Source organism: Stenotrophomonas acidaminiphila (genome assembly GCF_014109845.1).
In the GTDB taxonomy this organism is placed as follows: domain Bacteria; phylum Pseudomonadota; class Gammaproteobacteria; order Xanthomonadales; family Xanthomonadaceae; genus Stenotrophomonas; species Stenotrophomonas acidaminiphila.
This window is the reverse complement of sequence record NZ_CP043567.1, coordinates 3220888-3329779: the sequence shown is the minus strand read 5'-3', so window position 1 is coordinate 3329779 and position 108892 is coordinate 3220888. Positions and strand designations below refer to the sequence as shown.

At 68.8% G+C, this 108892-nt stretch carries 111 protein-coding genes, 2 pseudogenes and 1 riboswitch (2 of these 114 running past the window's edge); of the genes and pseudogenes, 43 read left to right on the top strand and 70 right to left on the bottom strand.

Annotated features, from left to right (window positions below; translation table 11 throughout):
- Both F0P95_RS15205 and F0P95_RS15200 read right to left on the bottom strand, forming a co-directional pair.
- Nucleotides 1-432, bottom strand: partial view of a ferritin-like domain-containing protein gene (locus tag F0P95_RS15205; protein ID WP_182334926.1) — the 5' portion only. 144 nt of this gene lie to the left of the window's left edge; only the first 432 of its 576 coding nucleotides appear in the window; the start codon lies at nt 430-432; the stop codon falls past the left edge of the window.
- Between the two features lie 31 nt (nt 433-463).
- Entirely contained in the window at nt 464-946 is a 483-nt protein-coding gene (locus F0P95_RS15200) for a peroxiredoxin (RefSeq protein WP_056931324.1), read from the bottom strand.
- Nucleotides 947-1097: 151 nt separating this feature from the next.
- On the opposite strand from F0P95_RS15200, the gene F0P95_RS15195 reads away from it, so the two are divergent.
- On the top strand, nt 1098-1538 hold the full coding sequence (locus tag F0P95_RS15195; RefSeq protein ID WP_056931349.1) for an Hsp20/alpha crystallin family protein: 441 nt from the start codon (nt 1098-1100) through the stop codon (nt 1536-1538).
- Between the two features lie 125 nt (nt 1539-1663).
- Nucleotides 1664-2563 (top strand): DnaJ C-terminal domain-containing protein, encoded by a 900-nt coding sequence (locus F0P95_RS15190; RefSeq protein ID WP_182334925.1) that lies wholly within the window; start codon nt 1664-1666, stop codon nt 2561-2563.
- A gap of 51 nt (nt 2564-2614) precedes the next feature.
- Here the strand turns inward: F0P95_RS15190 and pilH are convergent, their stop codons facing one another.
- On the bottom strand, nt 2615-3001 hold the full coding sequence (gene pilH, locus F0P95_RS15185; protein WP_056931350.1) for a twitching motility response regulator PilH: 387 nt from the start codon (nt 2999-3001) through the stop codon (nt 2615-2617).
- Between the two features lie 85 nt (nt 3002-3086).
- Complete coding sequence (locus tag F0P95_RS15180) at nt 3087-4082, bottom strand: YhdH/YhfP family quinone oxidoreductase (RefSeq protein WP_182334924.1); 996 nt, start codon at nt 4080-4082, stop codon at nt 3087-3089.
- A gap of 146 nt (nt 4083-4228) precedes the next feature.
- On the opposite strand from F0P95_RS15180, the gene hflK reads away from it, so the two are divergent.
- The 4 genes from hflK (at nt 4229) to F0P95_RS15160 (ending at nt 8047) form a co-directional block, all read left to right on the top strand.
- Nucleotides 4229-5338, top strand: coding sequence for an FtsH protease activity modulator HflK (hflK, locus tag F0P95_RS15175; RefSeq protein WP_182334923.1), 1110 nt, complete (start codon nt 4229-4231; stop codon nt 5336-5338).
- Nucleotides 5335-6198, top strand: a complete 864-nt coding sequence (gene hflC, locus F0P95_RS15170; RefSeq protein WP_056931328.1) for a protease modulator HflC — start codon at nt 5335-5337, stop codon at nt 6196-6198. Before hflK ends, hflC begins: the two co-directional genes overlap by 4 nt.
- Before the next feature lie 139 nt (nt 6199-6337).
- Nucleotides 6338-6523 (top strand): DUF2065 domain-containing protein, encoded by a 186-nt coding sequence (locus tag F0P95_RS15165; protein WP_182334922.1) that lies wholly within the window; start codon nt 6338-6340, stop codon nt 6521-6523.
- A 231-nt stretch (nt 6524-6754) separates the two neighbouring features.
- Nucleotides 6755-8047 (top strand): adenylosuccinate synthase, encoded by a 1293-nt coding sequence (locus F0P95_RS15160; protein WP_182334921.1) that lies wholly within the window; start codon nt 6755-6757, stop codon nt 8045-8047.
- A gap of 251 nt (nt 8048-8298) precedes the next feature.
- Here F0P95_RS15160 and F0P95_RS15155 read toward each other — a convergent pair whose 3' ends face one another.
- Nucleotides 8299-11565 (bottom strand): DEAD/DEAH box helicase, encoded by a 3267-nt coding sequence (locus F0P95_RS15155; protein WP_182334920.1) that lies wholly within the window; start codon nt 11563-11565, stop codon nt 8299-8301.
- 403 nt (nt 11566-11968) lie between these two features.
- On the opposite strand from F0P95_RS15155, the gene F0P95_RS15150 reads away from it, so the two are divergent.
- On the top strand, nt 11969-12418 hold the full coding sequence (locus tag F0P95_RS15150; protein ID WP_182334919.1) for a hypothetical protein: 450 nt from the start codon (nt 11969-11971) through the stop codon (nt 12416-12418).
- A 712-nt stretch (nt 12419-13130) separates the two neighbouring features.
- Here the strand turns inward: F0P95_RS15150 and F0P95_RS15145 are convergent.
- Nucleotides 13131-14984, bottom strand: coding sequence for a DUF2075 domain-containing protein (locus F0P95_RS15145; RefSeq protein ID WP_182334918.1), 1854 nt, complete (start codon nt 14982-14984; stop codon nt 13131-13133).
- Nucleotides 14981-15367: a nucleotide pyrophosphohydrolase gene (locus F0P95_RS15140; RefSeq protein WP_182334917.1), complete on the bottom strand. Its 387-nt coding sequence runs from the start codon at nt 15365-15367 to the stop codon at nt 14981-14983. Before F0P95_RS15140 ends, F0P95_RS15145 begins: the two co-directional genes overlap by 4 nt.
- A 304-nt stretch (nt 15368-15671) precedes the next feature.
- On the opposite strand from F0P95_RS15140, the gene F0P95_RS15135 reads away from it, so the two are divergent.
- On the top strand, nt 15672-16298 hold the full coding sequence (locus tag F0P95_RS15135) for an XAC0095 family protein (protein ID WP_182334916.1): 627 nt from the start codon (nt 15672-15674) through the stop codon (nt 16296-16298).
- Nucleotides 16299-16351: 53 nt separating this feature from the next.
- Here the strand turns inward: F0P95_RS15135 and F0P95_RS15130 are convergent, their stop codons facing one another.
- Genes F0P95_RS15130 through F0P95_RS15120 form a run of 3 tightly spaced genes read right to left on the bottom strand, consistent with a single transcriptional unit; the run spans nt 16352 to nt 17982 of the window.
- Nucleotides 16352-16690, bottom strand: coding sequence for a DUF6616 family protein (locus tag F0P95_RS15130; RefSeq protein ID WP_182334915.1), 339 nt, complete (start codon nt 16688-16690; stop codon nt 16352-16354).
- 12 nt (nt 16691-16702) lie between these two features.
- Nucleotides 16703-17485, bottom strand: a complete 783-nt coding sequence (locus F0P95_RS15125) for a DNA alkylation repair protein (RefSeq protein ID WP_182334914.1) — start codon at nt 17483-17485, stop codon at nt 16703-16705.
- Complete coding sequence (locus tag F0P95_RS15120; protein WP_182334913.1) at nt 17482-17982, bottom strand: MarR family winged helix-turn-helix transcriptional regulator; 501 nt, start codon at nt 17980-17982, stop codon at nt 17482-17484. Before F0P95_RS15120 ends, F0P95_RS15125 begins: the two co-directional genes overlap by 4 nt.
- 166 nt (nt 17983-18148) lie before the next feature.
- Between F0P95_RS15120 and F0P95_RS15115 the strand changes: the two genes are divergently transcribed.
- Nucleotides 18149-18940, top strand: coding sequence for a hypothetical protein (locus tag F0P95_RS15115; protein ID WP_182334912.1), 792 nt, complete (start codon nt 18149-18151; stop codon nt 18938-18940).
- 85 nt (nt 18941-19025) lie between these two features.
- On the opposite strand, the gene F0P95_RS15110 is transcribed toward F0P95_RS15115, so the two are convergent.
- The gene (locus tag F0P95_RS15110; RefSeq protein ID WP_182334911.1) at nt 19026-19217 is read right to left on the bottom strand and encodes a hypothetical protein; all 192 of its coding nucleotides are present in this window, start codon (nt 19215-19217) and stop codon (nt 19026-19028) included.
- A gap of 158 nt (nt 19218-19375) precedes the next feature.
- On the opposite strand from F0P95_RS15110, the gene F0P95_RS15105 reads away from it, so the two are divergent.
- Complete coding sequence (locus F0P95_RS15105) at nt 19376-20101, top strand: AraC family transcriptional regulator (protein ID WP_413975087.1); 726 nt, start codon at nt 19376-19378, stop codon at nt 20099-20101.
- Between the two features lie 29 nt (nt 20102-20130).
- Here F0P95_RS15105 and F0P95_RS15100 read toward each other — a convergent pair whose 3' ends face one another.
- From F0P95_RS15100 to gcvP, 3 genes are all read right to left on the bottom strand, one after another.
- Nucleotides 20131-20559, bottom strand: a complete 429-nt coding sequence (locus F0P95_RS15100) for a type II toxin-antitoxin system death-on-curing family toxin (protein WP_182334910.1) — start codon at nt 20557-20559, stop codon at nt 20131-20133.
- A gap of 9 nt (nt 20560-20568) precedes the next feature.
- Nucleotides 20569-20790, bottom strand: a complete 222-nt coding sequence (locus tag F0P95_RS15095; protein WP_054667007.1) for an AbrB/MazE/SpoVT family DNA-binding domain-containing protein — start codon at nt 20788-20790, stop codon at nt 20569-20571.
- Nucleotides 20791-20973: 183 nt separating this feature from the next.
- Nucleotides 20974-23859 (bottom strand): aminomethyl-transferring glycine dehydrogenase, encoded by a 2886-nt coding sequence (gcvP, locus tag F0P95_RS15090; protein WP_182334909.1) that lies wholly within the window; start codon nt 23857-23859, stop codon nt 20974-20976.
- A gap of 105 nt (nt 23860-23964) precedes the next feature.
- Nucleotides 23965-24073, bottom strand: a riboswitch (glycine riboswitch).
- A 280-nt stretch (nt 24074-24353) separates the two neighbouring features.
- Between gcvP and F0P95_RS15085 the strand changes: the two genes are divergently transcribed.
- Together F0P95_RS15085 and F0P95_RS15080 are read left to right on the top strand one after the other, a co-directional pair.
- On the top strand, nt 24354-25577 hold the full coding sequence (locus F0P95_RS15085; RefSeq protein ID WP_182334908.1) for a multidrug effflux MFS transporter: 1224 nt from the start codon (nt 24354-24356) through the stop codon (nt 25575-25577).
- 83 nt (nt 25578-25660) lie between these two features.
- Nucleotides 25661-26077 (top strand): hypothetical protein, encoded by a 417-nt coding sequence (locus F0P95_RS15080; protein ID WP_054667001.1) that lies wholly within the window; start codon nt 25661-25663, stop codon nt 26075-26077.
- 204 nt (nt 26078-26281) lie between these two features.
- On the opposite strand, the gene F0P95_RS15075 is transcribed toward F0P95_RS15080, so the two are convergent.
- From F0P95_RS15075 to F0P95_RS15020, 12 genes and pseudogenes are all read right to left on the bottom strand, one after another.
- The gene (locus F0P95_RS15075) at nt 26282-26647 is read right to left on the bottom strand and encodes a hypothetical protein (protein WP_182334907.1); all 366 of its coding nucleotides are present in this window, start codon (nt 26645-26647) and stop codon (nt 26282-26284) included.
- A gap of 233 nt (nt 26648-26880) precedes the next feature.
- The gene (locus tag F0P95_RS15070; protein ID WP_182334906.1) at nt 26881-27459 is read right to left on the bottom strand and encodes a hypothetical protein; all 579 of its coding nucleotides are present in this window, start codon (nt 27457-27459) and stop codon (nt 26881-26883) included.
- A 667-nt stretch (nt 27460-28126) separates the two neighbouring features.
- Complete coding sequence (locus F0P95_RS15065; protein WP_182334905.1) at nt 28127-28684, bottom strand: dihydrofolate reductase family protein; 558 nt, start codon at nt 28682-28684, stop codon at nt 28127-28129.
- A gap of 136 nt (nt 28685-28820) precedes the next feature.
- Nucleotides 28821-29288, bottom strand: coding sequence for a hypothetical protein (locus F0P95_RS15060; protein WP_182334904.1), 468 nt, complete (start codon nt 29286-29288; stop codon nt 28821-28823).
- 253 nt (nt 29289-29541) lie between these two features.
- Nucleotides 29542-30306: an SAM-dependent methyltransferase gene (locus F0P95_RS15055; RefSeq protein WP_182334903.1), complete on the bottom strand. Its 765-nt coding sequence runs from the start codon at nt 30304-30306 to the stop codon at nt 29542-29544.
- A gap of 94 nt (nt 30307-30400) precedes the next feature.
- A pseudogene (locus tag F0P95_RS17845) lies at nt 30401-30616 on the bottom strand (RDD family protein); the annotation flags it as partial.
- 84 nt (nt 30617-30700) lie between these two features.
- Nucleotides 30701-31108: a hypothetical protein gene (locus F0P95_RS15045; RefSeq protein ID WP_182334901.1), complete on the bottom strand. Its 408-nt coding sequence runs from the start codon at nt 31106-31108 to the stop codon at nt 30701-30703.
- A gap of 106 nt (nt 31109-31214) precedes the next feature.
- Nucleotides 31215-33212: a M2 family metallopeptidase gene (locus F0P95_RS15040; RefSeq protein WP_182334900.1), complete on the bottom strand. Its 1998-nt coding sequence runs from the start codon at nt 33210-33212 to the stop codon at nt 31215-31217.
- A 67-nt stretch (nt 33213-33279) separates the two neighbouring features.
- Nucleotides 33280-33714, bottom strand: a complete 435-nt coding sequence (locus F0P95_RS15035; protein ID WP_182334899.1) for an EamA family transporter — start codon at nt 33712-33714, stop codon at nt 33280-33282.
- Nucleotides 33715-33800: 86 nt separating this feature from the next.
- The gene (locus F0P95_RS15030; protein ID WP_182334898.1) at nt 33801-35456 is read right to left on the bottom strand and encodes a phosphoethanolamine transferase; all 1656 of its coding nucleotides are present in this window, start codon (nt 35454-35456) and stop codon (nt 33801-33803) included.
- Nucleotides 35453-36221: pseudogene (locus tag F0P95_RS17840) on the bottom strand (phosphatase PAP2 family protein). Before F0P95_RS17840 ends, F0P95_RS15030 begins: the two are co-directional and overlap by 4 nt.
- A gap of 102 nt (nt 36222-36323) precedes the next feature.
- Nucleotides 36324-37997 carry an ArnT family glycosyltransferase gene (locus F0P95_RS15020; protein ID WP_425515881.1) on the bottom strand — a complete coding sequence of 558 codons (1674 nt, stop codon included), beginning with the start codon at nt 37995-37997 and terminating at the stop codon, nt 36324-36326.
- Between the two features lie 242 nt (nt 37998-38239).
- On the opposite strand from F0P95_RS15020, the gene F0P95_RS15015 reads away from it, so the two are divergent.
- Nucleotides 38240-38956 carry a response regulator transcription factor gene (locus F0P95_RS15015; RefSeq protein WP_182334897.1) on the top strand — a complete coding sequence of 239 codons (717 nt, stop codon included), beginning with the start codon at nt 38240-38242 and terminating at the stop codon, nt 38954-38956.
- Nucleotides 38953-40230, top strand: coding sequence for a sensor histidine kinase (locus F0P95_RS15010; protein WP_182334896.1), 1278 nt, complete (start codon nt 38953-38955; stop codon nt 40228-40230). Before F0P95_RS15015 ends, F0P95_RS15010 begins: the two co-directional genes overlap by 4 nt.
- Before the next feature lie 87 nt (nt 40231-40317).
- On the opposite strand, the gene F0P95_RS15005 is transcribed toward F0P95_RS15010, so the two are convergent.
- The 5 genes from F0P95_RS15005 to F0P95_RS14985 are packed head-to-tail and all read right to left on the bottom strand — an operon-like array spanning nt 40318 to nt 43309.
- The gene (locus F0P95_RS15005) at nt 40318-40803 is read right to left on the bottom strand and encodes a hypothetical protein (RefSeq protein ID WP_182334895.1); all 486 of its coding nucleotides are present in this window, start codon (nt 40801-40803) and stop codon (nt 40318-40320) included.
- Between the two features lie 46 nt (nt 40804-40849).
- Nucleotides 40850-41107, bottom strand: a complete 258-nt coding sequence (gene minE, locus F0P95_RS15000) for a cell division topological specificity factor MinE (RefSeq protein WP_104939267.1) — start codon at nt 41105-41107, stop codon at nt 40850-40852.
- A gap of 2 nt (nt 41108-41109) precedes the next feature.
- The gene (minD, locus tag F0P95_RS14995) at nt 41110-41919 is read right to left on the bottom strand and encodes a septum site-determining protein MinD (RefSeq protein WP_054666972.1); all 810 of its coding nucleotides are present in this window, start codon (nt 41917-41919) and stop codon (nt 41110-41112) included.
- 36 nt (nt 41920-41955) lie between these two features.
- The gene (minC, locus tag F0P95_RS14990; protein ID WP_182334894.1) at nt 41956-42717 is read right to left on the bottom strand and encodes a septum site-determining protein MinC; all 762 of its coding nucleotides are present in this window, start codon (nt 42715-42717) and stop codon (nt 41956-41958) included.
- Between the two features lies 1 nt (nt 42718).
- Nucleotides 42719-43309 carry a GNAT family N-acetyltransferase gene (locus F0P95_RS14985; protein ID WP_182334893.1) on the bottom strand — a complete coding sequence of 197 codons (591 nt, stop codon included), beginning with the start codon at nt 43307-43309 and terminating at the stop codon, nt 42719-42721.
- Between the two features lie 148 nt (nt 43310-43457).
- Here F0P95_RS14985 and F0P95_RS14980 point away from each other — a divergent pair, with 148 nt between their 5' ends.
- The 5 genes from F0P95_RS14980 to F0P95_RS14960 all read left to right on the top strand — a co-directional run bounded on the left by F0P95_RS14980 (nt 43458) and on the right by F0P95_RS14960 (nt 48008).
- Nucleotides 43458-44657, top strand: coding sequence for a sensor histidine kinase (locus F0P95_RS14980; RefSeq protein ID WP_182334892.1), 1200 nt, complete (start codon nt 43458-43460; stop codon nt 44655-44657).
- Nucleotides 44657-45298 (top strand): response regulator, encoded by a 642-nt coding sequence (locus tag F0P95_RS14975; RefSeq protein ID WP_054666964.1) that lies wholly within the window; start codon nt 44657-44659, stop codon nt 45296-45298. The genes F0P95_RS14980 and F0P95_RS14975 overlap by 1 nt, the downstream gene beginning before the upstream one ends.
- Nucleotides 45299-45653: 355 nt before the next feature.
- Entirely contained in the window at nt 45654-46784 is a 1131-nt protein-coding gene (locus F0P95_RS14970) for a polyketide cyclase (protein WP_182334891.1), read from the top strand.
- Between the two features lie 172 nt (nt 46785-46956).
- Entirely contained in the window at nt 46957-47328 is a 372-nt protein-coding gene (locus tag F0P95_RS14965; protein WP_182337027.1) for a DUF423 domain-containing protein, read from the top strand.
- 5 nt (nt 47329-47333) lie between these two features.
- Nucleotides 47334-48008 carry a DNA-3-methyladenine glycosylase family protein gene (locus F0P95_RS14960; RefSeq protein ID WP_182334890.1) on the top strand — a complete coding sequence of 225 codons (675 nt, stop codon included), beginning with the start codon at nt 47334-47336 and terminating at the stop codon, nt 48006-48008.
- Between the two features lie 75 nt (nt 48009-48083).
- Here F0P95_RS14960 and F0P95_RS14955 read toward each other — a convergent pair whose 3' ends face one another.
- The 8 genes from F0P95_RS14955 to F0P95_RS14920 all read right to left on the bottom strand — a co-directional run bounded on the left by F0P95_RS14955 (nt 48084) and on the right by F0P95_RS14920 (nt 53181).
- Nucleotides 48084-48884, bottom strand: coding sequence for a M15 family metallopeptidase (locus F0P95_RS14955; protein ID WP_182334889.1), 801 nt, complete (start codon nt 48882-48884; stop codon nt 48084-48086).
- A gap of 75 nt (nt 48885-48959) precedes the next feature.
- Nucleotides 48960-49520, bottom strand: a complete 561-nt coding sequence (locus tag F0P95_RS14950) for a PH domain-containing protein (protein ID WP_182334888.1) — start codon at nt 49518-49520, stop codon at nt 48960-48962.
- Between the two features lie 23 nt (nt 49521-49543).
- Nucleotides 49544-50344 carry a CPBP family intramembrane glutamic endopeptidase gene (locus F0P95_RS14945; RefSeq protein WP_182334887.1) on the bottom strand — a complete coding sequence of 267 codons (801 nt, stop codon included), beginning with the start codon at nt 50342-50344 and terminating at the stop codon, nt 49544-49546.
- Nucleotides 50341-51642 carry an alpha/beta hydrolase gene (locus F0P95_RS14940; RefSeq protein ID WP_182334886.1) on the bottom strand — a complete coding sequence of 434 codons (1302 nt, stop codon included), beginning with the start codon at nt 51640-51642 and terminating at the stop codon, nt 50341-50343. Before F0P95_RS14940 ends, F0P95_RS14945 begins: the two co-directional genes overlap by 4 nt.
- Nucleotide 51643: 1 nt before the next feature.
- On the bottom strand, nt 51644-51826 hold the full coding sequence (locus F0P95_RS14935; protein WP_182334885.1) for a DUF4177 domain-containing protein: 183 nt from the start codon (nt 51824-51826) through the stop codon (nt 51644-51646).
- A complete protein-coding gene (locus F0P95_RS14930; protein WP_182334884.1) occupies nt 51823-52005 on the bottom strand; it encodes a type II toxin-antitoxin system antitoxin in 183 nt (60 codons plus the stop codon). The genes F0P95_RS14935 and F0P95_RS14930 overlap by 4 nt, the downstream gene beginning before the upstream one ends.
- Nucleotides 52002-52289, bottom strand: coding sequence for a hypothetical protein (locus F0P95_RS14925; RefSeq protein ID WP_182334883.1), 288 nt, complete (start codon nt 52287-52289; stop codon nt 52002-52004). The genes F0P95_RS14930 and F0P95_RS14925 overlap by 4 nt, the downstream gene beginning before the upstream one ends.
- Nucleotides 52290-52299: 10 nt before the next feature.
- On the bottom strand, nt 52300-53181 hold the full coding sequence (locus F0P95_RS14920; protein WP_182334882.1) for an SPFH domain-containing protein: 882 nt from the start codon (nt 53179-53181) through the stop codon (nt 52300-52302).
- Nucleotides 53182-53298: 117 nt separating this feature from the next.
- Between F0P95_RS14920 and purT the strand changes: the two genes are divergently transcribed.
- Complete coding sequence (purT, locus tag F0P95_RS14915; RefSeq protein ID WP_182334881.1) at nt 53299-54498, top strand: formate-dependent phosphoribosylglycinamide formyltransferase; 1200 nt, start codon at nt 53299-53301, stop codon at nt 54496-54498.
- A gap of 79 nt (nt 54499-54577) precedes the next feature.
- On the opposite strand, the gene F0P95_RS14910 is transcribed toward purT, so the two are convergent.
- Together F0P95_RS14910 and F0P95_RS14905 are read right to left on the bottom strand one after the other, a co-directional pair.
- On the bottom strand, nt 54578-55780 hold the full coding sequence (locus F0P95_RS14910) for an endonuclease/exonuclease/phosphatase family protein (RefSeq protein WP_182334880.1): 1203 nt from the start codon (nt 55778-55780) through the stop codon (nt 54578-54580).
- 62 nt (nt 55781-55842) lie between these two features.
- Complete coding sequence (locus F0P95_RS14905) at nt 55843-56607, bottom strand: arginyltransferase (RefSeq protein ID WP_182334879.1); 765 nt, start codon at nt 56605-56607, stop codon at nt 55843-55845.
- Between the two features lie 179 nt (nt 56608-56786).
- Between F0P95_RS14905 and F0P95_RS14900 the strand changes: the two genes are divergently transcribed.
- Nucleotides 56787-57353: an EF-hand domain-containing protein gene (locus F0P95_RS14900; protein WP_182334878.1), complete on the top strand. Its 567-nt coding sequence runs from the start codon at nt 56787-56789 to the stop codon at nt 57351-57353.
- A gap of 81 nt (nt 57354-57434) precedes the next feature.
- Here the strand turns inward: F0P95_RS14900 and F0P95_RS14895 are convergent, their stop codons facing one another.
- The 4 genes from F0P95_RS14895 to F0P95_RS14880 all read right to left on the bottom strand — a co-directional run bounded on the left by F0P95_RS14895 (nt 57435) and on the right by F0P95_RS14880 (nt 60991).
- Nucleotides 57435-58643 (bottom strand): RNA polymerase sigma factor, encoded by a 1209-nt coding sequence (locus tag F0P95_RS14895; protein ID WP_182334877.1) that lies wholly within the window; start codon nt 58641-58643, stop codon nt 57435-57437.
- A 67-nt stretch (nt 58644-58710) separates the two neighbouring features.
- The gene (locus F0P95_RS14890) at nt 58711-59232 is read right to left on the bottom strand and encodes a putative signal transducing protein (RefSeq protein ID WP_182334876.1); all 522 of its coding nucleotides are present in this window, start codon (nt 59230-59232) and stop codon (nt 58711-58713) included.
- A 2-nt stretch (nt 59233-59234) separates the two neighbouring features.
- Nucleotides 59235-60131 (bottom strand): acyl-CoA thioesterase II, encoded by an 897-nt coding sequence (gene tesB, locus F0P95_RS14885; protein ID WP_182334875.1) that lies wholly within the window; start codon nt 60129-60131, stop codon nt 59235-59237.
- Between the two features lie 77 nt (nt 60132-60208).
- Nucleotides 60209-60991, bottom strand: coding sequence for an enoyl-CoA hydratase/isomerase family protein (locus F0P95_RS14880; protein WP_182334874.1), 783 nt, complete (start codon nt 60989-60991; stop codon nt 60209-60211).
- Between the two features lie 38 nt (nt 60992-61029).
- Between F0P95_RS14880 and F0P95_RS14875 the strand changes: the two genes are divergently transcribed.
- The 3 genes from F0P95_RS14875 to F0P95_RS14865 all read left to right on the top strand — a co-directional run bounded on the left by F0P95_RS14875 (nt 61030) and on the right by F0P95_RS14865 (nt 63515).
- Nucleotides 61030-61470: a copper chaperone PCu(A)C gene (locus F0P95_RS14875; RefSeq protein ID WP_182334873.1), complete on the top strand. Its 441-nt coding sequence runs from the start codon at nt 61030-61032 to the stop codon at nt 61468-61470.
- Nucleotides 61471-61606: 136 nt separating this feature from the next.
- Nucleotides 61607-63010, top strand: coding sequence for a glutamate--tRNA ligase (gene gltX, locus F0P95_RS14870; RefSeq protein WP_182334872.1), 1404 nt, complete (start codon nt 61607-61609; stop codon nt 63008-63010).
- A 16-nt stretch (nt 63011-63026) separates the two neighbouring features.
- The gene (locus F0P95_RS14865) at nt 63027-63515 is read left to right on the top strand and encodes a transcriptional repressor (RefSeq protein ID WP_056931428.1); all 489 of its coding nucleotides are present in this window, start codon (nt 63027-63029) and stop codon (nt 63513-63515) included.
- A 34-nt stretch (nt 63516-63549) separates the two neighbouring features.
- On the opposite strand, the gene F0P95_RS14860 is transcribed toward F0P95_RS14865, so the two are convergent.
- The 5 genes from F0P95_RS14860 to F0P95_RS14840 all read right to left on the bottom strand — a co-directional run bounded on the left by F0P95_RS14860 (nt 63550) and on the right by F0P95_RS14840 (nt 71095).
- Nucleotides 63550-65250, bottom strand: coding sequence for an amidohydrolase (locus tag F0P95_RS14860; RefSeq protein WP_182334871.1), 1701 nt, complete (start codon nt 65248-65250; stop codon nt 63550-63552).
- Between the two features lie 86 nt (nt 65251-65336).
- Nucleotides 65337-66500 carry an HlyD family secretion protein gene (locus F0P95_RS14855; protein WP_182334870.1) on the bottom strand — a complete coding sequence of 388 codons (1164 nt, stop codon included), beginning with the start codon at nt 66498-66500 and terminating at the stop codon, nt 65337-65339.
- Complete coding sequence (locus tag F0P95_RS14850) at nt 66497-68161, bottom strand: MFS transporter (RefSeq protein WP_182334869.1); 1665 nt, start codon at nt 68159-68161, stop codon at nt 66497-66499. The genes F0P95_RS14855 and F0P95_RS14850 overlap by 4 nt, the downstream gene beginning before the upstream one ends.
- Nucleotides 68158-68724 (bottom strand): TetR/AcrR family transcriptional regulator, encoded by a 567-nt coding sequence (locus tag F0P95_RS14845; RefSeq protein ID WP_182334868.1) that lies wholly within the window; start codon nt 68722-68724, stop codon nt 68158-68160. Before F0P95_RS14845 ends, F0P95_RS14850 begins: the two co-directional genes overlap by 4 nt.
- Before the next feature lie 166 nt (nt 68725-68890).
- Nucleotides 68891-71095: a TonB-dependent receptor gene (locus F0P95_RS14840; protein ID WP_182334867.1), complete on the bottom strand. Its 2205-nt coding sequence runs from the start codon at nt 71093-71095 to the stop codon at nt 68891-68893.
- A gap of 129 nt (nt 71096-71224) precedes the next feature.
- Here F0P95_RS14840 and F0P95_RS14835 point away from each other — a divergent pair, with 129 nt between their 5' ends.
- Both F0P95_RS14835 and F0P95_RS14830 read left to right on the top strand, forming a co-directional pair.
- Nucleotides 71225-71635: a MerC domain-containing protein gene (locus F0P95_RS14835; RefSeq protein ID WP_182334866.1), complete on the top strand. Its 411-nt coding sequence runs from the start codon at nt 71225-71227 to the stop codon at nt 71633-71635.
- A gap of 108 nt (nt 71636-71743) precedes the next feature.
- The gene (locus tag F0P95_RS14830) at nt 71744-71926 is read left to right on the top strand and encodes a 30S ribosomal protein THX (RefSeq protein WP_054666917.1); all 183 of its coding nucleotides are present in this window, start codon (nt 71744-71746) and stop codon (nt 71924-71926) included.
- Nucleotides 71927-72052: 126 nt separating this feature from the next.
- On the opposite strand, the gene F0P95_RS14825 is transcribed toward F0P95_RS14830, so the two are convergent.
- The 3 genes from F0P95_RS14825 to F0P95_RS14815 all read right to left on the bottom strand — a co-directional run bounded on the left by F0P95_RS14825 (nt 72053) and on the right by F0P95_RS14815 (nt 75346).
- The gene (locus F0P95_RS14825) at nt 72053-73306 is read right to left on the bottom strand and encodes an alkaline phosphatase family protein (RefSeq protein ID WP_182334865.1); all 1254 of its coding nucleotides are present in this window, start codon (nt 73304-73306) and stop codon (nt 72053-72055) included.
- 64 nt (nt 73307-73370) lie between these two features.
- The gene (locus F0P95_RS14820) at nt 73371-73880 is read right to left on the bottom strand and encodes a methylated-DNA--[protein]-cysteine S-methyltransferase (RefSeq protein ID WP_182334864.1); all 510 of its coding nucleotides are present in this window, start codon (nt 73878-73880) and stop codon (nt 73371-73373) included.
- Nucleotides 73877-75346 (bottom strand): DNA-3-methyladenine glycosylase 2, encoded by a 1470-nt coding sequence (locus tag F0P95_RS14815; protein WP_182334863.1) that lies wholly within the window; start codon nt 75344-75346, stop codon nt 73877-73879. Before F0P95_RS14815 ends, F0P95_RS14820 begins: the two co-directional genes overlap by 4 nt.
- Nucleotides 75347-75509: 163 nt before the next feature.
- On the opposite strand from F0P95_RS14815, the gene F0P95_RS14810 reads away from it, so the two are divergent.
- Both F0P95_RS14810 and ubiM read left to right on the top strand, forming a co-directional pair.
- Entirely contained in the window at nt 75510-76637 is a 1128-nt protein-coding gene (locus tag F0P95_RS14810; protein WP_182334862.1) for a COG3904 family protein, read from the top strand.
- Between the two features lie 129 nt (nt 76638-76766).
- The gene (ubiM, locus tag F0P95_RS14805; RefSeq protein ID WP_182334861.1) at nt 76767-77948 is read left to right on the top strand and encodes a 5-demethoxyubiquinol-8 5-hydroxylase UbiM; all 1182 of its coding nucleotides are present in this window, start codon (nt 76767-76769) and stop codon (nt 77946-77948) included.
- Nucleotides 77949-77964: 16 nt separating this feature from the next.
- Here the strand turns inward: ubiM and F0P95_RS14800 are convergent, their stop codons facing one another.
- On the bottom strand, nt 77965-78177 hold the full coding sequence (locus F0P95_RS14800; RefSeq protein ID WP_054666903.1) for an RNA-binding S4 domain-containing protein: 213 nt from the start codon (nt 78175-78177) through the stop codon (nt 77965-77967).
- A 340-nt stretch (nt 78178-78517) separates the two neighbouring features.
- On the opposite strand from F0P95_RS14800, the gene F0P95_RS14795 reads away from it, so the two are divergent.
- From F0P95_RS14795 to F0P95_RS14780, 4 genes are all read left to right on the top strand, one after another.
- Nucleotides 78518-80440: a DEAD/DEAH box helicase gene (locus F0P95_RS14795; RefSeq protein ID WP_182334860.1), complete on the top strand. Its 1923-nt coding sequence runs from the start codon at nt 78518-78520 to the stop codon at nt 80438-80440.
- Between the two features lie 182 nt (nt 80441-80622).
- Entirely contained in the window at nt 80623-82266 is a 1644-nt protein-coding gene (locus tag F0P95_RS14790) for a GGDEF domain-containing protein (RefSeq protein ID WP_182337025.1), read from the top strand.
- Between the two features lie 7 nt (nt 82267-82273).
- Entirely contained in the window at nt 82274-82996 is a 723-nt protein-coding gene (locus tag F0P95_RS14785; protein WP_182334859.1) for a pseudouridine synthase, read from the top strand.
- Between the two features lie 90 nt (nt 82997-83086).
- The gene (locus F0P95_RS14780; RefSeq protein ID WP_182334858.1) at nt 83087-84151 is read left to right on the top strand and encodes a GGDEF domain-containing protein; all 1065 of its coding nucleotides are present in this window, start codon (nt 83087-83089) and stop codon (nt 84149-84151) included.
- A 6-nt stretch (nt 84152-84157) separates the two neighbouring features.
- Here the strand turns inward: F0P95_RS14780 and F0P95_RS14775 are convergent, their stop codons facing one another.
- The 3 genes from F0P95_RS14775 to F0P95_RS14765 form a co-directional block, all read right to left on the bottom strand.
- Entirely contained in the window at nt 84158-85081 is a 924-nt protein-coding gene (locus F0P95_RS14775; RefSeq protein ID WP_182334857.1) for a DMT family transporter, read from the bottom strand.
- Nucleotides 85082-85127: 46 nt separating this feature from the next.
- The gene (locus F0P95_RS14770) at nt 85128-85961 is read right to left on the bottom strand and encodes a DUF72 domain-containing protein (RefSeq protein WP_182334856.1); all 834 of its coding nucleotides are present in this window, start codon (nt 85959-85961) and stop codon (nt 85128-85130) included.
- 62 nt (nt 85962-86023) lie between these two features.
- Nucleotides 86024-86455, bottom strand: coding sequence for a VOC family protein (locus F0P95_RS14765; protein ID WP_182334855.1), 432 nt, complete (start codon nt 86453-86455; stop codon nt 86024-86026).
- Between the two features lie 133 nt (nt 86456-86588).
- Between F0P95_RS14765 and F0P95_RS14760 the strand changes: the two genes are divergently transcribed.
- On the top strand, nt 86589-88133 hold the full coding sequence (locus F0P95_RS14760) for a serine hydrolase (RefSeq protein WP_232529121.1): 1545 nt from the start codon (nt 86589-86591) through the stop codon (nt 88131-88133).
- Nucleotides 88134-88396: 263 nt separating this feature from the next.
- Nucleotides 88397-90229 (top strand): ABC transporter ATP-binding protein, encoded by a 1833-nt coding sequence (locus F0P95_RS14755; RefSeq protein WP_182334853.1) that lies wholly within the window; start codon nt 88397-88399, stop codon nt 90227-90229.
- Nucleotides 90230-90361: 132 nt separating this feature from the next.
- On the opposite strand, the gene F0P95_RS14750 is transcribed toward F0P95_RS14755, so the two are convergent.
- Entirely contained in the window at nt 90362-90715 is a 354-nt protein-coding gene (locus F0P95_RS14750; protein ID WP_198422008.1) for a hypothetical protein, read from the bottom strand.
- Between the two features lie 234 nt (nt 90716-90949).
- On the opposite strand from F0P95_RS14750, the gene F0P95_RS14745 reads away from it, so the two are divergent.
- From F0P95_RS14745 to F0P95_RS14730, 4 genes are all read left to right on the top strand, one after another.
- The gene (locus F0P95_RS14745) at nt 90950-92125 is read left to right on the top strand and encodes a hypothetical protein (RefSeq protein ID WP_182334852.1); all 1176 of its coding nucleotides are present in this window, start codon (nt 90950-90952) and stop codon (nt 92123-92125) included.
- Nucleotides 92126-92184: 59 nt separating this feature from the next.
- Entirely contained in the window at nt 92185-92862 is a 678-nt protein-coding gene (locus F0P95_RS14740) for a hypothetical protein (protein ID WP_182334851.1), read from the top strand.
- A 167-nt stretch (nt 92863-93029) separates the two neighbouring features.
- Entirely contained in the window at nt 93030-93656 is a 627-nt protein-coding gene (locus tag F0P95_RS14735; protein WP_198422007.1) for a LuxR C-terminal-related transcriptional regulator, read from the top strand.
- The gene (locus F0P95_RS14730; RefSeq protein WP_182334850.1) at nt 93649-95463 is read left to right on the top strand and encodes an ATP-binding response regulator; all 1815 of its coding nucleotides are present in this window, start codon (nt 93649-93651) and stop codon (nt 95461-95463) included. Before F0P95_RS14735 ends, F0P95_RS14730 begins: the two co-directional genes overlap by 8 nt.
- A gap of 94 nt (nt 95464-95557) precedes the next feature.
- Here F0P95_RS14730 and F0P95_RS14725 read toward each other — a convergent pair whose 3' ends face one another.
- From F0P95_RS14725 to F0P95_RS14700, 6 genes are all read right to left on the bottom strand, one after another.
- Nucleotides 95558-96133: a TMEM175 family protein gene (locus F0P95_RS14725; protein ID WP_182334849.1), complete on the bottom strand. Its 576-nt coding sequence runs from the start codon at nt 96131-96133 to the stop codon at nt 95558-95560.
- 65 nt (nt 96134-96198) lie between these two features.
- Nucleotides 96199-96678 (bottom strand): iron chaperone, encoded by a 480-nt coding sequence (locus F0P95_RS14720; protein ID WP_182334848.1) that lies wholly within the window; start codon nt 96676-96678, stop codon nt 96199-96201.
- Between the two features lie 46 nt (nt 96679-96724).
- Nucleotides 96725-96976, bottom strand: a complete 252-nt coding sequence (locus F0P95_RS14715) for a DUF6868 family protein (RefSeq protein ID WP_104939223.1) — start codon at nt 96974-96976, stop codon at nt 96725-96727.
- An 18-nt stretch (nt 96977-96994) separates the two neighbouring features.
- On the bottom strand, nt 96995-97333 hold the full coding sequence (locus F0P95_RS14710) for a tRNA-binding protein (RefSeq protein ID WP_182334847.1): 339 nt from the start codon (nt 97331-97333) through the stop codon (nt 96995-96997).
- Nucleotides 97334-97439: 106 nt separating this feature from the next.
- Nucleotides 97440-97931 carry a hypothetical protein gene (locus tag F0P95_RS14705; protein ID WP_054666869.1) on the bottom strand — a complete coding sequence of 164 codons (492 nt, stop codon included), beginning with the start codon at nt 97929-97931 and terminating at the stop codon, nt 97440-97442.
- A gap of 197 nt (nt 97932-98128) precedes the next feature.
- Nucleotides 98129-99931, bottom strand: a complete 1803-nt coding sequence (locus F0P95_RS14700; RefSeq protein WP_182334846.1) for a DUF885 domain-containing protein — start codon at nt 99929-99931, stop codon at nt 98129-98131.
- A 107-nt stretch (nt 99932-100038) separates the two neighbouring features.
- On the opposite strand from F0P95_RS14700, the gene F0P95_RS14695 reads away from it, so the two are divergent.
- Entirely contained in the window at nt 100039-100395 is a 357-nt protein-coding gene (locus F0P95_RS14695) for a GFA family protein (protein ID WP_182334845.1), read from the top strand.
- A 35-nt stretch (nt 100396-100430) separates the two neighbouring features.
- Nucleotides 100431-101195: a DUF4349 domain-containing protein gene (locus F0P95_RS14690; RefSeq protein WP_182337019.1), complete on the top strand. Its 765-nt coding sequence runs from the start codon at nt 100431-100433 to the stop codon at nt 101193-101195.
- Between the two features lie 37 nt (nt 101196-101232).
- On the opposite strand, the gene F0P95_RS14685 is transcribed toward F0P95_RS14690, so the two are convergent.
- Together F0P95_RS14685 and F0P95_RS14680 are read right to left on the bottom strand one after the other, a co-directional pair.
- Nucleotides 101233-101463, bottom strand: a complete 231-nt coding sequence (locus tag F0P95_RS14685) for a hexameric tyrosine-coordinated heme protein (RefSeq protein ID WP_056931454.1) — start codon at nt 101461-101463, stop codon at nt 101233-101235.
- A 131-nt stretch (nt 101464-101594) separates the two neighbouring features.
- Entirely contained in the window at nt 101595-101888 is a 294-nt protein-coding gene (locus F0P95_RS14680) for a hypothetical protein (protein ID WP_054666860.1), read from the bottom strand.
- 186 nt (nt 101889-102074) lie between these two features.
- On the opposite strand from F0P95_RS14680, the gene F0P95_RS14675 reads away from it, so the two are divergent.
- Nucleotides 102075-102950, top strand: coding sequence for a DMT family transporter (locus tag F0P95_RS14675; protein ID WP_182334844.1), 876 nt, complete (start codon nt 102075-102077; stop codon nt 102948-102950).
- A 165-nt stretch (nt 102951-103115) separates the two neighbouring features.
- Here F0P95_RS14675 and F0P95_RS14670 read toward each other — a convergent pair whose 3' ends face one another.
- Entirely contained in the window at nt 103116-104609 is a 1494-nt protein-coding gene (locus F0P95_RS14670) for an ATP-dependent nuclease (protein ID WP_182334843.1), read from the bottom strand.
- Nucleotides 104610-104730: 121 nt separating this feature from the next.
- On the bottom strand, nt 104731-105627 hold the full coding sequence (locus F0P95_RS14665) for a peptidylprolyl isomerase (RefSeq protein ID WP_182334842.1): 897 nt from the start codon (nt 105625-105627) through the stop codon (nt 104731-104733).
- Nucleotides 105628-105779: 152 nt separating this feature from the next.
- Here F0P95_RS14665 and F0P95_RS14660 point away from each other — a divergent pair, with 152 nt between their 5' ends.
- Complete coding sequence (locus tag F0P95_RS14660) at nt 105780-106145, top strand: PadR family transcriptional regulator (protein ID WP_054666856.1); 366 nt, start codon at nt 105780-105782, stop codon at nt 106143-106145.
- Nucleotides 106142-107140, top strand: coding sequence for a sensor domain-containing protein (locus F0P95_RS14655; protein WP_182334841.1), 999 nt, complete (start codon nt 106142-106144; stop codon nt 107138-107140). Before F0P95_RS14660 ends, F0P95_RS14655 begins: the two co-directional genes overlap by 4 nt.
- 85 nt (nt 107141-107225) lie before the next feature.
- Here F0P95_RS14655 and F0P95_RS14650 read toward each other — a convergent pair whose 3' ends face one another.
- Nucleotides 107226-108542 carry a polyhydroxyalkanoate depolymerase gene (locus F0P95_RS14650; RefSeq protein WP_054666853.1) on the bottom strand — a complete coding sequence of 439 codons (1317 nt, stop codon included), beginning with the start codon at nt 108540-108542 and terminating at the stop codon, nt 107226-107228.
- A gap of 266 nt (nt 108543-108808) precedes the next feature.
- A protein-coding gene (locus F0P95_RS14645; protein WP_182334840.1) for a class I SAM-dependent DNA methyltransferase crosses the window boundary here: on the bottom strand, nt 108809-108892 show its 3' portion. Its footprint extends 513 nt past the window's final position; 84 of the gene's 597 nt are visible here — the last part of the coding sequence; its start codon lies off the right edge, out of view; it ends in the stop codon at nt 108809-108811.

Below are 108892 nucleotides of genomic sequence, written 5' to 3'. Positions count from 1 at the left end.
GATGCGCTCGGCGATCAGGTTCTCGCGCACCATGTCGCGCAGGTTGCCGCCTTCCTTGTACTCGGCGTGGGCGCGGGCGGTGAGGGTGTCCGGGTTGAAGTCCGGCTCGCCGCCGAGCTGCACGATGCGCTCGGCCAGCATGCCGGCGTGCGCCTGCTCCTGCTGCGCATGCTCCAGGAACTCGGCCTTCACCGCATCGGCGAGCATGCCCTTGGCCATGTAGTAGTGGCGGTAGTAGCGCAGCACGCACACCCACTCGGTGGCCAGCGCGTCGTTGAGCAGCTTGATCACCATCTTGCGGTCGGCGGCATAGCTCGGCGTGATCGCGCCGTCCTCGATGCTCCTGCGCGCGTTGGCGCGCAGGGTCTTGCGGTCGCTGATGCCGCTGGCCGGGACGGCCGTGGCCTTCTTGCTGGCGGGCTGCTTGCTCATGGCGGGCGTGCTCCTTGGTGGAAGGGAATCGCTACTCCGGGAGGTGGGCCAGTACGTAATCGGCCGAGGACACCTCGAAATTGCCGGGCTCCTCCACGTGCACCGCGCGCACGATGCCGTTGTCCACGTACAGCGCGAAACGGCGCGAACGCATGCCCATGCCCGAGCCGCTGGCGTCCATCTCCAGGCCCAGCGCACGGGTGAGGTCGCCATTGCCGTCGGACAGCATCAGCAGCCCGTCCGGCACCGACTGCGCCTTGCCCCAGGCCTGCATCACGAACGGGTCGTTCACCGCCATGCAGAACACGTCGATGCCGCGGCTGCGGAACTGCTCGAAGCGCTCGACGTAGCCGGGCAGGTGGCGCGCCGAGCAGGTCGGGGTGAACGCACCGGGCACCGCGAACAGCACCGCCTTGCGGCCATCGAACAGCGCCTGCGTGTCGATGGTTTCCATGCCCTCGCGGATGCGCTTGAGGGTCACTTCCGGGATGCGGTCGCCGACGTGGATGGTCATGGGCTTCTCCAGAGTCTGAATCGAAGTTTAGTGAGCGGGGGTTGAGGGCCGCGTCAACGGCTTGAAAGCGCGGCCTTCACGCAGCATTTCCCGTGCATGGGCGCCAGGGCGCCATTCCGGCCGCCCGCCCGCATCCTTGCAGGAGGAGATGATGAGCATCGTACGTTACCGCCAGTGGCCGACCCAGTCCGATATCCGCCATCTGCTCGCCCCGTTGCTGGACATGCCGGGCGACGCCGCGGCGGCAGGCGCCTGGCTGCCGGCCGTGGACATCCGCGAACACGACGCGCAGTTCGTGCTGCACGCCGACCTGCCGGGCGTGGACCCGGCCTCGATCGAGGTGCAGATGGACAAGGGCGTGCTGTCGATCAAGGGCGAGCGCCGCGCCCCGGAACCGCTGGAAGGCCAGCGCCTGTCGCGCATCGAGCGCCGCCACGGCGCGTTCGAACGCCGCTTCGCGCTGCCCGACAGCGCCGACGCCGAGGGCATCGTCGCCAGCAGCCGCGACGGCGTGCTGGAAATCCGCATCCCCAAGCGCGCCGAAGCCGCGCCGCGCCGCATCCAGGTGGCCAGCGCCGGCGGCACCGCGTAAGCACGCGCCGCGCGCACATCGGCAGCGCCGTGGCCCGCTAGAATGGCGCCACGGCGGCAGCCGAACCCGTATCGGCCCGTTCGCCGCAAGGCGGCGGGCCCGACTCTTTCCGAAAGGGTGTCTGGATGGAATTCAAGGATTACTACGCGACATTGGGCGTGGAGCCCACGGCCGGCGATGCCGAAATCAAGACCGCCTACCGGCGGCTGGCGCGCAAGTACCACCCGGACGTGAGCAAGGAGGCCGGCGCCGAGGAGAAGTTCAAGGCCGTCAACGAGGCCTACGAGGCGCTGCGCGACCCGGCCAAGCGCCAGGCCTACGACCAGCTGCGCGCCCAGGGCTACCGCCCCGGCGAGGAGTTCCACGCGCCGCCCAATTTCGGCGGCGGGCAGGGCTTCGACTTCGAGGAGGTGTTCGGCGGCGCCGGTGCCGGCGGCGGCTTCAGCGATTTCTTCGAGAGCCTGTTCGCGCGCCAGCGCGGGGGCGGCCGCGCGCGCAGCGGTTTCGATGGCTTCGGCGGCAGCGCCGGGCCGCAGCCGATGCGCGATACCCGCGCCAAGCTGTCGGTACCGCTGGAAGCGGCCTACAACGGCGACACGCTGCGCATCAACGTCGATGGCCGCCAGCTCGACGTGCGCGTGCCCAAGGGCATCCGCCCGGGGCAGGTGATCCGCCTGGCCGGGCAGGGCAGCGGTGGCGGCAACCTGATGCTGGAAGTGGAATACGCCGCGCACCCGCAGTTCGAGGTGGACGGCCGCAACATTCTTTACACCCTGCAGGTCACCCCCTGGCAGGCGGCGCTGGGCACCAGCATCAGCGTGCCGACCCTGGGCGGGGCGGTGGAACTGAAGGTGCCGGCCGACTCGGACAGCGGACGCAAGCTGCGCCTGCGCGGCCGCGGCCTGCCGGGCAAGCCCGACGGCGACCAGATCGTGGAACTGGAAGTGATCGCCCCGGTGGCGACCAGCGAGGCCCAGCAGAAGGCCTACCGCGCGCTGGCCAAGGCGTTCGGCGAGAAAATCTGAGGCATCACCGGCGGCAGGCGCGTACCCGGGAGGGCGCGCCTGCGGCCGCAATCAGGCTTCGGGCAGGTCGCCGCCGCCTTCGAACACCCGTGCGATCACCTCGGACAGCTCGTCCTCCGAAAACGGCTTGGTGATGTAGGCCTTGGCGCCCTGGCGCATGCCCCACAGGCGGTCGGTGTCCTGGTCCTTGGTGGTCACCAGCACCACCGGGATGTGCGCGGTGCTGGCCTCGCGCTTGAGCGTGCGCGTGGCCTGGAAGCCGTTGAGATTGGGCATCACCACGTCCATCAGCACCAGGTCGGGCAATACCGACTTGGCCGCTTCCACGCCGGCGGCACCGTCGGTGGCGGTGAAGGTTTCATGCCCGAGTTTTTCGACGATGCGCTGGATGCCGAGCAGCTGCGATGGCGAATCGTCCACGATCAATATGCGCGCCACGTTCTTCCCCAAGATGATGTCGCGGCCATAGTGTCGGGCCGGCTGCGGTGTGAAGCAACCCGCGGCGCCGTACCCGGTGCCGCATTCAGTCGATCCGCACCAGGGTGCGCCCGAACGAGCCGCCGCCCAGCATGGTGGCGAACACCTCCGGCAACCCGTCCAGGCCCACCTCGCGGGTACAGATGGTGTCCAGGTGGCGCGGCTTCCAGTCGTCGCCCAGGTGCTGCCACACCTGCCCGCGGATGTCGCGCGCGGTGCCGGCCGAGGCCACGCCCAGCAGCGACACGCCGCGGATGATGAACGGCATCACCGTCATGTCCAGCTCCGCGCTGGCGGCCAGCCCGGCCGAGGCCACGTTGCCGTACGGCGCGGTCTGCGCCAGCAGGCTGGTAAGCATGGCGCCGCCGACATTGTCCAGGCCGCCGCCGAAGCGCGCCGATTCCATCGGCCGGGTGGTGGCCAGCGCCTCGCGGCCCAGCACCTGGGTGGCGCCGAGCGTGGTGAGGTATTCCTTCGCTTCGGCCTTGCCGCTGATGGCGTGCACCTCGAAGCCGGCGCGGCTGAAGATATCCACCGCCAGCGAGCCGACCCCGCCGGTGGCGCCGGTCACCGCCAGCGGGCCGTGCGCCGGGGTCTGCCGGTTGTCCTTCATGCGCAGCAGGGCCAGCGCGGCGGTGAACCCGGCCGTGCCCAGCACCATGGCCTCGCGCAGGCTCAGCCCGGGCGGCAGCGGGATGGCCCACTTCGACTCCAGCCGCACATACTGGCTGTAGCCGCCGTCGCGGGTTTCGCTCAGCCCGCAGCCGGTGGCCAGCACCGCATCGCCCTCGCGGAAGGCCGGGTCGCGGGAGGCTACCACCTCGCCGGCTACGTCGATGCCGCCCACCAGCGGGAACCGGCGCAGGATCTTGCCCTGGCCGGTGCCGGCCAGCGCGTCCTTGTAGTTGACCGAGGACCAGCGGGCGCGCACCACCACCTCGCCCGGGCTCAGCTGGTCCAGGGCGACCTGCTCCAGCCCGGCGCGGTAGCCGGCGTCGTCGTTGTGGATGCGGAAGGCGGTGAACGGGGCGTTGGCGGACATGGCGCGGCCTGCGGCGGAACGGGAGACAACCAAGATAGCGGTTGCGAAACGTCAGGTCTGCCCCATCTAGTAGAATCCGGATTCGATTGACCACGGCCAGGACTGCGGGAACGCCCCGCATACAGGCCCTGACAGATGGAGCATGCATGGCCTGGAACACACCTGGCGGCAACGATAGTGGCGGCCCCGCCGACAACCGGCGCGGATCGCGCTCGCCGCGCGGCGGCAATGGCGGTGGCGGATGGGGCGGATTGCCCGGCCCGCTGCGCGACCTGTTCGACGGCGGCATCTGGCGCTGGGTACTGCTGGGGCTGGCGCTGCTGCTGCTGCTGTCCAGCTTCCAGCTGATCGGCGAACAGCAGCGCGGCGTGGTGCTGCGCTTCGGCCAGTTCTCGCGCATCCTGCAGCCGGGCCCGAACTTCAAGCTGCCGTGGCCGATCGAATCGGTGGTCAAGGTCAACGCCACCCAGATCAAGACCTTCAGCAGCAACGTGCCGGTGCTCACCCGCGACGAGAACATCGTCAACGTGGCGCTGAACGTGCAGTACCGCGTGGACGACCCGCGCCTGTACCAGTTCGGCACCATCGACGCCGACCAGGTGCTGGAGCAGTCGGCGCAGAGCGCGGTGCGCGAGCAGGTGGGCCGTGCCGACCTCAACACCGTGCTCAACAACCGCGGCCCGCTGGCCGTGGCCGCCGAGCAGCGCCTGGAAGCCTCGCTCAAGGCCTACCGCACCGGCCTGGTGGTCACCGGCCTGACCCTGCCCGACGCGCGCCCGCCGGAAGAAGTGAAGCCGGCCTTCGACGAGGTCAACGGCGCCCAGCAGGTCAAGGAACGGCTGATCAACGAAGCCCAGGCCTACGCCGCCAAGGTGGTGCCCGAAGCGCGCGGCCAGGCTTCGCGCGCACGCACCACCGCCGAAGGCTACAAGCAGGCCATCGTGGCCCGCGCCGAAGGTGACGCGCGCCGCTTCAGCCTGCTGCAGGCCGAATACAAGAACGCCCCGGAAGTCACCCGCAAGCGCCTGTGGCTGGAAACCGTGCAGGACGTGCTGGCCGAGAACCGCAAGGTCATCGGCGGCGACGGCCGCCAGCTGATCTACGTGCCGATGCCGGCCGACGCCGGCAAGACCGCCAACGCCCCGCAACTGACCCCGGAAATGGCGGTACCGGCGCTGCCGGCCGCCACCGACAGCATTCGCAACGCGGACCGTTCCGGTTCGCGCTCGGCAAACCGTGAGGAGGCCGGCCGATGAAGAATTCCCTTGTGATCGGCCTGCTGGTCGCCGTGCTGCTGGGCCTGCTGGGCTCGGTATACGTGGTGCGCGAAGACCAGACCGCCATGGTGCTCAACCTGGGCAAGGTGGTGCGCTCGGACATCAAGCCCGGCCTGCACTTCAAGGTGCCGCTGGTGGAAACGGTGCGCGTGTTCGACCGCCGCTTCCAGGTGCTGGACACCGCCCCGGCGCGCTACTTCACCGCCGAGCAGAAGGACGTGAGCGTCGACTTCTTCGCCATCGGCTACATCTCCGACGTGCGCGCCTACTACCGCGCCACCGGCGGCGACGGCAAGGTGGCCAACGCCCGCCTGGCGCCGATCATCACCGACTCGCTGCGCAACCAGATCAACGCGCGCACCCTGCAGCAGCTGGTGTCCGGCGACCGCGGCGAGCTCATCGCCGGGCAGCTGCAGGGCATCAACGAGGCGGTCAAGACCCTGGGCATGCAGATCATCGACCTGCGCATCAAGCAGATCGACCTGCCCACCGACAGCCAGGTGATCACCGACGTCTACGAGCGCATGCGCGCCCAGCGCAAGCAGGAAGCGGCCAAGCTGCGCGCCGAAGGCGAGGAGCAGTCGCTTACCATCCGCGCCCAGGCCGACCGCGAAAGCACCGTGCTGGTGGCCGAAGCCGAGCGCGACGCCCAGCAGCTGCGCGGCGAGGGCGACGCCCAGGCCGCGGCCATCTACGGCAAGGCCGGCTCGGCCGACCCGGCGTTCTACGCCTTCTACCGCAGCCTGGAGGCCTACCGCGCCTCGATGACCGACGGCAACGGCGTGATCGTGCTGGACAAGAACGACCCGTTCCTGCAGTACCTCAAGAACGACCGCTGAGCCCAGGCCCGCGCCGCCCAGCCCCTCTCCCGCCGGGAGAGGGCGGGGGCCGGGCCCTTACAGGAAACAGGAAGCCGCGGCCGCGGCGCTGCACTGGAATGCGCCCCCGGCCGCGGTGTTCCCCCGCCTCGCCATCCCCATGCAAGACCTCTTCTCCGCGCTCTGCCTCGTCGCCGTCCTCGAAGGCCTGTTCCTGTTTGCCGCGCCTTTGGCGTGGAAGCGCATGGCCGCGCGCCTGCTGGAACTGCCCGCCGCCGCCCTGCGCCAGTCCGGCGCGGTGGTGCTGGCCATCGGCCTGGCCGCGCTGTGGTGGCTGCGCCACTGAACCGCGGCCGGCCGCCCACCCCGGCCCGGGCCGGCGGGGGTGGTAGCCGTCAGCCAAAACCCGGATAATCCAGAAAAGCCGGCCGGGGCACTCCCGTTCGGCTTTTTCCGTGTAAGGCCCTGGCGTTTGCCCGGCACTCCCCGATGGAGCGCCACCCCGGCAGGCCCGCCGGCCCCGCGCGGTCCCGTCCGCGGCCCCGATGGCCGCAGCCAACTCAGGAGTTCACCCGCCATGGGTCAATCAGTTGTTGTTCTCGGCGCCCAGTGGGGCGATGAAGGCAAGGGCAAGATCGTCGATCTGCTCACCGAGGAAATCGGTGCCGTCGTGCGTTTCCAGGGCGGCCACAACGCCGGCCACACCCTGGTCATCAACGGCAAGAAGACCGTCCTGCACCTGATTCCGTCCGGCATCCTGCGCGACGACGCGCTGTGCCTGATCGGCAATGGCGTGGTGATTTCCCCGGCCGCGCTGCGCAAGGAAATCGAAGAGCTGGAAACGGCCGGCGTTGAAGTGCGCTCGCGCCTGAAGATTTCCCCGGCCGCGCCGCTGATCATGCCGTACCACATCGCCCTGGACCAGGCGCGCGAAAAGGCCGCCGGCGGCAAGGCCATCGGCACCACCGGCCGCGGCATTGGCCCGGCCTATGAAGACAAGGTGGCGCGCCGCGGCATCCGCATCGCCGACCTGCACTACCCGGAACAGCTGGCCGAAAAGCTGCGCACCGCGCTGGACTACCACAACTTCGTGCTGACGAAGTACTTGGGCGTGGAGCCGGTGGATTTCGACAGCGTCTACGCCGAAGCGCTGGCCTTTGGCGAGTACGTCGAGCCGATGAAGAGTGACGTGGCCGGCATCTGCCACGACCTGCGCAAGCAGGGCAAGCGCGTGCTGTTCGAAGGCGCGCAGGGCGCGCTGCTGGACATCGACCACGGCACCTACCCGTACGTCACCAGCTCCAACACCACCGTGGGCGGCGCGCTGGCCGGCGCCGGCGTGGGCGCCGACGCCATCGACTACGTGCTGGGCATCGCCAAGGCCTACGCCACCCGCGTGGGCGGCGGCCCGTTCCCGACCGAACTGGACGACGAAATCGGCCAGGGCATCCGCGACCGCGGCGCCGAGTACGGCGCCTCCACCGGCCGCCCGCGCCGCTGCGGCTGGATGGACATCGTCGCGCTCAAGCGCGCCGTGGCCATCAACGGCATCAGCGGCCTGTGCATCACCAAGCTGGACGTGCTCGACGGCATGGAGAAGCTCAAGGTGTGCATCGCCTATGAGTACCGCGGCAAGCGCACCGAATACGCCCCGCTGGACGCGCAGGGCTGGGAAGAGTGCACCCCGGTGTACCTGGAATTCCCGGGCTGGAGCGAGAACACCCACGGCATCACCGAGTGGGACCAGCTGCCGCCCGCCGCCCGCGCCTACCTGCGCGCGCTGGAAGAACTGGCCGGCTGCCCGATCAGCATCGTCTCCACCGGCCCGGACCGCGACCACACGATGGTGTTGCAGGATCCGTGGGGTTGAGGCGTTAGCCCCGTAGGAGCTAGGTCACTAGCTCCGAAATGATGATGTTTAACCAAGAAGCCCCGCATTTGCGGGGCTTCTTGTTGCTGCTTCTTAAAAAAATAATGGAGCGGTCCTTTGGCGCCGACTTGGAGGCTTTCATTTGCCAGTTTGCACGTCAGGGAATTGGCGGGAATCACAAGAAATCATCAAAGTAATGCCCGCTCTCGACCAGTAGCAGACATCTAGACCATTTAAGGCGGCGGCATCCTTTACGTGCTGCAAATGACCCCAAGGTCGCAACCAATGGTTTCTTTCAAATAGGTTGCCGCCGAGGCGATCACCATGTCTTGGTCGGTCGTCCTGTTTGCCAATGACAGGCCCGGCTGCACCACGAGGATTTCCGCATCAACGCGTTTGAATCGGTAGGCCTTCACGATGTTGTTCAACTCTGTAGGACTGCCCGCGAGGAACCGGCTCGGTCGAACATTTGTCGCCAATTTCTGATTCCGGCTGTTGATGTGCTGGCCAAGATCCCTGAAGCGCCACTTCCATTTCGCTGAGCGCACAGCCTGTGAGCAAACTTCGACCACGTCCTTGACGCGTTCGCCAGCCGTCTGACCCCCCGAGAATTTGCAGTGGGCCAGCACCAGACGGATGCGATCCGGCTCTTCCTTAAGGCAAACTAGGTCGGCCGCTTCGCCCGCTGCGTCATCGTCGAACACAACGTCGAAACCACCTTGGATGAAATGCTGCGCGGCCTTCCACTGGATTGAGTCCATGCGCATTTGTCCATTCCGCCACAGTGACTCGACCGTCAAATCCACCCCCTGCCAATCCCATGTTTCGAACTGGCTCGCATCGAGCTGTAGTTCTCGCGGATCTTGGGGCTTGATCAGGAGATTCCCGTCCAACTCAGAAAGATCTACGAAGCGGACCAGGGGCGGGTACGAGCTGAAGTACTGGGATGCCCCGTAATCGCGATTTCCTATCTTGATGGATAGCTCGTCCCCGCCTGTCTGGCGAACCTGAAATCCGTATTCACCTCCAACCGTTAACGTGAAGGCGGCCAAGTCAGGAACATCGTCGGTCCTGAGCTCAAATCGTAAGCTGCTCCCTTCTTTATCGCGGAATTCTATGTCCACCAGATAGAGCGGCCACTCAGCGTCTCCAGAGGCAAACACGACCCGTTCCACCGATACGCCCAGCAGCTCTGCCGGCCACTCCACGACAAGCACTTCCTCATCGGGGATTCCATCGATTTCCTGCGGGACGAGGACGTTTGCAATGATGTCGGCGACGTTGATCGTATCGTCCACGAGCTTCGAACCAATCTCCTTGCACCATTGGATAAGCGAAGGAATGGAGCCTTGTTCCCTCGACCATACGCGACCTTTATAGGAACACCCAATCGCGACCTTGTTTCCTTCTTCCCAACCCGTTCCGCTCACATTGTTTTTGACGGAACCAGCACGCTCGGAAACTCCCAACGCGTCCGCGACATCCGCTCCGGTGTACATGGCAAAGCTCAAGTTCCGCCTGCCGTGCTTTTTTACGCCCAGGCTTTGGAACATGAGACGGTTGATGCGGCCCAACGACCGAAACACCTGTTCGCCACTGATCAGCGTCACCTCGCCGGAAACAGCCTGAGCCAGCTCCTGGAATATGGAGCCATGATCTGTCGATGATAGAAACAGCAGTCGCGCATCCGCGTGGTAGTGGAGCACAAACAGGGCCCATTCCCGATCGCGAACTTCCTTGGATTGCATCCAGCGCAGGCGAGGCTCACTCCTTGTCACGAAGTACAAGGTCTTCGTTTCATCATGCAGCCAAACGGCATGGACATGACGCTCCTTGCCGAGGCCCAAGTGAAATCTGGCGGGAACGAATTGTTCTGAATTAAAGACAACCGTGCTGAAGATCGGGCGGAGCAGCTTGTGCGAGATGGAAACATCGTCTGTCGACGGCGTGTCAAGTCGCTGCGACGATTGGAGGAATTCGATCAGTTCCGCATGGTCTTGCGCTGCTTCCGAACTGAGCTCGCTCAGCAACTTGTTCCAGTCGGCATCTTCGCTATACAGGCGTTCCAGTGCACCGGAAACCCGTGTGTCGGCGATATTCGCGACAACGGTGGCATCCCCGATGTTCTGGCCCGCGACCCGGGTAAACCGACCGGTAAATTGCAGCAGGATGGCTAGGCTGCGGTGCATATCATGGATCGCCGCTACCTTCAGGCGGGGAAGGTCGAACCCCTCTCCGAGCATGTTCACGCAGACTGCGATCTTGGACCGACCCGCCTTCAGCTCTTCGACCCTGGCATTAGCGACAGGGCTCTCCGAGTGAATGAGGACCGGTTCCAAGTCGGGGGCCAATTCCCGATAGATTTGCTCCACTGCCTCGGCACGTCCGATGCCCTCACACCGGGCCATGAGCAGGTGGTCATATCCCGCGTCCAGATCCTCCCTCAACTGTTGGATGGCCGCCTCGGCAATGGCCCGGTCAGCCCGCACCGTCCCGCGGACTTCGAAGACGGACTCGAACCGGATCGGTTTGAAGTAGCCGTCTTGCTGTGCTTGACTGAGCGGGTAGTTGAATATGACCTTTCCGTCGACCAGCTGCGCATCGCGTCTGAAAGGAGTCGCCGTGAACTGGAGCGTGTGAACGTTCTTGAATGCATCCCTGACCCGCGTCCAGTTGGATGCTGGAACATGGTGTGCTTCGTCTAAAATTAGTGCACTGCAACTTTGTGCCAACGCATCTAGGATCGTGGTTTCCGCACCCATGCCGAGCGCACTGGCCGTGACCACCACGACATTGCATGCCGCTATCAGTTCAAGGTCTTCGGCTGTCTGGGGGCGTTTGTTGATGACCCCGACGATGGGATTGGGTACGTCTTCGGGCAGCACCTTGAGTTTCCTGAGCAACCCGAATGACAGGAACTTTTGCGCAGTCTGGGCTCGAAGGGCGTCCCACGGGACCACGACCAGCAATGGTGACCGCCCAAAAGCGGCAAGGGCAGCCAGCATTGTCTCTGTCTTGCCCGTACCGGTTGGCATGACGATCGTCGCTGGCTGATGTCCCAGGCTCCAGTGCGCCCCGATGGCATGCAACGCACCTAGTTGCGGCGGCCTCAATCCCTCCTGACCCGGCAATATGGTTCCATCTTCCTGTTTGACCTCGGACCGGAAGGACAGTCGCCCATCCCACGAGGTCGCAATCTCCTTGGCCACGCAGGGCCAACCGACTTGCGCAACCCTTGCATCGAACCCTTCGAGCAGGCGGTGACTCCTCCATTGATAGCCGCCTTCGGGACGTTCCTTCAGAATGCCATCAACGCTGGCTGGACGATCAATGTTCGGCCTCGAGGTCACCAGCACTCGGTCGCCGTTCGCCAAATGCAGGACTGGCAGTGTGGTTCTCGACGTAATCCGCACTTCGCGTCGTTCCAGAATTTCTACCTCGGCACCCTGTCGCAAGACGTGTCGAACCCGTCCCTTCGGAAACGGCTTGTTCACTACCAAAGGCGGCAATTGGATCATAACCAGGCCCCTAACCTGCGGTCGTCACACCCAGATTAACTCATGTCCACTTTGGGTCGTATGACGCCCTGCGGTCAAAAGCGGATCAAATTAATAGGGGGAAAAGGTCGGTTCCGGCTTAAATCGGTGCTTTTCGCAGCCCGTACGCGCCTTGAAGTCATATCGTCAATCTGCACCAGAACTCAGGCCTAAGTGCCTGATGGTTCAATTCAGCCACCCTATCCAGCTTCCGCCTCCTCGCACACTTCGTAATACAGCCAACGCGATCCGCTCATGGAACTAAATCGCGCTGTGCCTTACTCTTAAGGAATATGGCCGACGGCAACCATCGGCAATTGAATTTGGGGTGTCCTGGCGGTTCACCCCGCGCGGTTCGTTGATGTCTACAGCTGTGGAGGCATGAATGGCAGAAGATCAAGGCGGCGAAGAGGTAATTATGGAGATAGCGAAGGCGCTAGCCCTCGCGTCTGAGCTTGATCCACAAATTGTTAAATCGCTTCGCTCCGCGATTGTCCAAGCGATGTCGGATTACGAGGACGGCACGAACGCGCAGGCTGCAGCCGCGCTTGCGGCGGTTCTCGATTTTAGGCCTGTGACGACCCAAGACGCACTCTCGCAAACCTTGGATGAGATCGGGGGGCTGGTCGAAGGTCTCACCGGACTGGAGGACGTCCGTTACACCGTTGAGACGCCAGAAGGACGCCGTGTTCGCTCAATCCGGTCACGTCTACCAGCTGTATCACCCCGGGGTTTGACAGATGACGAGCAGGCAGATCTTGAGGCCTATATCGCCCGATATCTGCCACCGGACGACCCTCGCGAGGAGCACGCGCCACGAGGGCCACGACTGTGACGATCAATAAGTTAGCAATCCTAAAGGCTGTGAAAGCAGCCATTGCGCGTGCGAAGGCGAGCGGGTCTCCCTACGCGCAAGGAAAGGCATACGAACTTCGGGTACTGCTCAGGCTTCTGCGAATCATCGATAGTGCGGGCTACAAGCTCACGTGTACCCCCAAGAAGGCAGGCGTCCTGACATTTGGAGGGGCTCCATGCAAAGCAAACCATCCGCAACACGATTACATCAGTGGATCTACGTCTACCGAGAAGCTCGAGATTCGGGTTTCAGTGCAGGTCACCACGCTAAGCCATAGCTTGAAAGGCGCGACGATGGTCAAAGCGGCTGACCGTCACGAGATTGACGTCGGTGTATATCGTCCGATTACGAGCCGTCGCTATCCTGCATTTACGGAGCTACTTCTTGGGGCCTCGTGCAAGACTGGCGGCTGGCACAAGGCGTACGTCCGCGAGGCGCTAGGTATGCGTAGGGAGCTAGGATTCTTCAGGTCACCCATGATGAGCTCAGCTCCGTGGTTCACCGCAACCGTTCCCTGCGATCCTCCGGTTCCCTTTGTCTTGTACGCAACTAGCGCTGGGTCCGCCGTGTATGCGTCGTTGGCAACTTTGGGGCTCTACGTCGAGCACTACAAGGGTTAGCGGAAACCGGCTTTGGAGTTCGGATCAGCTCAGGTGTTTCGAGAACGATTTCCGCTTTGGGTCGAAAGCAGTCATTCCGATATCGCCGTTCTCAATGCTTGATCACTGACGTAGACATAGCACCCTTTCATCCCCCGACTCATCAGGGTCTTGTAGGTATTCCGGATGATCCCGTCCACCCGGTCGTGAACCTCGGGGTTGCTCTTGGCCTGCGACTTGTAACCCCGAATCGAACGGTCCTGCTTTGATCGTTTACCTGGGTCGGTGACGAGCCGGCCATCGCGCCAGGCAAGGTCGGGGCCGATGATTACGCCCACGTAATCCATCTCCAGGCCTTGGCTGGTGTGGATGCAGCCGACCTGCTCGACGGAGTTGTCGGCGATGGCCCACAGGCTGCCATCGCTGCCCAGGTTCCATTGGGCGCGGTAGTCGTGTTCGGGGATTTCAATGTCCCAGGCGTTGGGGTCTTTCTTGCTCTTCCAGTCCCAGCAGTAGCCGGCAACCATGCGCGATTTGTTGTTGTCGCGGTTCTTGTCGCGGATCAGTTGGTGCAGGTCGCGTGGGGAATCGACGATGCCGAATTCGAAGGCGCCGCGGTCGAAGTCGGTATTGGCGGTTTGGCGGATGCCGAGAAAGTTGTCCAGCCATGCGATGTAGCCGTCCGAGCCGGCGCAGCGGAACTGGGACGACAGTTCGAGCAGGCTGACCTCGGCGTCGAAGTAGGCGGCCCAGCGGCGCAGCTCCTCGGTATGGCCGATGTCGGACAGGGTGACTATCTGGTCGTCGTCCACGAAGAACACGGTGCAACGGGCGCTGCGGATAAGCTCCATGACCTGGTTGTCGCCGAGGTTGCCGTACAGGCCGCTCTTTTCATTGAGGCGGTGGGCCTCGTCCACCACCAGCACGTCGAAGATGTTGGGCTCGGTGGTATGGAAGCCGCCGGAGCCGGAGAACAGGCTGGTGATTTCGTGCTTGCGGAGATGCCCGGCCAGCTTCTGCGCGTAGACGGCACGCGGCGCGGCGTTCTTTGAGACATATTTGGTGGTCAGGGCACGCTTGGTCAGTTCGACCAGCAAGTTGATGGCCACGACCGATTTGCCGGTGCCCGGGCCGCCCTTGACGATGACGGCCTGCTTGCGGGTGTCGCTGGCCTGGGCGGCGCGGGCGAGGCAGTTTTCGTAGACCAGTTTCTGGTCGTCGATCAGGACGAATTCCTCGTTGCCCTTGAGCATGCCGGCAACGCTGTCGGCCAGCATCTTGGACGGGCGCACGCGGCCGTTTTCGATGCGGTACAGCAGCTCGGCGTTGTCGCCACGCTTGACGTGCTGTTTGATGAAGTTGCGCAGCTTCTGCCTTTCATTTGGCCCGCGCAGGAACACGGGCGCCTTGTCCAGATGGGCGCCGTAACGTGGATCCATGACGCCGCCATTGTGGACGTGGTTGTGCAGGTAGGCGCAGGGCTTGAGCTGGATGCCGCCTTCGTGCACGGCCGTGTTGAAGCCTTCCAGCAGCGCGGCGTACGACCACGCCTGGTAGCTGGGGTGGATGCCCTCGCTTTCCGCCGGGCCGCCGCGCTGGGCAATGATGATGCCGTCCTTGTCGGTGACCCTGGACTCGGACCACTGCTTGAGTTCGACGATGATCGCGCGCGGGTCGCTGTCGGCGGCATGGCCGCTCAGGATGAAATCGATGCGCTTGTTGCTGTAGGGAATGCCGAACTCGATGCCCACGCCCATGTCATCGGGCAGGTCGTCATCGGCGAGCACGTCCACCATCTGCATCAGCGAATGGCGCCACGCGCGGAATTCCGGGGTGGGGGCATACCGCTTGGTCTTCTGGAGGAAGGCCTGGGCGACGATTTCCTCGATGGCGTTTTCTTCCGAATCCCTGAGGAATCCGGCCCGTGTGGACTGATAGACAATCACGCTGGCTCTTTCCCTGATGTTTCCCCGCTTCCGTGAAGCTCGGTGTACTTGTCGCTGCGTCCTTTTGCAAGTTCAACCGGGTATTTCTTCGCGTTGAGCGCGAGTTTGCCACGCGCGGCGGCAACCGGGTCGATCTGCAATACATCGCACAGGCGCAGCAGGTAAAGCAGGACATCGGCAATTTCCGTGCCGACTTGAGCCTTGCGCTCGTCGCTCAGGTTCCGGCTCTGGGTTTCGGTGAGCCACTGGAAGTGTTCCATCAGCTCGCCGGCTTCGATGCTCAGGGCCATGGCAAGGTTCTTGGGGCTGTGGAACTGTTCCCAGTCGCGTTCCTGCGCAAACTGGCGCATGGCAGACTGGAGTTCATGGAGTGCGTCGGGCATGGCATCGAATTGCTGTAGGAAATTTCCGATAATGGTAATCCGCCATTGACCCCGGTGGGGCCCGCTCGCATGCTGGGTCTCGGAGCCTAGAAACTCCTCACGAAGCGGTACCCACCTCCGACAAACCGGTGGGTTTTTTGTGCCTGCCTCGCAGGCACAACCGACGCGATGCCTGCGTCGGGAGGGCGGCTAATACAAGACCCGCAAGGGGAATACGCCCGCCGTCTTCGTGCGGTTTCTAGCCTCCCGACTTCCCGTCCGCCGTTCGCGGCGGGCGGCCACTTCATGGAAGGAGGCGGCAACGATGGCGATGCACACGTTGGACGATGACAGGCCGGGCTACTACCTGCCCGAAGACAGCCAGCAGCGGCTGGTGCGGCTGAGCGACCACATCAAGTTCCTGCTGCGGTTGATGCGGCCACTGGACGATGCGACGGATTCGCCCGCACGCGAGGTGCGCCTGGCCGAGGTGGCGTTCTGCCTGGAGCTGCTGGGCGACCAGGTGGACCTGGTGCTGGATGAGGTGTCGTGGCCCGCACGGCGTGCGGCGCAGGCGGGCGCGCCCGCGCGCGATGCGGCGGATCAGGTGCAGGGCTACGCCTTCGGCGTCACGCTGGCGCAGGTGGATACGCTGGATGTCCTGGTGCGCACGCTGGCCGCGCAGGGCGATGTGCTGGCCACCGGCGATGCGGCCGGGTGGGCGGGCGGTACGGTGCCGTCGATGGGGCGTGCGGTGTGCGATGCGGCGGCGGCCATGCGCGGCGTGCTGGATGCGGTGGAAACACAGCGGCTGGCAGCCGGTGCGGATGCCCCCTTGCGGGTGGGTGAGGCGCAGGCGGTGTATGCGGTGCCGCGTGCGCTGCCGGCAAGGGTGTCGCGGGACCCGGCACGGGTGGAGGCGGAACTGGCGTACGGCGATTCCCTGCACTGACGGGGCGCAGCACGCGCGGGGCGCACGGCCAACGGCCATGCGCCGGCGTGGGCTCAGGCCGCGGCCAGTTGCTGCAGGTGCGTTGCGAAGCCGCCTTCGTCGCTGGCGGCGTTGATGTGGTCGAAGTAGGTGTACCAGCCGCTGGCGTGGATGCCGGCGAGCAGGGCATCGCGCGCCTGCGTGTCGGGGAAACGCCAGATGCCGAGGAAGCGGTGGGCGCTGGCGTGGTCGATGCCGGGGTCGGTGGGGCCCAGCGCCAGCACGTCGATGCCGTGGCTGGACAGGCCGCCCATGGCGGCGCCGATGGCGTCCAGGAACTGCTGGCGCTGTGCGGCGGGCAGGGCGGTCCAGGCGGCGTTGGGCGTATACAGTTCCACGAGGTAGTGGGGCATGCGGGGCTCCTTTCAGGCGAGGTTGCGCAGGGCGCGTTGGCAGATGCGGGCGGTGGCGGCGCCGAGGGTGTCGCGTTGCCACTGGGCGCAGTGTTGGCGCACCCAGTCCGGCTGGTCCTTGGCGGCGTCGTTGAGCCAGTTGCCCACCGAGTCCTGCACGTAGGTGGAGGGGTCGGCGCGCAACTGGGCGAGGATGGGCAGCATGCGCGCCGGTTCGCGCTTGAGCGCGGCGATATGCGCGCACCACACGCCGCGCGGGCGCAGGGCTTCGCAGGCGAAGCGGCGCAGGCGGTCGGACGGGCTGTCGGTCCACGCCGCCAGGTGGGCGATGGCCGTATCCAGGTCCGCGGCCAGGTGCGGGCGCACGGCCATCCATGCCCATTCGCGCACGCCGAAGTGCGGATCGTCGGCCAGCGGGCGGATGGCCTGCAGCCGCGTGGGCAGGTCCAGCCCGGGCTGGCGGCCGATCATGAAGCAGGCCCATCCACGCACGGTATCGGCGGCGTGCAGGCGGCAGGTGGCGATGGCAGCGGCGCCGTGGTGGGCGAGCAGCACGGCGGCAATGGCGTCCATGCGCTTGAGGATGCCCAGGGTGCAGGCCGTGTCTGCGGCCGCCAGCGCCGCCAGCGCCGCCGGGGGCAGGCCGGGGAACACGGTGCGCAGCAGGGTGGCCTGGTCCAGCGCGAGCGCTTCGGCGAGGGTGGCGCTGGGCAGTTCGCCGCGGGACAGTGCCTGCAGCACCGGGGCGGGAATGTCGGCGGCGCGGCTGGCGCCTTTGCGTGCGGCAGTGGTCATGCGGCGGCGCCGTCGCCACCGCTGAGGTGGGTGGCGACCTTGCCGAGCAGCGCGCCCAGTTGCGTGCGTTCGCTGGCCGACAGCCCGCCGAACAGGCTGGCGATCCAGCGGCCGTGCTGCTCGAACACGGTTCTGGCCACGCGCTTGCCCTTGCGGGTGAGCGTGACCCGCAGGGCGCGGCGGTCGCTGGCGTCGGCCTGGCGCTCGGCCAGGCCTTCGCGCTCCAGCCCGTCGAGCAGGCCGGTAACGGTGGCGCGGGTGATGCCGGCCTGTTCGGCCAGTGCGTTGGGGGCCAGCCCGTCCGGCACCGCGTCGAGCAGGAACAGCAGCACGAAGCGGCCTTCGGACAGGCCGTGCGGCGCCAGCAGCGCGGCGCAGTCGCGGTCGATCGCGGTGGCCAGCGACAGGGTGCGGAAGCACAGCTGGATGCCTTCCACGTCGGGCAGCTGCCGGCGCTGCGCTTCCTGCAGCAGGGCAAGGTATTTCTGTTCGAGCATGAAAGTAGTGCGGCTTATTATAAGGTGGCTAACTATATCCGCATGGATAGGCGCGCGCCAGTGTGGTTTTGCCAGGGGCGGGTGTGTCACACCGCGGGTGCCGCCCGCGTCGCTTCCCACGGGTGGGGCAAATCGGCGATGCTCGCGGCAGCGAAAGGGGGAGTGCATGACGCACGCAGGGCAGGACGACAAACAGGCGGCGCCGGCTGGCGCGCCGCCCGCCACGCCGATGAACTGGTCGCCGATTCCCGACGTGGGCACGGGCGATGAATCGTGGGTGCTGAACCTGTGGCGGCGCGGGTGCCGCGAGCCGGCGCTGATGTTTTCAGCGGCGTACGTGCTGGTGGGCTTCCTGGGGCTGTGGTCGAGCGCGTGGTTCTACCACGGCTTCGGCATCAGCATTGCCGATTACCTGCAGGCCAGCGATTACCTGGTGGCGGGCCTGCGCGACCCGGGCAGTGTGCTGATCTTCGCCATCGGCGTGCTGCTGGCGGTACTGGTGAGCTGGCCGGAGGCACTGCGCCGCCGTTACCCGGACTACGTGGCCGACCTGCGCCGGCGGCGCTGGTGGGCGCGCATGGCGTTTCCGAAGGCGCGGATCATGACCTGGGACGGCATTGGCATCCACCCCATCACCGGGGTGAGCCTGGTGGTGGCGTTGTTCATGCTGTTGGGCTCGGCGGTGTACATGCAGACCAAGGGCGAACTGGTGCGCGAGAAGGGCCGCGGCACGCCGGTGCGCGTGCACATGCTGGGCGATGCGGCGCCGCAGCCCGGCCAGGCGCGCTTGCTGGGCACCAGCAGCGCCTTTGTCTACCTGTGGTGGCCGGCGCAGCAGCGCGCCGAGGCCGTGCCCATCACCTCGGTGCGCCAGGTGCAGGCCGTACCCGGAAGAGCGCGCGGCGCCGCGGTGGCGGCACCGCCTGCGGCACCGGCGGCGACGCCCGCCACGCGCTGAGCCGGGCCGGCCACGGCCGGCGTGGCAGGGCCAGCACGCGCCGGCCGTTGCGTGCCTGCCGGGTGCCGGCGCCGCGCTGGCGCGCTTAGTGGCTTGTGTCGTGCGGTTTGCGCCCGCTGCCGGATTTCTTGCCACCGCCATCGTGCTTGTTGACCGTGGCCCAGGCGATGCGCTCGGCGGTTTGGGGGCTGGCACCGCGGGCTTTTTCGCTCTTTTCGATGTGCGCGGCCTGGCGCTTCTGCTTGTCGGTGTAGCTGGATTTGTCGCCCTGGGTCATGGCGGTACTCCCGTGGGTGTGGGCCTGCAGGTATAGGCCGGGCAATGCGGGGAGAAGGTGAAGCGGCCGTTGCCGGTGCGTTATGCCGGCCCGTGCCCGGCGGCGACGGAGGGCTTGGCTAGAATGCGGTTACTGCACCGCTGCCGGACCCCCGCTTGATGCGTATCGACCCCGCCGAGATCGAAGCCCTGTTCGACGCCATTCCCAGCGTGCTGTTCTTCGCCAAGGACGCGCAGGGCCGCTACACGCACGTCAACAAGACGATGATGCAGCGGCTGGGGGTGAAGTCGCGCGGCGAGGTCATCGGCAAGCGCGCCGACGAGCTGTACCCGGCGGGCATGAGCGAGGCCTACGTGGCCCAGGACGCGCGCGTGCTGGGCGGCGAGGTGATCGAGAACGTGATGGAGCTGCAGCTGTTCGCCAACCGCCAGCCGGGCTGGTGCCTGACCTGCAAGCGGCCCATCGTGGAGAACGGCAGGGTGGTGGGGCTGGTTGGCATCTCGCGCGACCTGGGCCAGCGCGGCGGGCTGGAATCGCAGTACGAACCGCTGCGGCTGGCGCTGGATTACCTCAACACCCATTACGCCGAAAACGTGCGCATGCAGACCCTGCTGGACATCACCGGGTTTTCGCTGAGCAAGCTGGAGCGCAGTTTCCGCAAGGTGTTCCAGATGACGCCGCAGCAGGTGCTCACGCGCCTGCGCATCCAGATCGCCCTGCACCTGCTGCACGGGCAGGACAGCGTGGCCAGCATCGGCCAGGCCTGCGGCTTTACCGACCAGAGCGCGTTCACCCGCAAGTTCAAGGCCGAGGTGGGCATGGCCCCGCGCCAGTACCGGGCGATGATCGCGGCGCGGCAGCAGGAGACCGCCGCCCGGGAGTAAAGGGCGGCGGCGGGGCCGCGTGGCGCGGCTCAGCGGCGGTAGCCTGCGCGCGGTTCCTGTACGTGGCCGCCGGCATCGATGCGGATGCGCGGGCGCAGCCAGGCGGCGAACTCGGCTTCGCTGGTGGAGCCTTCGGCCAGGCCCAGGTACAGCGGATAGAGCGCGAGGTCTTCGGCTTCAAGCTCGCCGCCATTGAGCATGATGAACACTTCGCAGGCGACGGCCGCCATCCGCTTGTTGCCATCGACGAACGGGTGGTTGCGCGCCAGGCCGAAAGCCAGACTGGCGGCAAGGTCGGCCAGGTCCGGCGGTGGCTGGCCATAGGCGTGCAGTTGCTGCGGGCGCGCGAGCGCGGAGTCGAGCAGGCTGTCGTCACGCACCCCGCTGGCGCCGCCGTGCTCGGCCAGTTGCCGGTCGTGGACGGCCAGGGCGAGCGCGCGGCTGATCCAGACAATCATGGCCGCTCCTTATTGCGCGAGCTTGTGCAGCAGGGTGCGGCGCTTGCGCATCACCGCCTCGGCCACCTCCATCTGCGCGGCAAGCTCCGGGTCGAATACGGTCAGACGGATGCCGTCGGGCGTTTCCAGCGCATGCAGCTCGTCGCCTTTTTCCAGGCGCAGGCGCGCAAGCAGTTCCTTGGGCAGGATGATGCCGGACGAGTTGCCGATGCTGGTGATCTTGAGCTTCATGGTAGGGGCTCGTTGTTTGTTATAACGAACGTTATCACTGGGTGGCCGGATGGACAAGCGGGCCACAGCAGGCGCCGGCCGTAGGCGTACGCCGCATGCTCGCGTCAGAAGTACGCACGCAAAGCGAACGGCCCGCTTGCGCGGGCCGTTGCCTTTTACCTTTTACCTTGCATCGCTGCCCGGTCAGGCCTCGACGTCTTCCTTGTAGGCATCCACCGGGATGCAGGCGCACATGATGTTCTTGTCGCCGTAGACGTTGTCCACGCGCGCCACCGGCGGCCAGTACTTGGACTGCTTGAGCGAGGCCAGCGGGAACGCCGCCAGCTCGCGCGGGTAGGCGTGGGTCCACTGGCTGGCCGACACCGCGGTGGCGGTGTGCGGGGCGTGCTTGAGCGGGTTGTCCTCGCGGTCCAGGCGGCCGTCCTCGATCGCCTGGATCTCGGCGCGGATCTGGATCATCGCGTCGATGAAGCGGTCCAGTTCGTACTGCGACTCGCTCTCGGTCGGCTCGACCATCAGCGTGCCGGCCACCGGGAAGCTCAGGGTCGGGGCGTGGAAGCCGAAGTCGATCAGGCGCTTGGCCACGTCCTCGGCGCCGATGCCGGAGGTCTTTTCCAGCGGCCGCACGTCGAGGATGCACTCGTGCGCCACCAGGCCGTTGCGGCCGGTGTACAGGGTCTTGTAGTGCGGGGCCAGGCGCGTGGCGATGTAGTTGGCGTTGAGCAGCGCGACCTGGGTGGCCTTGCGCAGGCCGGCCGCGCCCATCAGCGCGATGTACATCCAGCTGATGGGCAGGATCGAGGCGCTGCCGAAGGTGGCGGCCGAGACCATGGCGCCGTTGCCCACGCCCTGGGTGCGCAGGCCGTCGGCGACCAGCGCGCCCGGCAGGAACGGCGCCAGGTGCGACTTGACCGCGCACGGGCCCACGCCCGGGCCGCCGCCGCCGTGCGGGATGCAGAAGGTCTTGTGCAGGTTCAGGTGCGATACGTCCGAGCCCCACTTGCCGGGCTTGGCCACGCCGACCAGGGCGTTCATGTTGGCGCCGTCGGTGTACACCTGGCCGCCGTGCTGGTGGATGATCTGGCAGATCTCCACCACCTCTTCCTCGAACACGCCGTGCGTGGACGGGTAGGTCATCATGATCGCGGCCAGGCGGTCGCTGTACTTCTCGGCGTTGGCGCGGATGTCCTCGACGTCGACGTTGCCGTTGGCGTCGGTCTTGGTGACCACCACCTTCATGCCGCACATCTGCGCCGAGGCCGGGTTGGTGCCGTGCGCCGAATCCGGGATCAGGCAGATGTCGCGGTGGCTCTCGCCGCGCGAGGCGTGGTAGGCGCGGATCGCCAGCAGGCCGGCATATTCGCCCTGCGCGCCGGAGTTCGGCTGCAGGCTCACCGCGTCGTAGCCGGTGCATTCCACCAGCATCGCTTCCAGCCCGTCGATCAGTTCCTTGTAGCCCTGGGCCTGGTCGGCCGGGGCCAGCGGGTGGATGTTGGCGAACTCCGGCCAGGTCACCGGGATCATCTCGGCGGTGGCGTTGAGCTTCATGGTGCACGAGCCCAGCGGGATCATCGTGCGGTCCATCGCCAGGTCCTTGTCGGCCAGCGAGCGCAGGTAGCGCAGCAGTTCGTGCTCGCTGTGGTGGGTGTTGAACACCGGGTGGGTCAGGAACGCGGACCGGCGCACCAGGGCGGCCGGCAGCGCGTCGGCGGTGGCCGCGTCCAGCGCGTCCACGTCGACGCTGGCGCCGAACAGCGCGCCCAGCGCGACGATGTCCTCGCGGGTGGCGGTTTCGTCCAGGCTGATGCCCACCGCCTCGCTGTCGATCACGCGCAGGTTGATGCCCGCGGCCACGGCCTGGGCCTGCAGCGCGGCGGCATCGACGTTGCGCACGTGCAGGGTGTCGAAGAAGTGCTCGCCCACGTCCACGCCGTTGCCGCGCAGCGCCGCGGCCAGGATGGCGGCCAGGCGGTGGGTGCGGCGGGCGATGCGGGTCAGCCCTTCCGGGCCGTGGTAGACGGCGTACATGGAGGCCATCACCGCCAGCAGCACCTGCGCGGTGCAGATGTTGGAGGTGGCCTTCTCGCGGCGGATGTGCTGCTCGCGGGTCTGCAGGGTCAGGCGGTAGGCCGGCTTGCCTTCGGCGTCGACCGACACGCCGATCAGGCGGCCCGGCATCGAGCGCTTGTAGGCGTCGCGGCAGGCCATGAACGCGGCGTGCGGGCCACCGAAGCCGAACGGCACGCCGAAGCGCTGGCTGTTGCCGACCACGATGTCCGCGCCCCATTCGCCGGGGGCGGTGATGAGGGTCAGCGCCAGCAGGTCGGTGGCCACCGCCACCAGGCCCTGGCGGGCATGCACGGCCTCGACCAGCGCCTTGTGGTCGCCGATGTGGCCGAAGGTGTCCGGGTACTGCAGCAGCACGCCGAAGCAGTCGGCGTCCAGCGCCTCGGCCGGGGTGCCCACGCGCAGGGTGATGCCCATCGGCTCGGCGCGGGTGCGCAGCAGCTCCAGGGTCTGCGGGTGCACCGCGTCGTGCACGAAGAACACGTCGGACTTGGACTTGGCCGAACGCTTGGCCAGGGTCATGGCTTCGGCCGCGGCGGTGGCTTCGTCCAGCAGCGAGGCGTTGGCGATCTCCATACCGGTCAGGTCGGCGACCATCTGCTGGAAGTTGATCAGCGCTTCCATGCGGCCCTGCGAGATTTCCGCCTGGTACGGGGTGTAGGCGGTGTACCAGGCCGGGTTCTCGAGGATGTTGCGCAGGATCACGTTCGGCGTATGGGTGCCGTAATAGCCCTGGCCGATGAAGCTGCGCAGCACCTTGTTCCTGCTGGCGATGGCGCGGATCCTGGCCAGTGCCTGCACTTCGGTCAGCGACTCGGGCAGGGCCAGCGGGGCGGGCGACTTGATCGCGGCGGGGACGATGGCGTCGGTCAGCGCGTCGAGCGAGTCATGGCCGACCACGCGCAGCATCTGCGCGATTTCGGCATCGTTGGGGCCGATATGGCGGTCGACGAAGGCGGAGGCGTGTTCGAGTTCGCGCAGCGAAGGCGTGTTCTGGGGCATGACGGACGTCCGGAGGGTGGCGTGCGGGGCTGGGTCGGCGAGCCCATGCCTTCCGGCGGCGGTTCCGCGCACGCGGCACCACGGCCGGCAAGCCGGTGGCTCGCCTCGTGCCCCTCTGTCCTTTTGCCTGAGAGTTTGGAAGGCACGACCTGCGGGTCGCGCGCCTCGTGCACCTTCGGCGCCGGATTGAACCGGTCTCTCCAGAGTTTTGACGCAGGTGGTATCGGGCCTGAGCGATTGCGGGCGTTTGCGCCTTCGGCAGCGATGAACCGCTTCTCCCACCGTGTAGCGCGCCGATTATAGCCGTTGCCCCGGGCCACCGGCGTGGCCGCCAGGCTGAACGGGCCGCGCTCCCGCGGCCGCCCGGGTGCCCGCCTGCATGGCGCCGCCGCCGCCACGGGCCTATCATGCACGGCTTCCCGTTTTTCCCAGGCGCCGCCCGCACAGGGCCGGCGCCCGTCGTGCGTCGCCGCGCACGCCCCGCCGGATACGCCATGACCACCGCTTCGCCGTCCACCCGCCGCCTGGCCCTGCTGCTCGCCGGGTTGTCCATGTTCGGGCCGTTTTCCATCGACACCATCTTCCCGGCGTTCCCGCTGCTGGCGCGGGAGCTGGCGGTGGACGAGGTGGCGGTGCAGCAGACCATCAGCGTCTACCTGCTGTTCTACGGCCTGATGAGCCTGGCGCACGGCCCGCTGTCCGATGCCTGGGGGCGCAAGCGGGTGATCCTCGGCGGGTTGGTGCTGTTCGCCGCCGCTTCGGTCGGCTGCGCGCTGTCCACCCACCTGGGCACGCTGCTGGTGTTCCGCGCGCTGCAGGGCGTTTCCGCCGGCGTCGGCATGATCGTCGGCCGCGCGGTGATCCGCGACCTCTACCACGGCCCCGACGCGCAGCGGCTGATGAGCCAGGTGTCGATGATCTTCGGCATCGCCCCGGCCATCGCCCCCATCATCGGCGGCTGGATCCTGCTCGGCGGCGGCGACTGGCCGCTGATCTTCTGGTTCCTGGTGGTGTTCTCGCTGCTGCTGGTCGCCACCACCGCGCGCTGGCTGCCGGAAACGCACCCGCCGGCGGCACGCACCGCGCTGTCCCCGCGCGGCCTGCTGCGCGATTACCTGCGCATCGGCTTCAACCCGCGTTTCCTGCGCCTGGCTTTGGCCGGCAGCATCAACTTCGGCGGCATCTTCCTGTACATCGCCTCGGCGCCGGTGTTCGTGATGCAGCACCTGCGCCTGGGCGAAGGCGGCTTTGCGTGGCTGTTCATTCCCACCATCGGTGGCATGACCACCGGCGCGTTCCTGTCCGGGCGCATGGCCGGGCGCACGCCGCCGGTGCGGCAGATCAGCATCGGCTTCGCCTGCTGTGCGCTGTCGGCGGTGTTGAACATCGCCTATGCGGCCTCGGTGGCGCAGTTGCAGCTGCCGTGGGCGGTGCTGCCCATCTTCCTTGGCGGGCTGGGCATGGCGCTGATCTTCCCGGTGCTGGCGCTGGCGGTGCTGGACATGTACCCGCAGCAGCGCGGCCTGGCCTCGTCGCTGCAGGCCTTCGTGCAGCTGATGATCAGCACCGTGGTGGCCGGCGTGGTGTCGCCGCTGCTCAGCGGCAAGCCGCTGCACCTGGCGCTGGGCATGGCCGGTTTCATGCTGCTGGGCTTCGCGTTCTGGTACTGGGAACACCGCCGCGAGCGTTACCTGGCCGGCCCGCACATGCACATCTAGGCCAGGCATCCCTTCCCGCATCACCCCGCCTGCGTCACTCTCCCCCTTACCGGCCAGCATGGCCGCCACCGGAAGCTGCAACCATGTCCATCCACTCCAAGGGCCGCCGCGAGGCGAAGAAGAAGCTGGCCGAGCGCGAGCGCAACCAGGCCGCGGCCAACCCGGCGCCGAAGCCCGCGGTGGAACCGCATGCCGAACTGCGCGACCAGCAGCGCACGCTGCTGGCCGGCATCGTGCGCCGCGATGGCGAGTGGGTGCTGGGCATGGACGGCAAGATCGCCGGTGAGACCCCCAGCGCCGCCCGCGTGCTGGCGCTGATCATGCAGGCCGCCGAGCTGCACGAGCGCAGCGGCACCCCGGTGCGGCTGATGTACTCCGATGCGCTGAAGGACGCCGCGCACGCCGAAGCGGCGGAGCAGGGCATCGACTTCGACACCTGGAAGCGCAACCTGGCCACGGAACTTGGCCTCGGCGCGAAGGACGCCGCGGCCACGCATTGAGTTCCTGATGCGCAGTGAACGGACAAGGGCGCCGCGTGGCGCCCTTGTTGTTTACATACGTGTGATGGATCGGGCAGGGCCTCGGCGCGTGCCGCACGATGGCATGCCGGCATCCGCGGTGCCCGACGCAGAGCGCGTTGTGGCCTGGGGAACGGGCGTCGACGATTGCCCGGATGGCAGGCGCTGCAGCCCCACCGCGAAGCGTCAGCGGCGTGATGGTCGAAGCCGAAAACACGGGCGAGACGCCATCCCATCGTGCAGATGCCACACGCTGACGAACTGCGCCAGCGTGCTGGCAGCCACGCCACGCTCGTCGAACCGGTGTTTCCCGCCCTGCATGGCGCCGTAGTCCTGGATGGGGCAAGTGCGCAGGGTGCCGGGAACGACCGTGTGGGTGATGCCGCGATCCGCCGGGCATGAGGCGGCCGGTCGATGGGTGTTTTTCCGCACCTGCCCGCCTACGGACAGGCCATCCGCGCCGTGATGGAACTCGACATCATCCGGAAAAATGGCATCGGACTCGTCGGCGTCGCACGACACGGACGATGCATCGAAAAGCAGGCCGCCCATTCGCGCCGGCTCTTCGAACAGAGCGCCCGCGCGCAGACCGCCATCGTCATCGGGAATGGGCGGCGCCCGGAGGACGCCGCTGACCGCTGCCAGGAACTGCGACGGCGGGAGCGAGGGCTTCCGGTGCCGTGCGCACATGAGCCTGGGCCTGTTCCGTCCGGATGCGGTAGCTGATCGTACCGCCACCGTCCGCGGTCGCCAGGCCCGAACCGCGGTACGCCGCAGGGCCGCAATCAGGCGGGGCCCGAAGGCATGCCGGCGCCGGCTGGTTGCGCACCGGGCCGGGACGTACGCAGCGCCGCCAGTGCCTTGCGGATCAGTCTCCAGTGGATCACCCACATGACCAGCGCCAGCAGGGCGAACAGGGAGCCGACGTCATTGGGAATCAAGGAGCCGATCTGCGCCGCGCACCAGCCGAACCCGGTGCGGGCACCAAACGATTTCATCTGCCCCAGCCCGCCGCGGCATTGCGCTTCGCGTCGCAATGACGTGGTGACGGCATGGATGATGAAGAAGTCCTCGACGAAGTTGTAGGGAAGTACCAGCATCCACCAGACAGAGCGGGGCGTCGCCGTCCTGTTGCCGGCGGAAACACGCGCCAGCACCCGGCGTAGATCATTCGCGTACGCCGCCACCAACGCCAGGAAGACGAGGCCGAGGAACAGGGCGCCGTATACGCCAAGCACGGAAAGCTCTTTCGCCAGGCCCACGGGTTCGGGCTGGAGGAACGGATACGCCAGTGCCCATGCCACAAGGGCCGATAGAAGTACCTTGATGGCCACGAGTAATGCCGGATGCAGGGGGCGAAGCATGGTTGCAGGCTCGGGTATCCGGGACGGGCCGGCCCACGGGTTGGGCGGCTGGGGTGAATTATCGGGCCCGATTCACGAACTGGCGAATACCGCCATGTAGAACGCCGCTGCGCCGAGGGGCAGAGCCAAGCGCATGTGGCGTGCATGGCGTGCGGCAGAGTGCGTGGTGAGCGGGCGGGCCTGGAGCTGCAGGCGACCTTCACCCCTGGAACCGGGCCTTGGCCGGAAGGATCCGCGGGAGGCCCGCATCAACCCGTGCCGATGGCTGCCCGACCGGGATCCACCCCGGCCTCTCTGCGGCAATGATCCGGTACAGGCGAAACGACGCATGCAGGAGCCGCAGCGTCGGGAAGCCAGCGATCGCTACCCGCAGATGCCGCATGCAGGGCCTGTCGTCTGGACTGGGCCGCGCCGCGAAGCGGTGCCGGCGTGAGTGGACTGCCAGGCTCGCCGCGATTTGCCCGGGCACCTGATCCCCGCGCGCAGTCCTGGATCATCTGCGCCCTGGTCGATGGAATCCTGCCGGGAAGGTGCGGACGAACTCGGCCCGCGCTCAGGGCCGTGGCAAGACGACGCGTGACCGGATCGGGGGCAAGGCGCCCGGATCGAGTGTTGCGGCAAGGCGGAGTCGGCTCGAAATGCCCGGTCGACAGCGCCAGGGGCAGGCTCAGGGCGCACGCCGGTAGTGCACGGCCACCGCACCGCAGCGCATGGGCTGCGCAGCGACCAGCTCCAGCCGTCGTGTACGGGGCAACCCGCTGCCGTACAGGGCAGGGCCATGGCCAACGATCCTGGGGTGGACCAGGAACCTGTATTCGTCGATCAGATCCAGCCGGTCCAGCTCGGTCGCCAGCTTGCCGCTGCCGAGCAGCACCCCGCCCGGTGTCGCGTCCTTGAGCCGCTGCACGCCCGCGCGCAGATCGCCGGCGATGAGGTGGCTGTTCGCCCAGGGAAACGCCTTCCGCGTCGTCGACACCACGTATTTCGGTTTGGCGTCCAGTTTGACCGCCCATTCGCGCATCGACGCGGGCGCCTCCATGTCGCCACGGGCGACTGCCGGCCAGTGGCTTTCCATCATCTCGTAGGTGACACGGCCCCACAGCATCGCGCCGCTCTCGTCCATGAGGCGGGTGAAAAAGGCATGGGTCTCGTCGTCGACGACGCCCTCGCGGTGATCGATGCAGCCGTCCAGGGTGACGTTGATGCTGAAGGTCAGAAGTCCCATGGTGCCCTCCGTTGGAGATGCGCGATGCGTTGCTATCCACCCGGCTCCAGGGGGCGGGCACGAGCGGTGATGCGCGCGCCCGCGTCGCCTTGTGCCTGGATCAGGCTGGGGGGGGGCGGCTGCGCCGGCAGGCGTCTCACCATTTTCCGAAGAAGGATGTGACGTCGAAGTAGTAGGCCATGCGCTTGCCGTCGGCCGTGGTGATCTCGATCAGGTCGTAGGCCCTTTTACCTTCCAGCAGGAGTGACTGGCTCTCCCGCTTGAAGCCGGGATGCTTACGGGCAATCCAGGCGTACTCGGCGGCAACCCCCTCCGCGCTGTTCGTGGCTTTGATGGGGACGGCGGTCTGGATGGAGGTTCCCTCCTGGCCGATGGGAGCATGTGACGAGGTGCGCTCGAGGCCGGTGGAAGCGCACGATGAGCAGAGCAACGCCAGGACGAGTAGTGAGTTGCGCATGATTTCCCCTGTGGAGCCTGATGTGTGAACCATGCCGGCGCGTTCCATGCGCACCGGCGTGAATGAACGGCTTGGCCGCGGATCTGATCGGGCCAGTGCCCAGTTCCAATCGTCCGCCAAAATGCTGTCCGTTACGGGCAGCTCCATTGGTGTCCGGCGCTTCATTGGCAGTGATCGCTTGGGCAGCCATGGCCTATGCCAGATTGAATGACCAGCCCGTTGCAACGGCGATCAAGGCGGTGAAGAAGCCATGCAAGCGGGAGCGGGGACGGAATGGCAGGAACACGATGGCGGGAAGCGCCAGGGGTGAGCCACAGAACGGAGATGGCGAGCTTTTCCATATGAGCCCTGGCGTCGGGATTGAGCTGGGCCGCGAGGCAGCCTCTGCTTCAACGCATTGTCAGGTCTTCCCGGGGCTGATTCCTGGCATGAGCGCAAATACGCCCCAGCCCAGATACTCGCGCGTGTAGGCGGCGTGGCGCCCAGGCTCTGTACTGAGCTTGGAGCGGATTTCATCCGCCAGTTCATCGCCGGGGTTGTTCTCCAGCCATCGGCGCATCGTAAGCCACTTGGCGGCCTCGTATCTGTCCCAGCCATCCTGATTGGCCAGAACCATCTCAACGACGTCGTAACCAAGCTTGCCGAAGGATGCGAGAAGCTCGGGAAGAATGAGGAAGTCGGAGATTGAACTGGCAAGACATTTCCTGGCGATATCTTCTGTTGGCGGCAACTGCCGCCAGTAAGGCTCGCCAATCAGGATGACTCCGCCGGTACGCAGGCTCCTGGCCAGAAGCTCGATGGTGCCAGCGACGCCTCCGCCGATCCAGGTGGCACCGACACAAGCCGCCACATCCGCTTTCTCGTCAGCGATGTAGCCGCTTGCATCGTCGTGGATGAAATTGACCTGATGGGTGACGCCGAGTTCTTCGGCACGCTGTCTGGCGTGTGCGGTGAACAACGAACTCATGTCGATGCCGGTGCCGACGATGTCGTGGTCGCGTGCCCAGGTGCATAGCATCTCGCCCGAACCGCAACCAAGATCAAGCACGCGGTCTCCGGACTTCAGGCGCAGTGCCTCGCCAAGCGTTGCGAACTTGTCTGGCGTGAACGGATTGTGGATTCGGTGCGCACTTTCCGTGATGTTGAAGAATCGCGGGATGTCCAAGTCGGAGACTTCCTGAAGATTGCGAAAAATCGGGTAAGAGGTGAGTGGCCTGAATCAGGCCCAGCCACGAGGCGGCTTCGGCCTGGATGGGCTGCTAGCCTGCTCGTCGGACGCGCAACACCTTGGTCTTGCTGAGCGAGTCATGCCACCAGGTGTCGGCGAGTGTAAAAGATACGGGCTCAAGGGGTATCAGGCGGGAAAGTGTTCGGACAAGGACCGCAGATAACGGCGGTGTGGTGCCGGATTCGGTCACCACCCTCGTGCCCAAGAGTACTTTTCCAAGTGTGCGTCCGAAGATGGACTCCAATGCGAGGTAGTAGAGGACCTACAGAAGCACAAATGCCACAGATGACCAGGCCGAGCTGGTTGCTGCGTCGTGTGCCGCGGGACGTGCCTACAACGCCGACATCAGCTGGATCATCGGCAGGTAGGCCGAAACCAGAGCCAGCGGTACGCCAGCGAACAGGGTGAGCAGCCCGAATACGCCCGCTGCGATCGCGCGGCTGGCCTTGCCCGGCCAGCCCAGCCGGATAAGGAACACCAGCGCCGGGGCGAGCCAGATGGCGGGGTAGAAGCGCATGGCCAGCCGGGTCGGTAGTGGCAGGTCGGTGCCGCGCAGGGTGAAGGCGGTGAAGGTGTCGGCGAACTGCGGGTAGACCACCCTGCCGATCACGGTGATGGCCACGGCGGCCAGCACGCTGGCGATCAGGCCGGTGAGCAGCCACACGGTGTCCCTGGACAGTCCGGGCGCGGCCTGGGCGCGGGGCAGTTCGGGTGGTCCGCTTGCGGGTAAGTCGGTCATGGGCGTCTGCGGGAGCGTCGCGTTGGCATGCGCTGCATGCATGGGGATGCGAACGAAGGGCGCCTTGCCGGCGCCCTTCGTGTGGATGCCTGAACCGGAACCGGGGTTACGGCGCGGCCGGCTTCACCGGCTGCGCGGGACCGGCCTGCCAGCCGCACATCTGGCCTTCGTTCTGCTGCTTGAGCCATTCCTGCAGCGGGGCGAAGTACTCCAGCATCGGTGCGGCGTCGAGCTTGTCGGTGCCGGTCAGTTCCTTGAGCGTGGCCTGCCACGGCTGGCTGGCGCCCTTGCTGAGCATGGCCCAGTACTTCTGGCCGGCTTCCTTGTTGCCATAGAAGGTGCACTGGTTGAGCGGGCCGGTGTAACCGGCGGCGTCGCACAGGCCCTTGTAGAACTGGTACTGCAGGATGCGCGCCAGGAAGTAGCGCAGGTACGGGGTGTTGCCCGGCACGTGGTACTTGGCGCCGGCGTCGAAGAACTCCTCGCCGCGTGCGCCGGCCGGGGCCACGCCCTGGTACTGGGCCTTCAGTTCCCACCACTTCTGGTTGTACTGCTCGGGCTTGATCGAGCCGTCGAACACGCCCCAGCGCCAGCGGTCGATCATCAGCCCGAACGGCAGGAACGACACGCCGCTCAGGGCCATGCGCATCTGCGCGTTGATGGTGGCCTCGCGGCTTTCCTGCGGCTTGTCGACCAGGCCGATGGAGTTCAGGTACTGCGGGGTCATCGCCAGCACGATGGTGTCGCCGATGGCCTCGTGGAAGCCGTCGTTGGCGCCGCCCTGGAACAGCGGCGGCAGCGGGTTGTAGGCCAGGTCGTAATAGATGTGGCCCAGCTCGTGGTAGATGGTGGTGAAGTTCTCTTCGGTGGGCGTGATGCACATCTTGGTGCGCACGTCCGCGCCGACGTCCTTGCCGTCGCCGCCCATGTTCATGTCCCAGGCGCTGGCGTGGCAGACCACGTTGCGGTCCAGCGGCTTGATGAACTGGGTGTTCTGCCAGTAGCTCGGCGGCAGCTTGGGCATGCCCAGGGACACGTAGAAGTCCTGCGCGCGCTCGGTCATCTGCCTGGCGGTGGCCAGTTCGGCCTCGCGCTGGGCCTTGAAGCGGGCGGCGACGTCGGCATTGGCGCCGGCCTTGGCCAGGGCCGCGCTCAGGTTGCCCTGGTGCTGCTTCTCGAGCGCGGCGGTGATGTCCAGGCTGCCGGCGCCGGGGTAGGGCTGCAGCTGGTCCCACAGGTTGCTCCAGTCCTGCTGCCACATGTTGCCGGTCAGGTGCGCGGCGATCAGGCCGCCGCCGACTTCGGCCTTGTCCTTGCCGTATTCCTTGTCCAGCTTGGCGCGGGTGTAGCAGTGCAGCTGTTCGTACAGCGGCTTGACCTGCTGCCACAGGCGGTCGGTTTCCGGGCCGACCTGTTCGGCCGGCATGTCGTAGCCGCTGCGCCACATCTGCCCGGCATCGGCGTAGCCCAGCTCGCGCGCGCCCTCGTTGACCAGCTCGACGAAGCGCTGGTACGGCTTGCGCGAGGCCACGGCGGTGGAGTGCCAGCCCTGCCAGGCGTCGAGCTGCTTGTCGTAGTCGTGCGAGCGCGCCAGTACCTGTTCCAGTTCGCCGAGCTGGCGGCAGTTCTGCTGGTCGCCTTCACCGGTGCAGTAGGTACCGGCGCCGTAGTCGCCCTCCAGCTTGGTGGCGATGGCGGCCAGCTCGGCCAGCTTGGCCGGGTCGCGCGGGGCCGGCATGGCGGTCATCAGCTTGAGCAGGTGCAGGGCACGCCTGGTGTCCTCGCTCATCGGCTGGCCTTCGTACTTGCCGGCCTGTTCGATCCAGCCATTGAGCGTGGTCAGCCAGCGCTCGTTGGCCTTGGCCGCCACGCGCGCGGAATCGTCGTTGATGTAGGTGGAGGACAGCCACTGCGCCGAGGTCATTTCCGGGTACATCGCCTTGAACTCGGCGTTGATCCGGGCGACGAACTGGTCGGCGCTCTCGGCCGGCGCGGCCTGTGCCGCCGGCGCGGCGGTGTCGGTGGCGGCTTCCTTCTTGCAGGCGGCCAGCGACAGCACGCTGGCGCTCACGGCAAGGGCCAACAGCAGATGACGTTGTTTCACGCGATTCCCCGATGGTGTTCGATCGGCGAAGGCTAGAGGGCCGCGGCGGTCGCGGCAAGGGGGTGGGTCAGCGCTTGAGCGCCATCAGCAGCACGCCGCCGCCGATCATCGCCACCCCCAGCCATTCGCGCCAGGCCAGGCGCTCGTGCAGGAAGGCGAAGGCGAACACCGCCACCAGCACCACGCTGAGCTTGTCCACGGGCGCCACCTGCGAGGCGGGGCCGCGTTGCAGGGCGCGGAAGTAGCACAGCCACGAGGCACCGGTGGCCAGCGCCGAGAGCAGCAGCCACAGCAGGGTCCTGCCCGGCAGCGCCAGCGGGTTGCTCCACTTGCCGGTGGCTGCCACGAACAGGCCCAGCACGGCGACGATGGCGATGGTACGCAGCAGCATCGCCAGGTCGGCATCGACCTGCTGCAGGCCGAGCTTGGCGAAGATCGCGGTCAGCGCGGCGAAGGCCGCCGACAGCAGGGCCCAGGGCAGCCATTGCGGAAAGGTGGCCATGGCGGGTTCTCGCAATGCCGGTTGGATGATCCCGCGGCGCTTTGCCGCGGGAACGACGGGCGTCGCTCCCGCGGCGGGACCGGTTGCTAGCCTCCGCACCCGGCGAACACGTCGCGCTCGCGCTCGTATACCGAGGTGGTGACCTGCATCAGCCCCAGTACCGAGGGGAACAGGTTGTCATGGTCGGCGCGGCGGCGCGCACGTTCGCGCACGCACTGCAGGTCCAGTCCGCGGTTGGCCGCGAACTGCGGGGAGAACCACATCACCATCGGCACGCGGGTCTGTTCGTCCGGGGCGATGGCGTACGGCATGCCGTGCAGGTACAGGCCCTTTTCGCCCAGCGATTCGCCGTGGTCGGAAAGGTAGATCATGGCGCTGTCGTAGTCGTCCATGCCGCGCAGGGCGGCGATGGTCTGGGCCAGGAAGTGGTCGGTGTAGCGGATGGCGTTGTCGTAGCTGTTGACGATCTGCCCGCGGCGGCACTTGCCCAGGTCCGGGGTATCGCAGGTCGGCACGAACTGGCGGAACTGCGCCGGATAGCGCTGGAAGTAGCTGGGGCCGTGGTTGCCCAGCTGGTGCAGGACGACCACGCGGTCGCCCGGCTTGGCGCGCACCTGCGCGGCAAGGTCGTCGAGCAGGATTTCGTCCATGCAGCGGCCATCGGCGCACAGGCCGGGCTTGGTGGCGTCGCCCAGGCGCTGGATCTCCAGGCCCTCGCACACGCCCTTGCAGCCGGACTGGTTGTCGCGCCACAGCGTGGGGATGCCGGCGTGTTCGAGCACGTGCAGCAGCGACTGGTGGGCGCGGATCTTCTTGGCGTCGTAGTCGTGGCGGCCGAACGGCGAGAACATGCACGGCAGCGATACCTCGGTGCTGGTGCCGCAGGCATGCATGTCGGGGAAGTTGATCACCCCGGCCTTGGCCAGCTCCGGCGTGGTCTGGCGGGCGTAGCCGTTCAGGCCCCAGTTCTGCGCGCGCACGGTCTCGCCGACCACCAGCACCAGCAGGCGCGGCTTGCTGTCGGCCGCGCGCGGCGTGGCCCGGGCATCGGTGCCGAGCGGCAGCTTGGGCTTGTTCTTGATCGGGTTGGAGCTGATCAGGTTCTGCTTCAGTGCGATCAGGTAGTTGGCCGGCGTGGCCAGGTAACGGACTTCGCGGTGGTTGCGCATCAGCGCCGACACGTTCTGGAACGAGGCCAGCGTACCGGCACCGGACACCACCACCACGCCCACCAGGAACAGCAGCCGCCACAGCAGGGCACGGCCCCAGCTGCGCCGGCGCAGGCGCAGGCGCCACAGCAGCACGCAGGGCACCAGCGCGTAGACCAGCAGCGGCAGGAGCAGGGCGGGCGTCATCAGCTCGCTCGATTCCTTGTGGTCGGTGGCCAGCACGTTGCGCAGCATGTCCGCGTCCAGGTAGACGTTGAAGCTGTTCATGTAGTGCGTGGCGAACGCGGTGGTGACGAACAGGACCGTCAGCAGCACCTTGGCGTTCCAGCGCCACACCAGCAGGCCGAGCAGCAGCGCGTGCACGCCCATCAGCAGCGCGAACAGCGACAGCGCGAACAGCACGCTGCCGGGGTTGGTGGCCATGGCGTTGCGCCAGAACAGGCCGTTGCAGACCAGGGCGAAGAACGCGCTGGCCAGCAGGATCAGTGCTTCGGTGGAGATTTCCGGACGCCAGCGGCGCAGCCGTGCCAATGCGCTGGTCGATGCGGGCAGATGCGGGGAAGCGGTGCTCATGCGTGGGGTTCTTCCTTGAGCGTGGAGGCCGTGGCCGGTGGGAACATCAGCAGGTAGAGCAGTACCGCCACGGTCCAGCTGACCGCCAGCGACCACACATCATGCGAGAGAAAGTGCGCACCGCGCAGCTGCTGGGAAAAGCCGAACGCCAGCCCGGTGGCCACGGCCGTGGCCAGTGCCGCCCAGCGCCAGCGTGGGCGCACCTGCAGGGCGAAAAAGTACAGCGCCACCCAGCCGTAGCCGGCGCTGGCATGGCCGGCGGGGGAAGCAGGCGGCGCGGCCGAGCAGCTCCGGGCGCGATTCGAACAGGCCGATGAACGGGCGCAACCCGCCGTAGCGCTGCAGGTCCCAGGGGCAGTCCATCTGGGTCATGGACTTGAGCAGGGCGACCATGCCGGTGGACAGGCCCACCGCCAGCAGCAGGTACAGCAGCGGCCGGCGCAGCGCCTTCCAGCGGGTGTCCAGGCAGGCCCGCAGCAGCGCCAGCATCACCAGCACGCCGGCCAGGGTGCTCAGGTTCTTGCCGCCGCGATGGATGACATGGGTGGTCCACCACGCGTCCTTGAAGGCCCATCGGCTGCCCTCCCAGCGGTAGAGCTGGTCGGCCAGCCACTGGTCGCCGTTGCCGGCCATCAGCACCACGCTGGCGGCCACCGCGAGCAGCAGGGGAATCAGCAGGTGGCGGCCGAGGAAGCCGCGCCGGGTGGCTGCGAGCCCGGGGGCGGGCAGGGCGCAAGGAGGCGGCGAGGAGGGAGCGGCAGGCACGGGAGCTGTACGCCATCGACGATGAATGGCGGCATGGTGGTTGCCGCCATGTCGGAGACTGGTCGGAGGCGCGTTGGCGGGGCGTTAACGCCCCCGCCGGCTTCAGTCCTCGTTGTCCTCGTCCGGCGTGCCGGCGACCTGGCCGTGGGTGGTGGCCACGCAGGCCGTATCCAGCGCGGTGCCCGGCAGCAGCTGCCACTGGTTGCGGTTGGCACTGCCGATATCGATCACCCGTGCCGGGTCGGCGCAGGGGGTCATCGCCTGCTTGAGGACGAACAGCCAGCGTCGCTCCGGGGCGGCGGCCACCCATTGCCCGGCCATCTCCCACTGCTCGGGCCAGGGGCGCTTGAAGCCGAAATCCATCGCCTGCGGGTGGGTCTGCAGCAGGTTCTGCTCACGCCAGGCGACCATGCCCAGTTCGCCGTCGCCGATGCGCTGGCGCACCTTGTCCATGACCCCCGAGGCCGAACTGTAGGGGTCCAGCGCCGGCATCAGCCCCAGCCCGTACATCGCCCACAGCAGCACCGTGGCCAGCACCGCCGCCAGTCCGGCGCGGCGCAGGCGCAGCGCCGCCACCAGCGCCAGCGCTGCGACGCCGAAGCCCAGCAGCCAGGCGCCCACCCACGGCACCACCGAGGGATCGATCGCGCGCTTGGCCGCGCTGCGCTGTGCCCAGCCATCGCCGTGCTGCAGTGCGTCGTAGCCGACCGCCAGCATCGCCACCGCCAGCAGCGCCACGTACAGCAGCAATGCCCAGCGCACGCCGGTGCGCCGCAACAGGCCGGCCAGCAGCGGCGCGGCCGCCACCGCCAGCGCCGGCAGCATCGGCAGGATGTAGACCTCGCGCTTGCCCGGGCTGGCGCTGAAGAACAGCAGCACCAGCAGGGCCCAGCCCAGCAGCACGACGTAGCGCGGATCGGCCCGGCGCAGGCGCCGCCACCAGGCCGGCACCAGCCACGGCAGCAGCAGGCTGCCCGGCAGCCACAGCGTGGCGATCACCTGCAGGTAGTACCAGGCCGGCTGGTGGTGGTGCCAGGCATTGGCGTAGCGGGTGCCGGTCTGCTTGAACAGCAGCTCCTGCGCATAGGACTGCAGGCCCGGGTCGGGGTTGCGCAGCAGGGCGATGCCCAGTGGCGCCAGCCACACGCAGGTGCCGGCGATGAACAGCGGCAGGACCAGCCACCAGCCCCAGCCGCGCCCGGCGCCGGCCGCACCCGGATGGCGCCAGCGCCAGATGGCCCAGGGCAGCAGCGCCAGCAGCGGCAGGAAGCCCACGCCCTTGGTCACCGTGCCCACCCCGGCGGCGAAGGCGCCCAGCGCCAGCAGTTTCCAGTTGGGCCCCAGCAGCATGTGCCGCAGCAGCGCCCACAGCGACAGGGTGGTCATGCCCACCAGCACCATGTCGATCTGCGCGCGCTTGGCCATCAGCCCGAACTGGATGCATACGAACAGCCCCAGCACCGCGTAGCGCGCCACGCGCCGGTTCCACAGCCGCCGCGACAAATCCCAGGTCAGCCACAGGGTCAGCAGCGCGGCCAGCAGCGACGGCAGCAGGAAGGCGATGTTCCAGTTGCCCAGCACCTTGTAGGTGGCGGCCTGGATCCACATGAAGGTCGGCGGTTTTTCGGCGTACAGCTCGCTGCCACGGTGCGGCAGCAGCCATTGCCCGGTCTCCACCATCTGCCGCGCGGCCAGCACGAAGCGCGGCTCGTCGGGCGGGGAGGGCTCGCGCATGCCGAGCCCGGCCATCAGGCTGGCCACGACCAGGGCCAGCAACAGCAACCAGGGGGCGGAGGATCGTAGGCGGGTCGGGCGCACGCTGGGCTCGTCTGGAGAGTGGATGGGGGAGGATCGCGCGGCCGGCGTGGGAAGCGCGTCGTAGGACGCATTGTGACCTGTTTCGACATCGCTCCGACCAGCGCTGGGGCTACGATGGGCGGGTACTGCCGTGCCGCCGGCGCCCATCGATGGGGCCGGCGCGTGTCCGCCGGCGAAGCGTTCTTCCAAGGGTTCTGCACATGCGGCTGCTGGTCATCGAAGACAATCGCAACCTGATCGCCAATCTTTTCGACTATTTCGAGGCGCGCGGGCATGTGCTCGATGTCGCGCCCGATGGCATCACCGGGCTGCACCTGGCCGCCACCCAGGCCTATGACGCGATCCTGCTGGACTGGATGCTGCCGCGCATGGAGGGGCCGGAAGTGCTGCGGCGCCTGCGCGAGGAGCACCGTTCCGAGGTGCCGGTGATCATGCTCACCGCGCGCGACGAACTGCCGGACAAGATCGCCGGCTTCCGCGCCGGCGCCGACGACTACCTGACCAAGCCCTTCGCCCTGCCCGAACTGGAAGTGCGGCTGGACGCGGTGCTGGCGCGCATGCACGGCCGCAACCCGCGCAAGGTGCTGGAGGTGCACGACCTGCGCCTGGACCTGGCCACGCTGGAAGTGCAGCGTGGCGGCCAGCCGCTGCACCTGTACCCGGCCTGCCGCAAACTGCTGGAAGTGCTGATGCGCGCCAGCCCGGCGGCGGTGCCGCGCGACCAGCTGGAGTACGCGTTGTGGGGCGACGAGCCGCCCGACGGCGACATGCTCCGCTCGCATATCTACGAGCTGCGCCGCAGCGTCGACGGGCCGTTCGAGGCCAAGCTGCTGCATACCCTGCCGCGGGTCGGGTACCGCCTGTGCGCGCCGGATGCGTCGTCCCTGGCCGATGCGCCGGGGGCCGGCGAGCGATGAAGCGGCGTACCCTGCGGCGCAAGCTGCTGGTCTGGCTGGCCAGCTACCTGGCGCTGCTGACCCTGGTGGTGTTCAGTGCGGCCAACTACGTGCACGAGCGCGCCGAACACTCGGTGTGGCGCGCGCTGCTCAACTCCGAGCTGGACAGCGTCATCGCCAGCAAGCGCACCGACCCGGACTACCGCTGGCAGGACTCCGATACCCTGCATTTCTTCAGCGACCACGATGCCCACGGCATCCCGGACATGCTGGCGCACCTGAAGCCGGGCCTGCACGACGGCGTCCGCCTGGAAGGCCACCGCAGCGCGGTGATGGTGCGCCAGACCAGCGATTTCGGGCGCACGATGCTGGTGCTGGACATCACCGATTTCGCCGAGCTGGAGCATTTCATCACCCGCTGGGCGGTGCTGGCCGGCATCGCGATGGTGGTCGTCACCCTGTTGATGGCATGGGTCGGCATGAACCGCCTGGTGCGCCCGCTGGCCGGGCTGGCCGCCGACATCGCCGGGCTGCAGCCCGAGCGCAGCGGCCAGCGGGTGCAGGTCACCGCCCGCGGCAGCGCCGAGATGGAGGTGATCGCCGACTCGGTGAACGACTACCTGGAGCGCAACGAGCGCTTCGTCGAGCGCGAACGGGCCTTCATCAGTACCGCCAGCCACGAACTGCGCACGCCGATCGCGGTGATCACCGGCGCGGCCGAACTGGCGCTGGAGCAGCCGGGCCTGCCGCCGCGCGCGCGCCAGCAGTTGCTGCGGGTGTGCAGCACCGCGTCCAGCATGGAGCAGTTGATCCAGCTGATGCTGGTGCTGGCGCGCGAGCCGGCGCGGCTGGCGGCGTTGAGCGAACCGCTGGCGCTGGAGCAGCTGTTGCCGGAGATCGTGGCCGACCATGCGTACCTGGCCAGCGGCAAGGAATTGTCGGTCGAGGTGGTGGACGTGGCGCCGTGCACGATCGTGGCGCCGGTGGGCGTGGTGCAGGCCGCGGTCGGCAACCTGCTGCGCAACGCACTGGAAAACAGCGACCGCGGGGTGATCCGCCTGTGGCTGACGCCGCAGGCGGTGGTGACCATCGAGGACCCCGGGCATGGCATGAGCCCGGAGGAAGTGGCCGTGGCCTATGCCAAGACCGCGCGCGGCGAGCGCAACATGCGCACCGGCATCGGCCTGGACCTGATCGGTCGCCTGTGCGAACACCTGGGCTGGAAACTGGACATCCATTCCGGCCCGCAGCGCGGTACCCGGGTCACCCTGGACATGGGCGCGTCGCTGCCGTAGCGCGTCGTGCCGGCGCCGGCATGCCTGCGGCCAGGCGCGTTCAGCGTGCCGCGCAGGCGTTCGTGCCGGGCGCCAAGCGCCGCCGGCTCATGCCGGCAGCAGGCCGCGCTCGGCCAGCCACCGCCTGGCGTCGTCGGCGTCGTGCTCGAACCAGGCGCGGGTGGAACCGAGCCGGTAGGTGTAGCCCCAGGTGTCCATGTCGGCCATCAGCCGCGCGCTGCCGACCCCGGGCAGTTGCCCGGCGAGCACGATCTGCAGGTAGCAGGTGGCGTCTTCCTCGGGCACCGAATCGGTGGCGTCGGTATGCACCAGGGCGCGCCGCTCCGGTGGCAGCACGATCAGGTGGCAGGCTTCGTGCAGCATCGAGTGCACCGGGGTGTCGGCGCGCACGTAGACGTCGCTGGCGATGATGCCCGCTTCGGGTTCGCCCCAGTAGCTGCCGGGAATCTGCTGCCCGTCCCCGACCCGGTTCAGGCGCAGGCCGTGGCGCGCCAGCAGGGCGACGCTGGCGTCCCAGGCGATATCGCCCACGCACAGGACGGCGGCGGGCGCAGTGGCGGGCGAAGTCGGCATCGCTACAGGCGGGGCCGGGACCGTCGGCCGGCCCCGGCTGTCGCAATCAGCCCTGCGGGCCTTCGGGCAGGGCCACGGAAATGTCGAGCACGTCGTGCTCGCCGTCCTTGACCAGGTCGACCTTGACCGCGTCGGCGTCGATGTTGACGTACTTCTTGATCACTTCGAGCAGTTCGCGCTGCAGCAGCGGCAGGTAGTCCGGGCCGCCGCGGGTGCTGCGCTCCTGGGCAATGATGATCTGCAGGCGGTTCTTGGCGGTTTCGGCCGTGCTCTTCTTTGCCTTGAAGATGTCGAACAGTCCCATCGTCACCCTCCGAACAGCTTGCTGAAGAAGCCCTTCTTCTCCACGGAAATGAAGCGCATCGGGCGCTCCTCGCCGAGGATGCGGCCGACCGCGTCCTCATAGGCCTGGCCGGCCATGGATTCGGTGTCCAGGATCACCGGCTCGCCCTTGTTGGAGGCGTTGAGCACGTCGCCGGACTCGGGGATCACGCCGATGGCCTTGAGCCCCAGCACTTCCTCCACGTCGCCGATGCTGAGCATCTCGCCGCTTTCCACGCGCACCGGGCTGTAGCGGGTCAGCAGCAGGAACGCGGGCACGTTCTTGCCGGCCTCGGCGTTGGCGGTCTTGGAGTCGAGCAGGCCGATGATGCGGTCCGAGTCGCGCACCGAGGACACTTCCGGGTTGACCACCACCACGGCGCGGTCGGCGAAGTACATCGCCAGGAACGCGCCCTTCTCGATGCCGGCCGGCGAGTCGCAGATGATGAAGTCGAAGCCGTCGGCGGCCAGGTCCTTGAGCACCTTCTCGACGCCTTCCTTGTTCAGCGCGTCCTTGTCGCGGGTCTGCGAGGCGGCCAGCACGTACAGGTTGTCGAAGCGCTTGTCCTTGATCAGGGCCTGCTTGAGCGTGGCCTCGCCGTGGACGACGTTGACGAAGTCGTACACCACCCGGCGCTCGCAGCCCATGATCAGGTCCAGGTTGCGCAGGCCGACGTCGAAGTCGATGACGGCGACCTTCTTGCCGCGCCGGGCCAGGCCGCACGCGATGCTGGCGCTGGAGGTGGTCTTGCCGACGCCGCCCTTGCCGGAGGTGACTACGATGATTTCAGCCAAAGGATTTCTCCTGAATGTTCCGTGGTGGGCTGCGCGTCAATCCAGCGCAGCGATCATGATCTGGTCCTGCTCCAGCCAGACCTGCACGGCCTTGCCGCGCAGGTTGTCGGGAATATCGTCCAGCACCTTGTAGCGTCCCGCAATCGCGACCAGTTCAGCGTGGAAGTCGCGGCAGAAGATGCGGGCGCCGGTATTGCCCTGCGCGCCGGCCAGGGCGCGGCCACGCAGCGTACCGTAGATGTGGATGCTGCCGTCGGCGATCACCTCGGCGCCGGCGCCCACCGTTGAGAGTACGGTCAGGTCGCAGTTCTCGGCATACAGCTGCTGGCCCGAGCGTACCGCGCCCAGCTGCATGCGTCCGGGTTGCGCGGCGGCTGCCGGTGCCGGTGCCGGCTCGGGCGCGCGGCGCGCGGGGGCGGGCGCCGGTGGCGGGGCCGGCGGCGGGGCGGCATCGGCGCGCTCGTACTGGGCGCGGAACTTGGCCAGCAGCGGCAGCCCGAGCTGGACCGAGAGCTGTTCGACTTCCGTGGTGCCATAGGCCAGCGCCACCGGCAGCACGCCGGCATCGCGCAGCCCGTCCAGCAGTGCCTGGGCGCTGGCGCGGTCGGGGACGCGGCTGAGGCCGCCGAAATCGAGGATGACCGCCGCGCGCCCGAACAGCTTGGGCGCGCGCGCCACGCGCTCGCGCATTTCCTGTACCAGCCGCTCCACGTCGAGGGTGCGGATGCGCAGGTTGGCGATGCCCACCTGCCCGATCTTCAGTTCGCCTGCCTGTTCGTAATCCGGATTCACTGCCATCTCAGGTTCCCGTCGGCCGCTGCTGCACGGGCCGGCGTGTGTGGCCCGCCCACGGAACGTCGGGCAGGTTGTCGCCATAGGTCTCCTTCACCCACTCGTAGCTGCACAGGTCCTTGAGCAGCATGCTGGCACGCACGTCCACGGCCGGCATGGTGTTCTGCCCGACCTCGCGGAAGCCGAAGCTGCCATGGAACAGCAGGGCGGCGTCGGCGCCGTGGTCCAGGAACACCTCGCAGGCCATCTGCGGGTAGCGCAGCTCGGCGTAGCTCTGGGCGTCGGCGTAGAACGCACGGCCGACACCGCCACCGCGGCGGCGGCTGGCGACCACGATGCGGTCGATATAGAAGAAGCTGGGGTAACGCTGCTGGAACCAGGCGAAGTTGCAGCTGTCGTGCTCGGCGTTGCTGCCGTAGCCGACCAGGAAACCGGCCATGTTGCCGTCGCGCTCGGCGACGCGGAAATACTCGGCGGTCTCGTAGAAGCGGCGGATCTTGGCGGCATCCAGCGGCAGGATGGCCAGGCCGGCGTTGTTGTTCAGTGCCAGGACGGAATCGAGCTCGTGCTCGCGCACGTCGCGGATGACGATCGACATTGTGACTCCGTGGGTGAAGCGGTCGGCCCCGAGTGAGGGGTGGGGGCTGGCCGGCGATTATCGCATGGCCGGCCGGACCGGGCGAGCGCCATCCGGGCATGACTTCCGTGGGAGGGCGCAAAGCCGCCGGGCTCCTTACCATGCACCCATGTTGGGATATCTCAGCCATACCCGGGTCCTGCGCCTGGCCGGCCTCTTCACCTGGGGCCTGGTCAGCCTGCCGCTGCTCTATACCCAGTACGCGCCGGCCGAAGGCGAGCTGCCGCCGAGCCTGGGCGAAGCCACCTGGCTGCTGGCCGCCTACCTGGCGTTCGGCGTGTGCTACTTCTGGCTGACCCGCGGCCTGGCGGCCGGCGGCCACACCAGCTGGTACGACCGCCTGGCGCTGCTGGTGCTGACCCTGTCGGGGCTGGCGGTGAGCTACCTGAGCGTCACCGGGCTGGGCAGCATCCTGCTGATGGTCGCGGCCGGGGTGATCCCGTGGCTGCTGAGCAAGCGGGTCGGGGTGGTCTGGCTGGTGCTCAGCCAGCTGGCGGTGCTGCCGGTCTACCACCTGATCATGGGGCTGCCGCTGTTCGAGGCGCTGCTGCAGTCGCTGTTGTATGCCGGGTTCTCGATGTTCATCTTCGTGACCAGCCTGGTGGCGCGGCAGCAGGCGCAGGCCCGCGAGGAGCAGCGCCGGCTCAATGCCGAACTGCGCGCCACCCGCCTGCTGCTGGCCGAGAGCGCCCGCATCAACGAACGCACCCGCATCTCGCGCGAACTGCACGACCTGCTCGGCCACCACCTGACCGCGCTGAGCCTGAACCTTGAAGTGGCCGGCCATATCACCGAGGGCCAGGCGCAGGAGCACGTGCGCCAGGCGCACACCCTGGCCAAACTGCTGCTCACCGACGTGCGCGAGGCGGTCAGCCAGCTGCGCGAAAGCGGGGCGATCGACCTGGCCGCGGCGCTGCGGCCGCTGGCCGAGCGGGTGCCTTCGCTCGAGATCCACATGGACATGGACGACCCGCTGAGCGTGGAAGACCCCGAGCGCGCGCATGTGTTGCTGCGCTGCACCCAGGAAGTGATCACCAACGCGGTGCGCCATGCCGGCGCCCGCAACCTGTGGATCCGGGTCGAGCGCGAGCACGGGCGGATCGTGATCGACGCCCGCGACGACGGCGTCGGCGGCGAGGTGGAGGACATCCTGCCCGGCAACGGGCTGCGCGGCATGCGCGAGCGCCTGGCGCAGTATGGCGGCGAACTGGACGTGTCGGCACGGCGCGGCGAAGGCTTCCACCTTCGTGCCTCGCTGCCGGTGGCAACCCATATGATGCTGGCCTCCGGGCCGCAAGGAGTGAACTGATGATCCGCGTCTGTCTGGTCGATGACCAAACCCTGGTACGGCAGGGCATCCGTTCGCTGCTGGCGCTGGACGACGGCATCGAGGTGGTGGCCGAGGCCACCGACGGCCGCCAGGCCGTGGAGATGATTCCGCAGGTGGCGCCGGACGTGGTGCTGATGGACATGCGCATGCCGGTGATGTCCGGGCTGGAGGCGCTGCAGACCCTGTCGCGGCTGGGGCAGCTGCCGCCGGCGATCATCCTGACCACGTTCGACGACGACCAGCTGGTGCTGGCCGGGCTCAAGGCCGGCGCCAAGGGCTACCTGCTCAAGGACGTGACCCTGGAGCAGCTGGTCGGCGCGATCCGCACCGTGGCCGAAGGCGGCTCGCTGGTGCAGCCGGCGGTGACCCAGCGCCTGCTGTCCGGGCTGGAGCACATGCGCAACGAGTTCGTCAGCCTCGACCGGCCCGATCCGCTGACCGACCGCGAGACCGAGATCCTGCGGCTGATGGCCAGCGGCTTTTCCAACAAGGAGATCGCCAATTCGCTGGGCGTGGCCGAGGGCACCATCAAGAACCACGTCTCCAACATACTGAGCAAGCTGGGCGTGCGCGACCGCACCCGCGCGGTGCTCAAGGCGTTCGAACTGCAGCTGGTGTGAACGCAAAGCCCGTCGCCGGCCCGGGCCATACGGTCGCGTCCGGTGGCGGGCGCGGTGGCCGGCGAGGCCGACATGGCGGAACCTGCTTTCGAATGAATCTCATGGAACGACTGGTGCGGAGGCCGCCGCTGGAGGGAAAATAACCGGCGTCGTACCCCTCGCCAGCCAGGCCGTCGCATGGCATCGTGCATGGCCCCGGCGGCGCGGCGCCCGCCTTTGCGGCCTTCGACCCGCATGCCTGCACCGGACACGGAAACCGGTGCGCCAAATCCGTCAACAACCTGCGCAAAGCCTGATAGGATGGGGGCTTCGCTTCAATCAACCCGGCCGTGGGATCGGCCCCGGAGACTCCTGAATGACCCGTATTATCGAGTTCCTGATCGCCTTGGGGATCGTGGCTGGCCTGTTCGTCATCATTGGCGTGTGCCTGCCGGGCGAGCGCCATATTTCCGAAAGCATCGAAACCAACCGCAAGATGACGATCGTGTACGACACGGTCAACAGCCTGCGCCGCTTCAAGGACTGGAACCCGCTGGTGCTGCGTGACAAGGGCATCGAGCTGAAGTACAGCGGTCCGGACGCGGGCGTGGGCGCCAGCATGGAGTACACCTCCAAGGACCTGGGCTCGGGCAGCTGGAAGATCACCGACAGCGAGCAGAACAAGCGCGTCGTGATCGCCATCGAGGACCAGACCAAGGGCAAGGACAAGGTCACCACCTTCACCCTGGAGCCGACCGGCAAGAACGACCGCAACGTCAAGATCACCCAGGACTATTCGGTCAACTACGGCTTCGACCTGTTCGGCCGCTACGCCGGCCTGTACGTGAGCCGCCACATCGGCGACGACCTGAAGCTGGGCCTGTCGCGCATGGCCAACATGCTGGCCTCGGTGCCGAACGTCGACTACCGCGCCGCCGAAGCTCCGCTCACCGACCTGAAGCTGGTGGACGTTCCGGTCGAGGACCTGCTGGTGGTCAACGCCGGCAACATCGACCGCAGCAACGAGAGCATCCGCAAGTCGATCCTGGACAACCAGGAGTGGATCAAGCGCGCGATGGAAGCCAACGGCCTTGAGGCCGCCGGCCCGGTGCGCATCGTGACCACCGACTTCGGCGCCGAGAAGTACGCCTTCGACGTGGCCCAGCCGGTCCGCAAGAAGAGCGGCGCCGCCGCTGCCGGCGACAAGAAGGAAGGCGAGGCCGCCAAGGCCGAGGCCGCCCCGGTCGCCAGCGCCGACGGCAAGCTCGACGTCAAGATCCCGTCCGGCAACCCGGTCACCTACGTGCAGGCGGCTGCGCACCGTTCGGCGTTCGCCTCCTACACCGGCCACATGGCGGGCCTGGACGTGGCGCGCAACGCGCTGCGTGCGTGGGCGACCACCGCCGGCTACGAGGTCACCGACCGTCCGTACGAGTCGTGGAAGGGGGGCGTGGACAAGGCCTTCACCACCGACGGCACCTACGACGTGTACTGGTCGGTCAAGTAACCGGCCCGTCGCGGAAGAATGAAGTGATGCACAGAAAACGCGCCGCCCACAGCGGCGCGTTTTTTGTTGCCTGCTGCCTGGAGGCGAGCGGACGCCGGCCCGGGCAGGCGATGCGATCGGCGTCCGCATGTTCATGGCCACGCCGTGGTGGCCGACCAACCGGGGGAAGATGATGCTGGGACTGGAACGGAGGGTGCGCAGACCCTCGGCGCTGGCGTTCTGCGGGGCGCTGCTGGCGGCACTGGCGGTGGGCCTGTCCGCCTATGCTTCGCATGCGGTGAGCGACCCGCTGGCGCAATCCCACCTGGAGACCGCCGCGCTGTATGCCTTCGGCCATGGCGCCGTGCTGGCGGTACTCGGCCCGGCGTCGTTGAATGCCGCCGGGCGCACTGCGCTGTACGTGCTGCTGCTGGGTGTGCTGCTGTTCTCCGGCAGCGTTGCCGGCGGGGCGCTGGGCTGGTGGCCGACGCGCCTGGCCCCGGTCGGCGGTACCGCGCTGATGGCCGGCTGGGTGCTGCTGGCGTTCAGTGCGTTGAGGCGCTGAGCCCGATGCCGCTGCACCGGCGCGGCTTCGACGTGGAGCAGGCGCTGGCGCACCTGCAGCGCCATGATCGGCGCCTGGCCCGCTGGATCGACCGCGTCGGCCCGCTGGATGCGCCGCCGGGATGGCGGCGTCCGTTCGACCCGGTCGATGCACTGGCGCGCGCCATCGTGTTCCAGCAGCTCAGCGGCAAGGCGGCCGCGACCATCGTCGGGCGGGTGGAGGCGGCGATCGACAGCAGGCGCCTGCATGCCGCGACGCTCGCCCGGATCGATGACGCCGGGCTGCGCGCCTGCGGCGTTTCCGGCAACAAGGCGCTGGCGCTGCGCGACCTGGCGCGGCGCGAGCTGGCCGGGGAAATCCCTTCGACCCGGCAGATGGCGTGGATGCATCACGACGCCATCGTCGAGGCGCTGGTACCGGTGCGCGGCATCGGCCGCTGGACGGTGGAGATGATGCTGATGTTCCGGCTCGGGCGGCCGGACATCCTGCCGGTGGACGACCTGGGCATCCGCAAGGGCGCGCAGCGGGTGGATGGCAGCCAGGGGCTGCCCACCCCGCGCGAGCTGCAGGCGCGGGGCCAGTGCTGGGGGCCATATCGCACCTGGGCCAGCCTGTACCTGTGGCGCATCGCCGACCTGGTCGATGCCGGCGGCGCGAAGACCCCGCGCTCGCAGGCGTGAGCGGCCCCGGCGATCGCCGGGCTGGATCGAGGCATCAGCCCCAGGGGCCGCCGTGTGGTGCGGCCGGCGCGTGGCTCACGCAGGCGTGCCGCCGAAGCGCCAGTGCCAGGGCTCGTAGACGATGCCGTGCGGGTTGCCGCGCGGGTAGCTCATGTGGAAGCCGAAACCGCCGGCATGCGCCTGCAGCCAGGCGAAGGCCGCGGTGCGTTCGAACGATTCTTCCGCCGGCGGCTCGCCGGGCGCGCCGATGTCCAGCGCATTGCCGCCGTGGTGCTCGCTGTAGCCCGGCGCGGCATTGACGCTGAGGATCTCCGCCACGCGCTGGCCGCGTGCGAGTTTGCGTTCGAAGATGCCCAACTGGTAATCGTGGCTGCGATAGCCGGAAATCGCATCCAGCGCGATGCCATCGGCCGCGGCGGCGGCGCGCAGGTTGTGCCAGGCGCGAGCGGCGCCGCGGGTCAACCACAGCGCGCGGCGGTAGCGGTCCAGCCCGGCGAAATGCAGGCAGGCCGGTTCCGCGACGCGTGGCAGTCCGCTGTCCGCGGCATAGCGGTGGTCGAGCCCGAGGCGCTGCAGGCGTTCGTCGAGCCGGTCCAGCGGCAGCTGCGTCTCAGCGGGTGGGCCGCAGCGGGGCAGGGCGGTTTCAAGGCGCTGCAGCGCCGCGTCGATGCCCGGCTCGCGGGCCAGGCGTTCGACCATCGGCATCAGCCCTTCCGGGAGCAGCGCGGCCAGGTAGCGCCCGTCGCGTTTGCGGCGCAGCACCGTGCGCGCCCGCGAAAGCAGGCGCGCGTCATGGTTGCTGCGCGCGCGCAGCAGGCCGCCCGGCCACAGTTCGATATCGGGGGTATTGAGCAACAGGCGTGGAGCGGTACGCATGGCGGTAGCTTGGGGCATCGCCGCGGGCCTGTCGATTGCCGGCCCGGTGCCGTGCGCGGCGTGGAAGCCGGGTCTCTACGGCGCGGCGTCGCCGGCCGTCCGCTTCAGCGCATCGAGCAGGGCACGCGGCTGCTCCGGCGACAGCAGCAGCTGCGAGCCGTCGCGCAGCGGCAGCACCAGCACGCGGCTGTGGTCGGTGATCAGGCAGAACGCCTTGCTGCCGTCGCCCATGCGGTAATGGCCTGAACGGAAACCGGGCAGGCCGTAGCCGTTGGTCTTGATCGCCGGCTTCAACGCACGGTGTTCGGCCAGGTCGACGATGCGCGCGCGCTCCAGTTGCAGCGAGCCGATGGCCACGGTCCGGGTATAGAAGGTGGAGCGGACCACCAGGTTGCCGGCATCGAGCGTGATGCGCCTGCGCAGGTAGCCCAGGCTGACCCCCACGCCGGCCAGCGACAGCAGCGCCGGGCCCAGCCAGGCGCGCGGGCTGGCCAGCTGCGCCAGGCCCTTGTCGCCGATCATGAAGGCCAGCGGCAGCACGGTCGCCGCCAGCAGGATGGCCCACAGGATCAGCAGCGGCATGCCGGTTGGCGGGGCAACCGGGTAGTCCTTCGAAGCGTGTATCGCGGTCGGCATTGCTCGGGTTCCTCCGGGAAAGGTCATGGCGCGCCGAGCTTCAGCAGGGGCGCCAGCACGTGCAGCACGATGTCGGCACTGAAATGGGCGAGCATCGCCATCTCCAGCCCGCGTCGCCAGTACAGCCAGCCGCAGACGCAGCCGACCAGCGCGTTGAGCACGACGGTGCGCAGCACGACGATGGCATCCAGTCCCCAGATCTGCGCGGCAGCTGGCAGGTGGCCGACACCGAACAGCACGGCGGCGAGCACGATGGCGACGTGGAAGGCCGCGTTTCCCGGCATGCGCCGGCGCACGCGGGCGACGACCCACAGCATCAGCGTCATCAGGAACAGCCGCAGCTGCAGTTCTTCGGCGATGCCGCCGTAGAACGAGGCCAGTAGCCCATTGAACGCCGATACGCTGGCGGCGGTGGCTGCGGGTGGATTGACCATCGTGGGCAGCCACGGGTCGATCCAGTGCGCGCACAGCAGCACCAGCGCGCCCGAGGCGATGCCGGGCAGGATCGCCTGCAGGGGCGCAGGCCGCTGGAACGTGGCGTTGCCGCTGCCGCCGCACCAGCGCTGCAGCAAGGGCGCGCCGAGGCCAAGGCGGTGGCCCATGCGCAGGCCCAGCAGCGACAGCGCGCCGAGCAGTACGAAGGCCTGCAGCGCCTGCGCGGTCACCAGCACGGACAGCGGCAGCGGGATGCGTTCCAGCTTCTCCGGCATGAGCTGCTGCAGGTAGGGGAACAGTCCGGCCGTGGCCAGTGCCGCGGCCAGCCCGAGCACGCCGGCCATCTTCAGGTCGATCTTCCACGGTGGCGTTGCCACCCTGGGGATCATGGCTGGGCCTTCACCCAGCGGGCGATGTCGTCGATCAGCGCGGTATCGACATGGCCCGGCCTGCGGTATTCGTCCAGCGTGCCCTTGCCTTCGCCGGCGATGCCCAGGTGGTTGAGCGCGGGGTAGAGGTGGAAACGGTAGCGCGGCCCCTGCAGTCCCTGTTTCCAGCGCTGCCAGTCGGCATCGACCACCTGGAAGTCGCGGCCGCCCTGCAGCAACAGCACCGGGAGTCTGCTGTCGCGCGCATCGGCCACCGGGTCGATGCGTTCAAGCTGCTGCCAATAGTGGCCGGGCAGCTCCAGCAGCTTCGCCGCGGGATCGTGGCGCACCTTGGCGATGGCCGCATCCAGCGCGTCCAGGTGCGCCTGTTCCTCGGCGCTGATGCTGCCGTCGAGATCGGCCAGGTAGCGGTTCTGCTCGCCCAGCAGGTCGAGGATCGGGCGCGCCGGCGCCGCCAGCAGGATCAGCCCGGCCACCTTGCCCTGGCTCCTGGCGGCGATGCGGCCGGCCAGCAGGCCGCCCTGGCTGTGGCCGAGCACGTGGATGCGGTCGTGGGCGATGGCGGTATTGCCGGCCAGCGCGGCGACCGCGGCGACGGCATCGTCGGTGGTTTCGTCATCGATGCCGAACGTGCCGCTGAAATCCTGCGGCCGCGCCCGGGTGCGCTTGTCGTAGCGCAGCGAGGCGATGCCCTGTGCGGCCAGGCCGCGGGCGATGTCGAGGAACGGGCGGTTGCCGCCGATGGTCTCGTCGCGGTCCTGCGGGCCGGAGCCATGCACCAGTACCACCGCGGGGAACGGGCCCTTGCCCCGCGGCAGGGTCAGCGTGCCCGGCAGTCCGGGCTTGCCCGACGCCAGCGCAGGCAGGGTGATGGCCTGTTCGCTGAAGGACGCATCAGCGGCCGGCGGTGGCGGTGGCGGTGGCGGCGGCGGGGGCTGCACCAGGAAGCCGGCGATGCGGTCGTCGCTGTCCAGCACCACGCGCGCCAGCACGTTGTCGCGTGCGTAGGCCAGCGGGATGACCACGATGCGGAAGCCGTCGGCTTCGCTGACGCTCGCTTCGCCGCGCGCGCCCGCCGCGCCCAGCAGCGCGGGCAGCGATTCCCACACGGCCTTGAGCTTGTCGGCAGGGACCGCGGCCTTCATCTGCGGCGAGAACGTGGCCTCGGCCGCGGCGTACTGGCCGGCGTCGAGCTGGTCGAGCAGGCGCGTGGCCAGCGCGGTGGGAGAATCGGCGGCCGCTGCGCTGGCCGTGGCCGCGATCGCCACGGCGGCGATCCATGCCTGCAGGCGCTTCATCTCAGGCTTCCTTCTTGAAGACCAGGGTCGGCGAGGAGATGGTGGGCGTGGCGTGCACCACGTTGACCAGTTCCCAGCCGAGCCGGCCGTGCCGGTCCAGTTCTTCCTGCAGCGTTTCCATCTTGAAGTCGCCGAGCATGCCGGTCTTCACTTTGACGACGAGATACTTCCATTGCGTACTCATGGTTCTTCCTCGGTGGATTCGTTCCTGGGTGCGGGCAGCCGCCCGGCCTTGCGCAGCGCATCGCGTATCACATACTCGATCTGCGCGTTGAGGCTGCGCAGTTCGTCGTCGGCCCAGCGCTGCGCCGCCGCCAGTACGTCGGCGTTGATGCGCAGCGGGTAGGCCTTCTTCTCGCTCACCGGCGTCCCGTCCCCACCGGTGCGCGGCGCAGGTGCAGGACCAGCGCCACGCCCAGCGCGTTGACCACCACCACCAGCGCGATCACCACGGCATAGGTGGCCATGCGGTTGCCGGCGGCCAGGTAGAGGCCGATGGCGCCCAGGAACAGGCTCAGCGCGATCAGCGCCCAGCGCAGCCCGAGGCCGCGCGAGTGGCGGCTGCCGTCGCGGCTGCTCCAGGCGGCGATGCCCAGGGCGGGCAGGCCGGTGAGGGCGACGATCAGCGCGGCGAGCAGGTCATTCATCGACGGTGCCTCAGTACAGCGAGCCAGTATTGACCACCGGCTGGGTGCCGCGGTCCGAGCACAGCACGGTGAGCAGGTTGCCGACCATCTGCGCCTTGCGTTCCTCGTCCAGCGCGACCAGGCCGCTCTTCTGCAGTTCGGCCAGGGCCATCTCGACCATGCCCACCGCGCCGGCGACGATGCGCTGGCGCGCGGCGATCACCGCGTTGGCCTGCTGCCGCTGCAGCATCGCCTGGGCGATTTCCGGGGCGTAGGCCAGGTGGCTGATGCGCGCGTCGAGCACCTGCACGCCGGCATCGGCCAGGCGCTCGGCCAGCTCGTCCTTCAGGTGCTGGGAGATCTCGCTGGCATGGCTGCGCAGCGACAGCTGGCCTTCCTCGTGCTGGTCGTAGGGGTAGCTGGTGGCCATCGCGCGCAGCGCCGACTCGGACTGGATGTGCACGAAGCTCTCGTAGTCGTCGACGTTGTAGACCGCCTCGGAGGCGTCCACCACCTGCCACACGATCACCGCGGCGATCTCGATCGGCGAGCCGTCCAGCTCATTGACCTTGAGCTTGCCGCTCTCGAAGTTGCGCACGCGCTGGCTGACTTTCTTCTTGGTGAAGAAGGGGTTGTTCCAGCGCAGGCCGTTGTCCTTGACCGTGCCCACGTACTTGCCGAACAGGCTCACCACCGCGGCCTGGTTGGGCTGGACCATGTACAGCCCGCAGCTCAGGAGCAGGCCGGTGACCGCCAGCAGCAGCCCGCTGAGGACCAGCATGCCGGCCCCGCCGGCCCCGGACTTGGCCAGTACCACCGCGTAGACCAGGGCGGCGGCGCCGGCCAGCATCAACAGCAGCGAGCCCAGCAGGCTGGGGATGCCGGGCAGGGAACCGAGGGCTTTCTCTTTCATGGCGCGTCTTCCGTGGTGGTTGTAATGAAAGATATCAAATTGATATCAACATGCAAGAGGGGGACGGCCACCCGCCGCGGCTAGAATGTGCGCCCCGTTCCCGTCCGGATCCGCCCGATGACCTCGCTTGGTACCCCGCTGTCGCCTTCCGCCACCCGCGTGCTGCTGCTCGGTTCGGGCGAACTGGGCAAGGAAGTGGCGATCGAACTGCAGCGCTTCGGCGTGGAAGTGATCGCCGTGGACCGCTATGCCGATGCCCCGGCGATGCAGGTCGCGCACCGCAGCCATGTGATCGACATGCTCGACCCGCAGGCGCTGCGGGCGGTGATCGCGCGCGAACAGCCGCACCTGGTGGTGCCCGAGATCGAGGCCATCCACACCCCGACCCTGGTGGAGCTCGAGGCCGCGCAGGGCCTGCGGGTGATCCCCACCGCGCGCGCCGCGCGCCTGACCATGGACCGCGAGGGCATCCGCCGCCTGGCGGCCGAGACCCTGGGCCTGCCGACCTCGCCGTACCGCTTCGTCGATACCGAGGCCGAGTACCGCGCCGCGGTGCAGGCCATCGGCCTGCCGTGCGTGGTCAAGCCGGTGATGTCGTCCTCGGGCAAGGGCCAGAGCACGGTGCGCGGCGAGGCCGATATCGGCCCGGCCTGGGACTACGCGCAGACCGGTGGTCGCGCCGGTGCCGGGCGCTGCATCGTCGAGGGCTTCATCGATTTCGACTACGAAATCACCCTGCTTACCGTGCGCCACGCCGGCGGCACCGCGTTCTGCGCGCCGATCGGCCACCTGCAGCGCGACGGCGATTACCGCGAAAGCTGGCAGCCGCAGGCGATGTCGGCCACCGCGCTGGCGCGCGCGCAGGCGGTGGCGCGCGCGATCACCGACGACCTCGGTGGCTGGGGCGTGTTCGGGGTCGAGTTGTTCGTGAAGAACGACGAGGTGTGGTTCAGCGAAGTCAGCCCGCGCCCGCACGACACCGGACTGGTGACGCTGGCGTCGCAGGAGCTGAGCGAGTTCGCGCTGCACGCGCGCGCCATCCTCGGCCTGCCGGTCGGCGCCGGCGACAGCGGGGTGATCGGCCACCACGGCCCGTCGGCGTCGTGCGCGCTGCTGGCGCAGGGCAATGGCGTGCCGTTCTTCAGCAACGTGGCCGATGCGCTGGCGCACCCGGATTCGGCGCTGCGCCTGTTCGGCAAGCCGGTGGTGCAGGGCCAGCGTCGTGTCGGCGTCACCCTGGCCCGTGCCGTGGACGTGGACCAGGCCCGCGCCATCGCCCGCGACGCGGCCGCGGCCATCGGCATCGCGCTGCGCTGACCTGCCGGCCCGCGCGGCAACGGAAAACGCCGGCAGTCGCCGGCGTTTTTTCTTCAGTCGCTGCTGCCTGCGGGCAGGCTCAGCGCACGTCCACCCATACCAGGTGGTGGTCGCTGCCGTCGGCGATCGCGGCTTCCGGGGTGCCGGCCGCGGGCCAGAACACGCCGCCGTCGAGATAGCTGAAACCGGTCGAAGGCAGCACGTAATCCAGCCGCATGGTGCCCGAGCGCGGGCCGAAATCGCCGGTGGCATGCTGCGGCGCGCCGCGGCGCACGATGCCTTTTTCCGCATACGCCAGGCTGGTCTGCTCGCCGCCGGGGCTGGCCGGGGTCGGGTAGCGCAGTACCCGCGGGTGCTCCAGCAGTTCCAGGATGGCGTCATGGCGGCCATCGCCATCGGCGGGGTCGTTGTTGAGGTCGCCGACGATCACGAAGCGCGTATCCGCGGCCAGTCCGCCGCAGCGGCCCTGGTCGTCGCACAGCCATGGCGCGTCGCCGCCGTCGAGGTATTCCTTCCACAGCCGCAGTTCGTCATGGTTGCGCGCGGCGTTGCGCTTTTCCCGGCCGTCGAACACCGGCGGCGTCGGGTGCGAGGCCAGCACGTGCACCGTGCCCAGCGGGGTACGCACCGGCACGTCCCAGTGCGACTTGGACGAAAGCCGCAGCTGCGACCAGACCGTGTCGTTCCAGAACGGCTTGCCGGTGTCCGGGTCGAGCGGGCGGGTCGCGCCGGGCAGCGTGCTCCACTTCAGCCGCTGGAAGCTGCGCACGGCGGCGCTGTCGATCGGGTACTTCGACAACACCAGCATGCCGTACTGGCCCGGGTGCAGGCCGTAGCCCCAGGCATCGTTGCCGCGTTCGCGGCCCTTGCCGCCGACGCTGCCGTTGTTGTCCAGGTCCAGTCCGCTGGGCACGCCGGTGTTGACCGGGGCCAGGTAGCGATACGGATAGCGCAGCGCCTCGCCGCCGCCGACCTGCGCGGTTTCCAGGTAGCGCTGCTGGAACAGGTCCGCGGCGCGATGGGCCTCGTCGAAATCGAACTCGTTGAGCAGCACCAGGTCGGGACGGACGCGCTGCAGCACCGCGGCGATCTTGCGCGCATGCGCGCTGTCGCCTTCCAGTTCGCGGATCAGGCCGCCGGCGTCGTCCGAATACAGCGAGGTGTTGTAGGTCGCCAGCCGCAGCTGGGGAGTGGCCGGCGCTGCCGGCGCGGTGGCCGGGGCAGTGCTGGTGCAGGCGGTGCCGAGCATCGTCAGGGCCAGGAGCAGGGTGTGTTTGTTCATGGCGGCATTCTCGCACCCGGGCGATGAAGCCGGGATGGCAATGCCGCTGCCCGGGGGGCGGGCTAGGGGATGGGGGCGGTGCCGGTGCCGGTGTCCACGTCGAGCCAGCGCCTGCCATCGAAGCTCTCCAGCGGGCGGTAGCGGCGCTTGTAGTCCATCTTGCGGTGGCCGTCGATCCAGTAGCCCAGGTACAGGTGGGGGACCCGGCAACGCTGCGCCCAGTCGATCTGCTGCAGGATCGCGTAGGTGCCCAGCCCGCGCCCGCGTTCATCCGGATCGAAGAACGTGTAGACCGCCGACAGGCCCAGCGGGGTGACGTCGGTGACGGCCACCGCCAGCAGCCGGCCACGCCGGCCGGGGGTACCCGGGGCGCGGATCTCGAGGAAGCGCCCATGCGACCAGCCGCCGATCAGGAACTGGTCGAACTCGTGCGGGCCATGGTCGTCCATGCCGCCCTTGGCATGGCGTGCGGCCAGGTAGCGCCGGTACAGCGCGAACTGCTCGTCGGTGCGTGCGGCCGGCAGCACCCGGCAATCGAGGTCCTGGTTGCGCGCCAGGCAGCGGCGCTGGCTGCGGTCGGGTGCGAAGCGGTCCACCGGCACCCGCACCGGCACGCAGGCCCGGCACTGCTGGCAGTGCGGGCGGTAGACCAGGTCGCCGGAGCGGCGGAAGCCCCAGCCCAATGCCATCGGGTAGAGCTCGCCGAGGCGGCTGTCCTGCGGGTCGAGCACCAGGTCGCGCGCGCGCCGCTCCGGGAAATAGCCGCAGGGGTGCTCGCCGGTCTGGAACAGGCGCAGTTCTTCGTGGGAGTCGCCGTGCAGGGCCATGGCCACAGCATAGCGGCCGGCGGTCTCAATACATGCGTCCGGCAGCACTGCGTGAACGGGGACGGGCTGTCTGCGCCATGAACATCCCCGGCACCGGCGTCAACGCGCGCGGCCGACAGGCGTTGATTGCCATGAGGACGCAGCCGCTGCGCCCGATTTCCCACCACCGGAGCCAGACCATGACCCACCGCAAACCCCTGATCCTGCTGGCCGTATTGCTGGCCGCTTCCGCCACCGGCGCCACCCTGGCCGCCACCGCGCCCACGCAGAAGCCGGGCCCGGCACGGCTGGATGCCAACGGCGACGGCGCGATCGACCGCCAGGAAGCCGCCGCGCACCCGCGCCTGGCGCAGCGTTTCGACGAACTGGATGAGAACAAGGACGGCAGGCTGTCGCGCGAGGAGATGCCGCGCCGGCATGCCCGCGGCGGCGACGGCCACCGCGGCATGGGCGGCCACCCGCGCGGGCACGGCGGCCACGGCTTCATGCGGATGATGGACAGCGACCACGACGGCCGCGTCAGCAGCGCCGAGTACCAGGCCTTCTTCCAGCGCATGGACGTCAACAAGGACGGCTTCATCGACCAGGCCGACCGTGACGCGCGCGCCAAGCAGCGCCGCGAGGAATGGTTCCGCAATGCCGATACCGACAAGGACGGCAAGCTGAGCCCGGCCGAACTGGAAGCTGCCCGCGCCAAGATGGGCACGCGCGGTCCGCGCCCGATGCAGGGGCCGGCGGCCAAGTGAGCCAGCGCCGATGAAACAGAGCCCCGCCATCGCGCGGGGCTCTGCTTTTACCGCCCGCCGCATTGGCCGCGGGCGCGGCGGTCAACGCGCGAGCAGCACGTACAGCACCGCGGCGACCACCAGCACGCTGGACACGGCTACCGCGCTGCGGCCGAACAGGCTGTTGTACAGGCGGGTAGGGCCGCTGCGGCCGTGGCGGGCGGCATCGCGGGCAAGCATCGGGCCCATGATCCGCGGCAGCGTGACCAGGTACTGGTAGTTGATCGCGCACATGCCCACCAGCAGCGTCGCCAGCGACACCACCAGCCCCAGGTGCAGCACCACCACCAGCAGCGTGCTCCCGCAGAACAGCGCGGCGGTGGCGGTGTGCAGGCGCATGAAGCGCTGTACCTGTGCGCGCTCGGCGGCCGATTCGGCGTAGTGCAGCAGGTACAACCCGCCCACCCAGGCGGCCGCGGTGCCGCCGATGGTGGCGCCCAGGGCCAGGCCGAAGTTGAAGCCATCGGCCATCAGCGTGTTGGCCAGCATGCCGACGGAACCGCCCGCCGCACCGCCGCCCACGGCGCTGGCGCCCATGCCGCCGGCGCCGAGCTTGCCCGCGCCGGCCAGGCCGGCGCTGCTGCCGATCACCACGGCGCTGGCGGTGCCGGGCGCGGCCACCATCAGCAGCGAGCCGATGGTGGCGGCGAACGCGGTGCCCGGCGCGCTGCTGCGCGCGAACTCGCCGAAGCGACGCAGCATTTCCTCGCGCACGGTGGCGCGCGCGCGCGACAGGCGCTTGCGCACCGCCGCGTCGCTCAACCCCAGCAGCGCGGCGACCTGTTGCGAACTCTGGCCCTCGCGGTAGAACAGCAGCAGTGCCTCGCGGCTGTCCTCGGGCAGGGCGGAGATGATTTCCTCGGCGACCAGTTCCTCCTCCACCCGCGCCATGGTTTCGGCGGCATCGGGGGTGGGGTCGGCGGCCATGCCGATGGCGATCTCGGCCGCCTGGCCGCTGAGCGGGCGGTTGCGGTTGGCGCGCAGCCAGTCGCGGGCGAGATTGCGGGTGATCTGCCGCAGCCAGGGCAGGAAACTGGAGGGGTTGTTGAGCTGGTTGAGCTGTTGCCAGGCCTTGATGAAGGCTTCCTGGGCGATGTCCTCGCTGGCCTGCACGTCGCGGGTGATGGCCAGGGCGATGGCGGTCACCGTGTTCTGGCAGGCCACCACGATGCGCCCGTAGGACTGGGTGCAGCCGCCGCGGGCGGCGGGCAGTTCGCGGTGCAGCAGGGATTCGAGCGTGGCAGCGGTCATGGGCGGCTCCCGGTGGTCTGCAGCACAGGACGGAGCCCGCCGGCCGATGTGACTGCCCGCTTGCCGGTCAGGGCTTCGGCGGTGGCGGCGGCGTGGCCGGTGCCGGCTGGCTGGGCTGGATGCGTACGCGGAAGCCGTCACCGCTGTCCTGGGCCGGTGCCGGCTGCACCTGCGGCGCGGGTGCCGGTGCGGCCGGCGGTGTGGCGCGGTGGCGCAGCATGATCACCAGGGCCACGCCGGCGATCACCAGCAGCAGGGCGATGCGGATGCGCCAGGCCCAGCCGCGGCCGCCGGACTGCGCCGGAGCGTCGCGGAACGCGTAATCGGCGACCGGATGGTCGCGGCGGGTGGTATCGAGCAGGCGGGCATCGCGCAGGATCTCGCGGGCGCGCGGCTGGTCGTCGGCGCGCACCACCCACACCGTGGGCAGCTGGCTGTCGTCCTTCTTGTCCAGGTAACTGAACTGGCCGCGGCGCCTGCTCTGGTACGAGCGGCCGTTGGTGAGGCGGACCTCGATGCCGGCCTCGCGCAGCAGGTTGGCCACGCCTTCGGCGTTTTCCACGCGCTGGCTGGAGAAAATCTTGCGCATGTTTACTCCCCGCCGCCTTCGCCGGCGGCCGGCGCGACCCGGATCAGCCCTTCCTGCGCGGTGCTGGCCACCAGCACGCCCTGGCGGGTGAAGAACTGGCCCCGCGCCAGGCCGCGCGCATCCTGCGCGCTGGGGCTGTCGAGCGAGTACAGCAGCCAGTCGTCCACCCGGAACGGGCGGTGGAACCAGATGGCATGGTCGAGCGAGGCCATCTGCACGTGCGGCTGGTAGTAGCTGATGCCGTGCGGGAAGGTCGCGGTGCCCAGCAGGTGGAAATCCGAGGCGTAGGCCAGCAGCGCCTGGTGCAGTTCCGGCGCGTCGCCGACGCGTTCGTTCAGGCGCATCCACACCTGGTGGTAGGGCGGGCGCTTGGGCGGATCGAGTTCGTCGCGCGGGTAGACGTGGCGGAATTCGAACGGGCCGCCGCGCGAGAGCCAGCGCTGTACCTTCACCGGCAGCCGCTCCAGCACTTCCGGCGGCAGCGGGCGGTTGGGCTCGATGTCTTCGGGCTGCGGCACCTCGGGCATCTTGTGCTGGTGCTCGGCGCCGCGCTCGGCCTGCTGGAACGATGCCGCGCAGAAGAAGATCACCTTGCCGTGCTGGATCGCGGTAACCCGGCGCACCGAGAAGCTGCCACCGTCGCGGGTACGGTCGACGTCGTAGATGATCGGGTGGTCGATGTTGCCGGCGCGCAGGAAGTAGGCGTGCAGCGAATGCACGTGGCGGCCGTTGTCGATGGTGGCCTGGGCGGCGGCCAGCGCCTGCCCCAGCACCTGCCCGCCGAACACGTACTTGGTGCCGATGTCGCGGCTCTGGCCCCGGAACAGGTTGTCCTCCAGCCGCTCCAGCGACAGCAGGTCGATCAGTTCGGGTACCACGGGGTCGGCGTTGGGGAGCAAGACGGCGGGCCTGGGTTTCGACAGGCGGCGATTATAGCGGCCGGGGCCCGGCGGCCACGGGGTCGCCATGCATGGCCTCAGGCCTTGCCCAGCTTCGCCGCCAATGCCTGCAGCGCCGCCTGGGCGTCGGCCGAGTACCAGGCCTCGACGAAGCGCTCCAGCTGGATGTGCTGCGGCTGCATCGCCTCGTGCAGGTCGGCGCGGGCGATGGCGCGGGTCTGCAGCATCGGCTGCCGCGGCAGCTTCAGCTGCGCCTGCAGCCAGGCCAGCGCGCGCGCGACCACGGCATCGGCGCCGTCGGCCAGCTCGTCCACCAGCCCGATCTCCAGCGCGCGCTCGGCGCTGACCAGTTGCCCGCCCGCCAGCAGCACCCCGGCCCGGTGCGCACCGACCACGCGCCGCATCAGGCGCTGGATGCCTTCCGGCGCGACCAGTCCCACCTGCACCTCGTTCAGGCCGATCAGGTACGGCTTGGCCGGGTCGGCGCTGCGCGCCATCACCCGGTAGTCGCAGCACAGCGCCAGCACGCAGCCGCCGGCCGGGGAGTGCCCGGTCAACGCGGCCACCACCGGGATGCGGCTGTCGGCCAGCGTGCGCGCGGCGCCGAAGAACGCCTGCCAGCTGTCCATCAGCCGCTGCCGGTCCTCGCCATGGCGCAGCAGGTAGGGCACGTCCATGCCGCCGGTGAAGACGCGCTCGCTGCCGGACAGCACCACGCCCTGCACGTCCTCGGCCATGGCCTGGTTCATCGCCGCGATGAGCGCGCGGCACAGCTCGGTATCCAGCGCGTTGACCGGCGGCCGTGCCAGCCGCAGTTCGCGGACGGGGCCGTGGTTGATCGTGTCGATGAGCGTTGTCATGCTGCGGCCTCGAATTACGGCAGGGAGTCGATGGTCCGATGATAACCAAACCATTCGCGTGCGTACTGTTGGCGGTCGCGGGCGTCGCCGCCAGCGCCGTGGCGCAGGCCGCCCCATCCCCGTGCGTGCGCCTGGACGGCGGCTGGATCCGCTTCCCGGCGATGGCGCACATGGCCGGTGGCTTCGGTCGCATCGACAACGCCTGCAAGGCGGACGTGGCGGTGACCGCGGTGCGCAGCCCGGCGTTCAAGGACGTGTCCCTGCATGAGACCACGCTGGTCGATGGCGTCAGCCGCATGCGCGCGATCGAACGCTTGCCGGTCGCGGCGGGCAAGGGCGTCGAGCTCAAGCCCGGCGGCCTGCACCTGATGCTGATGGACGGCACCGGTCCGTTGCGCGAGGGCCAGCGCGTGCCGTTGTCGCTGGTCCTGTCCGATGGCACCGAGGTGCAGGGCGAACTGGTGGTGCGCAAGCCCTGAGCCGCCCGGCCGCAACGGCCCGGGCCCGGGGCGAACGGGCAGGTTGCCGCCCGTCCGCCATGGCCTGGGCGCGGTGGGAGCGGGGCTTGATGCGCCTTCGCGGTAAAATGCGCCGATTCCCACTTTCCCGCTCCTCATGACCGTCCGCACCCGCTTCGCTCCCAGTCCCACCGGCTACCTGCACATCGGTGGCGCCCGTACCGCGCTGTACTGCTGGCTGGAGGCCCGCCACCGCGGCGGCGAATTCGTGCTGCGCATCGAGGACACCGACCGCGAGCGCAGCACCCAGGCGGCGATCGACGCGATCCTGGAAGCGATGGACTGGCTGGGCCTGGACTATGACGAAGGCCCGGTCTACCAGACCGACCGCGTGGCCCGCTACAAGGAAGTGGCCGAGCAGCTGATCGCCGTCGGCAAGGCCTACTACGCCTACGAGACCCGGGAAGAGCTCGATGCCATGCGCGAGGCCGCGATGGCCCGGCAGGAGAAGCCGCGCTACAACGGCGCCGCGCGCGACCTGGGCCTGCCGTTCAAGGACGACCCGAACCGCGTGATCCGCTTCAGGAACCCGCTCGACGGCAGCGTGGTGTTCGACGACCTGATCAAGGGCCGCATCGAGATCGCCAACAGCGAACTGGACGACATGGTGATCTTCCGTCCGGACGGCTACCCCACCTACAACTTCGCGGTGGTGGTGGACGACTGGGACATGGGCATCACCGAGGTCATCCGCGGCGACGACCACATCAACAACACCCCGCGCCAGATCAACCTGTACCAGGCCATCGGCGCGCCGGTGCCGAAGTTCGGGCACATGCCGATGATCCTCGACGAGCAGGGCGCGAAGCTGTCCAAGCGCACCGGCGCGGCCGACGTGATGCAGTACAAGGACGCCGGTTACCTGCCCGATGCGCTGTTGAGCTACCTGGCGCGCCTGGGCTGGTCGCATGGCGACCAGGAGCTGTTCAGCCGCCAGGAGCTGATCGATCTGTTCGACGTGAAGAACTGCAACTCCAAGGCCTCGCGCCTGGACATGGCCAAGCTCGGCTGGGTCAACCAGCACTTCCTCAAGACCGAGGCGCCGGAGCGCATCGTGCCGCACCTGGTCTACCAGCTGGAAAAGCTGGGCCTGGACCTGGCCGCCGGCCCGGCGCCGGTGGACGTGGTCATCGCCCTGCGCGAACGCGTGCAGACGCTGAAGGAAATGGCCGACAAGGCGGTGGTCTGGTACCGGCCGCTGACCGAGTACGACGAGGCGGCCGTGGCCAAGCACTTCAAGGCCGGCGCCGAACTGGCGCTGGGCAAGGCGCGCGAGCTGCTGGCGGCGCTGCCGCAGTGGACCGCCGAGAGCGTCGGCGTGGCCCTGCACGACACCGCCGCGGCGCTGGAGACCGGCATGGGCAAGGTCGCACAGCCGCTGCGCGTGGCCATCACCGGCACCCAGGTCAGCCCGGACATCTCGCACACGGTGTACCTGGCCGGCCGCGACGAAGCCTTGAAACGCATCGACGCCGCACTCATCAAGGTCCCGAAGGGTTGATCCCGCCGAGGCAGACATGACCGGACACGAGCACAGCTGTACCGCCCCCCACCACCACGTCGACGACGCGGCGGATTTCATCGCGGTGGTCGAACGGGTGTGCCGCGAGCGCGGACTGCGGCTCACGCCGATCCGCGCCAACGTGCTGCGGCTGATCGCCGAAGCCGGCAAGCCGGTCAAGGCCTACGAACTGCTGGACTGGGTGCGCGAGGGCAAGGGCGTGGGCGCCGATGCCCCGCCCACCGTGTACCGCGCGCTGGATTTCCTGATGGCCAACGGCTTCGTCCACAAGCTGTCCTCGGTCAACTCCTTCGTCGCCTGCCACCACCCCAGCAGCAACCAGCATTCGGTGCCGTTCCTGATCTGCGACCGCTGCCACAGCGCGGTCGAGCTGGAGGACCGCGACATCGTCCGCCAGCTCGAAAACCGCGCCCGCGAACTGGGCTTCAAGCCGCAGGCGCAGACCCTGGAAGTGCACGGGTTGTGCGCCGACTGCGCGGGCTGAGCTGCGTGGCAGCCGCGGGAGCCCGTCCCGCGCCTTATTTCCCCGGTTGCCCCACGGGGTAGACGACCTCGCCGTCCTTGATCGTCTGCAGCACCTTGATGGTGTGCAGCCGGGCCGGCGCGATGGTCAGCGGATTGTCCGAGAGCACCACCAGGTCGGCGCGCTTGCCGGTTTCGATCGATCCCTTGCGGTCCTGCTCGGAATACTGCCGCGCAGCCCACAGGGTGATGGACTTGAGCGCCTGTTCCGGCGTCACCCGCTGTTCCGGGCCGAGCACGCGCCCGCTGCGGGTGGTGCGGTTGACCGTGGCGTCCAGCACCCGCATCGCATCGGGGAACACCACCGGCGCATCGTGGTGCGAGGTGAACACCATGCCCGCATCCAGTACCCAGCGCGTGGGCGAGATGTTCTCGGCGCGTTCCGGACCGAGTACCGAATCGCGGTGCCAGTCGCCCCAGTAATAGGTGTGCATCGGGAACAGCGAGGGGAAGATGCCGAGCCGGCGCAGTTCGCCCACCTGGTCGCGGCGCAGGGTCTGGCCGTGGATCAGCACCGGCATCAGCTGCCTGCCCGGGTGCGCGGCTTCGGCCGCGGCCACAGCGTGGATGAACTGGTCGATGGCGGCATCGCCGTTGGCATGCGCCAGCACCTGCCAGCCATGGTCCCAGGCCTTGCCGATCAGCTCGTTCGCCTGCGCGTCGGTGTAGGCGGGGTAGCCGGCGTAATCGGCTTTCTCGCCCGCGGGCACTTTGTAGTACGGCTGGCTCAGCCAGGCGGTCTTGCCCTGCGGCGAGCCATCCAGGCTGATCTTGACCCCGCCGATGCGGAAATGGTCGATGTAGTCGGGGCCGTAGTACGGGCCGCGCATGGCCGGGCTGTCCAGGGCCACGTGGATGTCGGGGTAGGCGACGACGTCGATCTTGAGCCTGCCGGCCTTGCCGGCCAGCGGCAGCATCGCCAGGGTGCCGGCATCGGTCTTGCCGTCCTGTGCAGTGGTGTAGCCGTACTTCATGTACAACGCCTGGCCGGCCTCGAACATCGCCATGGCCTGTTCCAGGCTGAGCGTGGGCATCAGCCTGGCCAGGGCCAGGCTGTGCGCGCTCTCCTCGAGCACGCCGTCGGGAACGCGGCTGCCGGGCTCGCGGCGGATCACCCCGCCGGCGGGGTCGGGGGTGTCGGCGGTGATGCCGGCCTGCTCCAGCGCCTTGCTGTTGTAGGCCCCCAGGTGCCCGGACTGGTGCATCAGGATGACCGGGATGTCGGTGGCGATGGCATCCAGTTCGGTGCGCGTCGGGTGGCGCTTTTCCGCCAGCTGCGAGTCGTCGTAACCGAAGCCGATCAGTATCGGGCGGCCGCCGGGCACGGTGTCGGCGGCACGGTAGCTGCGCATGATCCGCTGCAGCGCGGGGATCGAATTGCCTTCGCCGTCGGGCGCGGGCAGCAGGTTGGCCGACAGCGCCTGCAGGCCGACGCCGGACACATGCCCGTGGCCGTCGATGAAGCCCGGGACCAGGGTATGGCCGTGCAGGTCCACCTGGCGCGCGTGCGGGCTGAAGGCGCGCGCGGCCTTGCGCGAGCCGACGAAGGCGATGTCGCCGTCGCGCACCACCACCGCCTCGGCCTGCGGCTGCCGGTCATCGAGGGTGATGATCGGTCCGCCCGAGTACAGCGTGTCCGCCGCATCGGCGGTGCCATGCAGTGCCGCCAGGATCGGCAGGGCCAACAGCAGTTTCATGGGTGCGCTCCATAGCCACGGACGATGCCCGGAGCTTAGCGCGTGGCGTGCCAGCGCAAGGTGAGCGTGGCGTCGCCGCGTGGGCGTCAGGGCCTGCCGCTGCCCATGCCGGGCGCGGCGGCCGTATCCACGTCCACCACCACCGACATGCCCGGTCGCAGGCGTGCGGCCAGGGGCTGGCCGGCATCGATGGCGATGCGTACCGGCAGCCGCTGCACGACCTTGGTGAAGTTGCCGCTGGCGTTGTCCGGCTTGAGCACCGCGAACTCCGAGCCGGTGGCCGGGGCGATCTGCTCGACATGGCCGCGCAGGCGCTGGCCCTGGAATGCATCGACGCTGAAGGTCGCCGGCTGGCCGATGGTCATCTTCCAGGTCTGGCCTTCCTTGAAGTTGGCCACGATCCAGGGGGCGTCCGGCACCAGGAACAGCAACTGGGTGCCGGCGGTGACGTACTGGCCCAGCCGCACCGAGGCCTCGGACAACTGGCCATCACGCGGGGCGCGGACCACGGTGTTGTCCAGGTCGATCCGTGCCAGTTCCAGCGCCGCCTGCGCACTGGCGACCCTGGCCTCCAGCCCCTGCCGCGCGACGCGCGTGGCGGTGAGGTCTTCCTCGGCGATGCGGATGGCCGCCTGCGACTGCGCCACGCCGGCGCTGGCCGCCTGCGCGCTGGCGCGCAGCTTGTCGCGGTCGCTGCTGGATACCAGCTGTTGCGCGGCCAGGGTTTCGTAGCGCTGCAGCTCGGTGCCGGTGCGCTGCCGTTCGGCCTGGCCGGCTGCCAGGTTGGCCCGCGCCGAAGCGATCTGCGCACGGTTCTGCGCCTGGCTCTGGACGGAGTTGGCCAGTTGCGCGCGTGCCTCGGCCAGCGCCGCCTCGGCCTGCTCGACCTTCTGCCGGTAGCTGCGGTCGTCGATGCGCAGCAGCGGCTGGCCGCGCTTGACGCGGTCGAAGTCCCTGGCCAGCACCTCGGTGACATAGCCGCTGACCTGTGGCGCCAGCACCGTCACCTGCCCGCGCACATAGGCGTCGTCGGTATGCACGTGGTCGCTGGTGAACGGCCACAGCTGCCAGGCGCGCAGGATCAGGGTCAGCCCGACCAGGGCGATGACCACCATCACCACCACGCTGGCGCGGCTGGGGGTGTTGTATTTGGAGATCGGCGCCGATGCCGATGCCGCGGCGGCTTCGCCATCGCTGGCGTCGGTGATCTGCGCGTTGCCGCTGCCGGGGTTTTCCTGTGTATTGCTCATGTCGGTCGCTTCGTCTGCAGCGTCGCGGCCGTGGCCGGTCGCATCGCTTTTCTTACGGTGGGGTTGCGGAACAGCACTTCCAGCAGCAGCCAGCCGAGGAAGCCGATCGCCAGCCAGCCGCTCAGCGCGAACACGTCGTTGAACGCGCGCACGTTGGCCTCGCGCCGCGCCGCCTGGGCCAGTGCCGCGGCCGCCTGCGCCTGGCGTTGCGCCGGGTCGGTGATGACACGGGCATAGCCCTGCTGCAGCGCATGCAGGCGCTGGGCGACGACCGCATCGGCCGGATCCAGCTGGCTGACCAGCTGGCTGGAATACACGTGTTCGCGGTGCAGCTGGTAGCTGCCCAGCAGGGCCGAGCCGGCCAGGCCGCCGAAGGTCTGGGTCAGCGACAGCACCACGATGAAGGACACGATGTGGTCCAGGCCGCGGGCCATGGCCTGGCGGATGCCCATCAGCATCAGCGGGCCCATGAACATGCCGCTGCCCACCGCGGCCAGGAACTGGCTCAGCGCGAAATCCATCGGCCGGTCCAGGCTGGTGCGGTGCTGGTCGAGGAAGGCCGCGCTGCCGAGCAGGAGGATCGAGGCCAGCAACTGCGGGATCAGCGCCTTCGGCCCGAAGGTCAGCGCACCGGCGGCAATGCCGGCCAGCACGCCGAGCAGGATCACCGCGAACAGCGGCGCCATCTGCTCCGGGCCCATGCCCAGCGTGCGCATCATCGTGACCATGCCGTACGACTGCTCGTTGGTCAGGAAGCGGATCAGGAACGCGCCGGCGATGAAGCGCAGCATCGTCGGCCCCATCAGCCAGCGGATCTGCAGCAGCGGGTTGCGGCGATAGTGTTCGATCAGGAACGCCGCCAGCACCAGCACCGTCGCCGCGGCCAGCAGCGCGCCCAGCCATGGCGTGTCGAACCACCAGTGCAGGTAGCCCTGGCTGAGCACGATGACCAGCATCGCCAGTGCCGGTGCGAGGATGGCGAAGGTCACGAAGTCCAGCGGCTCGAACACCTTGATCTGGATGCCCGGCGGCAGCTTGAGGATCACCACCGCGGCGAACGCGCACAGCGCCAGCCCGGCCTCGAACAGGTACAGGTTGTGCCATTGGCCGTGGTCGAGCAGGCCCGGCGAGACCAGCCACGCCAGCGGCACCGCCAGCTGCGACAGGCTCATGCCGACCACCAGCAGGTTGCCCACGTAGCGGCGCGGCAGCGCCTGCAGCATGTACAGCGTGCCCAGGGTGGTGCAGGCCGCGCCGGCGAAACCACTGGCCGCGCGCACCAGGAGCGTCGTCGCCAGCCCGCCCACGGCAAGGTGCAGCACCGCCAGCGCGGCGTAGACGCCCAGCCCCAGCTCGGCGAACAGGCGGATGCCGTATTCCTGGCGGAACTTGAACACCAGCAGGTTGGCGGTGACATTGACCATCACGTAGGCCGTCGCCAGCCAGTTGGCCTCGCTCGGCTGCAGGCCCATCTGCCCCTGGATCCACGGCAGGTTGGCGCTGAGCAGCGCATTGCCGAGCCCGCCGGTGATCGCAACCAGCACCGCCACCGCGGCGTAGGCCGCGCGCCGGTGCGGCGGATGCCAGGGCATCGACGCGGAGCCGGGCAGGGTGGGTTTTTCGTGTTCCTCCCAGTCCGGGATCGGCTTGAGCGGCTTCATCCGCCGGCGCCCCCGGTCGCGGCCAGCCCGGGGCGCAGCAGCTGCAGCGCGCGGGTGGCGAGGCGGGCGCGTTCGGCGCGGGTGCGCCCGCGCAGCGCCGCGCCAAGCATGCTCGATACCAGGGACAGGTCGGCCAGCGCCAGGTCCGGGCGACACAGGCCCGCCGCCCGCGCCCGCTCCAGGGCCGGTTCCATCAGCTTCAGCACGCGCAGGCGGGCGGCACGGATCGGCGGGTCGTTCTGGTCCACGGCGCGCCAGTAGTCGGCCAGCGCCGGTGAATGCACGATGCGCCTGGCCATGCCGTCGAGCAGTTCGAACAGGGCATCGTCGCGCTCGCCCAGTTCGGCCACGTGCGCCTGGATCTTCTCCAGCGTGCGCTGCAGCATCGCCTCGATCAGCGCGGCGCGGTCGGGGAAGTTGCGGTACAGGGTGGCGCGGCCGACGCCGGCGCGCTCCACCACCAGGTCCAGCGGCGCGGTGATGCCGTGTTCGCCGAACACGGCGTCGGCCGCATCCAACAGCTGGGCGCGACGCGCGGCGGCATCGGAACGGATCGAGGTCATGCGCACATGATCCGGACAAAAATGTCCGCTTGCAATGAGCGCGGCGTGAAATGCAGTGCCCGGCAAAGCGGCCATTCATGCGTGCGCCGGGGGTGTTGCCCGGGTGCCGGAAAAGCGGAAGGGGCCTTGCGGCCCCTTCCTCACGCAGTGGCGCTGCGGCGCGCGCTCAGAACCAGGCGCGGATGCCGAAGGCGACGCCGCGGCCGGGCAGCGGTGCGTAGTCGCGCAGCAGCGAGGTGTGCGGACGCGCCTGGCGGTTGCCCAGGTTGCTGCCATCCAGGAACACCTCGTAGCTGTTGCTGCCGCTGCGGTCCCAGCGGTACGCCAGGTGCGCATCGACCAGGGTGTAGCCGGCGCTGGGCGCCTCGTTCAGCGCGACGTCGCGCTGGCTGGCGTAGCGGACCGCGCCCAGCGAAGCGCGCCAGCCGTCGCGTGCCCAGCGCAGGTCGGCGCCGAGCCGTGCCGGCGCGATCCGCGGCAGGTAGCCGCCGTTGGCCAGGTCCACGCTGTAATCGTGGCTGTGGTCGCCATGCGGCACGGCGATCTCGGCGCGGCGGCTGCCGTTGCCGTCCAGCTCGGCCTTGACGTAATCGCCGAACACGCGCAGGTCCCAGTCGCCGCTGTCGCCTTCGACCAGGTGGAACATGGCTTCGGCCTCGGCGCCCTTGAAGGTAGCGTCCTGCTGGGTCCAGATCCGCACCGGCAGGCCCTGCTCGACCACGCCGGTGTCGGCCAGGTAGATGAAGTCCTTGAACTTCGTCTGGTAGACCGCGGCCGAGACGTCGATGCGGTCACTGTGCGCGTGCAGGCCCAGCTCCATGCGGTGGCCGCGCTCGGTGTCCAGGTTGGCGTCGCCGATCTCCAGCGAGCGGGTGGCGATGTGCGCGCCGGCCGCATACAGCTCCTCGTTGGTGGGTGCGCGCTCGGAGCGGTCCACGCCGAAGCGCAGGTCGAAGTGGTCGTTGACCGTCCAGATGCCGGCCGCCGACAGGTTGGTGGCGCCGAAGTCGCGGTCGGGCGCGGTGCCCTCCGGGCTCAGCCGGACCCGGTCGTGGCGGCCGCCCAGTTCCAGCTTGAGCGGGCCGAACTGCTTTTCCTGCAGCACGAACAGGCCCAGGCTGCGGGTGGTGGTGCCGGGGACGAAGGCTTCCTCGCCCTGCGCGCCGAAGTCGCTGTCGCCGAACTGCAGGCCGAAGGCGCCGTTCCAGCCGGCGAGCGGCTGCTGCACTGCTTCCACGCGGCCCTCCACGCCCTTGTTGGTGAAGCGCGTGGACGGGGTGCCGGCGTCCAGCTCGGTGTGCTCGTAGTCGGTCCAGGCGGCGCGGACGGTGAGGCTCTGCAGGAACGGCAGCGGGTCGTACAGCCCGCCCTTCAGGTCGAAGCGGTTCTGCACCATGTCGATGCGCACGTCGTGTTCGCCGGGGTCCTCGTCGGCGTGGTCGTCATGGTCATGGTCGTGATCGTCGCCGGCGTGGACATGGGCGCCGTTGGGGATGCCGTAGTTGCTGCGGTAGGTGCCCAGCGAGGCGCCGAGGAAGCCGGACTCGCCCAGCCAGGTGGCGCCGACGCCACCGGCGCGGGTGCGCATGGCGCTGTTCTCCAGGCGGCCGCGCGGACCCAGTTCGTCGCCGTGATCGGCGTGGTCGTCATGGTCGTCGTCCAGCGCGGCCGGGTCGATCGCACGGCCGGGAATGCGGAAGTCATCGCCGTTGCGCACCAGACCGTCGACATGCAGCACCAGGTTGCCGCCGCTGACGCCGTCGAGCCGGAACATGCCGCTGCGCTCGTTGTTGACGCTGTTGCCGCGCAGTTCGGCGCGGCCGCTGAGCGGGCGCCCGGGCAGGTCGCGGGCGATGCGGCCGTCGACCACGTTGACCGCGCCACCGATGGCACCGCTGCCGAACAGCAGGGTCGCCGGGCCTTTCAGCACCTCGATCTGGTCGGCCAGGAACGGCTCGATGCTGGTGGCGTGGTCGGCGCTGACGGTGGACGCGTCCATGTTGCCGACGCCGTTGGCGACCACCGCCACGCGCGGGCCTTCCTGCCCGCGGATGATCGGCCGGCCCACGCCGGGGCCGAAACTGCTGGTCTGCACGCCGGGCATGCGCGCGATGGTGTCGCCCAGGGTGGCGCCCTTGCGCGCATCCAGTTCCTCGCCGGTCAGCACGGCGACCGGGCGGGCAAGCGATTCGGCATCGCTCTGCAGCGGCGAGGCGGTGACCTTGACCGTGGACAGCTCGGTCAGGTGATGGCTCTGCCCATCGGTATTGTCGGCAGCCTGGGCGGCGGCGGGAAGGGCGGCGACAAGCGCCACGGACAGGGCGTGGCGGGCGAGATGCGGAAAGCGGCGGGAAAGGACGGGTCGGGTCATGGTGTTGTTACTTTGTATCAATTGAGGGGCGTGGGACGGCCGGGACGGGCGGAGAGGAACCGGGGCTCAACCGGGTGGTTGGATAATGTTATATTATTCCATAACGCGCCACCGCCCCTGCTGGAAGTCATGCCACCGAAATCGTCCCGCCAGTTCCTCGACCGCTTCGGTGCCGCCGGCTCGCTGCTGTGCGCGGTCCACTGTGCGGCGCTGCCGGCCCTGCTGGCGCTGGCGCCGTCGCTGGGCCTGTCGTTCTGGCTGAGCGACGGGGTCGAGCAGGCGGTGGTGCTGTTCGTGACCTTCCTTGGCCTGTTCAGCCTGCTCTGGGGCTACCGTCGCCACCGCGCGCTGCGCGCGCTGGCGCTGCTGGTCCCGGGGCTGGTGCTGCTGTGGGCCGGGTTGCTGCATGCCGAACTGCACCACTCGCGCATACCGCATGCGGTGGTGATGACCCTGGGCGGCGCGCTGGTGGGCCTGGCCCATCTGATGAACCTGCGCCTCAACCACCGCCACGTGCACGACGCCAGCTGCGCGCATTGAGGGGCGCATGTTAGGCTTCCACTTCACGCGCGGGGGCGCTGCTACAGCGGCCTCGCCGAACCCGTGTCAGTACGGGGCAATCTGATTTCACACTAAGGAGTTGACGACATGGGTAAGGGTGACCGTAAGACCGCCAAGGGCAAGCGCTACAACGCCAGCTACGGCAACGCGCGCTCGCATTCGGTGAGCAAGGTGGCCGTGGGCGCAGCTGCGCCGGTCGCCAAGAAGACTGTCGCCAAGGCCCCGGCCAAGAAGGCCGTGGCCAAGAAGACGGTGGCCAAGGCCGGTTGATCCCGGGCTGGCATCAGCGAAAAAGCGGCGCTTGCGCCGCTTTTTTTTTTTGGAGGCCGCCTGGCAGCGCGCTGCCAGGCGGCTGGTCACCAGATGGATCCACGGCAGGCCATCGGTGGTTGCCGCTCAGTCCTGCCCACGCAGCGCCTGCCGCAGCGCCTGCGGATCGCCGTCGTTCGGCGCCGCGGTGATGCCGGTCAACCGCGCCAGCAGCGGGTAGACATCGACGTTGTCGAACCGCGGCAGCAGCACCCCCTGGCGGAACGACGGGCCACGGGCGACGAATACCGCCTGCATCGACGGCAGCGCCGGGTCATAGCCGTGCGAGCCGCGGCTGCCGGGCGGGCGCCTGGCGATGCTCTTGCGGGTCAGCGCATCCCAGCCTTCATGCATCTGGCAGACGATGGGCGGAATGCGCGGGTGGCTGCCGTAGTGCCAGCGTGCCGGCAGGCGGTCCTTCTTCCAGCAGTCGTAGTGCGGGTGGGCGCCCAGCAGGGCCTTTTCCGCCTCGCGTTCGCGCCCCGGCTGCGGCGCGAAGCCGACCGACTGGCCGACCGACACCTCGCGCGCGATCTCCGGCGCGACCATGTCCTCGGTGGCGATCACCTGTCCGTCCGGGACAGTGGCCATGCCATGGTCGGACACGACGATCACGTTGGTCTGGTCGAGCAGGCCGTCGCGGCGCATGCCGTCCAGCAGCTGGCCGATGGCGGCGTCCACCTGCTGCAGCGCGTTGGCGTACTCGGGCGAATCCGGGCCATAGGTGTGCCCGGCCTTGTCGACCTGCTCCATGTAGGCGGCGACCAGGCGCGGCTTGTGGCCGTCGGGCGCGCCCTGCAGCCATGACAGCACCAGGTGCATGCGCTCGGGCAGCGGCACGCTTTCGTCGTAGGCGTGCCACTGGCTGGCGTGCACGCCCTGGATGGCGGCCTCGCTGCCGGGCCATGACCAGGTCGCGCTCTTGTAGCCGGCCTTCTCCACCCCGACCCAGATCGGTTCGCCGCCCCACCAGGCCGGGTTGGTCACCGCGTCGCGGTTGTCCAGGCGGAAATCGCCCAGGTCCTCGGCGCGCATGCTGTTGTGGATGATGCCGTGGTGGTCCGGGCGCAGGCCGGTGACCAGGGTGTAGTGGTTGGGGAAGGTCAGCGAAGGATAGGACGGCGACATGCCGACCGAGCGCACGCCTTCGCGCGCGAGCCGGGCCAGGTTGGGACTGTGGCCGCGCTCGACCATGTCCGCGCGCAGGCCGTCGATGGACAGCAGCAGGACGGTGGGCGGCGCCGTGGTGGCGGTGGCGACGGATGGAGCCGGGCCGGTCGAGGCGCAGGCGGCAAGCAGGCTGGCGCCGAGCAGCGCGAGGGAGGTGCGGAACTGAATCATCCGCCCATGATAGTCCCGCTACGATGACAGCAGGCATACACCGGGCATGCCCGGTGCCGTGGTTTCAGTCGAACAGCGAAGGCGCCGCGGCCGTGTCGGGCAGCGCGCCTTCCAGCCGCAGCAGCGCGGCCTTGGTGGGCAGGCCGCCGCCGAAGCCGGTCAGCGAGCCATCGTTGCCGATCACCCGGTGGCAGGGCAGCACGATCGGCAGCGGGTTGCGGCCATTGGCCGCGCCCACCGCGCGCGTCGCGGTGGGGCGGCCGATGCGCTGGGCCAGCTGGCGATAGCTCCAGGTGCCGCCGAACGGGATCTCGGCCAGTGCATGCCAGACCTGCAGCTGGAATTCGGTGCCGACCGGTGCCAGCGCCAGCTCGAACCCGCGGCGCCTGCCGTGCAGGTAGTCCAGCAGTTGCCGGCGCGGTTCGGCGACCGCGTCGGGTGCGTGCTGCCACTGTTCGCGGCCCTTGGCGTCGTGGCGGTTGCTGGCGAACAGGATGTGGCGCAGCCCGGCGTCGTCGGCGGCGATCGTGAGCGGGCCGATGGGGCTGTCGAAGCGGTCGTAGAACAGGGTCATTGCGCGGGTTCCTGGTTGCGGTCGGCGGCCATGTGCCAGAGGTGCAGGACGGCGTAGGCGCGCCAGGGCCGCCATGCCTGGGAGCGGGCCTCGGTGGCGCGCTCGCCCAGCCGTTGGCCCTCGCCCAGCACCTGCTGCAGGACCAGGTCGCCGGCGGGGAAGGCGTCGGGCATGCCCAGTGCGCGCAAGGCCATGTAGTGCGCCGTCCACGGGCCGATGCCGGGCAGGGCGGTGGCCTGGTGGACGAACTGTTCAAGGGTCTGGGCGCGGCTGAACTGCAGCCGGCCTTCGCTGCAGGCCCGGGCCACCGCGCGCAGGGTGGCCGCGCGGGTACGCGGCAGGCCGATGCTCTCCAGCGGCGCCTCGGCCAGTACATCGGGGCCGGGGAACTGCCGGTCCAGGCCGTCGGGCTGGTCCGCCAGCCATTGTCCGAAGCGATCCACCAGCCGCCGCGCCAGGGTGGTGGCCGCGGCGACGCTGACCTGCTGCCCCAGCACCGCACGCGCGGCGACCTCGAAGCCGTCCCAGCCGCCGGGGATGCGCAGGCCCGGACGCCGCGCGATGCCCCGCGCCAGCAGCGGCTCGTGCACCAGGCAGGCATGCACGGTGGCCAGGTCCGCATCCAGGTCGAACACGCGCCGCACCCGGGCCACGATCGCCGGGATCGCGCGCGCGTCGGTGGTGCCCAGCTGCAGCCGCAGCTCGGGGCGTTTCGGGTCGGCGCTGACCCGGATCAGGCTGGCGCGGCCATCGGTGACGATCACCCGCTGGTAGCTGTCGGCGTCGATGCGCTCGATGCCGGGAATCGCGCGCTTGCGCAGGAAGCCGAGCATCGCCGGGAAATCCAGTGGGGGGCGGTAGGCCAGCCGCAGCACCGGCTCGCCGCCGGCCACCGTGCCGTGGCGCTTGCGCAGCGCGCTTGGCGGCATGCCGCAGCCGGCCAGGAACGCATCGTTGAAGCGGCGCAGGCTGTTGAAGCCGGCGGCCAGCGCCACCTCGGTCACCGGCAGGTGGGTTTCGGTCAGCAGCTGCTTGGCCAGCAGCAGGCGGCGGGTGGCATGCAGCTGCGCGGGGGTGGCGCCGAGCCGGGCCACGAACAGCCGCTGCAGCTGGCGCGCGCTCAGCTGCATGGCCTCGGCCAGCGCGGCGGCCGGGCGGTCCTGCAGGATGCCTTCGTCCAGCAGTGCCAGCGCCCGGTGCAGGGTGTGGTCCTGCATGTAACTGGCATCGTCCGGCGACAGTTCCGGCCGGCAGCGCAGGCAGGGGCGATAGCCGGCCGCCGCGGCGGCCGCGGCAGTGGGGTAGTAGCTGACGTTGTCGCGGCGCGGCGGCGGCGCCGGGCACACCGGCCGGCAGTAGATGCCGGTACTGCGCACGGCGGTGAAGAACAGCCCGTCGAAGCGCGCGTCGCGGGCCAGGCGGGCCTGTTCGCATTGGTCGTGGCTGGGCAGCACGGGATGGCTCATGGCGCCAGTCTAGGGCCGGTGGCGATCGCGTACTGGCCATTTCCGGACATCAATGCCCGTGCGGGCCGCCCGGTTCAGGGCGCATTGCGGCGCTGGCGCCAATGCGGACTAGACTGTTGTCCCCCTGGCGCGCCGCGCCCTTGCACGGATCCGATCGTTGTCCATGTTGCGCAGATTCTGGTGGTCGCCGTTGCTGTGTGCCGGGCTGCTCGCCTGCAGTCCCGCCGACAAGGGCAGGCCGGTGGCGGCCGCCGATCCGGCCGCGGCGCTGGCCGCCGATGGCGACCACATGGTGTCGATCAATGCGGCCGATGCGCCGCCGCCGCCGCCGCCGGTGAAGCCGGCGCGCGACAAGGCCTGGCCGGAGGTGGTGCTGGAGAACGGCAAGGCCTGGGTCAGCTGCGACACCGACTATGCCGGCGAGGCCGGCGATGGCGCCGCGCTTGAGGCGCTGGACCGCAAGACCCTGGATGCCGCGCTGGAACCGTGCCGCGAGCGCGGCCTGGTGCGGGTGCGCTACGCCGGCAAGATCAACCCGTCCTTCGCTGCGATGGTTTCGCGCCTGGCGGTGGTGGCCGACGCGAAGAAGATCGGCAAGCGCGTGCTCGACCTGGACTCCAGCGGCGGCCAGGTGGAGGCGGCGATCGTTGCCGGCGACAGCATCGGCGAGTCCGGCTGGACCATCTGGGTGCGCGAGGGCTCCATCTGCCACAGCGCCTGCGTGTTCGTGCTGGCTGCCGGCGACAACCGGCTGATCTCGGGCAAGGTCGGCATCCACCGGATGATGCGCATCAGCTCCACCGCCACCTCGCGTGCCGAGCTGAACAAGGAACTGCACGAGGTCTACGACAACGTGAAGGACTACCTGCAGCGCAACGGCGTGGCGGTGGGCGTGGCCGACCTGATGATGACCGTGCCCAACCGCAGCCTGCGCCTGCTCACCAGCGAGGAGCTCAAGCAGTACGGCCTGGACGGCACCAACGCGGTGCAGGACGACCTGGAGCGGATCAAGCAGATGCGCAAGTGCGGCGACGATTTCGTGCGCCGCAAGGATGCGTTCCTGATCGCGTTCGACCGCCAGTGCAAGCTCGAGGGCGCCGAGCTGGACGCGGTGACCACCTGCGGGCAGGCGCTGAAGGAGCATTTCGGGTTTCCCGACGAGACCTGCCCCGACGAGAGCCCGCTGTCGGAGATCGACACCGCGCTGCTGGCGCTGCCGGCCGACGCCGCGCCGCTGCCGGCGGTGACGCCGGCCACGGCCGGGGTGGAGCCGCGCCGCGGCGACCTGTGAGCGCCGCGGCCCGGTGCCGGCCGCCGGCCGCACCGGGGCGGCACGATCCGCGGCGTACATGATCCGGATCAAGGCCGCTGCCGGCCGCCGGCCCTAGGCTGTGCCGGACACGGAATGCGGAGGCGGAAGATGGCTGCTGTGGATGTGCTGGTGGTGGGCGCGGGCCCGGCCGGACTGTGCCTGGCGCGCGGACTGGCCGATACCGGGCTGTCGGTGACCCTGGTGGAACTGCAGCCGGCCGCGGCGCTGGCCGAGCCGGCCTTCGACGGCCGCGAGATCGCGCTGACCCATGCCTCGCGGCAGATCATGCGCACCCTGGGGCTGTGGGAGCGGATCGATCCGGCGCAGGTGTCGCCGCTGCGCAGCGCCAAGGTCATGAACGGCGCTTCGCCGTTCGCGCTCGGCTTCGCCGCCGGCAACGAGGACGCCGATCCGCTGGGCTGGCTGGTCCCCAACCACCTGATCCGCCGCGCCGCCTGGGAGGCGGTGCAGGGGCAGGCCGGGCTGGAGCTGGTGGATGGCGCCAGGGTGACCGCGATCGAGACCGGCGAGGCGGCCAACACGGTGATGCTGGACGATGGCCGCCGCCTGTCGGCGCGGCTGGTGGTCGCCGCCGACAGCCGCTTCTCGGCGACCCGGCGGATGATGGGCATCGGCGCGCAGATGCGCGACTTCGGCAAGTCGATGCTGGTATGCCGGCTTGCCCACGAGCAGCCGCACCAGCACACCGCGTGGGAGTGGTTCGGCTATGGCCGCACCCTGGCCATGCTGCCGCTGCCGGGCGACCAGTGCTCGGCGGTGATCACGCTGCCGCCGCAGGGCATCCAGGAACTGATGGCGATGGACGATGCCGCCTTCGGCGAGGCCGTCACCGGTTTCTTCGAGCAGCGCCTGGGGCGGATGCGGCCGGTCGGCACGCGCCATGCCTATCCGCTGGTGGGCGTGTACGCGCACCGCTTCGCCGGGCACCGCTATGCGCTGGCCGGCGATGCCGCCGTGGGCATGCACCCGGTGACCGCGCACGGGTTCAACTTCGGGCTGCAGAGCCAGCAGCGGCTGGTGAAGGAAGTCGCGGCCGCGGCCGCGCGCGGCGGCGACATCGGCGCGTCGGCGGTGCTGGCCCGCTACGAGCGCGCGCACCGGCTGGCGACGCGGCCGCTGTACGAGGCGACCAACGCCATTGCCGCGCTGTACAACGACAGCCGCCTGCCGGCGCGGCTGCTGCGCGGCGCCGCGCTGCGGGCCGCGCACGGGGTAGCGCCCTTCAGGAAGATGATTGCCGCGCACCTGACCCAGCGCGCCGCGGGCTGAGCGCCCGCGGCCGGCGTCAGCGCACCCGGATCAGGACGTCGCCCAGCTCCACCTGCTGGCCCGCGCGGATCTTGCAGGCCTTGCGCAGCTCGACCGCGCCGTCGACGCTGACCTGGCCTTCGCCGATGATCATCTTGGCTTCGCCGCCACTGGCCACCAGGTCGGTCAGCTTGAGCAGCTGCTTGAGTTCCACGTACTCGCGGTCCAGTTCGAAATCGATGGTCTGCATGGGGAGGCCGGCAGGAAAAGAGGGCGATTATCGCCCGCCGCAGCCGCGAACCGCTGCAATCGACACCGTCCCGCGATACGCCGCCGTCCGGGGCGAGGCGGTGGCGCCCACCCGGCCCGGGCTGCGCGGTCAGCGGATGGCGCCGATGCCGGCCCGGTGCGGGCGCTGGGGGCGAGGGCGGGCAGGCTGGCGCGGGGTGGGGACGGAGGCCCACCGGCCACCGCCGTGGGGGGCAGCTGAACGGATGCCATCGGGGGATTTCGACAGCGGCCGGCGCAAGGCGCACAATACGCCCCATTTTCCTGCCCGCTGCGTTCGCCGCGGTGCCCCCGGAGTTCCCATGTCCCAAGAATCCCCCGCGCCGCTGCTGTTCGCAGACCTCGGCCTGTCCGACGCTGTGATGAAGGCCGTGGCCGCCGTCGGCTACGAGACGCCGTCGCCGATCCAGGCCGCCACCATCCCGGCGATGCTGCAAGGCCGCGACGTCCTCGGCCAGGCGCAGACCGGCACCGGCAAGACCGGCGCCTTCGCGTTGCCGGTGCTGTCCAACATCGACATTTCCGCCACCAGACCGCAGGTGCTGGTGCTGGCCCCGACCCGCGAACTGGCCATCCAGGTCGCCGAGGCCTTCCAGAGCTATTCGGCGTCGATGCCCGGCTTCCGCGTGCTGCCGGTGTACGGCGGCCAGCCCTACGGCCAGCAGCTGTCGGCGCTGCGTCGCGGCGTGCACGTGGTGGTCGGCACCCCCGGCCGCGTCATCGATCACCTGGACCGCGGCACGCTGGACCTGTCCGAGCTGAAGACGCTGGTGCTGGACGAGGCCGACGAAATGCTGCGCATGGGCTTCATCGACGACGTCGAAGCCGTGCTCAAGAAGCTGCCGGAAACCCGCCAGGTCGCGCTGTTCTCGGCGACCATGCCGTCGCAGATCCGCCGCATCGCGCAGACCTACCTGCGCGACCCGGTGGAAGTGACCATCGCCTCCAAGACCACCACCTCGGCCAACATCCGCCAGCGCTACTGGTGGGTGAGCGGCATGCACAAGCTCGATGCGCTGACCCGGATCCTGGAAGTGGAACCGTTCGACGCGATGATCGTCTTCGCGCGTACCAAGGCCGGCACCGAGGAACTGGCCGAGAAGCTGCAGGCGCGCGGGCTGGCCGCCGCGGCCATCAACGGCGACATGCAGCAGGCCCAGCGCGAGCGCACCATCGGCCAGCTGAAGGAAGGCAAGCTGGACATCCTCGTCGCCACCGACGTGGCCGCGCGCGGCCTGGACGTGGAGCGCATCAGCCACGTGCTGAACTACGACATCCCGTACGACACCGAAAGCTACGTGCACCGCATCGGCCGCACCGGTCGCGCCGGGCGCAGCGGCGAGGCGATCCTGTTCGTCACCCCGCGCGAGAAGGGCATGCTGCGCCAGATCGAGCGCGCCACCCGCCAGCCGATCGAGGAAATGCAGCTGCCGACGGTGGATGCGGTCAACGACCACCGCGTGGCCAAGTTCATGGAGCGCATCAGCCAGACCCTGGCCGATGGCGACACCGATTTCTACCGCGACCTGGTGCAGCGCTACGAGAACGAGCACAACGTGCCGGCGGTGGAGATCGCCGCCGCGCTGGCGCGCCTGCTGCAGGGCGATGCCCCGTTCCTGCTGGCCCCGCCGGTGCGCGAGCGCCGCGAGCCGCCGGCCGGGCGCAACGAGCGTCCGGCGCGCGATGGCGGCTTTCCGCGCCACCGCGAGGACCGTGGCGAGCGCCCGGCGCGGTTCGAGCCGCGCTTCGAGCGTGCCCCGCAGGCGGATGACGGCGAGCGCCCGGCGCGCGCCGAAGGCGCCTTCGAGCCGCGCCAGCGCCGTGAGATGCCGCCGCGCGGCGCGCCGGAATTCGGCATGGAGACCTACCGCATCGAGGTCGGCCACATGCACGGCGTGAAGCCGGCCAACATCGTCGGCGCCATCGCCAACGAGGCCGGGCTGGAGAGCCGCTACATCGGCCGCATCGACATCCACGACGACCACTCGGTGCTCGACCTGCCGGCGGAAATGCCGGCCGATACCCTGCAGCACCTGCAGAAGGTATGGGTGTCGGGCCAGCAACTGCGCATGCGCAGGGTGGAACCGGGCGAAGCGCAGGATGCCGCACCGGCGTCCAAGCCGCGCTTCGGCAAGGGCCCCCGGCCTGCCGGGCGTCCCGGCGGTCCGCGGGCTCCGGGCGGGCGCCCGGGGGGCTTCAAGCCACGCGGTCCGCGCGGTGCCTGAGTCCCGGCGGACGCGGCCCGGCGCCACCGCGGCGGCGGCGTCCGCTCCGCTGCCGGCTGCACCGGTGGCGTGACAGGGGCCGAATACCCGCATGCGATAATTGCGGACGCATCTGGATGTGCGCAGGGGAATGGATGGTGATCGCGGGGCGTGGGGCGCAGGCACGGCGGTTGGCGGGGCAGATGCTGCTGTCGCTGCTGCTGTTGCTGTTGCCGCTGGCCACCCTCGCGCAGACCCCGACGCCCGACCGGGATTACCTGCTGATCGGCGCACCGACCGCCGAACAGGCGCCGATCCGCGCCTGTCCGCCCGAGGTGCTGGAACGGCTGGGCGACGGCATCCTGATCCCGGCGCCCGCCGGCGGCTGGTCCGGCGCGCCCCAGGCCGTGGACGTGTTCAACGTGTTTGCCGGCGAGGTGATGATCTCCCATGGCGACCGGCAGATCTGCGGCAACATGCAGGACGCGCGCACCCGCGACTCGCGTTTCCGCGCCGGCATCGGCATGGTGATGGTGCCCAAGCCCGGCGACATGGAGCCGATCCGGGTGGCCTGGGAAAAGCCGCTCAAGGCACGCTTCATTCCCACGCTGCAGCTGGGCGCGCCCAGCCCGGTGCAGCAGGTCGACACCATGCGCCTGCTGGTGCGCACCGCCTGCATCGCCATCGCCATCGCCCTGGCGCTGTCGGCGCTGATGGGCTTCCTCACCACCCGCGACCGCGATTTCCTGGTGTACACGCTGGCCACTGCCCTGCTGGTGGTGTGGCAGGCGGTGCTCAGCGGGCTGAGCGGCTATCCCGAGCCCTGGCTGCCGGTGGGCAGCCTCGCCTCGTGGTGGATGGTGTCGGCTTCGGCGCTGGGCATCGGGGTGATGGGCTGGGTGTTGTGGCGCCTGTGCGGCGGCCTGCAGACCTGGCCGCGGTCGCGCCCCTGGGTGCGGCGCCTGGCGCAGTTGCTGATGGTGCTGGCACTGGTCACGCCGCTGTTGCCATGGGCCGGACTGGCCTGGGTGGCCGCCACCCTGGACCATGCCTTCACCCTGGTCTGCGTGCTGGCGCTGGTGGCCGGTATCGCATCGCTGCGCCGGGGCGACCGCCAGGCGATGGACGGCATCGCCGCGGTGGCGCCGCTGCTGCTGATGGCCCTGGCCGATATCGCCGGCAGCCGCGAACTGGTGCGGTACCGGGTCGAGGCCGTGCAGCTGTCGGTGACCTGGTTCCTGATGATGTATGCCTATGGCCTCAACCGCCGGCTCGGCAACCTGCGCCAGCAGCGCGACGAGATGCGCCAGCTGGCCGATACCGATGCGTTGACCGGGCTGCCCAACCGCCGCGCCGGCCTGCGCCAGCTCGAGCGGCACATGCTGCGCGCGCGCAAGGACGGCCTGCCGCTGTCGATCGGCTTCCTCGACATCGACCTGTTCAAGCAGATCAACGACCGCTTCGGCCACGAGGTCGGCGATGCGGTGCTGGTGTCGGTGGCCAATGCCCTGCTCGCCGCGGTGCGCGACCGCGACGACGTGATCCGCATGGGCGGCGAGGAATTCCTGGTGCTGCTGCCGGGCACCCGTGCCGAGGTGGCGCTGCCGCGGCTGGAGCAGTTGCGCGAGAAGATCGCGCGGCAGGCGGCCGAACTGCGCCACGACGGCCTGGTGGTCACGGTCAGCATCGGCCTGGCGGAGATGCTCGCGCAGGGCGACGACCTGACCGCGCTGCTGCGCCGTGCCGACAATGCCATGTACCAGGCCAAGCGCGGTGGCCGCGACCGCGTGGTCGCCGCCGGCGACGATGCCAGCGCGCTGTCCGCCACCCCGGGCGATGGCGGATAATGGGTCGATGACGACCCGACTCAACAAGCACATCGCCGAATCCGGCTTCTGTTCCCGCCGCGAGGCTGATCGCCTGATCGGCGCCCGCCGCGTGACCGTCAACGGCATCGTGGCCGGTACCGGCGCGGTGGTCGGCGAGGGCGACGAGGTGCGCGTCGATGGCCAGCCGCTGCGCGCGCGCGCGGTGCACAAGGGCACCGGTCGCAGGCATGTCTACATCGCGCTGAACAAACCGGTCGGCATCACCTGCACCACCGAGAGCGCGGTCAAGGGCAACATCGTCGACTTCGTCGGCCATGAGCAGCGCATCTTCCCGATCGGCCGCCTGGACAAGGATTCGGAGGGCCTGATCCTGATGACCAGCAACGGCGACATCGTCAACCAGATCCTGCGCGCCGAGAACGGCCACCAGAAGGAATACCTGGTGGCGGTGAACAAGCCGGTCACCGAGGAATTCCTGCGCGGCATGGCGCGCGGCGTGCGCATCCACGACCAGATGACGCTGCCGTGCCGCACCACGCGCATCGCCAAGTTCGGTTTCCGCATCGTGCTGCAGCAGGGCCTGAACCGGCAGATCCGGCTGATGGCCGCCGCCTTCGGCTACCGCGTCACCCAACTGCGCCGGGTGCGCATCGACAACATCAAGCTGGGCGCGCTCAAGCCCGGGCAGTGGCGCAATCTCACCGAACAGGAGCTGGGCGGCCTGCTGCCGCAGCAACGGGAATGGTGAAGTGTGACCGGTTCGCCGCGTTGACCGCGGCGGGGTGGGGCTAGACTCACCGCTGTTTCCGTCACGCCCAAGGACTGGTCCGGTTTCCGGATGATCAAGCCGCCCCTTCCTGCCAACGAGGCCGAGCGCCTGGCCGCGTTGCAGCGCTATCGCATCCTCGATACCCCGCGCGAGCAGGAGTTCGAGGACCTGGTGACCATCGCCCGCGCCATCTGCGGTACCTCGATGGGCGCGGTGACCCTGGTCGATGGCCAGCGCCAGTGGTTCAAGTCACTGCAGGGACTTGAGGGCGAACAGACCCCGCGCGACGAGGCGTTCTGCGCCCACGCCATCCTGCAGCCGACACGCCTGACCGTGGTCGAGGATGCGCTTCTGGACGAGCGCTTCCGCGGCAACCCCTCGGTCACCGCCGATCCTTTCATCCGTTTCTATGCCGGTGCGCCGTTGCTGAGCAGCGACGGTTACGCGCTGGGCACGCTGTGCGTGTTCGATTCGCGTCCCGGCCAGCTCGCCGGTCCCCAGGCCGAGGCGTTGCAGGCGCTGTCGCGGCAGGTGGCGCGGTTGCTGGAGATGCGCGGCCTGCGCCGCCGCATCGATCACCACCAGAGCGAGCACGAGTGGTACGAGGCACGCCTGGCCGAGTACTACGTGCAGCTGGAGCAGCAGAACCTGGAGTTGTCCGAGCAGACCCGCACCGATCCGCTGACCGGGCTGCCGAACCGGCGTGCGCTGGCGCTGGCGCTGGCTGAGGCGATCGAGCGCGGTACCGGGATGCCCCCGGCCGTGGCCATCGTCGACATCGACCATTTCAAGCAGGTCAACGACATCCACGGCCACAACGAGGGCGACAGGGTGCTGGTCGAGCTGGCCGTGGTGCTGCGGGCGCAGTTCGCCGGATGCGGCATGGCCGCGCGCTATGGCGGCGAGGAATTCGTGATCCTGATGCCGCGCACGCCGCTGGCGCAGGCCGAACTGCAGTGCCAGTACCTGCGCCAGGCGGTCGCGCACCTGCCGCTGGGGCTGCCGCTCACGGTCAGCATCGGGCTGGCGTCACAGCACCCCGGCGAGTCGGCGCAGGACATGCTGCGGCGCGCCGACGCGGCGCTCTACCAGGCCAAGGCACAGGGCCGCGACCGGGTGGTGGTGGCGGAGTAAGCGCGGCTATTCCGGCTGTGCGCTGGCCGAGGGCGCTGGGCGCGCGCGGTTCAGCAGCGGGTGCAGGAACACCGCGCCGATGATGATGGCCACGCCGAGGTAGAACAGCGGCGTGAGCTCGTGCTGTTCGCCCAGGAACAGCATCGCCAGCACGATGGCATACACCGGCTCCAGGTTGGTCACCAGTTGCACCGTATAGGCGCTGAGGTGGCGCAGCGCCACCAGCGCCAGCGCGAACGGCAGCAGCGTGCACAGCCCCGACAGCACCAGCAGCAGTACCGCGTCGTGCAGGTCGGGGAGCACCCACGGGCTGCTGGCCAGGGCCGGCAGCAGCAGCGGCAGGGCCGGCGCCAGCAGGGTCAGGGTCAGGGTGCCCGCGCCCAGCTCCAGCGCGGTGACGGTCAATGGGTCGGCATGGCTGACCAGGCGCTTGTTGAACGAGCCGAACACCGCCACCAGCAGCGCCGACAGCGCGCCCACCGCAACGCCCAGGCGCATGCCGTGCGGTACGCCGCCCACCACCAGCGCCACGCCTGGCAGCACCGCCAGGCCGAAGGCCAGTTCGCGCGGCTGGAACGGCCGCCGTGCGATCCACGGCTCGACGATGGCGGTGAACACCGGCGCCAGCGCGATGCAGGTGGCGGCCACCGAAGCGTTGGCCAGCTTCACCGCGCCGTAGAAGGTGAGCCAGTGCAGCGCCACCAGTGCGCCGACGCCGCAGTAGCCGAGCGCCAGCCGCGGGGTCAGTGCGGACAGTCCGCGCCACACCCGCGGCAGCAGCGCCAGCATCGCCACCACCAGCAGCATCCGCCACCACACCAGGGGCAGCGCGGGCAGGGTGATGAGCTTGCCGAGGATGGCGGTCACGCCCCACAGCAACACGCAGAAATGGATCTGCAGCAGGGCCTTGCGGGTATCGGGATTGGACATCGGCGGATTGTCGCCGATGTGCGTCGCCGGCGCCGCAATCGATGCTTCAGTTTCCGCCCAGCAGGCGCAGCAGTTCGCGCGCCGCCGCCGGGTTGCGGTGCTTGGCCGCGCCGATGAAGTAGACGAACACCTCGCGCGGGGCCGCCGCGGCCGCGACCGGGCTGGCGTGCGGCAGGTCCGGGTGGTCGCGGCCGTGCCGCCAGTCGCCGATGCGGCGCGCCCACTGCGCCAGTGCCTGCGGCGGATAGCCGGCGGCGCAGTCGTCGCGGCTGCGCATCAGCCGCGCGTAGACGAAGTCGGCGCACAGGTCGGCGGCATTGGGGTAGTCGGCCGAATCGGTGAAGACCAGCGCCATGCCGCGCTGCCGTGCCAGCGCCACCAGTGCGGCGTCGAGGAACGCCGGGTCGCGGATCTCCAGCGCGTGGCGTTGCGTGCGACCGTCCAGCGTGGCCGGCAGCAGGTCGAGGAAGGCGGCGAAGTCGTCGCGGTCCAGCGTGCGCCCGGCCTCGAACTGCCAGACCAGCGGCCCCAGGCGGTCGCCCAGCGCGGTGATGCCGGCGATGAAGTCCTCGATCTGCGCGCCGGTGCCGGCCAGGCGCCGGGCGCCGGTGATGCGTTGCGGCGCCTTGGCCGAGAACACGAAACCGTCCGGGGTGGCGTCGCGCCAGCCGGCGTAGGTCGCCGGCTTCTGCGTGCCGTAGTAGGTGCTGTTGATCTCGATGGCGCTCAGCTGGCGGCTGGCGTACTCCAGCTCGCGCCGCTGCACCAGTCCGGCCGGATAGAACGCGCCGCCGCGCCACGGCGCGTAGATCCATCCGCCGATGCCGACGTGCACGCCCGGCGCGGTGGGGGCGGGGGCGGCGGCGAACAGGTCATCCATGGGCATGCGGGTCCGGGGGCGTCATCGCGCCGATTCTATCGGCACGCGCCGCCGGCGCCGGCCTATGCCGTGGCCGCGGCCCAGGGGTCGTAGCTGCCGAACCACCACAGGTGGCCTTCCGGGTCGCGGCAGGCGTAGCCGCGGCCGCCGTAATCCTGGTCGGCGATGTCGATGACGATCTCCGCGCCGGCCGCGGTCGCGCGCGCGTAATGGGCATCGGCGTCCCTCACGATCACGCATGCGCTCTGGGTCTCCATGCCGCCCACCTCATCGGGCTGGATCATGTGGCTGCCCCAGGCGCCGGGCTGCACCGAACCCAGCATCACCATGCCGTTGCCGAACACCAGCTGCGCATGGTGGACGGTGCTGCCGTCCTGGTAGACGGCATGGCGCTGGAAGCCGAAGGCGCGGCACAGCCAGTCGATTGCCGCCGGTGCGTCGCGGTAGCGCAGGCAGGGCACGATGGTGGCGGTGGTCGTGGCGGCAAGCTCCATGGCGCGGCTCCGGTGGCGTGGAAGGCGAGGGTGGCGGTGGCCGCGTTACCATCGCGAGAAGGCCGGCATGCCGGTATCGATCCCGAGGGAGAACGCATTGAACAAGTGGCTGGGCAGCGGGCTGGTGCTCGCGATGGGCGTGGCGGCACAGGTGGCGGACGCACAGGAGGCGGCGATGCCGGCGGAACTGCAGCAACTCGATGCCACGGTGGAGCGGGTGCGGCAGCAGTTCGACGTGCCGGGCGTGGCGGTGGCGGTGGTCAAGGACGGCAAGGTGGTGCTGGAGCGCGGCTGGGGCCTGCGCGAGATCGGCAGGCCCGAGCCGGTGCAGGCCGATACGCTGTTCGCGATCGCCTCCAACACCAAGGCGTTCACCGCGACCTCGCTGAACCTGCTGGCGGAGGAAGGCCGGTTGAAAATGAGCGACCGGGTGGTCGACCACCTGCCCGGTTTCCGCATGTCCGACCCCTACGTCACCGGAGAGATGCGCATCCGCGACCTGCTCTCGCACCGCAGCGGGCTGAGCCTGGGGGCTGGCGACCTGCTGTTCTGGCCGACCACCCGCTACAGCAACGCCGAAGTGGTGGCGCGGCTGGCGCACGTGCCGCTGAAGAACGGCTTCCGCGACCGCTACGCCTACGACAACATCCTCTACGCGGTCGCCCAGCAGGTGATCGAGAAGGTGTCCGGCCTGTCCTATGCCGACTTCCTGCAGCAGCGCATCTTCGACAAGGTGGGCATGGCCGGCACCCGCTACAACGCCGACCACCTCAAGCCCGGCGACACGGCCGCCATCGGCCATGCCAAGTTCGACTTCAAGGACCTGCGCCCGGTGGCGCCGCTGACCTGGTCCAACAACGCCGGCGCCGGCGGCCTCTATTCCAGCGTGCACGACCTGGCGCTGTGGATGAACGTGCAGCTGGCCGGCGGCCGCCTGGCCGATGGTTCGCCGCTGTTCTCGGAGAAGACCCAGCAGCAGATGTGGCAGATGCAGATCCCGCAGGTGGTGGCCGCGCCGTCGGTGCCGGAACTGGCCCCGGCCAGACCCAACTTCGCCGGCTACGGCGAAGGCTGGAGCCTGAGCGACTACCGCGGCCAGAAGCTGGTATGGCACACCGGCGGCTGGCCGGGGCAGGTGTCGCGGCTGACCCTGGTGCCCGACCAGAAGCTGGGCGTGGTGGTGCTGACCAACCAGGAATCCGGCGCGGCGTTCAACGCCATCACCATGAGCGTGCTCGACGCGATGCTGGGCGCGCCCGCGCATGACTGGGTGGCCGCCTACGCCGCCAGCGTGGCCAAGGCGCAGGACAACGCCGACGCGGGCTGGCAGAAGCACGTGGCCGCGCGCGACGCCCGGAGCCGGCCTTCGCTGCCGCTGTCCGGCTACGCCGGTACCTACCGCGATGCGTGGTACGGCGATGTGTACCTGGAGCACAAGGGCGGTGCGCTGCGGCTGCGCTTCGGTGCCACCGCCGACCTGGTCGGCCGCCTCGAGCACTGGCAGCACGACACCTTCATCGTGCGCTGGGACAACCGCTCGCTCAACGCCGACGCCTTCGTCAATTTCAATCTCGATCCCGACGGCAAGGTGCGCGAAGTACGCATGCAGGCGGTGTCGTCGCTGACCGATTTCAGCTTCGACTTCCAGGACCTGCTGCTGGTGCCGGTGAAGGACTGACCGTTCGCGTGGACGCGGCACGCCCGGTGCGACCGGCGGCCGCGGCCGCGCGGACCGGGGAGCGGCCCGGGCGCCGCCAACGCGTGGTCATGCCAGCCGGCGTCGCGCTGCCCCGCCGTGCCTGTCGCACGCGACGTGATCGCCGCATGCGATGGAGCCGGGGCCGGGCGAGGGCATGCGCGGTGCCCTCCCGTATCGACGTCCACTCCGGTCGCGCGTATACGCGACAATGCGCGCCACTGTCCGTTCGCAGGCCCGTCTCCATGTTCCGCTGGTTCGAATCCCGCCTCGACCCGTTCCCGTCCGATCCGCCGGCGCAGCCGCCGCGCGGGCTCTACGCCTTCTGCCGCCACTACACCCGCGGTGCCGAGAAGTGGCTGGTGCTGATGGCGCTGACCACGGCCGGCATCGCGGTGGCCGAGCTGGCGCTGTATGCCTACGTCGGCGCGCTGGTGGACCGCCTCGGCGCCAGCACCCCGGCCACTTTCCTCGATGCCGAAGGCCGGCGCCTGTTGTGGATGGGGCTGCTGGTGCTGGCCGCGCTGCCGCTGCTGGTGCTGCTCAACTCGCTGGTGCAGCACCAGACCCTGCTCGGCAACTTCCCGATGCGGATCCGCTGGAGCGTGCACCGCTACCTGCTGCGGCAGTCGATGGGGTATTTCCAGGACGAGTTCGCCGGGCGCATCGCCACCAAGCTGATGCAGACCTCGCTGGCAGTGCGCGAGACGGTGGTCAAGCTGTTCGACATCGGCAACTACGTGCTGGTGTTCTTCGTCGGCACGCTGGCGGTGGCCGGCGCCGCGGACTGGCGGATGATGCTGCCGTTCGTGGGCTGGATGGTCGGCTATGCGCTGCTGATGTGGCACTTCGTGCCGCGCATGGAGCGCATCTCGCGCGAGCAGGCCGATGCGCGCTCGGAGATGACCGGGCGCATCGTGGACAGCTACACCAACATCGCCACGGTCAAGCTGTTCTCGCATTCGCGGCGCGAACAGGCCTATGCGCGCGAGGCGATGGCCGGCTTCCTGGACAAGGTGCACCCGCAGATGCGGCTGGCCACGCGCATCTATTCGCTGCTGTACGCGCTGAACATGCTGTTGCTGTTCTCGGTGGTGGCGCTGGGCCTGTGGCTGTGGCACGGCGGCTCGGTGAGCGCCGGTTCGGTGGCGGTGGCGGTGGCGCTGGTGCTGCGCATGCTGGGCATGTCGCAATGGATCATGTGGGAGTTGTCGGCGCTGTTCGAGAACATCGGCACCGTGCACGACGGCATCAATTCGATCTCGCTGCCGCCGACGGTGGACGACGCGCCCGGCGCGCCGGCGCTGGCGCATGTGCGGGGGGATATCCGCTTCGAAGGCGTGTCGTTCCACTACGGCAAGAACCACGGGGTGATCGAGGGCCTGGACCTGCACGTGCGCGCCGGCGAGAAGATCGGGCTGGTCGGGCGTTCCGGTGCGGGCAAGTCCACGCTGGTCAACCTGCTGCTGCGCTTCCATGACGTCGAGCGCGGCCGCATCCTCGTCGACGGGGTCGATATCGCCACGGTGCAGCAGGACTCGCTGCGCGCGCAGGTGGGCGTGGTCACCCAGGACACCTCGCTGCTGCACCGCTCGATCCGCGACAACCTGCTCTATGGCCGTCCCGATGCCAGCGAGGCGCAGCTGCGTGCGGCCGTCGCCAAGGCGCGTGCCGACGACTTCATCGCCGAACTGCGCGACAGCGAGGGCCGCAGCGGCTACGACGCCCATGTCGGCGAGCGCGGGGTGAAGCTCTCCGGCGGCCAGCGCCAGCGCATCGCCATCGCCCGGGTGCTGCTCAAGGACGCGCCGATCCTGGTGCTGGACGAGGCGACCTCGGCGCTGGATTCGGAAGTGGAGGCCGCGATCCAGGACAGCCTGGACGAACTGATGGGCGGCAAGACGGTGATCGCCATCGCCCACCGCCTGTCCACCATCGCGCGCATGGACCGGCTGGTGGTGATGGACCAGGGGCGCATCGTCGAGACCGGCACCCATGCCGGACTGCTCGCCGCCAACGGCCTGTACGCGCGGCTGTGGGCGCGCCAGACCGGGGGCTTCGTCGCCGCGGAGGAGTGAGTCCGCGCCCGGTGCCGGGGGGGGCGGGTGCGGCTCCCCCGGGCAGGATGCCGGCGGCGTGCCGCCGGTTGCCGTTTGCGGCGCACATGGCCGCAGTGCACTGCGACCGATGCGGCTGTGCCGCGCGCTACTTCAGCACTTGCCTGCCGCCTTCAGCAGCGCATTGCACGCACCGCCAGCCGCGGGCTTGCCGATGGTGCCGCCTTTGCCGAGCTCGGAGCAGATCGCGTCGGACACCGCGCGGCCCAGTTGCGATACCCCGCCGGTGACGTAGCAGGAGTACTGTTTTCCGCTGTCGGTCCTGACCATGTAGCTCGCCTTGACCCCGTCGTTGCTGCGATCGGTGACAGTGAACGTGCCTTTGGCCAGCCCGAGCGCCTGGGCGGTGTTGCGCTCGATGGCATCGTCGGTGACCGAGAACGAGGCGCAGGCCGATGTCAGCGCAGCGAGGATGGCCGCCGTGGCCAGGGCAATCGGTTTATTCATCGTGGAGCTCCTTTTCCAAGCGGTTTTTGAAAGGAGACGAAGGATGTCCAGCGCAGCCGGAGCGGTTCAACCCTACTGCGGTAGGGTTCCGCCCAGGGCGGGGCGGCTACGCATAATTGCCCGCGCCTGGCGGTTGCCGACGGCCACGCGCGCTCCCGTCATTGGCCGGATCCGGATTCGCGAATGATCGCCACACGCTGGTTGTGGATGCCGCTCGTTGCCGCGCTGGCGCTGTTGCCGCCGGAGGTGCGGGCCTTTTCCGTGGTGCTGCAGTACGCGGGCGCCGTGGATGACCGCATCGCCTACTTCGCCGATGTCCGGGTCATCGCCAATCGCACACCACCGACCGAGGTCGGGGGCGCGACCGAGGTCCGCGAGATCGATGTGACGGCCGTGTACGAGAGTGCGGACAAGCCCGAATTCGTGCACATGAAACTGCAGTTCCAGTGCCCCGGCGCCTTCCCGATGGACAAGGCCGGCGCGCGCGCGAGGGAAAACACGCCGCGGGTGCGTGCCGGCGATGCGGTCACCTTCCGCATCGGGCCCGGCAGCTACCAACTGAGGCGCGCGGACCTGAAAACCGAGCCGGTCGCCGCCACCGGCTGGAACACGTCCGCCGCCCCTGCGCTCTCCCGGGCTGGTGCGATTGCCTGCAATCACATCGCCTTCGACCACGCCCTGCATGCCGCCATCAAGGCCGGCGGCACGTTCGATGCCGGCGAGTTCGGCAAGCGCGTCGTCGCGCTGGGCCTGCCGGTGGACATGCCGTTGATCGCGGAGACGCTGCCGTCCGAATTCCTGGAATTTGCCTGGGAGAATTTCTGGTGGGAGAAGGTCCTCGCCGGCAAGCGCCCCGACCCGAGCGGCAAGTGGGCCACGCCGCTGTCCGAGGCCGATCGCCAGGCCGCGATGCAGAAACTGAAGCAGAAGCAGCGGGAACTGGAAGCGGGCACCGCGTCGATCCAGGCCGACCTGGGGCAGGGCATCGCGCAGCTGCAGGCACGGATGCGGGCCGACACGCAGGCCGCGGGCGCCGGCGGCAGAGGGCCCGATGGCCGCAAGCTGACGCCGCTGGAATCCAGCCTGATCGCCATCTGGAAAGGCCGGCCCGAGCAGGACATCGTCGCGCTCATGGGCAACCCGCAGTTCGACGAGGCCGGCGAAACCCGTTTCCTGCGCTACACCCGCACCTGGGAGCGGGACGCGGTGACGGCCTACGGCAGCCAGGGCGTGGTGGGCGGCGATGCCGGCGGCTTTGCGATGTGTTTCGTGGAGTTCCGGACCCGGCGCGATGCACAGGGGCAATGGCGCGTGGACGACATCCTGGTCCGGTCCGACTACGAAGGCGCTGGACTGGGGCGCACCCGCAGCATGTGCGAGGCGCTGGCGCGCCATGCGGCCGGTCCTTGAGCGCCCTCGCCATGGCGGCGGATGCGGCAACGCACGACAACGGACGAAGGAGGATGGCGATGATCAGGAACATGCTGCTGGCCGCGGGACTGTCGCTGGCGAGCGTGCCGTGCGGGGCCGCATCCGGCGTGGACGGCGCATCGTTCGACGTCCTGGGATCGATGATGGAAACCCGGCGGGCAGAGATCAATTCCGGGGACGTCCTCGAATCGAACAAGGAAGAAGCGATCCGCTACCGGGAGAAAGTCATCGCTGGCTGGTGGGAGTTCATGCAGGCCCGCTCGGGTGCCCGCCCGGGCGAATACTGTGCGGCTTCGTTCCTGCGCGGCAAGCGGGTCAAGCGTGAACGGGTCGACGGCATCAACGACGGAATGGTAGTGACCCTGTTCGGCCCGGGCGGGGGCTACGGCGGCGCGCTGCTGGGCTTTTCGCCGCTGGGCAGCGAGCACGCCTTTCCCCGGCTCGGCAGCGGCACGCCGGTGCGCGTGACCCTGAAGCAGGGTAATCTGCAGCCGGCTACCTTGAACGCCATCTACACCAAGGCAGGCGCAAATGCGCCGCCGATGCTGCTGTTTGCCGTGCCGAGCATCGAAGCGCTGCTGGCGGGGATGCGGGATGACTGGCATTTCGAGGTGATTTACCAGGGCACGTCGATTGCCGACATCGCATGGCACGACGGACTCAAGGCACGCGATGAACTGAAGCGGTGCCTGGCCGGCGGGGGCGGGCATGGGTAGTCGGTGTGGCCCGCTGGCACCACGGCGGGTGGCCCGGACCGCCGCTGTCGCGGCAAGGGGGACGCAAAGATGGCTGGCAAGCGCACGACCCGGGCACCGCACGTGAATCCCGGCCTTCGCCCGGTCGCACCGGCATCGCGATGATGTTAAGGAATGAACGCTCGGCCGTGATCGTGGACGACCATCCGCTGGTCGCGCGCGGCATTGCCGACTATCTGCGCACGCATTGCGGGTTCGCGCGCGCCGAGGCGATCTGCCACGCCGATGGCCTGTGGACGCACCTGGCGCAGGTCGAGGTGCCGAGCCTGGCCCTGGTGGATTTCTGGCTGCCGGAAGGCACCGCACTGCCGATGCTGGCGCGGCTTCGCGCCGAGTATCCGGGCATGCGCCTGCTGGTGATCAGTGGTGACGGCGACCCGGCGATCCGCGACAAGGTGCACCGGCTGGCGGTCGATGGTTTCGTGCCCAAGCATGCCGAGCCCGCGGTGTTCGCCCGGGCGGTGAGCGCGGTGCTGCGCGGCGACGCATGGTTCGACGATGCTCCGCTTGCCGCGCAGGCGAACGATGAGGCACGCAGCCTGCCGCTGAGCCCGGCCGAGCTGGGCCTGACCCCACGCCAGGGGGAGGTGCTGGCGCTGATGCTCAAGGGCTTGCCGAACAAGCGCGTGGCGCAGCAGCTGTCGCTCAGCGAACAGACGGTCAAGGAGCATGTGAGCGGCATCCTGGAGCGACTGGGCGCGCGCAACCGCATCGAACTGATAACCCGGCTGAGCGGGAAGCGGATCGATGTCTGAGCAGGGCCCGGCGCGGCCGCCCGCCACCGACAGGGCCCCCGGCTACGCCGATATCAGCCCCGCACGCCGGGTAGGCCTGCTGGAGGTGGCGTTCGCCCGGATCAATTACGGATTCGGGGCGATGGTGGTGGTCAGCCTGCCCTTCATTGCCTGGTATGCGCGGCTCGGGCAGGACCCGTTCGGGCTGGTGCTGTGGTCGGCGTGGTATTTCGTTGGCTTCTGGGTCGTCCGCTGGCTGTACCGGCGCTACCAGCGCGCCTGCGCACGGGATGCCGCCGATGCGGTACTGCGCCGCTGGTCGCCGTTGATCCATGGGGTGGCGCTGGTTTATGGCGCCAGCATGGCCGTGCCGCCGTTGCTGACGGCCGCGCACGCCACGTTCGAATTCCAGTTGCTCTACCTGGTGACGATCGCGGCGATCGTGGCCAGCAATTCGGTGCATGCCTCGCCGGTGCTGTCGGTCTTCCGCTGCTTCTTCCTGTCCGGCTGGGGAAGCCTGACCCTGCTGGTGCCCTACAGCTTTCCGGGGCACGGGTATTACGTGATGCCATTGGCGCTGATCTACATCCTCACGATCCTCAGGCATTCGGCCATCTCCCTGCGCTTCTTCGTGCAGAACGTGGTGCTGCAGGAGGAGGCCGCGCGCCTGGCCGAGGACTTCCGCCAGGCCAAGGAGCAGGCCGAAAAGGCGCTGTACGACAAGAACCTGTTCCTGACCACGGCCAGCCACGACCTGCGCCAGCCGGTACATGCCATGGGCTTCCTGGTGGCGTCGATTTCGCGCAGCAACCGCGACCGTGCGCTGGATACCGCCCTGGCCGACCTGCGCGAAAGCGTGCACTCGGCCACGCAGATGTTCGACGCGCTGCTCGACCTGTCGCGGATCGAAAGCGGCCGCGTGCAGGTCCGCAGCGAGGCCGTGGACCTGGCCGCGATGATCGCCCATGTCGCGGCGGTTTTCCGCGAGGAGGCGCGCGATCGCGGGCTGGCGCTGCGCGTGCACCTCCCCCCGGGGGAGGCGATCGCCATCGCCGACGCAACACTCCTGCGCCAGGCATTGAACAACCTGCTGCACAACGCGCTGCGCTACACGCGCCGGGGCGGCATCCTGCTGGCCCTCCGCCGCCGCGGTGGCAGTTGGCGCTGCGAAGTCTGGGACACCGGCATCGGCATCGCGATGCGCGATGGCAACGCCATCTTCTCGCCGTTCTTCCGCAACGCCCATGCCTGGGACATCGACAGTGCCGGCCACGGGCTGGGGCTGGCGGTGGTCGCCCGATGCTGCGTCATGATGGGCGCGAAGCACGGCTTCCGGTCCCGCGAAGGCAAGGGTTCGTGTTTCTGGATCCACCCCGATGCGGGTGGGCCGGCGGCGCTCGCGGCCATCGCCCGGCCGGTCGATCCGGCCATCCGCGATGCGGTCCCGCAATGGTCGGGTGCGTGCCTCGTGGTCGATGACGACCCGCTGGTGCGCAGCGCCTGGCAGATCCTGATGCAGTCCTGGGGCCTGCAGGCCACCTGCGTCGAATCGGGGGGACAGGCGCTGCACCTGATCGAATCGGGCTTCAGGCCCGATGTCGTGTTCTGCGACCAGCGCCTGCGTTCGGGCGAGAGCGGCTTCGAACTGCTGTGCGAACTGCTCCAGCGCGTGCCGGGAGCGAACGGCGCCATGATCAGCGGCGAACTGGATTCGGCCGAGTTGGCCCACGCCCAGGAGCAGGGGTATCTGGTGCTGCGCAAGCCGGTGGAGACGGCGGAGCTGCAGGCGGTGCTGGGATGCTGGCTGCCGCCGCCGGCGCGCACCTGAGCAGGCGCCGGTTGCAGTCGCGCGGCGGGTGCCAGCGTCCAGGCCAGCGCCGTGGATGCTGGCCGCGGCGGCACGGCATGCCGGGTTTACACGGCTAGTGCTCCAGTTCGTGCTCGATGCGCCGGTCCGGAATCAGCCACAGCAGCGCGACCAGCGCGTACAGCGCCTGGCCGAGCCGCGCATCGGCCAGGGTGGCGCCGATCCCGGCAAGGTAGAGCAGCGGCGAGAGCTTGCCCTTCCAGTCGCCGCCCAGCGCGTGCCGCAGCACCGACGCGCTGCCATCGGCGGCGATGATGCGCCGCTGCAGCAGCCAGTAGGCGATGGCCGAGGCCAGCAGGACCAGGCCATAGGCCACCGACGGCAGCGGCGCCAGGTGGTTGTTGCCCATCCAGCGGGTCGCAAAGGACAGCAGCGACAACCAGAACAGCAGGTGCAGGTTGGCCCACAGCACGCTGCCGGTGACGCGCCTGCAGGCCTGCAGCAGGTGATGGTGGTTGTTCCAGTAGATGCCCACGTAGATGAAGCTGAGCACGTAGCTCAGCAACGACGGCGCCAGCGGCAGCAGCGCGTCGAGCGTGGCGCCCTCCGGCGCTTTCATTTCCAGCACCATGATGGTGATGATGATCGCCAGTACGCCGTCACTGAAGGCTTCAAGACGTCCCTTGCCCATGCGTTGTCCCCGTGGATTGCGGTGTTGGGTGGCTCTGCTGCGGATGAGGTGGCACCGGTGCCGGTTCAGCCGGCGGCCCGGCGCACCAGTGCGGTCAGCGTGGTGGCCTCGGCATCGCCGAACCGGTGGATGGCGAAGGCCGTCGGCCACAGCCCGCCCTCGTCCAACTGCGCCTGGTCGCTGAAGCCGAAGGTGGCGTAGCGGGTCTTGAATTTGCCCGCGCCCTGGAAGAAGCACAGCACTTTGCCGTCCTTCGCCCACGCCGGCATGCCGTACCAGGTGCGCGGCTGCAGGCCCGGTGCGGTGGCCATGACCAGCGCATGGATGCGGCGCGCCATGTCGCGTTCGGCCGCGGGCATCTCGTCGATCCGGGCCAGCAGCTCGGCCTCGCCGTCGGCGCTGCTGCGCTGGGCGCGGGCCTCGGCCTTGAGCTCCCGCGCCCGTGCTTTCATCGCCGCCTGTTCTTCGGCGGTGAAGCCGGCGGCGCGCCTGGCCGCGGCCGTTCTGCCGCGCGCGCTGGTCCTGTCGGTGGTGGTGCGGGTCATGGGCGTCCTCGGCAGGAAAGCGACGGAGGCCGGCGAAGGCGCCGGATCAGCCGCCGCGGCGCGCCAGCCACAGCGCCGCCAGCGGGGCGAGATTGAACAGCAGGATGCCGATCTTGTACGCGGCCATGCCGCCGTAATGGATGGCATCGAAGCTGGCATCGGGCAGCGCGAACCAGCGGCCATGCAGCCGCCGCAGCGCGTCGCGCGCGGTCACGAAGGCAAGGAACCAGGCCAGCAGGACGGCGTAGTTGAACGCCAGCGACCACAGCAGGAATCGGCACAGGAAATCGCTGTCCATGGGGTTCTCCGAAGGGTGTTACAGCAGGCGGGTGCCGAGCGGGACATCGTGCTCGGGCACGCACAGCGATACCTGGCCGTGGGCATTGTGGAAGCCGGTGACCAGGCATTCGGACATCAGCGGGCCGATCTGCTTGGGCGGGAAGTTCACCACCGCCACCACCTGCTTGCCGACCAGCGCCTCGGGCGCATACAGGTCGGTGATCTGGGCGCTGGACTTGCGGATGCCGATCTCCGGGCCGAAATCGACCTGCAGGATGTACGCCGGCCGGCGCGCCTTGGCGAACGGCTCGGCGGCCACGATGCGGCCCACGCGCAGTTCCACCTTGCTGAAGTCGTCCCAGTCGATCGTTTGCATGGCGTGCGCCGGCAGGATGAGTGCCGATCAATAGCGCCGGCGCGGGCGGGCGTCAACCGCGCCACCACCGGGGCGGTTCGCGTCCGGGGCAGGGCGGCGGGCGCGGTCAGCGGGTACGCCCGGCGCGCTTGAACAACGCCGTCCGCAGTACCGGCGTGCCGTCCTTGAAGTAGGACTCCGTCTCGGTCATGACGTTGCCGTCCGCACTGACCGAATACACCCGCGTCGAGCGCGGTATGCCTTCGTAGACGAACTGCATGACCAGCACGTTCGGCGCCGGCATCTTGGCGGCCAGCACATCGACCCAGTACGTGCCCGACGCGCGGCCGGGGGTGCCGTCCAGCGACAGGGTGGATTCGGCGTGCATGATCTTGTCGTCCTGGCCGACGATCCGGACGCGTTCGTTCCAGCGGCCGTCGGGCGTGGCGGCGAACACCAGGTCCACGCGCTTCGGGCGCGCTTCCGGCGGCATCGGCAGGCTGTCCACGTCCAGGAGCCACTGGCCCACCAGCGGCGAGTCGGCCGGCGCCGCGGCGGATGCGGGCGCGGGTGCGGTGGCCAGGGCGGCGGACAACAGCGCGGCAAGCATCACGTTCATGCGATCTCCTGGAGACAGGGGGACTGGAGCCGATCATGCCCCGGCGCGGCACCGGCCTGCGTGAACGCGGCGTTGCGCAAGCGGGACCTGCCGGCGATCGCGTACCGGCATGCGCGGGGCCGCGGCGGTGCTGGCCGGCGCCGCAACGACGAAGGCCCGGGAATCCCCGGGCCTTCGCGCATCCCCTCGCGGGGCGGTTACTCGATCGGCTGGTCCAGCATCAGCTGGCGCGCGAAGCGCACCGGCGGCGCGCCGTAGGACAGGATCTGGTCGTGGTAGGCCTTGAGCTTGAAGTCCGCGCCGAGCTTGTCCTGCACCGCCTTGCGGGTGTCGAAGTGCTCCTGCGCGCCGACGAAGTAGGTCGGCAGCTGCGCCGAGGTCAGCTGCGCGCGCACCCACTTGCCCGCGGCCTCGCTCTCCTGCTGGAAGGCGTCGTGGGTCATCAGCTGCATCGCCTGCTCGCGGCTCCAGTTGTCCACGTGCACACCCTGGTCGAGGATGGCGTTGGCAATCGTGCGCAGGTAGAACTTGAGCTGCACCAGGTGGAACAGCGGGTCGCTGTCCAGGTAGCCCTGTTCCTGCATCATGCGTTCGGTGTAGACCGCCCAGCCCTCGGCGAACAGGCCCGAGCGCAGCACCGCGCGCAGGGTGGAGGGGAACTTGCCCGAGTGCCAGCCTTCCAGGTAATGGCCCGGGGTGCCCTCGTGGATCGACAGCAGGTGGATCATGCGGCTGTTGTATTCGCGCAGGAACGAATCGACCTGCTTGTCGTTCCAGTCCTCCGGAATCGGCGAGACCGCGTAGAAGGTCTTCAGGTTCTTGTCCAGCGGGCCGGGCGAGTCGCAGTAGGCCACCGCCACGCCGCGCTGGAACTCGGGCATCAGGATGATGTCCACCGGCGCGTCCGGCAGGGTCACCAGGTCATGCGTGCGCACGAACTCGGTGGACTGGTCCAGCGCCGCCTTGGCATCGTCGACGACCTTGTCGCGCGCCGGTTTGTCGGCATAGGCCAGTTCCAGCGCGGCCTCGATCGCCTTCTGCTGCTGTTCGTCGGTCGGGTCGGCCGGCATTTCCGGCGCACCCGGCTTGTCCTTCAGCACCACCTGGGCGATGCCGTACATGTCCTTGCGTACGCGGGTCAGCTCGGCGCGGGCGCGCTCGCCGATCTCCGCGCGCGACAGCGAGGAATTGAGCGAGAACTTCAGCTTCTGGTCGTACTTCTCCGCACCGATCCGGAACTCGCCCTTGGCGTTGGGTACCAGGGTCTTGTCCAGCCAGGTCTGCTGCTCTTCGACGGCGGTGGTCAGCGTGGCGATGGCGGCCTTCAGGCGTTCCTGGTCGGCGGCTTCGAGCTGGCCGATGTTGGGGACGATGAAGGTCTCGACCAGGCTGAGGATGCCGCGGTTCTGCTTGGCCACGGTTTCGGCGTGGATCTTCGGTACACGGGCCGGGTCGAGGTTGGCGCGTGCGGCGGCGAAGATCTGCGGGATCTTCTCGATGCGCGCGGTGGCCGACTTCAGGCGCTCGGGCAGCGGCGCGAACTCGCGCGCCATCAGGCCGTAGATGGCGCTGCCGGCCAGGCCGGTATAGACCTGCGGGTCCCACTGCCACGACTGCAGGGTTTCGTTGCCCCAGATATCGGACTGCAGCTGGTTGCGCAGGATCGCGGCGTCCACCTGGTTCTCGCGGCCGAGCTTGCTGGTGTCGATCCTGTCCAGCTCGGCGAGCAGCGCCTTGCTGGCCTCCAGGCCCTTCTGCTGGCCGGCGGCGCTCAGGTCATCCAGCTCGGCGTCGTAACGGTGGTCGCCGATCTGGGTGGCGCTGACCGGGGACAGCTGCATCCAGGTATCGAGCGCCTTCTTCGACAGTTCGGCGAACTGCGCGTCGGCCTGGCTCTGGCCGGCCTGTTCGGTGGTGGCGGACGGGGAGGACGGGGCGTCGCTGTTCTGGCAACCGGCCAGGCTGGCGAGCAGGGCGGCGGCGAGCAGGTGCTTGCGCATCGGGATACCTGTTGCGGAGGGAATGGCGCAGGATAGGCCAGCATCGCGGCGGACGCCCATGCCATTGGCTTACCATGGCCGCCAGACAGCCCCGTGGAGGTCGTGCGATGCATTACGAAGGCAGCTGCCACTGCGGACGCATCGCGTTCGCTTTCGAATCGGCCGAGCCGATCGCCAGCGCGGTGTCCTGCAACTGTTCGATCTGCCGGCGGCGCGGTTCGCTGCTGTGGTTCGGCCCGCGCAGCGGTTTCGAGCTCAGGACCGATCCGGCCCACCTGGAAAGCTACCGCTTCAATTCCGGGCACATCGACCACCACCATTGCCGCGTCTGCGGCGTGGCCCCGTTCAGCGAGGCGGTGGACCCGCGCAGCGGCCAGCCGACCGTGGCGATCAACCTGCGCTGCGTGCCGCAGGTCGATCTGGACGCACTGGAAGTCAGGCACTACGACGGGGCCAGCCGGTGACGGCGGCGCGGCGCCGGCCGTGGCTGCTGGCCGGCATGCTGCTGGCACTGGCGTTGGGCGCCGGCTGCACCAGGCACGGCGCCGAGGCCGCGGGCGTCGCCGCCGAGGTGGCGCTGGCGTCGCCGGAAGGCGCGTTCCTGGCCTATGAACACACGCTGCAGCTGCAGCTGCCCGGCGCGCAGATCGGGCCGCGGCTGAAGGCGCTGGCCGAGGCCTGCCAGAGCGCGAAGTTCGGCGACTGCGCGGTGCTGCAGCTGGCGCAGGCCGGCGGCGACGCCGCTTCGGGCTCGATCGAGCTGCGGATTGCGCCGCAGGGCGTGGAGCCGATGATCGCCCTGGCCAGCGAGAAGGGCGAAACGATACGCCGCGACACCCGTGCCGAGGACCTGGCGCAGCAGGTGGCCGACACGCGCCTGGCCCAGGCGCGGCTCAAGGGCGAACACGCGCGCCTGGGCGAATACCAGCAGCGCAGGGACCTGGCGGTGGCCGACCTGCTGGCCATTTCCCGGCGCCTGGCCGAGATCGAGGCCGCGCTGGAGCAGGCCGGGCGCGATGCCGCCCAGCAGCACCGGCGCATCGACACGCAGAAGCTGACCATCCAGCTGGATTCGACCAGCAGCCAGCGTAGCCGCAGCGAGATCGGCCGCGCGCTGGGCGAGTTCGGCAGCATCTTCACCACCAGCCTGGCCTACCTGATCCGCATCGTTGCCGGCCTGCTGCCGCCGCTGCTGGTCGCTGCGGTGCTGCTGTGGGGCGGATTGAAGCTGTGGCGCCGACGCCGGCGCCAGCAGCGGGGGTGAGCCGGTCGCAGGGCGCACCGGAGTGCGCCCTGCGATCTCACGGCCGCCAGTAGTTGTTGGCGGCGGCCACCGTCTGGAAGTTGAGCGCCAGGACCTGCGCGGCGGCGGTCAGGCCATCGGCGGAATCGGCGTACTCCGGGCGCAGCTTCTGCAGGATGGACAGGTCGGGCTGGGTGTACTTGACGCTGCGGCGGCTCAACAGGACCGCAAGCTCGAAGCCTTCCTGCGGGGTGGCGGTGATGAGGGTGTCGAGCCAATGGTCGGTCATCGCGGTGCTCTCCTGTAGCGGTGGGTGGACAGCGGAATGTGCGCTGCCACCGGCCGCGATGTCTTGACCTGGATCAAACCGCGCCGGCGACGCGCTGCTTCTCCCGGCGGTGGCCGTGCCTGCCGCGCGGCTCAGCCCTCGTCGTGCTCGTATTCGATGACCAGCCCGCGTTCGCGGGCCAGCAGTTCCACCGCCCGCCGCGCCTTCTGCGCAGTGGCGGCGTTGCCGATCTCGACTTCCAGCTCGTGGATGCCGGGGCCGATGTCATCGGACAGGCCGGCCGAGCTGGAGTCCTCATCGTCCATGTGCGGCATCAGGTCGTCGGTTTCCTCGACGTGCTCGATGCCTTCCAGGCCGTGCAGCAGGTCGCTCACGGCCAGGGCGTCGTCGGCGTTGCCGGTGATGCGGATGCGCAGCAGGGGCATGGGAAACTCCGTGGGAAGGGGGCCCCAGCCTGGGCAGTCGCCGGGCAAGGGAACGTGAAGTGCGCTGGTGCGGGCACGCGCTGTTTGTCAGCGGGCGCGGTTGCAGGGATGCTTGCGTTCCACCAACGGAGGGATGTCCATGGCGTGCGTGGTGCGGGCGGAGACAGTGGCGATGGGGCCGGGGCCATGAGCGGGGCGACACCGGCGCCGGTGGCGCGCGACTGGTCCACGCCGCTGGAGCTGCTGGGCCTGGGCATGGTGTGGGGCGCATCGTTCCTGTTCATGCGCATCGCGGTGCCGGATTTCGGCCCCTATGCGCTGGTGGAGGTGCGGCTGCTGCTCGGCGCGCTGGTGCTGATGCCCTTCCTGTGGCGCGCGCGGGCCCTGTTCCCGGCGCGGCGCTGGCTGTGGCTGGCCCCCATCGGCCTGATCAATTCGGCACTGCCGTTCGTGCTGTTCGCCTGGGCGGCGCAGCGTGCGCCGGCGGCGATCGGCGCGATCTGCAACGCGATGACCGTGTTGTTCGCCGCCCTGGTCGGGTATCTGTTCTTCGGCGAGAAAATCGGCCCGCGCCGGGCGCTCGCGCTGCTGGTCGGCTTCTCCGGGGTCGTGGTGCTGGCCACGGCGAAAGTCTCGGGGCTGGCGATCGGTACGGCGGTGGCGGCCGGCACGGTGGCGGCGCTGCTGTACGGGGTGGGGGCCAACCTGGTCCGCCGCCACATGAGCGGGCTGCCGCCGGCCGCATCGGCCGCGGCCACGCTGGGCTGCGCCGCGTTGTGGATGCTGCCGATGGCCTTGAACCACTGGCCGCGGCAGCCGGTATCGGCGGCATCGTGGGCCAGCGCCATCGCTCTGGGCATCGTCTGCACCGGGCTGGCGTTCCTGGTGTTCTACCGCCTGATCGGCCGGGTCGGGCCCTCGCGCGCGGCCACCGTCACCTACCTGATCCCGCTGTTCGGGGCGCTGTTCGCCTGGCTGTTCCTGGGCGAGCCGGTGACCCTGCAGATGCTGCTCGCCGGCGGCCTGATCCTGGGCAGCGTGGCCGTCAGCCAGAAGGGCTGAGATTAGTGATCGTATACCCGCCGCCGACTAAACGGCTAAGGAGCCTGTTGAGGAGGGTTTTGCTAATCCTTAGCAAGATACTATTTTCCGGCTCGCGTAATGGCGGATGTTGGCTGCAGGAGGCGCGAGGGATCGCACCTCCTGCAGCGATTTTTAGTAGTGAATCTAAGATCTTTTCTTATGTGCCTGGTCGAGCAAGTCTATTACTCTCTGGGCGAGTGAATCGCAAAATGCCTTGTTGTTTCTCACCCATAGGGCGAAGAATGCACCTCTTACAATGTTCTCGGGAACAAACCCTATTTTGATCCCCAGTTGTACAAATAGCAGGTGTGGATCCCTGTTGGTATGGAGAATCTCCTCCAAAGCTTGCTGCACAGTTGCCTGCGCCTCCGGAGGGCGCTGGCAAGACACTGTGAGAACCGCGAGATCCCTGTCGATGTTGTTGCGAACATCTTCATAGACACTGAGTTCTGGTTGAGATCCGGGCAGTCTGATGATCCCGTTTGCAGCATCTTCTTCGCCGCTTTGCTTTGAGTCGCCATCAATGATGCAAAGAGACTTGAATGAGATGGATGGGTTGCGAGCATGAGCCTTGTGAATGCTGACTGCAGTGCCGTCTCCGGCGACTGCGTGCACTTCAACCTGCTCGAATTCCGTGCCAAGCTTCTCACGAAGAATCGCATTAACCCAGTGCTTAGCAAATTCGTCTTCGACAAAGATAGCGAGAGCGCGATCGACTCGGCCAGAAACAGCGCGAAGCGCTTCAACTGAAAGTTTGCCCTGCTTGAGTTTTCCGTCGATGCAGGCCCAGATGCCTTCGTTTGGAAGTGGCAGTAGTGCGTAATCACTATGGGTTGTGAAAACTGCTTGAAGCGCCTTTCGTTCCGCTACGTCAATGAGGTATTCAACCATTCGCCTCGTGGCAATTGGGTGAAGTCCATTTTCTATTTCTTCGATAATTATTAGTGCGTTATTTGGTGCTTGTTCAATTTCATTGATCATTCTAATGATTGATGATTCGCCGGCGCCGAAGTGGAATTCGGAGTACTTGTGGTCGCCATTTTTGCCGACAAGAAATTTGTCGCCATGGCCGACCGTCGTGATTTTGAAGTCGGAAACGGACTTTCCAAGTACGTGCTGAATTTGGCGCACTACTTCTGGTTTGAGTGACTCCATCGCACTTCGGTGAATGTAAGAAGACTTTGTGAGTTTCTTGAACTTGGATTTTTCGCCAGCAGGTACCGTTCGTTCGATTCCGAAGAAGAGGACTGCCCTGTCTGCGACGTCGGCGCGGACCCACTTCGCTTGACGGAAGTTGCTGTTTCTTTTTATCAGCTGTCTCGCACTCAGCGACTTGTCTACGAGTTCATACTCCACTCGCCATCCGGCCATCGATTCATCACCGATCGCACTCTTCGGAAAGAAGTATCCAGGCTTGATTGGTTTGTACGCGCATCCTGCCACCCCAAGTACGGAAGACTTGCCGCTGCCATTGGGTCCAATCAGTGCTGTCACAGGGAATTCAAAAGTAATGTCCTCGCCCGAGAACCCTCTGATCTTTTGGATGCTCGCTTTGTAGAGATACTTTCCATAGTCGTTGTCTCGGACCTTCTTGAGTAGGTCGAGCTTCGTTGATTCTCGAATTTCGCTGCGTTCCATGGCTTTCCTAATTGCTCCTTTTGGACATATCTCTATAAAAATTGCGTGTTCTGCTGGCGTATTTCAATCGGGTTCTAGTGCGAACGTCCCAGGTCTTAAGCTTGCTATGCCGCTGCGGTATTTACCGTACCGGCAGCGGAATGTTGCACAGGTCGATATGGCCGGCCGCGCGCTTGTAGAAGTCGTCGCGGCGGTTGCGGCGGGCCTCCACCATATCGGCGAAGGTCCTGGAGTCGGTGCGCAGCACCCGTAGCGGCGTGCGCTCGGCGGCCGGCACGGCGCTGGCCAGGCGAATGGATCTGATCGGCGTGCGCTGCGCGGTGTCCTCGTAGAAGCCCATCGGTTCGGGCCCGCGTTTGATCGTGCTGAGCAGTTCCATGCCCTTGAGCACGCGCCCGACCAGGGTGATGTTGCGGTCGAGCTGGCGCGGCGACTGCCCGGTGACCACGTACAGCTCGGCGCCGATGCTGCTGTCCTCGTCGTTGTTGCGGCCGGCGCCGACCGCGCCGTAGCAGTGCGCCAGCCAGGTGTGTTCGCCGTCGCTGGCGACGGCGAAGTCGCCGACGAAACCGGTTTTCGCGGCCCAGCCGTCGCGGTCGGGCAGCGCGGTGAACGCCAGCCCCCGCGCGGGCCGCTGGAACTCGGCCGGCAGGTGGGTCCTGGCACTGCCCAGCGGCCGCGCCCTGGCCGGGTCGTCGGCATCGGCGTCGCCGAACTGGACCACGAAGTTGTCCTGCGAACGATAGATGCTGGTGCCGTTCCAGAAGCCTTCGCGTGCCAGGGTGCGGATGTTGCCGGCGTGTTCGGGGGCGAATCCAGGGGCCAGTTCGATGATGACCCGGCCGCCGTCCAGGTCCATGTACAGCAGGTTGTCGGCGGCGGGCACGTGCCAGTCGCTGTCCGGCGAGGCGGCCAGGATCTCCTGTGCGCTGCGGTACTTGGCCGGCGCGTCGGCGGCCAGCGCAGGCAGCGGTGACAGCATCAGGGCCAGGGCCAGCAGGGTCGGGCGTAGCGTCATCGGGCGCGTTCCGTGATCGGGTGTGGGTCGATTCTGCGGGATCGCCCGGGGCCGCCGCCAGACCGTGCCGGGAGTGGGGTGACTACCGGCACATCCGCTATAGCGAAGTGAGTAATAGTGTTGGCTTCAGGCTAGTTGGCAGGAGCAAGGCGATGGGTGAGTTCGAAGCCCAACTGCGCAAATTCCAGAAGGAGCTCAGCGCCGGCACGGTGTCGCTGGCGTTGCTGGCGGTACTGGCCAAGGCGGGGGAGCCGCTGTACGGCTACCTGATCGCCAAGGAACTGGAGCGCACCGGCGACGGCGTGCTCAGCGGCAAGCAGAGCGCGCTGTACCCGGTACTGCGCAACCTGGAAGGCGCCGGCCTGCTGGAAAGCCATGTCGAGCCGTCGGTGGCCGGGCCACCCCGGCGCTACTACCGCATCAATGACGAGGGCCGCGCCGTGCTCAGGCAGTGGATCGCGGCCTGGAATGCCACCCGGGACTCGCTGGAGTCCGTACTGGAGGGAGTCGAACGATGAACAACGAGACCAACGCACGGCCGCTGCCGACCACGATTCCCGAATACCTGGAGCAGCTGCGCGCCGCGCTGGCCGGTGCCGACCCGGCGATGATCCAGGACGCGCTGTACGACGCGGAGGAGTACCTGCGCTCGGAGCTGGCCGAGCAGCCCGGCAAGAGCGAGGCCGACGTGATCGCCGGTGTCGCCGGCAGCTACGGCGCGCCGGAGGAGGTGGCCGAGATCTACCGCGAGACAGAGGTGACGGTGAACCGCGCGCTGCGCACGCCGTCGCCCGGTCGCCGGCCGCTGCCACCGCCGGTTGCCGCGGTCGCGCCGGGCGTCGCCGCCGCGGCAGCCGGGGCCGGCCCGGCCGGCCCGGTCGCGGCCAGGCCGCGCTCGGCGGCCGCGCGCTTCTTCGGCGTGGTGCTGGACCCGCATACCTATGGCGCGCTGTTCTACATGCTGCTGTCGCTGGTCACCGGCGTGTTCTTCTTCACCTGGGTGGTGACCGGGCTGTCGCTGTCGGTGTCGCTGATGATCCTGATCATCGGCATCCCGGTGCTGCTGCTGTTCCTGGGATCGGTGCGGGTGCTTTCGCTGGTGGAGGGCCGCATCATCGAGGCGCTGCTGGGCGTGCGCATGCCGCGCCGGCCGATGTACACGGACAGGAGCCAGGGCTGGCTGGCGCGGATCGGCGCGATGTTCACCGACGTCCGCACCTGGCTGACGATGCTGTACTTCGTGCTGATGCTGCCGCTGGGCGTGGTCTACTTCAGCATCGCCACGACCCTGCTTTCGACCTCGCTGGCACTGCTGTTCGCACCGCTGGCCGATGTGGCCCTGGACCAGCCCGTCAACCTCTGGATCAACGACGTCAACGTGGGCGATGGCGTGTGGCTGTGGCCGCTGGCGATGGCCGCGGGACTGGTGCTGCTGTTCGCGACCCTGCACCTGGCGCGCGCCATCGGCAGGCTGCATGGCGCCATCGCCAAGCATCTGCTGGTGCGGTTGTAAGCCACAGACCGGATCCAGCCAGACGGGGCACCTGTGTGCCCCGTTTTTCTTTGTGGCGATGGCAACGCCCGCGGCGCGCCGGGCTTCAGCGCTGCGCGCGGCGGCGCAGCGGGGTGACGTTGCTGGCGGCGGCCTTGCGCGGTTTCTTCGCCGCGGCCGGCTGCGATTGCGCGATGAAGAAGTCGCGCACCTTCGGGTACACCACCTCGCGCCAGCGGCGGCCGCTGAAGATGCCGTAGTGGCCGGCGCCCTCGACGATGAAGTGGCTGCGGCGCGCCGCCGGGATGCCGGTGCACAGCGCCTGCACGGCTTCGGTCTGGCCGAGGCCGGCGATGTCGTCCAGCTCGCCCTCGATGCTCAGCAGCGCGGTGTCGCGGATCGCCGACGGATCCACGCGTTCGCCACGCACGTGCCACTGTCCGCGCGGCAGCAGGAACTCCTGGAACACCACGCGGATGGTGTCCAGGTAGAAGCGCGCGGGCATGTCCAGCACCGCGTTGTATTCGTCGTAGAAGCGGCGGTGGGCATTGGCGTCGTCCAGGTCGCCCTTGACCAGGTCGGTGTAGAAGTCCCAATGCGACATCAGGTGGCGGCTGGGGTTCATCGCCACGAAGCCGGCGTGCTGCAGGAAGCCGGGGTACACGCGCCGGCCCTGCCCGGGGTAGGGCGCCGGCACGGTGTGGATGACGTTGTTCTCGAACCACGACAGCGGGTTGCGCGTGGCCAGGTTGTTGACCGCGGTGGGGCTGCGGCGTGCGTCGATCGGCCCGCCCATCATCACCAGCGAGCGCGGCGTGGTTTCGCCGCGGCCGGCCATCAGCGCGACCGCGCCCAGGACCGGTACGGTCGGCTGGCAGACGCTGACCACGTGCAGGTTGGCCGCGCCGAGGTGGCGGATGAACGCCTGCACGTACTCGACGTAGTCGTCCAGGCCGAACTCGCCCTGTTCCACCGGCACCATGCGCGCGTCGACCCAGTCGGTGACATACACGCGGTGGTCGCGCAGCAGCGTACGCACGGTATCGCGCAGCAGGGTGGCGTGGTGGCCGGACAATGGCGCCACCACCAGCACCGCAGGCTGGGCCAGCAGGGCTTCGACACGGGCGCCGTCGTTGCTGTGGCGCTTGAAGCGCAGCAGGCGGCAGAACGGCTTTTCCAGTTCGGTGAGCTGGGCCACGGGCACGACTTCGCCGTCGAGCTCCAGCTCGTGGATGTCCCACTCCGGCTTCTCGTAATCCTTGCCGAGGCGGTGGAACAGTTCGTTCATCGCCGCCAGCCGGTCGGCGCCGGGCATGGACGACCACCAGTGCCCCGGGGTGTTGAAGAACGCCGCGTTGGCCTGCGCCTGGTGGACCCAGGGCGCGAGCAGGTTGCGGGTCATCTCATGCAGTTGATAGAGCATGCCGGGCAATATGTATGGTCATATGGTGCCATGCAGCATAGCGCAAACAGGCGGGTGCGGCGTTAAGCGGAGAATGACGGATGTGGGGCCTGTGGGATACGGCCTGCCGCGCGGGATCGACCCGTACCAGCGGAAAGTGTCTGGAGAAAAGCCCTTGAGTCAGGGGGCGCGCCGAAAGGCGCGGGGTGTGGCAGGCGAAAGACGGGCCCCGCGGTCTGCGGCGCAGACCGTGGGGCGACAGCGCGGCGCGATGGCGTGTGCCGGGCTCAGCCGCCGCTCTCCAATGCGGCCACCTCGTCGGCGCAGTGCGGGCCCAGCCAGCAGTGCGAGCCGGCCGCGCGGAAGCCGGC

Excerpts from the sequence above, each read along its gene's own strand:
- F0P95_RS15200 (WP_056931324.1), bottom strand. The coding sequence starts at position 946 with ATGACCATCCACGTCGGCGACCGCATCCCGGAAGTGACCCTCAAGCGC.
- F0P95_RS15195 (WP_056931349.1), top strand. The coding sequence starts at position 1,098 with ATGAGCATCGTACGTTACCGCCAGTGGCCGACCCAGTCCGATATCCGC.
- F0P95_RS15190 (WP_182334925.1), top strand. The coding sequence starts at position 1,664 with ATGGAATTCAAGGATTACTACGCGACATTGGGCGTGGAGCCCACGGCC.
- F0P95_RS15180 (WP_182334924.1), bottom strand. The coding sequence starts at position 4,082 with ATGTCCGCCAACGCCCCGTTCACCGCCTTCCGCATCCACAACGACGAC.
- hflK (WP_182334923.1), top strand. The coding sequence starts at position 4,229 with ATGGCCTGGAACACACCTGGCGGCAACGATAGTGGCGGCCCCGCCGAC.
- hflC (WP_056931328.1), top strand. The coding sequence starts at position 5,335 with ATGAAGAATTCCCTTGTGATCGGCCTGCTGGTCGCCGTGCTGCTGGGC.
- F0P95_RS15165 (WP_182334922.1), top strand. The coding sequence starts at position 6,338 with ATGCAAGACCTCTTCTCCGCGCTCTGCCTCGTCGCCGTCCTCGAAGGC.
- F0P95_RS15160 (WP_182334921.1), top strand. The coding sequence starts at position 6,755 with ATGGGTCAATCAGTTGTTGTTCTCGGCGCCCAGTGGGGCGATGAAGGC.
- F0P95_RS15155 (WP_182334920.1), bottom strand. The coding sequence starts at position 11,565 with ATGATCCAATTGCCGCCTTTGGTAGTGAACAAGCCGTTTCCGAAGGGA.
- F0P95_RS15150 (WP_182334919.1), top strand. The coding sequence starts at position 11,969 with ATGGCAGAAGATCAAGGCGGCGAAGAGGTAATTATGGAGATAGCGAAG.
- F0P95_RS15140 (WP_182334917.1), bottom strand. The coding sequence starts at position 15,367 with ATGCCCGACGCACTCCATGAACTCCAGTCTGCCATGCGCCAGTTTGCG.
- F0P95_RS15135 (WP_182334916.1), top strand. The coding sequence starts at position 15,672 with ATGGCGATGCACACGTTGGACGATGACAGGCCGGGCTACTACCTGCCC.
- F0P95_RS15130 (WP_182334915.1), bottom strand. The coding sequence starts at position 16,690 with ATGCCCCACTACCTCGTGGAACTGTATACGCCCAACGCCGCCTGGACC.
- F0P95_RS15125 (WP_182334914.1), bottom strand. The coding sequence starts at position 17,485 with ATGACCACTGCCGCACGCAAAGGCGCCAGCCGCGCCGCCGACATTCCC.
- F0P95_RS15120 (WP_182334913.1), bottom strand. The coding sequence starts at position 17,982 with ATGCTCGAACAGAAATACCTTGCCCTGCTGCAGGAAGCGCAGCGCCGG.
- F0P95_RS15115 (WP_182334912.1), top strand. The coding sequence starts at position 18,149 with ATGACGCACGCAGGGCAGGACGACAAACAGGCGGCGCCGGCTGGCGCG.
- F0P95_RS15110 (WP_182334911.1), bottom strand. The coding sequence starts at position 19,217 with ATGACCCAGGGCGACAAATCCAGCTACACCGACAAGCAGAAGCGCCAG.
- F0P95_RS15105 (WP_413975087.1), top strand. The coding sequence starts at position 19,376 with ATGCGTATCGACCCCGCCGAGATCGAAGCCCTGTTCGACGCCATTCCC.
- F0P95_RS15100 (WP_182334910.1), bottom strand. The coding sequence starts at position 20,559 with ATGATTGTCTGGATCAGCCGCGCGCTCGCCCTGGCCGTCCACGACCGG.
- F0P95_RS15095 (WP_054667007.1), bottom strand. The coding sequence starts at position 20,790 with ATGAAGCTCAAGATCACCAGCATCGGCAACTCGTCCGGCATCATCCTG.
- gcvP (WP_182334909.1), bottom strand. The coding sequence starts at position 23,859 with ATGCCCCAGAACACGCCTTCGCTGCGCGAACTCGAACACGCCTCCGCC.
- F0P95_RS15085 (WP_182334908.1), top strand. The coding sequence starts at position 24,354 with ATGACCACCGCTTCGCCGTCCACCCGCCGCCTGGCCCTGCTGCTCGCC.
- F0P95_RS15080 (WP_054667001.1), top strand. The coding sequence starts at position 25,661 with ATGTCCATCCACTCCAAGGGCCGCCGCGAGGCGAAGAAGAAGCTGGCC.
- F0P95_RS15075 (WP_182334907.1), bottom strand. The coding sequence starts at position 26,647 with ATGGGCGGCCTGCTTTTCGATGCATCGTCCGTGTCGTGCGACGCCGAC.
- F0P95_RS15070 (WP_182334906.1), bottom strand. The coding sequence starts at position 27,459 with ATGCTTCGCCCCCTGCATCCGGCATTACTCGTGGCCATCAAGGTACTT.
- F0P95_RS15065 (WP_182334905.1), bottom strand. The coding sequence starts at position 28,684 with ATGGGACTTCTGACCTTCAGCATCAACGTCACCCTGGACGGCTGCATC.
- F0P95_RS15060 (WP_182334904.1), bottom strand. The coding sequence starts at position 29,288 with ATGGAGCTGCCCGTAACGGACAGCATTTTGGCGGACGATTGGAACTGG.
- F0P95_RS15045 (WP_182334901.1), bottom strand. The coding sequence starts at position 31,108 with ATGACCGACTTACCCGCAAGCGGACCACCCGAACTGCCCCGCGCCCAG.
- F0P95_RS15035 (WP_182334899.1), bottom strand. The coding sequence starts at position 33,714 with ATGGCCACCTTTCCGCAATGGCTGCCCTGGGCCCTGCTGTCGGCGGCC.
- F0P95_RS15030 (WP_182334898.1), bottom strand. The coding sequence starts at position 35,456 with ATGAGCACCGCTTCCCCGCATCTGCCCGCATCGACCAGCGCATTGGCA.
- F0P95_RS15015 (WP_182334897.1), top strand. The coding sequence starts at position 38,240 with ATGCGGCTGCTGGTCATCGAAGACAATCGCAACCTGATCGCCAATCTT.
- F0P95_RS15010 (WP_182334896.1), top strand. The coding sequence starts at position 38,953 with ATGAAGCGGCGTACCCTGCGGCGCAAGCTGCTGGTCTGGCTGGCCAGC.
- F0P95_RS15005 (WP_182334895.1), bottom strand. The coding sequence starts at position 40,803 with ATGCCGACTTCGCCCGCCACTGCGCCCGCCGCCGTCCTGTGCGTGGGC.
- minE (WP_104939267.1), bottom strand. The coding sequence starts at position 41,107 with ATGGGACTGTTCGACATCTTCAAGGCAAAGAAGAGCACGGCCGAAACC.
- minC (WP_182334894.1), bottom strand. The coding sequence starts at position 42,717 with ATGGCAGTGAATCCGGATTACGAACAGGCAGGCGAACTGAAGATCGGG.
- F0P95_RS14985 (WP_182334893.1), bottom strand. The coding sequence starts at position 43,309 with ATGTCGATCGTCATCCGCGACGTGCGCGAGCACGAGCTCGATTCCGTC.
- F0P95_RS14980 (WP_182334892.1), top strand. The coding sequence starts at position 43,458 with ATGTTGGGATATCTCAGCCATACCCGGGTCCTGCGCCTGGCCGGCCTC.
- F0P95_RS14975 (WP_054666964.1), top strand. The coding sequence starts at position 44,657 with ATGATCCGCGTCTGTCTGGTCGATGACCAAACCCTGGTACGGCAGGGC.
- F0P95_RS14970 (WP_182334891.1), top strand. The coding sequence starts at position 45,654 with ATGACCCGTATTATCGAGTTCCTGATCGCCTTGGGGATCGTGGCTGGC.
- F0P95_RS14965 (WP_182337027.1), top strand. The coding sequence starts at position 46,957 with ATGCTGGGACTGGAACGGAGGGTGCGCAGACCCTCGGCGCTGGCGTTC.
- F0P95_RS14960 (WP_182334890.1), top strand. The coding sequence starts at position 47,334 with ATGCCGCTGCACCGGCGCGGCTTCGACGTGGAGCAGGCGCTGGCGCAC.
- F0P95_RS14955 (WP_182334889.1), bottom strand. The coding sequence starts at position 48,884 with ATGCGTACCGCTCCACGCCTGTTGCTCAATACCCCCGATATCGAACTG.
- F0P95_RS14950 (WP_182334888.1), bottom strand. The coding sequence starts at position 49,520 with ATGCCGACCGCGATACACGCTTCGAAGGACTACCCGGTTGCCCCGCCA.
- F0P95_RS14945 (WP_182334887.1), bottom strand. The coding sequence starts at position 50,344 with ATGATCCCCAGGGTGGCAACGCCACCGTGGAAGATCGACCTGAAGATG.
- F0P95_RS14940 (WP_182334886.1), bottom strand. The coding sequence starts at position 51,642 with ATGAAGCGCCTGCAGGCATGGATCGCCGCCGTGGCGATCGCGGCCACG.
- F0P95_RS14935 (WP_182334885.1), bottom strand. The coding sequence starts at position 51,826 with ATGAGTACGCAATGGAAGTATCTCGTCGTCAAAGTGAAGACCGGCATG.
- F0P95_RS14925 (WP_182334883.1), bottom strand. The coding sequence starts at position 52,289 with ATGAATGACCTGCTCGCCGCGCTGATCGTCGCCCTCACCGGCCTGCCC.
- F0P95_RS14920 (WP_182334882.1), bottom strand. The coding sequence starts at position 53,181 with ATGAAAGAGAAAGCCCTCGGTTCCCTGCCCGGCATCCCCAGCCTGCTG.
- purT (WP_182334881.1), top strand. The coding sequence starts at position 53,299 with ATGACCTCGCTTGGTACCCCGCTGTCGCCTTCCGCCACCCGCGTGCTG.
- F0P95_RS14910 (WP_182334880.1), bottom strand. The coding sequence starts at position 55,780 with ATGAACAAACACACCCTGCTCCTGGCCCTGACGATGCTCGGCACCGCC.
- F0P95_RS14905 (WP_182334879.1), bottom strand. The coding sequence starts at position 56,607 with ATGGCCCTGCACGGCGACTCCCACGAAGAACTGCGCCTGTTCCAGACC.
- F0P95_RS14900 (WP_182334878.1), top strand. The coding sequence starts at position 56,787 with ATGACCCACCGCAAACCCCTGATCCTGCTGGCCGTATTGCTGGCCGCT.
- F0P95_RS14895 (WP_182334877.1), bottom strand. The coding sequence starts at position 58,643 with ATGACCGCTGCCACGCTCGAATCCCTGCTGCACCGCGAACTGCCCGCC.
- F0P95_RS14890 (WP_182334876.1), bottom strand. The coding sequence starts at position 59,232 with ATGCGCAAGATTTTCTCCAGCCAGCGCGTGGAAAACGCCGAAGGCGTG.
- F0P95_RS14880 (WP_182334874.1), bottom strand. The coding sequence starts at position 60,991 with ATGACAACGCTCATCGACACGATCAACCACGGCCCCGTCCGCGAACTG.
- F0P95_RS14875 (WP_182334873.1), top strand. The coding sequence starts at position 61,030 with ATGATAACCAAACCATTCGCGTGCGTACTGTTGGCGGTCGCGGGCGTC.
- gltX (WP_182334872.1), top strand. The coding sequence starts at position 61,607 with ATGACCGTCCGCACCCGCTTCGCTCCCAGTCCCACCGGCTACCTGCAC.
- F0P95_RS14865 (WP_056931428.1), top strand. The coding sequence starts at position 63,027 with ATGACCGGACACGAGCACAGCTGTACCGCCCCCCACCACCACGTCGAC.
- F0P95_RS14860 (WP_182334871.1), bottom strand. The coding sequence starts at position 65,250 with ATGAAACTGCTGTTGGCCCTGCCGATCCTGGCGGCACTGCATGGCACC.
- F0P95_RS14855 (WP_182334870.1), bottom strand. The coding sequence starts at position 66,500 with ATGAGCAATACACAGGAAAACCCCGGCAGCGGCAACGCGCAGATCACC.
- F0P95_RS14850 (WP_182334869.1), bottom strand. The coding sequence starts at position 68,161 with ATGAAGCCGCTCAAGCCGATCCCGGACTGGGAGGAACACGAAAAACCC.
- F0P95_RS14845 (WP_182334868.1), bottom strand. The coding sequence starts at position 68,724 with ATGACCTCGATCCGTTCCGATGCCGCCGCGCGTCGCGCCCAGCTGTTG.
- F0P95_RS14840 (WP_182334867.1), bottom strand. The coding sequence starts at position 71,095 with ATGACCCGACCCGTCCTTTCCCGCCGCTTTCCGCATCTCGCCCGCCAC.
- F0P95_RS14835 (WP_182334866.1), top strand. The coding sequence starts at position 71,225 with ATGCCACCGAAATCGTCCCGCCAGTTCCTCGACCGCTTCGGTGCCGCC.
- F0P95_RS14830 (WP_054666917.1), top strand. The coding sequence starts at position 71,744 with ATGGGTAAGGGTGACCGTAAGACCGCCAAGGGCAAGCGCTACAACGCC.
- F0P95_RS14825 (WP_182334865.1), bottom strand. The coding sequence starts at position 73,306 with ATGATTCAGTTCCGCACCTCCCTCGCGCTGCTCGGCGCCAGCCTGCTT.
- F0P95_RS14820 (WP_182334864.1), bottom strand. The coding sequence starts at position 73,880 with ATGACCCTGTTCTACGACCGCTTCGACAGCCCCATCGGCCCGCTCACG.
- F0P95_RS14815 (WP_182334863.1), bottom strand. The coding sequence starts at position 75,346 with ATGAGCCATCCCGTGCTGCCCAGCCACGACCAATGCGAACAGGCCCGC.
- F0P95_RS14810 (WP_182334862.1), top strand. The coding sequence starts at position 75,510 with ATGTTGCGCAGATTCTGGTGGTCGCCGTTGCTGTGTGCCGGGCTGCTC.
- ubiM (WP_182334861.1), top strand. The coding sequence starts at position 76,767 with ATGGCTGCTGTGGATGTGCTGGTGGTGGGCGCGGGCCCGGCCGGACTG.
- F0P95_RS14800 (WP_054666903.1), bottom strand. The coding sequence starts at position 78,177 with ATGCAGACCATCGATTTCGAACTGGACCGCGAGTACGTGGAACTCAAG.
- F0P95_RS14795 (WP_182334860.1), top strand. The coding sequence starts at position 78,518 with ATGTCCCAAGAATCCCCCGCGCCGCTGCTGTTCGCAGACCTCGGCCTG.
- F0P95_RS14790 (WP_182337025.1), top strand. The coding sequence starts at position 80,623 with ATGCTGCTGTCGCTGCTGCTGTTGCTGTTGCCGCTGGCCACCCTCGCG.
- F0P95_RS14785 (WP_182334859.1), top strand. The coding sequence starts at position 82,274 with ATGACGACCCGACTCAACAAGCACATCGCCGAATCCGGCTTCTGTTCC.
- F0P95_RS14780 (WP_182334858.1), top strand. The coding sequence starts at position 83,087 with ATGATCAAGCCGCCCCTTCCTGCCAACGAGGCCGAGCGCCTGGCCGCG.
- F0P95_RS14775 (WP_182334857.1), bottom strand. The coding sequence starts at position 85,081 with ATGTCCAATCCCGATACCCGCAAGGCCCTGCTGCAGATCCATTTCTGC.
- F0P95_RS14770 (WP_182334856.1), bottom strand. The coding sequence starts at position 85,961 with ATGGATGACCTGTTCGCCGCCGCCCCCGCCCCCACCGCGCCGGGCGTG.
- F0P95_RS14765 (WP_182334855.1), bottom strand. The coding sequence starts at position 86,455 with ATGGAGCTTGCCGCCACGACCACCGCCACCATCGTGCCCTGCCTGCGC.
- F0P95_RS14760 (WP_232529121.1), top strand. The coding sequence starts at position 86,589 with ATGGGCGTGGCGGCACAGGTGGCGGACGCACAGGAGGCGGCGATGCCG.
- F0P95_RS14755 (WP_182334853.1), top strand. The coding sequence starts at position 88,397 with ATGTTCCGCTGGTTCGAATCCCGCCTCGACCCGTTCCCGTCCGATCCG.
- F0P95_RS14750 (WP_198422008.1), bottom strand. The coding sequence starts at position 90,715 with ATGAATAAACCGATTGCCCTGGCCACGGCGGCCATCCTCGCTGCGCTG.
- F0P95_RS14740 (WP_182334851.1), top strand. The coding sequence starts at position 92,185 with ATGATCAGGAACATGCTGCTGGCCGCGGGACTGTCGCTGGCGAGCGTG.
- F0P95_RS14730 (WP_182334850.1), top strand. The coding sequence starts at position 93,649 with ATGTCTGAGCAGGGCCCGGCGCGGCCGCCCGCCACCGACAGGGCCCCC.
- F0P95_RS14725 (WP_182334849.1), bottom strand. The coding sequence starts at position 96,133 with ATGGGCAAGGGACGTCTTGAAGCCTTCAGTGACGGCGTACTGGCGATC.
- F0P95_RS14720 (WP_182334848.1), bottom strand. The coding sequence starts at position 96,678 with ATGACCCGCACCACCACCGACAGGACCAGCGCGCGCGGCAGAACGGCC.
- F0P95_RS14715 (WP_104939223.1), bottom strand. The coding sequence starts at position 96,976 with ATGGACAGCGATTTCCTGTGCCGATTCCTGCTGTGGTCGCTGGCGTTC.
- F0P95_RS14710 (WP_182334847.1), bottom strand. The coding sequence starts at position 97,333 with ATGCAAACGATCGACTGGGACGACTTCAGCAAGGTGGAACTGCGCGTG.
- F0P95_RS14705 (WP_054666869.1), bottom strand. The coding sequence starts at position 97,931 with ATGAACGTGATGCTTGCCGCGCTGTTGTCCGCCGCCCTGGCCACCGCA.
- F0P95_RS14700 (WP_182334846.1), bottom strand. The coding sequence starts at position 99,931 with ATGCGCAAGCACCTGCTCGCCGCCGCCCTGCTCGCCAGCCTGGCCGGT.
- F0P95_RS14695 (WP_182334845.1), top strand. The coding sequence starts at position 100,039 with ATGCATTACGAAGGCAGCTGCCACTGCGGACGCATCGCGTTCGCTTTC.
- F0P95_RS14690 (WP_182337019.1), top strand. The coding sequence starts at position 100,431 with ATGCTGCTGGCACTGGCGTTGGGCGCCGGCTGCACCAGGCACGGCGCC.
- F0P95_RS14685 (WP_056931454.1), bottom strand. The coding sequence starts at position 101,463 with ATGACCGACCATTGGCTCGACACCCTCATCACCGCCACCCCGCAGGAA.
- F0P95_RS14680 (WP_054666860.1), bottom strand. The coding sequence starts at position 101,888 with ATGCCCCTGCTGCGCATCCGCATCACCGGCAACGCCGACGACGCCCTG.
- F0P95_RS14675 (WP_182334844.1), top strand. The coding sequence starts at position 102,075 with ATGAGCGGGGCGACACCGGCGCCGGTGGCGCGCGACTGGTCCACGCCG.
- F0P95_RS14670 (WP_182334843.1), bottom strand. The coding sequence starts at position 104,609 with ATGGAACGCAGCGAAATTCGAGAATCAACGAAGCTCGACCTACTCAAG.
- F0P95_RS14665 (WP_182334842.1), bottom strand. The coding sequence starts at position 105,627 with ATGACGCTACGCCCGACCCTGCTGGCCCTGGCCCTGATGCTGTCACCG.
- F0P95_RS14660 (WP_054666856.1), top strand. The coding sequence starts at position 105,780 with ATGGGTGAGTTCGAAGCCCAACTGCGCAAATTCCAGAAGGAGCTCAGC.
- F0P95_RS14655 (WP_182334841.1), top strand. The coding sequence starts at position 106,142 with ATGAACAACGAGACCAACGCACGGCCGCTGCCGACCACGATTCCCGAA.
- F0P95_RS14650 (WP_054666853.1), bottom strand. The coding sequence starts at position 108,542 with ATGCTCTATCAACTGCATGAGATGACCCGCAACCTGCTCGCGCCCTGG.